The 109,392-nt window shown below is 52.8% G+C and carries 93 protein-coding genes and 2 tRNA genes; 42 read left to right on the forward strand and 53 right to left on the reverse strand.

Annotated features, from left to right (window positions below; translation table 11 throughout):
- Positions 1-524 precede the first annotated feature (524 nt).
- Positions 525-2,135: a BCCT family transporter gene (locus PJE062_RS23910; RefSeq protein ID WP_008552725.1), complete on the forward strand. Its 1,611-nt coding sequence runs from the start codon at positions 525-527 to the stop codon at positions 2,133-2,135.
- A gap of 100 nt (positions 2,136-2,235) precedes the next feature.
- Here PJE062_RS23910 and PJE062_RS23915 read toward each other — a convergent pair whose 3' ends face one another.
- Entirely contained in the window at positions 2,236-3,351 is a 1,116-nt protein-coding gene (locus PJE062_RS23915; protein ID WP_008552750.1) for an extracellular solute-binding protein, read from the reverse strand.
- A 262-nt stretch (positions 3,352-3,613) separates the two neighbouring features.
- Between PJE062_RS23915 and mgtE the strand changes: the two genes are divergently transcribed.
- Positions 3,614-5,020: a magnesium transporter gene (mgtE, locus tag PJE062_RS23920; protein ID WP_008552744.1), complete on the forward strand. Its 1,407-nt coding sequence runs from the start codon at positions 3,614-3,616 to the stop codon at positions 5,018-5,020.
- A 33-nt stretch (positions 5,021-5,053) separates the two neighbouring features.
- On the opposite strand, the gene PJE062_RS23925 is transcribed toward mgtE, so the two are convergent.
- Positions 5,054-5,896, reverse strand: coding sequence for an arginase family protein (locus PJE062_RS23925; protein WP_083793307.1), 843 nt, complete (start codon positions 5,894-5,896; stop codon positions 5,054-5,056).
- Between the two features lie 105 nt (positions 5,897-6,001).
- Between PJE062_RS23925 and PJE062_RS23930 the strand changes: the two genes are divergently transcribed.
- A complete protein-coding gene (locus PJE062_RS23930; protein ID WP_008552748.1) occupies positions 6,002-6,415 on the forward strand; it encodes a cupin domain-containing protein in 414 nt (137 codons plus the stop codon).
- 288 nt (positions 6,416-6,703) lie between these two features.
- Here the strand turns inward: PJE062_RS23930 and PJE062_RS23935 are convergent, their stop codons facing one another.
- Complete coding sequence (locus PJE062_RS23935; RefSeq protein WP_008552720.1) at positions 6,704-7,594, reverse strand: bifunctional 2-polyprenyl-6-hydroxyphenol methylase/3-demethylubiquinol 3-O-methyltransferase UbiG; 891 nt, start codon at positions 7,592-7,594, stop codon at positions 6,704-6,706.
- A 321-nt stretch (positions 7,595-7,915) separates the two neighbouring features.
- Between PJE062_RS23935 and PJE062_RS23940 the strand changes: the two genes are divergently transcribed.
- Complete coding sequence (locus PJE062_RS23940) at positions 7,916-8,323, forward strand: cupin domain-containing protein (RefSeq protein ID WP_008552774.1); 408 nt, start codon at positions 7,916-7,918, stop codon at positions 8,321-8,323.
- A 104-nt stretch (positions 8,324-8,427) separates the two neighbouring features.
- Here the strand turns inward: PJE062_RS23940 and PJE062_RS23945 are convergent, their stop codons facing one another.
- From PJE062_RS23945 to PJE062_RS23975, 7 genes are all read right to left on the reverse strand, one after another.
- Positions 8,428-9,879: a DEAD/DEAH box helicase gene (locus tag PJE062_RS23945; RefSeq protein WP_008552695.1), complete on the reverse strand. Its 1,452-nt coding sequence runs from the start codon at positions 9,877-9,879 to the stop codon at positions 8,428-8,430.
- Positions 9,880-10,280: 401 nt separating this feature from the next.
- Positions 10,281-10,565, reverse strand: a complete 285-nt coding sequence (locus tag PJE062_RS23950) for a GIY-YIG nuclease family protein (protein ID WP_008552699.1) — start codon at positions 10,563-10,565, stop codon at positions 10,281-10,283.
- A 504-nt stretch (positions 10,566-11,069) separates the two neighbouring features.
- On the reverse strand, positions 11,070-12,434 hold the full coding sequence (locus PJE062_RS23955) for a pentapeptide repeat-containing protein (RefSeq protein ID WP_008552702.1): 1,365 nt from the start codon (positions 12,432-12,434) through the stop codon (positions 11,070-11,072).
- A gap of 293 nt (positions 12,435-12,727) precedes the next feature.
- Positions 12,728-13,153 carry a VOC family protein gene (locus tag PJE062_RS23960; RefSeq protein WP_037038150.1) on the reverse strand — a complete coding sequence of 142 codons (426 nt, stop codon included), beginning with the start codon at positions 13,151-13,153 and terminating at the stop codon, positions 12,728-12,730.
- The gene (locus tag PJE062_RS23965; protein WP_008552765.1) at positions 13,150-13,818 is read right to left on the reverse strand and encodes an HAD family phosphatase; all 669 of its coding nucleotides are present in this window, start codon (positions 13,816-13,818) and stop codon (positions 13,150-13,152) included. The genes PJE062_RS23960 and PJE062_RS23965 overlap by 4 nt, the downstream gene beginning before the upstream one ends.
- A gap of 110 nt (positions 13,819-13,928) precedes the next feature.
- Positions 13,929-14,984: a DUF418 domain-containing protein gene (locus tag PJE062_RS23970; RefSeq protein WP_037038154.1), complete on the reverse strand. Its 1,056-nt coding sequence runs from the start codon at positions 14,982-14,984 to the stop codon at positions 13,929-13,931.
- Positions 14,985-15,031: 47 nt separating this feature from the next.
- Positions 15,032-15,616, reverse strand: a complete 585-nt coding sequence (locus PJE062_RS23975) for a TetR/AcrR family transcriptional regulator (RefSeq protein WP_208982468.1) — start codon at positions 15,614-15,616, stop codon at positions 15,032-15,034.
- A 111-nt stretch (positions 15,617-15,727) separates the two neighbouring features.
- Here PJE062_RS23975 and PJE062_RS23980 point away from each other — a divergent pair, with 111 nt between their 5' ends.
- A complete protein-coding gene (locus PJE062_RS23980) occupies positions 15,728-16,414 on the forward strand; it encodes a hypothetical protein (RefSeq protein ID WP_208982469.1) in 687 nt (228 codons plus the stop codon).
- 40 nt (positions 16,415-16,454) lie between these two features.
- Here PJE062_RS23980 and PJE062_RS23985 read toward each other — a convergent pair whose 3' ends face one another.
- Positions 16,455-17,645, reverse strand: a complete 1,191-nt coding sequence (locus PJE062_RS23985; protein WP_008552778.1) for a sodium:proton antiporter — start codon at positions 17,643-17,645, stop codon at positions 16,455-16,457.
- Positions 17,646-17,785: 140 nt separating this feature from the next.
- Positions 17,786-18,559 carry a class I SAM-dependent methyltransferase gene (locus PJE062_RS23990; protein WP_008552746.1) on the reverse strand — a complete coding sequence of 258 codons (774 nt, stop codon included), beginning with the start codon at positions 18,557-18,559 and terminating at the stop codon, positions 17,786-17,788.
- Between the two features lie 164 nt (positions 18,560-18,723).
- On the opposite strand from PJE062_RS23990, the gene PJE062_RS23995 reads away from it, so the two are divergent.
- A complete protein-coding gene (locus PJE062_RS23995) occupies positions 18,724-19,725 on the forward strand; it encodes a succinylglutamate desuccinylase/aspartoacylase family protein (RefSeq protein ID WP_008552797.1) in 1,002 nt (333 codons plus the stop codon).
- Positions 19,726-19,773: 48 nt separating this feature from the next.
- Here the strand turns inward: PJE062_RS23995 and PJE062_RS24000 are convergent, their stop codons facing one another.
- Positions 19,774-20,649 (reverse strand): DMT family transporter, encoded by an 876-nt coding sequence (locus PJE062_RS24000; protein ID WP_008552795.1) that lies wholly within the window; start codon positions 20,647-20,649, stop codon positions 19,774-19,776.
- A gap of 118 nt (positions 20,650-20,767) precedes the next feature.
- On the opposite strand from PJE062_RS24000, the gene PJE062_RS24005 reads away from it, so the two are divergent.
- The gene (locus tag PJE062_RS24005; RefSeq protein WP_008552705.1) at positions 20,768-22,153 is read left to right on the forward strand and encodes a PLP-dependent aminotransferase family protein; all 1,386 of its coding nucleotides are present in this window, start codon (positions 20,768-20,770) and stop codon (positions 22,151-22,153) included.
- 8 nt (positions 22,154-22,161) lie between these two features.
- Here the strand turns inward: PJE062_RS24005 and PJE062_RS24010 are convergent, their stop codons facing one another.
- From PJE062_RS24010 to PJE062_RS24030, 5 genes are all read right to left on the reverse strand, one after another.
- Positions 22,162-23,826 carry an SDR family oxidoreductase gene (locus PJE062_RS24010; protein ID WP_008552684.1) on the reverse strand — a complete coding sequence of 555 codons (1,665 nt, stop codon included), beginning with the start codon at positions 23,824-23,826 and terminating at the stop codon, positions 22,162-22,164.
- On the reverse strand, positions 23,823-24,281 hold the full coding sequence (locus tag PJE062_RS24015; protein ID WP_037038157.1) for a thiol-disulfide oxidoreductase DCC family protein: 459 nt from the start codon (positions 24,279-24,281) through the stop codon (positions 23,823-23,825). The genes PJE062_RS24010 and PJE062_RS24015 overlap by 4 nt, the downstream gene beginning before the upstream one ends.
- Positions 24,282-24,356: 75 nt before the next feature.
- Complete coding sequence (locus PJE062_RS24020) at positions 24,357-25,001, reverse strand: DUF1062 domain-containing protein (protein WP_008552690.1); 645 nt, start codon at positions 24,999-25,001, stop codon at positions 24,357-24,359.
- Between the two features lie 454 nt (positions 25,002-25,455).
- Positions 25,456-28,125, reverse strand: coding sequence for a bifunctional acetaldehyde-CoA/alcohol dehydrogenase (gene adhE, locus PJE062_RS24025; RefSeq protein ID WP_008552703.1), 2,670 nt, complete (start codon positions 28,123-28,125; stop codon positions 25,456-25,458).
- A gap of 533 nt (positions 28,126-28,658) precedes the next feature.
- Positions 28,659-29,297 carry a pseudouridine synthase gene (locus tag PJE062_RS24030; protein ID WP_008552740.1) on the reverse strand — a complete coding sequence of 213 codons (639 nt, stop codon included), beginning with the start codon at positions 29,295-29,297 and terminating at the stop codon, positions 28,659-28,661.
- Positions 29,298-29,449: 152 nt separating this feature from the next.
- On the opposite strand from PJE062_RS24030, the gene PJE062_RS24035 reads away from it, so the two are divergent.
- Together PJE062_RS24035 and PJE062_RS24040 are read left to right on the forward strand one after the other, a co-directional pair.
- The gene (locus PJE062_RS24035) at positions 29,450-29,809 is read left to right on the forward strand and encodes a cupin domain-containing protein (protein WP_008552749.1); all 360 of its coding nucleotides are present in this window, start codon (positions 29,450-29,452) and stop codon (positions 29,807-29,809) included.
- Positions 29,810-29,997: 188 nt separating this feature from the next.
- Positions 29,998-30,279, forward strand: a complete 282-nt coding sequence (locus tag PJE062_RS24040; protein WP_008552794.1) for an SCP2 sterol-binding domain-containing protein — start codon at positions 29,998-30,000, stop codon at positions 30,277-30,279.
- Positions 30,280-30,340: 61 nt separating this feature from the next.
- Here PJE062_RS24040 and PJE062_RS24045 read toward each other — a convergent pair whose 3' ends face one another.
- On the reverse strand, positions 30,341-30,988 hold the full coding sequence (locus PJE062_RS24045) for a TetR/AcrR family transcriptional regulator (RefSeq protein WP_008552693.1): 648 nt from the start codon (positions 30,986-30,988) through the stop codon (positions 30,341-30,343).
- A gap of 97 nt (positions 30,989-31,085) precedes the next feature.
- Between PJE062_RS24045 and PJE062_RS24050 the strand changes: the two genes are divergently transcribed.
- Positions 31,086-31,892 carry a response regulator transcription factor gene (locus PJE062_RS24050; RefSeq protein ID WP_008552691.1) on the forward strand — a complete coding sequence of 269 codons (807 nt, stop codon included), beginning with the start codon at positions 31,086-31,088 and terminating at the stop codon, positions 31,890-31,892.
- A 254-nt stretch (positions 31,893-32,146) separates the two neighbouring features.
- The gene (locus PJE062_RS24055; protein ID WP_008552793.1) at positions 32,147-32,899 is read left to right on the forward strand and encodes a hypothetical protein; all 753 of its coding nucleotides are present in this window, start codon (positions 32,147-32,149) and stop codon (positions 32,897-32,899) included.
- Here PJE062_RS24055 and PJE062_RS24060 read toward each other — a convergent pair.
- The 6 genes from PJE062_RS24060 to PJE062_RS24085 all read right to left on the reverse strand — a co-directional run bounded on the left by PJE062_RS24060 (position 32,885) and on the right by PJE062_RS24085 (position 38,886).
- On the reverse strand, positions 32,885-33,310 hold the full coding sequence (locus PJE062_RS24060) for a Fur family transcriptional regulator (protein ID WP_037038169.1): 426 nt from the start codon (positions 33,308-33,310) through the stop codon (positions 32,885-32,887). The genes PJE062_RS24055 and PJE062_RS24060 overlap by 15 nt on opposite strands.
- A 16-nt stretch (positions 33,311-33,326) precedes the next feature.
- Entirely contained in the window at positions 33,327-34,142 is an 816-nt protein-coding gene (locus tag PJE062_RS24065) for a metal ABC transporter permease (RefSeq protein WP_008552780.1), read from the reverse strand.
- Positions 34,135-34,902 carry a metal ABC transporter ATP-binding protein gene (locus PJE062_RS24070; protein ID WP_008552692.1) on the reverse strand — a complete coding sequence of 256 codons (768 nt, stop codon included), beginning with the start codon at positions 34,900-34,902 and terminating at the stop codon, positions 34,135-34,137. The genes PJE062_RS24065 and PJE062_RS24070 overlap by 8 nt, the downstream gene beginning before the upstream one ends.
- A gap of 162 nt (positions 34,903-35,064) precedes the next feature.
- Complete coding sequence (uxuA, locus tag PJE062_RS24075) at positions 35,065-36,249, reverse strand: mannonate dehydratase (RefSeq protein WP_037038159.1); 1,185 nt, start codon at positions 36,247-36,249, stop codon at positions 35,065-35,067.
- Between the two features lie 59 nt (positions 36,250-36,308).
- On the reverse strand, positions 36,309-37,073 hold the full coding sequence (locus PJE062_RS24080) for an FCD domain-containing protein (protein WP_008552767.1): 765 nt from the start codon (positions 37,071-37,073) through the stop codon (positions 36,309-36,311).
- A 13-nt stretch (positions 37,074-37,086) separates the two neighbouring features.
- Positions 37,087-38,886, reverse strand: a complete 1,800-nt coding sequence (locus PJE062_RS24085; protein WP_008552731.1) for a glycoside hydrolase family 2 protein — start codon at positions 38,884-38,886, stop codon at positions 37,087-37,089.
- A gap of 656 nt (positions 38,887-39,542) precedes the next feature.
- On the opposite strand from PJE062_RS24085, the gene PJE062_RS24090 reads away from it, so the two are divergent.
- The 5 genes from PJE062_RS24090 to uxaC all read left to right on the forward strand — a co-directional run bounded on the left by PJE062_RS24090 (position 39,543) and on the right by uxaC (position 46,859).
- Positions 39,543-40,067 carry a TRAP transporter small permease gene (locus PJE062_RS24090; RefSeq protein ID WP_008552678.1) on the forward strand — a complete coding sequence of 175 codons (525 nt, stop codon included), beginning with the start codon at positions 39,543-39,545 and terminating at the stop codon, positions 40,065-40,067.
- An 11-nt stretch (positions 40,068-40,078) separates the two neighbouring features.
- Complete coding sequence (locus tag PJE062_RS24095; protein WP_008552755.1) at positions 40,079-41,401, forward strand: TRAP transporter large permease; 1,323 nt, start codon at positions 40,079-40,081, stop codon at positions 41,399-41,401.
- Between the two features lie 52 nt (positions 41,402-41,453).
- The gene (locus tag PJE062_RS24100; protein ID WP_037038160.1) at positions 41,454-43,853 is read left to right on the forward strand and encodes a glycoside hydrolase family 31 protein; all 2,400 of its coding nucleotides are present in this window, start codon (positions 41,454-41,456) and stop codon (positions 43,851-43,853) included.
- Between the two features lie 15 nt (positions 43,854-43,868).
- Positions 43,869-45,347: a mannitol dehydrogenase family protein gene (locus tag PJE062_RS24105; protein ID WP_008552747.1), complete on the forward strand. Its 1,479-nt coding sequence runs from the start codon at positions 43,869-43,871 to the stop codon at positions 45,345-45,347.
- Positions 45,348-45,440: 93 nt separating this feature from the next.
- Positions 45,441-46,859: a glucuronate isomerase gene (gene uxaC, locus PJE062_RS24110; RefSeq protein ID WP_008552680.1), complete on the forward strand. Its 1,419-nt coding sequence runs from the start codon at positions 45,441-45,443 to the stop codon at positions 46,857-46,859.
- An 80-nt stretch (positions 46,860-46,939) separates the two neighbouring features.
- Here uxaC and PJE062_RS24115 read toward each other — a convergent pair whose 3' ends face one another.
- Positions 46,940-48,766, reverse strand: a complete 1,827-nt coding sequence (locus PJE062_RS24115; RefSeq protein WP_008552717.1) for a long-chain fatty acid--CoA ligase — start codon at positions 48,764-48,766, stop codon at positions 46,940-46,942.
- A gap of 370 nt (positions 48,767-49,136) precedes the next feature.
- Between PJE062_RS24115 and PJE062_RS24120 the strand changes: the two genes are divergently transcribed.
- The 7 genes from PJE062_RS24120 (at position 49,137) to PJE062_RS24150 (ending at position 57,500) form a co-directional block, all read left to right on the forward strand.
- Entirely contained in the window at positions 49,137-50,321 is a 1,185-nt protein-coding gene (locus PJE062_RS24120; protein WP_008552759.1) for a GAK system CofD-like protein, read from the forward strand.
- A 304-nt stretch (positions 50,322-50,625) separates the two neighbouring features.
- The gene (locus PJE062_RS24125) at positions 50,626-52,026 is read left to right on the forward strand and encodes a YfcC family protein (RefSeq protein ID WP_008552775.1); all 1,401 of its coding nucleotides are present in this window, start codon (positions 50,626-50,628) and stop codon (positions 52,024-52,026) included.
- 123 nt (positions 52,027-52,149) lie between these two features.
- Positions 52,150-53,376, forward strand: coding sequence for an arginine deiminase (gene arcA / locus PJE062_RS24130; protein WP_008552679.1), 1,227 nt, complete (start codon positions 52,150-52,152; stop codon positions 53,374-53,376).
- 56 nt (positions 53,377-53,432) lie between these two features.
- On the forward strand, positions 53,433-54,437 hold the full coding sequence (gene argF, locus PJE062_RS24135) for an ornithine carbamoyltransferase (RefSeq protein ID WP_008552688.1): 1,005 nt from the start codon (positions 53,433-53,435) through the stop codon (positions 54,435-54,437).
- The gene (gene arcC, locus PJE062_RS24140) at positions 54,437-55,369 is read left to right on the forward strand and encodes a carbamate kinase (protein WP_008552701.1); all 933 of its coding nucleotides are present in this window, start codon (positions 54,437-54,439) and stop codon (positions 55,367-55,369) included. The genes argF and arcC overlap by 1 nt, the downstream gene beginning before the upstream one ends.
- A 117-nt stretch (positions 55,370-55,486) precedes the next feature.
- Complete coding sequence (nhaC, locus tag PJE062_RS24145) at positions 55,487-56,971, forward strand: Na+/H+ antiporter NhaC (protein WP_008552791.1); 1,485 nt, start codon at positions 55,487-55,489, stop codon at positions 56,969-56,971.
- Between the two features lie 22 nt (positions 56,972-56,993).
- Entirely contained in the window at positions 56,994-57,500 is a 507-nt protein-coding gene (locus tag PJE062_RS24150; RefSeq protein ID WP_008552729.1) for a GNAT family N-acetyltransferase, read from the forward strand.
- Here the strand turns inward: PJE062_RS24150 and PJE062_RS24155 are convergent.
- Complete coding sequence (locus tag PJE062_RS24155) at positions 57,497-57,949, reverse strand: Lrp/AsnC family transcriptional regulator (protein WP_008552722.1); 453 nt, start codon at positions 57,947-57,949, stop codon at positions 57,497-57,499. The two genes, PJE062_RS24150 and PJE062_RS24155, sit on opposite strands and share 4 nt — an antisense overlap.
- A gap of 144 nt (positions 57,950-58,093) precedes the next feature.
- On the opposite strand from PJE062_RS24155, the gene putA reads away from it, so the two are divergent.
- Positions 58,094-61,732 (forward strand): bifunctional proline dehydrogenase/L-glutamate gamma-semialdehyde dehydrogenase PutA, encoded by a 3,639-nt coding sequence (putA, locus tag PJE062_RS24160; RefSeq protein ID WP_008552776.1) that lies wholly within the window; start codon positions 58,094-58,096, stop codon positions 61,730-61,732.
- 65 nt (positions 61,733-61,797) lie between these two features.
- Here the strand turns inward: putA and PJE062_RS24165 are convergent, their stop codons facing one another.
- From PJE062_RS24165 to PJE062_RS24200, 8 genes are all read right to left on the reverse strand, one after another.
- Positions 61,798-63,591 (reverse strand): IlvD/Edd family dehydratase, encoded by a 1,794-nt coding sequence (locus tag PJE062_RS24165; protein ID WP_008552760.1) that lies wholly within the window; start codon positions 63,589-63,591, stop codon positions 61,798-61,800.
- On the reverse strand, positions 63,588-65,588 hold the full coding sequence (locus PJE062_RS24170) for a beta-galactosidase (RefSeq protein WP_037038162.1): 2,001 nt from the start codon (positions 65,586-65,588) through the stop codon (positions 63,588-63,590). Before PJE062_RS24170 ends, PJE062_RS24165 begins: the two co-directional genes overlap by 4 nt.
- Before the next feature lie 4 nt (positions 65,589-65,592).
- A complete protein-coding gene (locus tag PJE062_RS24175) occupies positions 65,593-66,465 on the reverse strand; it encodes an SMP-30/gluconolactonase/LRE family protein (protein WP_008552751.1) in 873 nt (290 codons plus the stop codon).
- Entirely contained in the window at positions 66,462-67,100 is a 639-nt protein-coding gene (locus PJE062_RS24180) for a 2-dehydro-3-deoxy-6-phosphogalactonate aldolase (protein WP_008552713.1), read from the reverse strand. Before PJE062_RS24180 ends, PJE062_RS24175 begins: the two co-directional genes overlap by 4 nt.
- Positions 67,087-68,064: a 2-dehydro-3-deoxygalactonokinase gene (locus PJE062_RS24185; protein ID WP_208982472.1), complete on the reverse strand. Its 978-nt coding sequence runs from the start codon at positions 68,062-68,064 to the stop codon at positions 67,087-67,089. Before PJE062_RS24185 ends, PJE062_RS24180 begins: the two co-directional genes overlap by 14 nt.
- Before the next feature lie 121 nt (positions 68,065-68,185).
- Entirely contained in the window at positions 68,186-69,034 is an 849-nt protein-coding gene (locus tag PJE062_RS24190) for a carbohydrate ABC transporter permease (RefSeq protein WP_008552799.1), read from the reverse strand.
- A gap of 1 nt (position 69,035) precedes the next feature.
- Positions 69,036-69,857, reverse strand: coding sequence for a carbohydrate ABC transporter permease (locus tag PJE062_RS24195; RefSeq protein WP_008552779.1), 822 nt, complete (start codon positions 69,855-69,857; stop codon positions 69,036-69,038).
- Between the two features lie 246 nt (positions 69,858-70,103).
- Positions 70,104-71,294 carry an ABC transporter substrate-binding protein gene (locus PJE062_RS24200; RefSeq protein ID WP_008552698.1) on the reverse strand — a complete coding sequence of 397 codons (1,191 nt, stop codon included), beginning with the start codon at positions 71,292-71,294 and terminating at the stop codon, positions 70,104-70,106.
- Between the two features lie 210 nt (positions 71,295-71,504).
- Between PJE062_RS24200 and PJE062_RS24205 the strand changes: the two genes are divergently transcribed.
- The 3 genes from PJE062_RS24205 to PJE062_RS24215 all read left to right on the forward strand — a co-directional run bounded on the left by PJE062_RS24205 (position 71,505) and on the right by PJE062_RS24215 (position 75,616).
- Positions 71,505-72,311: an IclR family transcriptional regulator gene (locus tag PJE062_RS24205; protein ID WP_008552730.1), complete on the forward strand. Its 807-nt coding sequence runs from the start codon at positions 71,505-71,507 to the stop codon at positions 72,309-72,311.
- A gap of 83 nt (positions 72,312-72,394) precedes the next feature.
- Positions 72,395-73,486, forward strand: coding sequence for an ABC transporter ATP-binding protein (locus PJE062_RS24210; protein ID WP_008552788.1), 1,092 nt, complete (start codon positions 72,395-72,397; stop codon positions 73,484-73,486).
- 291 nt (positions 73,487-73,777) lie between these two features.
- Positions 73,778-75,616: a radical SAM protein gene (locus PJE062_RS24215; RefSeq protein WP_008552707.1), complete on the forward strand. Its 1,839-nt coding sequence runs from the start codon at positions 73,778-73,780 to the stop codon at positions 75,614-75,616.
- Positions 75,617-76,038: 422 nt separating this feature from the next.
- Here the strand turns inward: PJE062_RS24215 and PJE062_RS24220 are convergent, their stop codons facing one another.
- The 6 genes from PJE062_RS24220 to PJE062_RS24245 form a co-directional block, all read right to left on the reverse strand.
- Positions 76,039-76,470 (reverse strand): cupin domain-containing protein, encoded by a 432-nt coding sequence (locus PJE062_RS24220; protein WP_008552784.1) that lies wholly within the window; start codon positions 76,468-76,470, stop codon positions 76,039-76,041.
- 198 nt (positions 76,471-76,668) lie between these two features.
- Positions 76,669-77,544, reverse strand: coding sequence for an alpha/beta hydrolase (locus PJE062_RS24225; protein WP_008552711.1), 876 nt, complete (start codon positions 77,542-77,544; stop codon positions 76,669-76,671).
- A gap of 16 nt (positions 77,545-77,560) precedes the next feature.
- A complete protein-coding gene (locus PJE062_RS24230) occupies positions 77,561-78,151 on the reverse strand; it encodes an NADPH-dependent F420 reductase (RefSeq protein ID WP_008552769.1) in 591 nt (196 codons plus the stop codon).
- Between the two features lie 404 nt (positions 78,152-78,555).
- Complete coding sequence (locus PJE062_RS24235; protein WP_008552743.1) at positions 78,556-78,906, reverse strand: helix-turn-helix domain-containing protein; 351 nt, start codon at positions 78,904-78,906, stop codon at positions 78,556-78,558.
- A 231-nt stretch (positions 78,907-79,137) separates the two neighbouring features.
- Positions 79,138-79,641 carry an N-acetyltransferase gene (locus PJE062_RS24240; protein WP_008552719.1) on the reverse strand — a complete coding sequence of 168 codons (504 nt, stop codon included), beginning with the start codon at positions 79,639-79,641 and terminating at the stop codon, positions 79,138-79,140.
- Complete coding sequence (locus PJE062_RS24245; protein ID WP_008552773.1) at positions 79,641-81,185, reverse strand: class I adenylate-forming enzyme family protein; 1,545 nt, start codon at positions 81,183-81,185, stop codon at positions 79,641-79,643. The genes PJE062_RS24240 and PJE062_RS24245 overlap by 1 nt, the downstream gene beginning before the upstream one ends.
- Before the next feature lie 328 nt (positions 81,186-81,513).
- Between PJE062_RS24245 and PJE062_RS24250 the strand changes: the two genes are divergently transcribed.
- From PJE062_RS24250 to PJE062_RS24270, 5 genes are all read left to right on the forward strand, one after another.
- A complete protein-coding gene (locus tag PJE062_RS24250) occupies positions 81,514-82,176 on the forward strand; it encodes a DUF4386 family protein (protein WP_008552677.1) in 663 nt (220 codons plus the stop codon).
- A 113-nt stretch (positions 82,177-82,289) separates the two neighbouring features.
- Positions 82,290-83,801, forward strand: a complete 1,512-nt coding sequence (locus PJE062_RS24255) for an FAD-binding protein (RefSeq protein WP_008552781.1) — start codon at positions 82,290-82,292, stop codon at positions 83,799-83,801.
- Positions 83,794-84,219 (forward strand): DUF4383 domain-containing protein, encoded by a 426-nt coding sequence (locus PJE062_RS24260; protein WP_008552681.1) that lies wholly within the window; start codon positions 83,794-83,796, stop codon positions 84,217-84,219. Before PJE062_RS24255 ends, PJE062_RS24260 begins: the two co-directional genes overlap by 8 nt.
- The gene (locus PJE062_RS24265) at positions 84,206-85,279 is read left to right on the forward strand and encodes a hypothetical protein (protein ID WP_008552727.1); all 1,074 of its coding nucleotides are present in this window, start codon (positions 84,206-84,208) and stop codon (positions 85,277-85,279) included. The genes PJE062_RS24260 and PJE062_RS24265 overlap by 14 nt, the downstream gene beginning before the upstream one ends.
- 11 nt (positions 85,280-85,290) lie before the next feature.
- Complete coding sequence (locus tag PJE062_RS24270) at positions 85,291-85,635, forward strand: hypothetical protein (RefSeq protein ID WP_008552763.1); 345 nt, start codon at positions 85,291-85,293, stop codon at positions 85,633-85,635.
- 92 nt (positions 85,636-85,727) lie between these two features.
- Here the strand turns inward: PJE062_RS24270 and PJE062_RS24275 are convergent.
- The 5 genes from PJE062_RS24275 to PJE062_RS24295 all read right to left on the reverse strand — a co-directional run bounded on the left by PJE062_RS24275 (position 85,728) and on the right by PJE062_RS24295 (position 93,446).
- Positions 85,728-85,802, reverse strand: a tRNA-Gln gene (locus tag PJE062_RS24275).
- Between the two features lie 160 nt (positions 85,803-85,962).
- On the reverse strand, positions 85,963-89,325 hold the full coding sequence (locus PJE062_RS24280) for an efflux RND transporter permease subunit (RefSeq protein ID WP_008552700.1): 3,363 nt from the start codon (positions 89,323-89,325) through the stop codon (positions 85,963-85,965).
- 8 nt (positions 89,326-89,333) lie between these two features.
- The gene (locus PJE062_RS24285) at positions 89,334-90,488 is read right to left on the reverse strand and encodes an efflux RND transporter periplasmic adaptor subunit (protein ID WP_008552758.1); all 1,155 of its coding nucleotides are present in this window, start codon (positions 90,486-90,488) and stop codon (positions 89,334-89,336) included.
- Positions 90,485-92,047: an efflux transporter outer membrane subunit gene (locus PJE062_RS24290; RefSeq protein ID WP_050773977.1), complete on the reverse strand. Its 1,563-nt coding sequence runs from the start codon at positions 92,045-92,047 to the stop codon at positions 90,485-90,487. Before PJE062_RS24290 ends, PJE062_RS24285 begins: the two co-directional genes overlap by 4 nt.
- Positions 92,048-92,321: 274 nt before the next feature.
- Positions 92,322-93,446 carry a glycosyltransferase gene (locus tag PJE062_RS24295; protein ID WP_008552683.1) on the reverse strand — a complete coding sequence of 375 codons (1,125 nt, stop codon included), beginning with the start codon at positions 93,444-93,446 and terminating at the stop codon, positions 92,322-92,324.
- Positions 93,447-93,821: 375 nt separating this feature from the next.
- Between PJE062_RS24295 and purU the strand changes: the two genes are divergently transcribed.
- The 5 genes from purU to PJE062_RS24320 all read left to right on the forward strand — a co-directional run bounded on the left by purU (position 93,822) and on the right by PJE062_RS24320 (position 97,698).
- A complete protein-coding gene (purU, locus tag PJE062_RS24300; RefSeq protein ID WP_008552676.1) occupies positions 93,822-94,679 on the forward strand; it encodes a formyltetrahydrofolate deformylase in 858 nt (285 codons plus the stop codon).
- Between the two features lie 8 nt (positions 94,680-94,687).
- Complete coding sequence (locus PJE062_RS24305) at positions 94,688-95,614, forward strand: bifunctional methylenetetrahydrofolate dehydrogenase/methenyltetrahydrofolate cyclohydrolase (RefSeq protein WP_008552752.1); 927 nt, start codon at positions 94,688-94,690, stop codon at positions 95,612-95,614.
- A 195-nt stretch (positions 95,615-95,809) separates the two neighbouring features.
- The gene (locus tag PJE062_RS24310) at positions 95,810-96,232 is read left to right on the forward strand and encodes a type III secretion system chaperone (RefSeq protein ID WP_008552724.1); all 423 of its coding nucleotides are present in this window, start codon (positions 95,810-95,812) and stop codon (positions 96,230-96,232) included.
- A gap of 105 nt (positions 96,233-96,337) precedes the next feature.
- Positions 96,338-96,811 carry a type III secretion system chaperone gene (locus PJE062_RS24315; protein WP_008552709.1) on the forward strand — a complete coding sequence of 158 codons (474 nt, stop codon included), beginning with the start codon at positions 96,338-96,340 and terminating at the stop codon, positions 96,809-96,811.
- Positions 96,808-97,698: a Rho GTPase-activating protein gene (locus tag PJE062_RS24320; protein WP_008552674.1), complete on the forward strand. Its 891-nt coding sequence runs from the start codon at positions 96,808-96,810 to the stop codon at positions 97,696-97,698. The genes PJE062_RS24315 and PJE062_RS24320 overlap by 4 nt, the downstream gene beginning before the upstream one ends.
- A 57-nt stretch (positions 97,699-97,755) precedes the next feature.
- Here the strand turns inward: PJE062_RS24320 and PJE062_RS24325 are convergent, their stop codons facing one another.
- Entirely contained in the window at positions 97,756-98,622 is an 867-nt protein-coding gene (locus PJE062_RS24325) for a lytic transglycosylase domain-containing protein (RefSeq protein ID WP_008552726.1), read from the reverse strand.
- 351 nt (positions 98,623-98,973) lie between these two features.
- Between PJE062_RS24325 and PJE062_RS24330 the strand changes: the two genes are divergently transcribed.
- On the forward strand, positions 98,974-99,975 hold the full coding sequence (locus PJE062_RS24330; RefSeq protein WP_008552761.1) for a BMP family protein: 1,002 nt from the start codon (positions 98,974-98,976) through the stop codon (positions 99,973-99,975).
- A gap of 72 nt (positions 99,976-100,047) precedes the next feature.
- Here the strand turns inward: PJE062_RS24330 and PJE062_RS24335 are convergent, their stop codons facing one another.
- Positions 100,048-101,460, reverse strand: coding sequence for a PLP-dependent aminotransferase family protein (locus PJE062_RS24335; RefSeq protein ID WP_008552723.1), 1,413 nt, complete (start codon positions 101,458-101,460; stop codon positions 100,048-100,050).
- Between the two features lie 91 nt (positions 101,461-101,551).
- On the opposite strand from PJE062_RS24335, the gene PJE062_RS24340 reads away from it, so the two are divergent.
- Complete coding sequence (locus PJE062_RS24340; protein ID WP_008552745.1) at positions 101,552-102,148, forward strand: LysE family translocator; 597 nt, start codon at positions 101,552-101,554, stop codon at positions 102,146-102,148.
- Between the two features lie 5 nt (positions 102,149-102,153).
- Here the strand turns inward: PJE062_RS24340 and PJE062_RS24345 are convergent, their stop codons facing one another.
- Positions 102,154-103,116 carry a nucleoside hydrolase gene (locus PJE062_RS24345; protein ID WP_008552682.1) on the reverse strand — a complete coding sequence of 321 codons (963 nt, stop codon included), beginning with the start codon at positions 103,114-103,116 and terminating at the stop codon, positions 102,154-102,156.
- 225 nt (positions 103,117-103,341) lie between these two features.
- Here PJE062_RS24345 and PJE062_RS24350 point away from each other — a divergent pair, with 225 nt between their 5' ends.
- Together PJE062_RS24350 and PJE062_RS24355 are read left to right on the forward strand one after the other, a co-directional pair.
- Complete coding sequence (locus tag PJE062_RS24350) at positions 103,342-103,620, forward strand: metal-sensing transcriptional repressor (protein ID WP_008552792.1); 279 nt, start codon at positions 103,342-103,344, stop codon at positions 103,618-103,620.
- Positions 103,621-103,667: 47 nt separating this feature from the next.
- Complete coding sequence (locus PJE062_RS24355; RefSeq protein ID WP_008552741.1) at positions 103,668-104,987, forward strand: MFS transporter; 1,320 nt, start codon at positions 103,668-103,670, stop codon at positions 104,985-104,987.
- 13 nt (positions 104,988-105,000) lie between these two features.
- On the opposite strand, the gene PJE062_RS24360 is transcribed toward PJE062_RS24355, so the two are convergent.
- Together PJE062_RS24360 and PJE062_RS24365 are read right to left on the reverse strand one after the other, a co-directional pair.
- Entirely contained in the window at positions 105,001-105,759 is a 759-nt protein-coding gene (locus PJE062_RS24360; RefSeq protein WP_008552721.1) for a class I SAM-dependent methyltransferase, read from the reverse strand.
- 91 nt (positions 105,760-105,850) lie between these two features.
- Positions 105,851-106,513, reverse strand: coding sequence for an OmpA family protein (locus PJE062_RS24365; RefSeq protein ID WP_008552718.1), 663 nt, complete (start codon positions 106,511-106,513; stop codon positions 105,851-105,853).
- Positions 106,514-106,850: 337 nt separating this feature from the next.
- Between PJE062_RS24365 and PJE062_RS24370 the strand changes: the two genes are divergently transcribed.
- Positions 106,851-108,671: a carboxylesterase family protein gene (locus tag PJE062_RS24370; RefSeq protein ID WP_008552697.1), complete on the forward strand. Its 1,821-nt coding sequence runs from the start codon at positions 106,851-106,853 to the stop codon at positions 108,669-108,671.
- An 82-nt stretch (positions 108,672-108,753) separates the two neighbouring features.
- On the opposite strand, the gene PJE062_RS24375 is transcribed toward PJE062_RS24370, so the two are convergent.
- Both PJE062_RS24375 and PJE062_RS24380 read right to left on the reverse strand, forming a co-directional pair.
- Positions 108,754-108,830, reverse strand: a tRNA-His gene (locus tag PJE062_RS24375).
- Positions 108,831-109,061: 231 nt separating this feature from the next.
- Positions 109,062-109,392 (reverse strand): phasin family protein (locus PJE062_RS24380; RefSeq protein WP_008552777.1); only part of this gene is annotated, 331 nt, incomplete at its 5' end.

A 109,392-nucleotide genomic window follows, 5' to 3' on the forward strand; every position in this document is an offset into this window, starting at 1 on the left:
CTTTCTGCTCTCAGTAACAAAGGGTCTACCACTCTTTACATCAGACCATGTTCGACACCGTGAGGAATACGGTTTTGGAATAATGAGATTGCAACCTGAGAGATGTGGGATAGGAACCTTTTATATCTGGCGTTGCTTTTGCACGATCAGGCAAGGTTGAAAAAGCTATCCCCAGCCATACGTAGTTTTACGCTTGTGTGCAATGCATCTAAATTTGTAGGTTTCGCGCACATCAAGTGGTGCCTATCACTTCACCATCAGCGTCGGCCTTCTGACATGGCCTGATCACTTTCGCTGTTTGGCGCCACTATCCATCTGTGCTTCCGCCATGGGAGCAACCGCGTTGCCAGCTTCGCCCCTTTGTTTGGGCCCTTTATCTCTGGCAGTGATCATGGACTCGCCCTTGAGTTTTCGCGGCAGATGGCAAACAAGCGGATTTTGGCTCTTGGTTGAGCTACTCAATCCATGCAACGCGCGCATTCGGTGCTGCACGTGTGGATGTCTGCCAATAAAACAGGACCAGTATGACTGATCAAACCTGCGCAGATCTCATCCCGGCCCCGGAAGGGCCGTCTAATCTTATTGATACAGACTACGAAGTTGGACAGGACAATATTACACCACGAATCGCTGGTGTTCCGTTTGACGTTCACAACGTGGTTTTCACTATCTCCAGTATTGCGATTGCAATTTTTGTTGCAATTACTCTGCTCTACAAAGACGCTATTGGGCCGGTCTTCACCGATCTTCGTGTGTGGCTGACTTCTAGCTTTGACTGGTTTTTCCTAATTGCCGGCAATATTTTCGTGTTGCTTTGCCTTTTCCTGATTGTCTCTCCACTCGGGAAGGTGCGGATCGGCGGCAGAGATGCAAAACCAGATTACAGCTACTCAGAATGGTTCTCCATGCTGTTTGCAGCTGGCATGGGCATTGGCCTTGTATTCTACGGCGTTGCTGAGCCAATCGGGCATTACTCTTCCATCACCTCTGGCAGCAGCTGGGCGCCTTTGGGCGGTGAAGCGCTGAATGGTGCGGAAGCAGAACGCCTTGCAATGGCCGCAACCATCTTCCACTGGGGTCTGCACCCATGGGCGACTTATGCTGTGATCGCTCTTGGTCTGGCGCTGTTTGCTTACAACAAGGGTCTGCCACTGACCATTCGCTCCATCTTCTACCCTATTCTGGGTGAGCGCGTTTGGGGCTGGCCGGGTCACGTGATCGACATTCTGGCTGTGTTTGCGACCCTGTTTGGTCTGGCGACTTCTCTGGGTATTGGCGCTGAGCAGGCGAATGCTGGTTTGCAGCATCTGTTTGGCATGGAAAGCACCACAACCTCCAAGGTTCTGCTGATCATCGCGATCTCTGCTATTGCGCTGTGTTCCGTTGTTCTGGGTCTGGATAAGGGCATCAAACACCTTTCCACCTTCAACGTGATTACTGCTGCATTGCTGTTGGGCTTCGTTCTGCTGGCTGGTCCTACACTGGACATTCTGCAGAAGCTGTTCTGGAACCTGGAAGCTTATCTGGAATACCTGCCTGCGCTTTCCAATCCGGTTGGCCGCGTGGATGACAACTTCCGTCAGGGCTGGACAACCTTCTACTGGGCCTGGTGGTTCTCCTGGGCACCATTCGTGGGCATGTTCATTGCGCGCATCAGCCGTGGCCGTTCCGTCCGTGAGTTCATGATCTGCGTGCTGGTTATTCCAAGTGTTGTGACTACCCTTTGGATGACTGCCTTTGGTGGCACTGCGATTGAGCTGGAAGCAACCACGACCCTTGGCAAGATTGCAGGCGCGGCAACTGAGATTCAGCTTTTTGAACTGCTGAGCAACCTGCCACTGGCTGAGATCACTTCTGTTCTGGGCGTTGTTCTGATCATCACCTTCTTCGTCACCAGCTCCGACTCCGGTTCTCTGGTGATCGACACCATCACTGCAGGTGGCAAGGTGAATGCACCGGTTCAGCAGCGCATCTTCTGGGCGTCTCTGGTGGGTCTTGTGGCGATTGCACTGCTGCTGGGTGGCGGTCTTTCCAGCCTGCAGGCGATGACCGTTTCTACTGGCTTCCCGTTTGCGATTGTCCTACTGGGCGCGTGTTTCGCGATCGTTAAAGGTCTGCGCAGCGAACCGAAGTAAGACAAAGCTACATTAAGCATTTTAAAAGCGGCGGAGTAATCTCTGCCGCTTTTTTCGTTTGTACTCTTACATGAGCGATAAGCTCTTGCTCATCACTGCATCAGTGGATGGTTGCCGCTAGTTTTTTAGCGGCGGCACGCATGTTGGATGGGAGGGGGATGTATCCGGAGGAGATGGCGGCGCCTCTTGCCTGTCCGCTTAAGACGAACTCGGCGAACTCACGCACGGCATTGCCCGTTTTGGCGTCGGGGTAGACGTCTTCCGTCACCAGCCAGAAAAATGAAATGATGGGGTAAGCGCTTGGAGATTCAGGATTGTGGATCTCATCGATGGACAGAGGTTCTCCGCTGCGGCTGATTTCCTCGATAGCGGCTTCACCAGCATTTAAGGATGGGGCTACAAAGTTGCCCTTCTGATTTTCAACCAGCGCCATGGGGATGCCGAGCGTGCTGCCGAAAGCGGAGGGTGCATAGCCGATTGAGCCGTTGATCTCCGTGAGCTTGGTCACTACCTCAGATGAGCTGGGCACGAGGACAGTGTCTTTCGGGAAGGTTTCCAGCGGCCAGATGCTGGCTGTTTTACCGGCCCACGCATTTTCTGCGGAGTAAAGATGTCTGGAGAGTGCCAAGTTAGCGCCACTGGCATCACTGCGGCCAATGATGGTGATCTTCAGCTTCGGCAGGCGCAAGTCCGGGTTCACCATGCGGATTTCGCGGTGGTTCCAGAACTGGATGGAGCCGTCGAAGATGCCGGAGAGGGCGTTGCGGGTGAGCTTGAGGTGCCCTACTCCTTCGATGTTGTAGAGAATGCCAAGCATGCCTGCTGTGATTGGGATTTCCAGCAGTTTGTCTTCAATGGCGACGGGCTCATCCGCTGCATCTACATCCAAGTCCTGTTCCAGAATGGCTTCCAGTGGTGCACTGGAGACGGCGAAGTCCACCTTGCCAGATTGCAGGGCCAGCACACCGGCGCCACTGCCGATGGGGTCGTATCTGACTTCGATATCCGGATTGGAGGTTTTGAAGAGCCGCAGGGTCTCGTTGAACAGGACGTCCGGATACATGGAGCCGGCGCCGCTGAGCTCTTCGTGGGGTTCTGCCTGAGCGTAGCTGTCCTGCGCATATGAAGACTTAATCAGAAAACCGGTTGCCAAAAGTGAAAGAAACGATGCAGCTAAAATCTGAACGCACAGTTTTGGAGAGATCCGGTTGAGCATGGCACATCTTTCTCGGAGATTTTCCAATATGTAGACGCTATCCAGCGTCATTTTTATGCTGGCAGGGGCAAGTTGATCTGCCAGCCCAATGTTCCTCATAGCTTAGATTTTATAAAGGCTTCCTCTTTGCGGGTTGCGGTATTCTTTGAAAACTTTAGGGATGCTCTCAGCCGATTGGTTTTGCTTGATCTTAGGGAGAGATTTACTTCGCTGAGGCATGGTCTGGGCAAGCAGCGAACGTACCCAGACGAAGGTGCGGAGGATGGCCAAGAACAAGAAGCCACTCCAGTGGAGCAGTAAGGCAGATACAGCAGCGCATGAGCACAACAAGCAGGTGCTGAAACAGGTGCGCCATCAGTTGCGTGCGGACGATACCATCCCATTGGTGAAGCGGCTGAAAAAGTGGTCCCCCACGGACCTCTTGCAATTGCTGACCGCCCTGCCCTTGCCTGAAGCGCGCAAGCTGTTTGCTTTGCTGCCCATTCGCCCCTCCACCAAGATTTTGGCTGAGCTTTATCCGGACTTTCGGGCGGAACTGCTCAAGGATGGGACTACGGCACGGCTGGTGGAGATCCTCAATACCATGAAGGAGAGTGATCTAGCTGATACGCTGGACGAGTTTCCGCAGAGCCTTTTGGATATTGTGGTGCCGCAGCTGGATGCGCGGGCGGAGATTGAAGAGCGGATACGGCATGGAGAGGACACCGCCGGACGCCTGATGAGCCGCAAGTTTGTGGCATTTCATGAGGACTACACCGCCGAGAAGGCCATTGCTGCGATCAAGAGCCAGTATGATCTGGTGGGCCGGTTCCGCACCGTGTTTGTGGTGGATGCCAAGCACCGGCTGGTGGGGCGGCTGGATGTGACGCGCCTTTTGACGCTGGAACCCAAGGCCCGCATTGGTGATGTGATGGATGCCAATGTGCTGGCGGTTTCTGCGGAGATGGACCAGGAGGACGTGCTGCGCAAAGCAGCCAAGCGGCAGATTTCCTCCATGCCGGTGATTGACAGTGACGGCAAGCTGATTGGCCGGATCACCACTGAGCAGATGAACCAGATTGTGCGCGAAGAACTCTCGGAAGACCTGATGCTGATGGGCGGTGTTTCACCGGAAGCACGCCCAACGGATTCCGTGCGCCGGATCATCAAAGGTCGGTTGCCCTGGCTGATGACAGGGTTGATCGGCTCTGCTGTGGCCGCGCTGGTGGTTGGCTCTTTTGAGGATGAACTGGAGAAAGCGGCTATTCTGGCAGCGTTTATTCCCGTGATCATGTCCATGGCGGGCAACTCTGGCCTGCAGGCCTCTGCCGTTGCGGTTCAGGGCATTGCGACGGGGTCTATCTGGACGGGCAGCACGTTGTTTCGGCTCTGGAAGGAGTTCTGCGGGGCGATTTCCAACGGGTTTATTGCGGGTAGCGTACTCACGGTGCTAATCAGCATCGGCGCCATTTTGTTTGAGATCCACGATCCCGTCTGGCTGGCGCTAACAGCGGCGCTCTCGCTGGTCATCGTCACCACCGTGGCCGCCATGGTGGGGGCGACGGTGCCGGTAATACTGGACAAGATCGGCATTGATCCCGCCGCAGCGACGGGCGTTTTCATTACCACCAGCAATGATGTATTGGGAGTGCTGGTCTACTTCACCACCGCCAGTTTTCTTTATTTGTAAGCTTCTCAGATACGCCGATGATCTGAGAGACACTCATCTGTAGGTGCTAGAGAGATTTAGGCCAAATCCGTCTCGCAGGATGTGTTGCAGGTCTGTGTCATCGGAAAGAGCGGAAGACGGTGCGAACTCTGTCAGGCCATATCCAACCACATTGAACGTTGAGCGAATGAAGCTGAGCCAAGACAGCAGGTCGTCTAATGCAACTCCATTTTTCGCGCCGAATGCAGTGTTGCTGTGACGTTCCGGATCGAGGACATCGTAATCAACATGAACAAACACCGGAGCATCTGCCAGTTGCTCCATTACTGACTGGGTCGGAGCCTTCGCCAATGCATCGGGGTGCAGCAAGGTCATCTTGTTGGCATCAATACATTCCTGTTCACCACTGTCGATATCTCGGACCCCAGCCAGAACGACATTTTCAGGCTTCAATGGAACCTGCAAATACTTAGAGAGCGGTTGCGGAATGTCTCCGAGCAACATCCGCAGCACCATGCCATGGAACGTATGGGAGCCTGATGTTTCGACAGTGTTCAAGTCAGGATGGGCATCAAACCAGATAACGCGCAGGTTGCCTTGGTATTTTGCGTTCAACAGAGCAACCGGAATCAGCTCCCCGCCACAATCGGAACCCAGATTGAAGAGCGGCTCAGTCAATTTTGTGTCTGAAAGCGCTTGCTCGACAACATCTAATGAGTTGCAGATTTGATCAAGATTTCGAAGTCCCTGCGTTACCTGATCCCTACCTGCAACATAGGAGATATCGGGAATAAGCAGCTCTTCAGAGGCGAGCATTTGGCGGATTCGCTCTGCACCGATTGGATAGCGATGTCCACATCCGCTACCAACCCATTGAGAGTTAATAAGAATTGTCATGGATTTCTATTCATTGAAGGCAGGTAATTTATCTCCCTCATATATTAGCTTAGTTTTTCCTAGAGGAATACTCGCAATCGAGCCGACATATCCGGGAGGGACTTCATGGAACAGGAACAGGAACAGAGCTTCAGTCATAGTGAAGGGGAGAGCGGGGCGTTTGAGGCGCGGGGGTTGCGGAGTTATTTTGAGTATCGCGATCTTGGCGTGGCGGATGCGACCAACGGGGCTGTGATTGCCCATGTGATCAAAGCGCGGGAGGGGCACAATGCGACTGGTCAGTGGCATGTGCATGATTGCTCCTTTCAGTTTTATTATGTGCTGAAAGGCTGGGCGCGGTTTGAGTATGAGGGGCACGGCATTCGCACTGTGAGGCCGGGCGATTGTGTGGTGCAGCCCGCTGGTATTCGCCACCGGGAGATCGAGCATTCCGAAGATTTTGAGCTGATTGAGGTCGTCTCGCCTGCCAACTTTGGCACCCGTGCGGAAGACGAAGAGGTTGAGGCCACCGAGGCCTGACAGCAAAACCGGGGCTGAACAGCCCCGGCGTTTTTCATAAACTCAACGCTGCGCCGCTGCCGGTTTTAGCTACGGTTCTGGCCGCTTTTCTGGCCCGGACGGCGTTTGGCTTGCAGTGGCCACGACCTGAAGAACTCTTACCTGAGCTCTAGAACAATCTGATAGAGCCCCTAAAACGATGGAAAAGCAACTCCATCCGGCACGCTTATGCTGGGCGACCTAAGTTTAGAAGGGGTAGAGGCAACTAGCATCTTTAAGCGAACATCGAGCCTAGCAATACTGTAAGGACTACGTCGCTGAGTTTTTAACGACCGCTTCCTTACCCTGATAGGCCTTAGTCTCGCTACCACGCGCGCGCTCTCGTCGTGCACGCTCTCGCAGGACTTCAGGGTTTTGGATTCCGTCCCAATAGTCATCAACCCACTGCTCATTCACAGCTGTCTCTGCTTTTGTAGCCGAAAAAACGGCGCGACCAATCTTTCGGTCAAAGGATTTATCAAGGCTCGCGTCATCTGTTTTCAGTCGCTCATGCCCATCGCCTGAATGCCGGATGAGTGAGTCAAGTTTCACATCAATGAAACCCATAGATTGAAGAGTGCATTTCATTCCGGTGACGTTGAAGAAGGTACACGATGTTGGATCATAGGGGCCTTTCACTTCTCCGGCAGGGCAGAACATCATCGGGTACTGGCTCATCGAAGTGAGAATGCCGCTCTCAACAATCATGGTGCCGCCTGGTCTTAGGCATTCCTGGAGCTTTTTCATCACCCAAAATGGATATCTGAGATGATAAAGGACACCGGCAAATATAATGACATCGAAAGTTCCGAATGTGTCTTGGCGAAGGTCATTTACATTCATCTCCACCATCTTGACCTTCGATTTCCGGGCAGGAATAACGAGTTCAACTGCGCCGCTCGATATCAAGTTATCAACTCCAATGACTTCCGATGCCCCTTTTTCTTCTGCGTAAAAACTGAAGAGACCATCGCGGCAGCCGATGTCCAGAACCCGCTTCCCAGTGAAGTCGATCCTATTGAGAGCTTCGATCACCAAATCCCACATGTATTTAAAATGCGGACGTCCGGGGGTCTGAAGTCCAAACGGAAGATCAACGATGTGATAGAATTGATGCTTTGCTAGTTGTTCTTCAATCTGTGTTCTGGTCAACGCGGTCATTTAGAAACCTTCGACAATACAATTACGTCCTGGGGAGCGGACAAAAAGAATAATGGCGAGAAACCCTACGGTAGATTGGAAAATGGCGCAATTTACTAAAAGTAATGACCGAAAACGCCCAGTGTAACCATGTCAGTTTATGCGTTTTGTTGACTTTGTAATGAGCCTGCGTGTTGTTGAAGATCTACTAACTGTACTGCAATTAATGCTCAGTCATGAGACTGATCCGGGACTGGCTTGTGCTCTCTTTTCACTTCGGCAAACTCACGATAGCTTTTGTTTTTGTCCGGCGCTTACAAGGCTCAGATTGGGAGGGACTTTATGGAACAGGAACAGAGCTTCAGTCATAGTGAGGGGGAGAGTGGTGCGTTTGAGGCGCGGGGGTTGCGGAGTTATTTTGAGTATCGCGACCTTGGCGTGGCGGATGCGACCAACGGGGCTGTGGTTGCGCATGTGATCAAAGCGCGGGAGGGGCACAATGCGACTGGTCAGTGGCATGTGCATGATTGCTCCTTTCAGTTTTATTATGTGCTGAAAGGCTGGGCGCGGTTTGAATATGAAGGGCACGGCATTCGCACTGTGAGGCCGGGCGATTGTGTGGTGCAGCCCGCTGGCATTCGCCACCGGGAGATTGAGCATTCCGAAGATTTTGAGCTGATTGAGGTCGTCTCGCCTGCCAACTTTGGCACCCGTGCGGAAGACGAAGAGGTCGAGGCCACCGAGGCCTGACAGCAAAACCGGGCTAAAGCAGGTCGCGTTTGAGCTGAAACGCTTGGTCTGCTTTAGCTTTTGTTTTTACGTATCTTTGGAGGCCCCGGTGTTTCTTCATAAACTCAGCGCTGTGCAGCTGCTGGTTTTGCGCGGCGTGGTCTGCCGCTCTGGGTGCGGTTTTGGTTGCGGTTCTGGCCGTTCTTCTGGCCTGGACGGGCGTTTGCGTTTGGCTTGCCGCGGCCACGACCTGCATTTGGCTTTGCGCCTGCTGGTCTTGCGCCGTTCTCACCAGCTTTGCCTTGGGCGGCACGACCTGCGCCACCGGCTGAGCGGTTTGCGCCGCCACCACCGCCATTGCGACGACGATTGTTTTGCGGGCGTTTGTGGCGCTTGAGGCGTTGTGGTTCTGCGGTTGGGTCGAATGTTGACACGTCACCGGACGCGCCGTCCCAATCGCTGTCGCCAGATGGGATTTTGCGGCCGATCAGGCGCTCGATATCGCGCAGGTATGGCTGTTCGGTTGCATCACACAGGGAGACGGCAACGCCGCTTTTGCCTGCGCGGGCGGTGCGGCCAATACGGTGCACGTAGGCTTCCGGCACGTTTGGCAGTTCGTAGTTGACCACATGGCTGACGCCATCAATATCAATGCCGCGGGCCGCGATATCTGTTGCCACGAGGATTTTGATGCGGCCATTCTTGAAGCCATCCAGCGACTTTTCGCGGTTGCGCTGGCTCTTGTTGCCGTGGATCGCGGCTGAGCTGAGGCCCGCTTTTTCCAGATGGCCGCTGACACGGTCTGCCCCGCGCTTGGTGCGGGTGAAGACGATGGCGCGCTCGATGTCATCTTCGGAGAGGATGTCCAGCAGAGCGGCGCGTTTTGAGCTGGAGTTGAGGAAGCGCACGGACTGGTCGATCTTCTCGATCGGACGGGACACCGGCGCGACCGAAATCTCATGCGGGTTGCTCAGGAATTCTTTGGCCAGATTGCGGATCTGGATTGGCATGGTGGCGGAGAGCAGCACTGTCTGGCGCACTTTTGGCAGTTTGCCAAGAATACGGCGGATGGCTGGCGCAAAGCCAAGGTCCAGCATCTGATCGGCTTCGTCTAGTACAACCGTTGTTGTAGCGTCCAGCTTGATGCCGCCGGTGCTCATGTGGTCTTCCAGACGGCCCGGGGTTGCGATCACAATGTCCAGACCTTTGGACAGGGCGCGCAGCTGTGGGCCGGGCTTCACACCACCGAAAATCACGGCAACAGACGGGCCGATGAACTGGCCGTAGGTGCGCACGCTTTCGGCGATCTGGGAGGCCAGCTCACGGGTTGGTGCCAGAATGAGCGCGCGGCAAGTGTGCGGCGCTGGTTTCTTGCGGTCTTCTGCTAGACGGGTGAGCAGTGGCAGCACGAAGGCGGCGGTTTTGCCGGTGCCTGTTTGTGCAATGCCGAGGATGTCCTCGCCCTCTTTCATCAGCGGGATCACTTCGCGCTGGATTGGGGTTGGAGCCTCGTAGCCCTCTTCTTTTACGGCGCGCAGGATGGGTTCTGCGAGGCCAGCTTCGTCAAAATTCTTCACTCTCGTACTTCCAAGATGTGCGGAGCACGCGCCCTGATTTGGGATCAGGCGCTTGCTCATAATATGAGTGCCAGCATGATCCCCGCAGACAAGCGTCTACGTGGCCAGACTGGCTAAATATGAGATCCATGGAGTTTGAGAGGTGACTTTTAAAGCGACCTAGAAACGCTGCGGACCACGGTGCATGCCCGTGTTACATCCCACTCGAGCAGGCTGCCCTTCTTGTTCTTTTAAGGCAGCAGGGTAGCGCCCACAGCATAAGCCCGATGAACGCGTTGGCTGAGGAGATATAGGGAAAGCGGCGGGAATGCAAGGGGGTGGGTGGGGATGATCCGTGCGAAGCTCCCCTCCCCGCCGTCTTCCCGCACTTGATGCGGGATCTAGTAGGACGATGAAAGACCTCACCCCAAGTCGCAATACAGATCACGCCATGCTGGATTAAGTGTTTCAATAAGCTTTAGTTTCCACGCGCGCCTCCAACGCTTCAGCTTTTTCTCACGAGCAATTGCGTCCCCAATGCGTTCAAACTCCTCGTAATAGACCAGCTGAGAAACATCGTAACGAGCGGTGAACGAGGTTGCGGTCTTCTCTTTGTGCTCGTGAATACGACGCGCCAGATTGTTAGTAACACCCGTGTAGAGCGTTCCGTTTCTCTGGCTTGCAGTGATGTAAACGTAATAAGGCATGCCGTAGCTTGCAGATACGTATGCGGCCTGCAAACTGCATGATATGGCTAGGGTTTTATCAGTGGTGAGTTCCAGCTGGGTCCCGCATCAAGTGCGGGATGACGGCGGGGGTGACTTTTGCTTTCGTGCCCCCTCGCCGTCATGCCGGACGAGTGAAGCGAAGATCCGGTATCCAGAGCGATGCGGCAGACGCGACGCTCACAGCGTATGCCCGGTGAGAGCGTTGGCTGAGGAGGCGTTTGTGAGCATGCTGTAGTTTGTGGGAGTACAAGCAGATTGCCAACCACGTGATATGGCTAGTTCGTTATCTGAGGTGAGTTCCGGCTGGATCCCGCATCAAGTGCGGGAAGACGGCGGTGGGGGCTTTAGGGCTGCCCAAACGCCCCTCGCCGTCATGCCGGACGAGCGAAGCGAAGATCCGGTATCTAGGGGCTTACATTTACTTGAAATTTGGACTGCGTTCTGAGGAAAATGAGAGATAAAAGCGAAACTCTCCGTAAATATTTACTCTTGGTAAGGCCATTGCGTTAGGCCCAAACGACCCAAAAACTCTCTATAAGCTTCATTAACAGCCCCATCATATTGGTCGAAAGGAACCCAATCTACGAACTCATGCTCTGCATACAGCTCATTTTGCATACGTATTGCCTCATCTTCATTCCTTTCCTTTTTCAATTTTTTGATTTTATGGAGTGTATAAAAATGTGTACCGATTTCTTCATTAAATCTCGGATGTAACTTTGTGTCTTTTGAACCAAACGTTACATTTGCATCTTGCGGGTCAGACAAAAATTCAGCTGCACTCAAGTCAGCTCCTCGAAACGACACGCCATACACCTTTGCAAGAAGAAAAAAGCTATTTGCCAAAGTTGCTGGATACATTGAACCAGACGGAACAGTCGGACGATTGAAGATTACACGGTCACAACGTGTTCCTTTCAATATTGCCCCCCGGAAGTTTGTAAAGTTTAGTAATGCCCCAGAGAGATAAGTTCCATTCAGTTCACAATCTTGAAAACTTGCAAACTCCAACCTGCTTTCTACGAACAACGCTGCAGTAAAGTTGCCACTACGAAAATCAACTCCGCTTAAGTTAGTGTTGTTCAAATTTAACCTAAATCTCTTCTCTTGCTCTAATCGAATTTGCTTTTTTGATCGACGTCCCAACACATTGATTGCAACCTGAATATCAGTTCTAGGGCTAGCTTTCTTGAATGGAGGCTCCGTCGGCTCTAAATCCAAGGCGGGTGCATTCTCGCGGATGTAGGCGCAGAGAATTTCCATAATCTGTAAGTGATCCCTAAGACTATCCTGCGCAATTCTCTCTAAAGCATATATTGCTCCAATGCGAACTTCTAAGTTTGGAACACTACTTTCGTGTATTTCTCTATCAATAATTGGCGTACCATCTGGGCGGAGAGCTGGTTTGGGATTTCCATCTTGATCTCGCACCCATTTTCCATCTTTCTTCTGATATTTAGGTGTCTCGATTGTTTTCTTTACGACTTTCTCGGCGCCAAGACCTTCTACAGCTTTGTTAATTCGGTCTGTAATTTGGCTTTGGACTGCTGTGTCCGAGTTTTTTTGAGCGACGATGGATCGCCAGACCAAGAAGGGCGCACTGAAGGCTGCTGCTATAACCAATCCAATATTTCTGATCGCGCCACCCGTGGTGTCAGTGCCAAATGGTCCATACCCCAATAATGCACCCAGAAGATGCCAAAGCCCGATCAGGCAAATAAGGACAATGACTACAGCAGCGCTAAACAAAAGAGCACCGAATAAGCCACCTAGCCACCGTGCTCTGGTGAATTCAACATATCTATTCAGATGCACCCAATCCCAAAATGTTGGCTTTTCATTCTTCATGGGAACACCGCTTAATCTCTACTCAAGAATAGTCTGTATGCCTAGCAAGCAACTCAAGAGTGTATGTATCATTAGTTGCTTCATTTAGCACTCTTCAACCTTAACTGAGAGCAACCTCTCCACTTGGTTCTAGACAGCTATAGATCCCGGCTCGGGGACCGGGATGACGGTGGAGGGGGGCTCCATTGCCGTCATCCCGGACGAGCGGAGCGGTGATCCGGGATCTAGTGCGGGGTGAGAGGTTTGTGTTTGGGGCTCTGGGTCCCGCATCGGGTGCGGGATGACGGTGGGGGTTAGGCTCCGGTCTTGCGGGACCCCAGAGACTGGCAGAAGCGGAGCAAATATCCGTCTGGGTCTGCGACCACAAACTGGCGATTGCCGACCTCACCATCGTTCTTGCGATACCACTTGTCTTCCGGCTCCAGAAAGAGCGCGATATCGGCCTGCTTTAGCGCTCGCACCATTGACTCGATGGTGTCCACTTCGATCTGAACGTTCAACCCCTTGCCGAATGGATAGGATTGCGGAGCATGGCCATTGTCAAACGTGCGGCCTACACCAATCTGATCAAGCATGATTTCCGCCCCGCCGAGGCTCAGGTAGCAGAAGCCTTCTTCATGCCGCTCATAGAGGCAGTGAAAACCAAGCACATCGCAGTAGAAGCGCTTGGATGCGCGCCAATCGGAGACAGCAAACTCCGGCACCAGTGGGTTACTCATGCTGGCACGAGGCCCAGAAGGTCTGGCAGGGTTGTCATGGATTGGAAGGGGTGGGCGCCGAAGAGGGTTGTTGGGGTTGGCATGTTTTCTGGCGAGTAGACGAAGCTGCGCATGCCTGCGTTGGCGGCGGCTTTGAGGCCGGTGGCGCTGTCCTCAATCACCACGCAATGCTCCGGGCTGATGCCTGCCATTTTCGCGCCGTGCAAGAACAGGTCTGGCGCGGGTTTGGGCACGCCGACATCCGTTGCGGTGAAGACGTTATCGCCGAAGAACGGCAGGAGGCCCGTGACTTCCAGTGACAAGCGGACTGTTTTCGGATGGCCGTTGGAGCCGACGCAGATGGGAATGCTGGCGTTCACCAGCTGCTCTACCACTTGCTTCACGCCCTCAACCGGCTGAGCTTCCTGCCCCAGCGCGACGTTGGCTTGCTCGTGGAAGTCCTGTGTCCAGGTGTCTGGCGCGGTCAGGCCCTGCTCCTTGAGGTAGTCGTTCACATCACGGCTGGTTTTGCCGACGAACATCTCCCAGCACTGTTGAAAGGACAGCGGCGCCCCAAACGACTGCATCATCTGGTGCAGGATGCGGATGTAGATCTTCTCTGAATCCACGAGCACACCATCACAATCAAAAATCACCAGTTTGGGAGGGGAGGATACCTGAAGCACTAAACTATTCCCGAAGCTAAAACGCGAGGGTAACTGCAGGTTGAAGTTGAGGCAAGTGTGGTTTGGACAAGAGAGGTGCCCGTTTGTCACCTCCCCTGCCTTCGGTTGTTCTAGCCCGCGACTTTGCGCATGAGGGATTCGATAGGGCCGCGTTTGAAGAAGCGGCTCCAGATGAGGGCGTAGATGATGGCCAAGGCGCAGAATATGCCGGAGGCGAGGAAGGCACTCTGGGTTGTCTGGCCGCCGAGCAGGCCGAGCTCGTCCATCACGCCCATGCCCAGCAGGATGTGGGCGAGGTAGAGCGTCAATGTCTGGCGGCCCGCGGGGTTGAGCACGGCCAGCACGCCGATGCTTTTCAGAAGCGGGGCTGCGCGCAGGCACAGGCCGACCACCATGGAAGCAACGGACATTCCGGCGATCAGATAGAACGGCATGGGCGGGATCGGGTTGGTCGTGACCAGATCCACCAGTTCCGGGTCTACCATGGCCAAGAGCGGTTGCAGGTAGGCGCTGACAGCGTTCACCAACAGGAAGGCCATGAGCCCACCAAGCATGAGAGCGTCCTGCGTTCTGGCGGAGGAAAGGGTCCAGCGGCTGAGCATCACGCCGTAGAGCAGGAACGCGAGCCACGGGATGACGGGGTGCCAGCCGTTGAAGAACAGATTGCGGACGAAACCAACCGGGGTCCAGAACTCAGGATAGGAAAGATCCGTCCAGTTCCAGCCTGCCTCGTAGTCCAGCGTGAGCACCATCAGCACAGCCGTGGTTGCCAGGCCAGCAATGACCCAGCCCAGCGCCCGATTGCTCAAAGGCAGCAGCAGTGCACCGAAGAGGAAGTAGAACGCATAATAATGCAGGATATCCGCATCAAAGATGAGCATGTTGAGCAGACCCAGCACAAGCAGGAAGGCAGCGCGTTTGAACGTGGTGAAGATGGTGAGATTGATCTCTCCCTTCAGCCCCGCAAGGCCAAGCCCGATGCCTGCTAGCACCACAAAGGTGGCCGCGGCCCGGCCTTCCAGCCCATAGATGATGGCACCAAGGACACCCCCTGCCCCTTCCGCCCCCATAACGATGGAGAAGTTGACGATCACCATCCCTACAAAAGCGATGAACCTGGCGAGGTCCAGCCCTTCCAGACGCCCGATTTTTGTACCTGCAGCCATCACGTTTTCCCCCTGCCTTACGTGTGTTTATGCTGTCTGCCCTGCACTTATGCCCCTGCCAGTGCTGTGCCTTTGACCTTCTTTGTTATGCCGCCAAAGAGGGTTTGGATGGCGAGGGCGCTGGCGTCGTTGGTTGCGATGTTGCCTGCCTTTGCGGTACTTGCCGCGGCATACAGAACAGCGTCCAGCGAAGCGATGATCCAGCTGTTTGGAATGAAGGAGAGAATGTCGCCTTCTGCTTTTGCGCGATCAATTAAGTCACAGAGTTCCTGATCGTGGCGCTTGATTTCTCTCGCGATTTCAGGATCATCCCACACGTCGGGATTCTTCCAGAGGAAGTGACAGGAATCTGCATAAGGCACAAGAGCGCCTACAATGGCTTTGAGCTGTTCAAACGCTTTGCGCTTGCCTTTTACGGCTGTGTAGCAGGCTTCATCCATCTGCTCCAAAGCGCGGAAAGCCACGTCACGCAGCAGTTCCTCACGGGTGCCAATGACACGGTGGAGAGTAACGCGTTTGACGCCTGCGGCTTCTGCAATATCTGCCAAGGAAGCCCGCGGCTGCATGTTGAGCACGCGCACGGCTGCTTCCAGCAGCTTATCTTTAGTGGTGTTGTTCAATGGTATTGACATGATACGTATATGTATCATTTAATACACAACTGTCAATAAAGGTCCTGTAATTTTTCGCAGGAAATAAGAAGGTTCAAAGCCCATGACTGATATCAATACAATGGATATTTAATGAGTATTATCAAAAGATTGTCCCACGCTTACGTTGTGGCACTGCCTCTTTTTGCCGGGGCGTTGTTCAGCTTGCCTGCCCATGCTGATCATTGGGTGCCATGGGCTTTTTCGTGGGATCGCAACGAAGCAACACATCAATATGTCAGTCCTGAACAGGGGCTGAAAAAGATTAAAACCACATCCCTCTGGAGCCCTGAAGGGGAGCTTCTGGTGGTGCGGCTGGTGAAATCCAAAAGCTTTTTGAAGATGATTGAGATGTTCGAAAAGGAGATCTCAGAGAAAAGTAATCCAGAGCTCATCTCGCGGTTTGGCATGCTGCTGACCTACGGTGCTTACATGTCTGATGATGAAGACGACATGGTTGAGCTGGCGACAGCGGCGGATGAGTATTATGATCTGGCGCTGCAAAAGGATAACACCTGCTGGGGCGGATGGCTTGGCAAAGCAACGCTCTACGGTTTTTCTGAGGAGCGGGATCTGGAGGCTTCTTCCATCAAGATCCTGAAGTCCATGATTGAGGCACAGCAGAAGACCAAGTCCAACTGGCATCATGTGTACCCCTATCTTGTGCTGGGGGCGATTTATGAGCGGAAGCGGGATTTTCTGACAGCCAGAGAAATCTGGACGGAAGGTCTGCGGCACTTCCCGAATAATGAAGCACTGAACTCCAAGATGGCTGATTAAGCCATTTGTGCTGGCGAGGCTTGTTCTTGCCAGCTTTTCTCTATTTCTTCTTCAGCGCTTTGATGAACGAATGCGCTGTTATTCCATGCAGAATGACACTGAGGCCAATGGTGGTGACAGCTGTTGAGGCAATCACAGAACTGCCCGGCAGGTTAGCGTCCAGCACCACAATGGCGAACACAATGCTTGCCAAACCGCGCGGACCGAACCAGCCAATAAACAGCTTCTCTTTTGTGCTTAAGGGCTCGCCCCTCAACACCAGATAGACCGGCAGAATTCTGACCAGCGTCAGACTGAGGATGGAATAGGCGAGGATTTCCCAAGTGAACTCGTGCAGGACAGAGCCGATGATGGCGGCACCGAAGATGAGCCACGTCATGAGGGAGAGCGAGTCCCCTATTCCCTCAGCAGAGTCCAGCAGCTGTTCTTTGTAGGGTTTCTCCAGCCATCCGAAGACGATGCCGCCCACAAAGGCTGCGATGAATCCACTTCCCCCTGCCAGTTGGGCAACAGAAAAGCAGCAGATAGCGAGGGCGACGACAGTCACCTGCTCCCACGTTTTGGACTGTTCTTTGCTTTGGAAAGAGTAGTCGATGATTTGCCCGGCCAATGTGGCAATGCCAATCCCCACAAGTACGCCTAGGCCAATCTGTTCAGCAAGAAGCTGGGCGGCCATTTTATTCAGGTGAGTGATCAGGGATGGGTCCGCTGCGATTGGCAGAAGTGAAAACACGATGGGCACACAGATCCCGTCGTTCAGCCCGCTTTCTGCATTTAGGGTTCCTCTGATCTTTGCAGGCACCGACGGGTCTGTCACGACGGCTTTGCCCAGAGCAGCATCTGTGGGCGCCAGCAGGGCCGCGAGGATGGCGACTTCGATTACCGGCAGTTCCGGCAGCAAGGCCATTCCTGTGCCAATGCCGAAGAGGATTGTGAGAGGGAGGCCGATTAACAGGAGGCGTCGCGGCAAATCTATGTTGGTTGCAAGAACCTTGAGGTTGGCTTTGGCTGCATCGGTAAACAGAACGATGGCAAGGGCCAGCTCTGCCAATGTCTTAATGGACTCATTGGTCAGTTTGACCTGGAACCACTCCAACCCATCGTTGCCAAGCAGAAAGCCGATGATGCAGAACAGCAATGCCCCGTTGACTGGCTTTTGCTCCAGCCGCCGGCTCATGACGCTGTACAAAAAGACCACTGCAAAGATAACAGTCAGGTTCTGATAGGACATTGGGCCGTTTCTGTCTTGCGGCTCCCACCTATCATGCTCAGTGGATCGCCCTCAGGTTATGATACGTCCTCACTCTAAGAAGATAGTCTTTGCATTGGTTTAAGCAGCTTTGGTCGATTTGCCTGAGCTTCTCAATAGTCTCAGTAGCGTCCACTGAAGACCTGCGTTGCGTATTCGATTACAACCGGCTCTCCCTCCGCCCAATGATCCTGCAGGATGATGTTGAGCTCTTTCAGGAAGGCCCCCTTGCTTGCCTTGATCGCAGCCTGCACCTTTGAGGAGCTCTTAGCCATTTCGACGAACTCATCATGGGAGAGCGTGCGGGACCAAAGGAAGCTTTGGATCTGCGTATCTGCGAAGCCTGCCTGTGCCATCTCCTGAGCATAGTCGAACTTGCGGTAATCTCTGGAGTACGTGCTGTTGTGGGTCTCGATCAGCGTTTCATAGGCATCCATGAACGCGCTGCCTTCCAGCTGACGGTTGTTTTCGATGATGACGAGATGTCCGCCTTTAATCAGAAGGCGCTGTACTTCCTGATAAAACCTTGGCCGATCAAACCACTGAGCCGCTTGCGCGACGGTGATCAGGTGGAAGGCATTGTCCTGAAACGGCAGCTGTTCCGCATGGGATTGATGCCAGGAGATTGCGCAGTCTGCATCCTGCTCTCTTGCCTGAGAGAGCATATCCTCATTCACATCACAGCCCGTAAACTTGCTCTGCGGGGCGAGTTCCAGAAGTTGGCGGATTAAAATGCCTGTACCGCAGCCAACATCCAGCAGGCTCCCCTGCTCTGCTTCTTTTGACGCTGTCAGCAGGTCTACAATGCGCTCCAAAGCCTTTTGCGGATAGCGTGGGCGTGCCTGATCGTAAATCTTCTGCAAGCCCGAGAATGCGTGTTCGCTGGTAATCGTCATGAGGACACCTCAAAATGGATACATAAGTATACAATGTGAGATACTGCTATGGGACTTAGAAGTCAATGAAGGTGATTGTGTTGGTCTGGAGCCTCACAACAACTATGTGAGCTTTGACGTAAACTCACTTGTTCATCGCGCTGCTGGCGGGATAGGTTTCTCTTATGAAAACAACAAATGATATCATTGATGGTGTACCGGTTATCGAGAAGCTCAGTGTTGATGAGCTTGGGGCTGGTAAGCACCGTTTTTTCTTTAAAGCGACAACCGACTCCCTGGGCAATTACCACCGTGTGCCGGTGATCGTGATTAAAGGGTCTGAGCCGGGGAAGAAGCTTTTCATTCAGTCAACGCTGCATGGGGATGAGGTTCAGGGTGTTGATGTGATCCACCAGCTGTTGCCGCATCTTGATCCGGCGACGCTGAAGGGAACAGTCGTTATGGTGCCGGGCGCGAACCCTCCGGGTATGCAGCTGGCTTCCCGCTACTATCCTTCCCAGAACGAGACCCAGACGTTTACGAACCTCAACCGGATGATGCCGGGCGATGCAACAAGCTCCAATGCAGGCAGCCGTTTTGCGCATGCGCTATGGCATAACCTTTACATGGACAATGCAGATATCTTTTTGGATCTGCATACGGATTCCACTGGAACGGCCTTTCCGTTCTTCATGTTTGCAGACTTTCGCAGTGCAGATGTGTGCCGTTTGGCAGCCCTTCAGCCAGCGGATCAGATTCTGGAAGATGATGGCATCGACGGTTCGGTTGAAACTGAGCTGGTTCGTGCTGGCATTCCATCACTTACCGTCGAGCTGGGCTGCGCCAATGTGTTTGATCCGGATATGACCCGCCGCGGTGTACAGGGCATCCTGAACACCTTGGTGGACTACAAGATGATTGCGGGCAAAGTCGATCTGCTCGGCATTGAGACTTATGTGGGCAATGAAGAGGTGTCTGTCACCGCAGATCAGGGTGGTTTTGCGCGTGTGCTGGTTAAGCTCAATCAGGATGTGACCAAGGGCCAACCGGTCGCCACCATGTCCAATGCCTTCGGCGATGTCGTGGCAGAGTACTCAGCGCCTTGTGATGGCCGCGTGCTTTCCGTTTGCACCACGCCACTGCGTGAGCCGGGCGCGACTATCATGCAGGTACTGCGCCGCATTTAAGATTAGCCGAGAGCAGGCTGTTTGGTTTGGCCTGCTCTCGACCTTCAATCACACATACTTCTTGGCGCCGACAACGCATCCCACAACAACCACGGTGGCTGCGATCATCATGGATGAGATGCTTTCCTGTAGCAGGAGAGCGGCGAGCATGAGGCCAAAGAAGGGTTGCAGGAGCATGAGCTGGCCAACACCAGCGGCCCCTCCAATAGCCAACCCGCGATACCAGAAGATGAAGCCAACCAGCATGGAAAACACGGAGACGTAGGCCAGTCCGACCCATGCTTTGGAGGTGACTGGCGGAAACTCTGCAGGCAGGCTTATGAAGGATGCAATCAGCATCACCGGCAGGGCCAGCACGAGCGCCCAGGAGATGACCTGCCATCCACCCAGTTTTCTGGAGAGTGTTGCGCCTTCAGCGTATCCCAATCCGCATACGATGATCGCGCCGAACATGTAGAGCGAGCCAAGCAGGGAGCCCTCAGCGTTTTGCGAAAGAGCGAAGGTGGCGACTGCAAGGCTGCCCACACCGGAAAACACCCAGAACAGTGGTTTTGGTCGCTCCCCTCCCCGCACCACCGCGAAGATCGCAGTTGAGAGTGGCAAGAGGCCCATCAGGACGAGCGACTGTGCTGCTGTCATTTGCTGCAGGGCCAGTGACGACAGCAGCGGAAAACTGATCACCACACCAAGTGCCACAACAGCCAAGGATGTCAGGTCCTGCCGTTTTGGGAGTGGTTGGCGCATCAACCCCAAAAACGCGGCCGCAAGAAGTGCGGCGATGACGGCGCGTGTGCTGGTCAGGAAAAATGGCTCAAAACCGCCAACTGCAACGCGTGTTGCAGGCAGCGAACCGCTGAAAATGATAACACCGAGCAGGCCGTTTCCCCACCCGGCAGAGCTACGCTGTGCCAGTGATGCTTGCATGAGATCCCTCCGTTTTTTGCTTTTTTACTGAGGAGGGGCTAGGCACAACAGCCACAAAACAATACAATTACAGCAAACTGTACTGCTACAATCATCGATACAGCAGGTGAGATGTAAAATGAGTTATGGGCAGCAAACACAACGTGTCATGCAGGCGGTGCGCAGCAAGATCAGCAGTCGTGCTCTGGAGCCGGGCGAAAAACTGCCCAGTATTCGTGGCTTCGCCTCGACCATGAATGTCTCGCCTTCGACGGTGGTGGAAGCGTATGACCGGCTTGCTGCGGAAGGCATCATCTTCGCGCGCAAAGGTTCCGGGTTTTATGTTTCGCCCAAAACGCAGCCCTTCTCGGTTGCCGAGATTGGGCCGCTTCTGGACCGTGAGATCGATCCATTCTGGGTTTCCCGGCAGTCACTGGATACCGGCATGGATATGCTCAAGCCCGGATGTGGCTGGATGCCGGCAGACTGGATGCCGAATGCCTCGCTGCGCAAAGCTATCCGTAATCTGAGCAAGGCGGATGATCATCTGCTTTCAGATTATGCCAGCACACGCGGAGCAGCTAATCTGCGCCGCCTGCAAGCCCGCCAGTTTGCTGCTGAAGGTATTGAGGTTGATCCCAACCAGATCTTGCTGACAGGCTCTGCGACTCAATCCATCGATCTGGTGTGTCGCCTGCTGCTACGCCCCGGTGACAAGGTGCTGGTGAGTGATCCGTGTTACTTCAATTTTCAGGCGATCCTGAAGGCACATCAGGCTGATATTGTGAGCATTTCCTGCACCAGAACTGGCGTGGACTTTGACGAGTTTGAGCAAGCGATTATCGAGCATAAGCCGCGGTTTTATATCTCCAATTCCTCCCTGCACAACCCAACGGGCGTTACCCTTTCTCCGCAGTCTGCGCATAAGATTCTGACAATTGCCTCGCGGCATGATCTCATCCTTGTTGAAGATGATGTGTTTGCTGAGTTCCTGCCAGAGACCACACCTCGCCTGACGGCTCTTGGAGGGTTTGATCGTGTCATCCGTCTGGGCAGCTTCTCTAAGACGCTCTCTGCCTCCGTGCGTTGTGGTTACATCGCAGCAAGACCTGACTGGATTGAGGCGCTGATTGATCTGCAGGTCGCAACCAGCTTCGGCGGCCCAAGTCCTATTGCGACTGAACTGATCCATTCCTGCCTGAGTGATGGTTCTTATCGCAAGCACATGGAAGCCCTTCGCCGCCGCCTTGCCAAAACACGGCGCGAAGTTTCCGCCAACCTAGCCGAACTGGGTATCCAGACCTGGCTGATGCCGGAGGGCGGATTTTATCTTTGGTGCTCCCTGCCCGAAGGCATTGATTCAGCTGACCTAGCCCGAGCAGCCCTGCAGGAAAACATGGTGCTCGCCCCCGGCGACGTCTTCAGCCCAACCCAATCCATGGGCCAGTTCATGCGCTTCAACGTCAGCCAAATGGGCAACCCCATCACCTACGAAATCCTCGCAGACGTGATGTGTAATCTTTGATGGTGCTCTCAGCCCTGCGCAAGAGGCTCCAAGGTCCCTTTGTAGGATACGATATGACCGACAAATGGAGCTGAGATCTCGACATCGAACGAAAAAAGGCCATCTTTTTCTTCTTCAAAGGTATTTCCACGTGGCAGCAGAAAGCCCGGCATAGGGATTGAGTAGAGTGACCAGCGACGCGGAATAAAGCGCAGTTTTCCATTTTCCAAAACAAGGGCCAAAGCGACTTTCACGGGTCCAAACTGCTCAACCATCAGATGACTGTTTTTGCCTGAGCCCGCTTTTAGAGATGACTTGAATGTCTTGCCATCAAACGTTCTGATCCACTCCTGCCCACTTTCTGCTGGCAACTGAGTAACGCTCACTGTTGCTGCTTTTGTGGCTTGAGGAAAGCCGAACATCCTCCCAATCAAACTTGCAAAAAGTCCCCTGCTCCGACGAACTTCAGCTTGCCCTTGCCAAGTCTGCTCGCACTCCACGCCATGAAACGCCTTGAGAGGAATAGGAAGACAATCAAACGCAGAGCCAAGGACTTGCCTAAACGGTGTCTTCTCACCCTGAGACTGACGAAAGCCCATGGTTATCGGCCTATCTTCAAAAAGCCGAGCATAGTCACTCAGCTCCAGCTCTTTGGTAGCTGATCTCGCACCAATCTTGGGATTAAGACCAGCAAGCATTTTGCGAATGATAGCTTCGATCGCCATAGAAGGGATATATGGGCCATCATCTCCCTCAGCGAGCATGTGCCACGACTTTTCGATTGGTTTCCCTTCTGCTGAGCCGTGTACATGGATAAACATGCCGCCTCGATGTTCACCGTGTTTGAGCAAGTTCAGAACCCAGTAAAAGAGCGGTGATAGTGGTTCAAATGAAGGAAGTTTCAGAGCTGCCCGTGCATGAGCCATCCAGTTCAACATTCTATGCAAAATCTCTGGGATTGGGCCAGCTCCCATCCAGATCGACTGCATTGTTGGATGTTCCGGTGGCAGCACTTGAAGATCAGGTACATCCACGAGCGAGAAATGCGTATTTCTTAAAGGGAGCTTTCCTGGGACGGAGATGGTGTAGCGTAGTGTCTCTGCCAAGCCGATTGCTTGGTGCCGTTTGCCATCACGAAACAGGGTGATGGGAGACCCAGCATACCCGACTACAGCGCGCATGACATTGAGGCCAACACCAGCGTATGGAGAAGGTGCAATGCCACCTGTAACTCTATGGATCTCCATGGACTTTGAAAGCTCCCGGAGAACGCTGGCGGTCAACACGGGAAAGCTGCTCACTCCTGAAATCACAAAGATCCCGGCAGCTTTCGCCTGTTCATCGAACTTGGAAACACCAAAAACAAAGTCTGCGGCATCTGCAAAGTCTAGATAGTTCACTTTCGCCGACAAACAGGCTTCAATCGTCTCATACTTATCGTTTCCATAGTCCTGAAAAGGTCCAGAAGCGTCTATGACAACATCGGGCTGGAGTACTGGAAGCTGCGCTCCAACATCAGCGCGGTCCAAACCTAACGGCGTAAGGGTCGCATTACCGCTGTGTGTTTTGCAAAACTCTTCCGCTTTCTTTTGATTTCGACCGCAAATGACAACTTCAAGATCTTCAATATCCAAGAGTAGCTCAGTTAGGCGTCCACCAAACACACCGTAGCCACCCAGCAATAAAATTTTCAAAGTAATAGCCTTTTTCTTAGTTCCGGATCTTGCGTGGAACACAAATCAGTTCTGCCGAAAAATTTGTAACGATTGCGGGCAACGGCGCCATACATCCTGTCTCGCAATGGCTTTGGCAAGATCATCAGGATACGGAGCGCTTTCCATATTCCTCCGAGGCGTTCTCCAACATGCACCAATGCATCAAGTGATGTGTATGCCGTTCCATTTTCCAGATATAGCCACGACGACGGTTTAGCCGGATCAAGCCCATAATGTGATGCTAGTGCCTCTCCCAACTTGGACTGTAGCGGAATAATCCGGAACTCCTGATTTCGGTCGTTCCTTGCTATCCAGGCAGCACCTTTAGCGCAAAGGCCACAGCTGGCATCCATAACAGATACGGGCCCTTGATCAGGGAAAGGCGGGATTCTTGCATCATCCCGGTAAGAGAACTGGCGCTGCTTTATTTCCATAGTGAAAACCTAGCATCATACCGACATCAATGTAATGAAAAACCCCGGAGCTAAGCTCCGGGGTTGGTGGTTTGGTTACTCAACGGGTTCGAGGTTGAACAGGATGGTGTTGAGTTGGGGGCACAGGGGGTGGTTGGCTGCGAGGTGGAGGTGGATGGTGGTGGTGTGTTTGGGCGGTTTCTTCAGTTGAAGAGGGGCTCCATTGTCACCAGTGAGATTGCCTTGTTTGGCGAGGGTTTTGAGGGTGTTTCTTGAGATATTTAGTTCCTGAGCCAGCAGTCTGTCTAGACGGAGGCTGACTGGCAGGTCCAGGTTCAGGGTGATTTCAAGATGTGCCCACTCCGCGACTTGGCCTTCCACGATTTGCTTGTGAACTGCAATTGCTGTTACCCCTTCACTTGGGGCTGCAACAGCAGGCAGGCCTGTCCGGTCAAATGCGAGTTTGCGGATTTGATGCGGGCAGTTGATTTGCAAGGCTTCCATTAGCTCAGGCGCGATTTGCTTGCGGGCGCGGCGTTCAAAGATTGGCCGGTTCCACGTGGTATCGCAGGCTTCACATTTGTAGATGAGCCAGGCATCCAGTCTTGTGCCATTGGCGTTCAGGCGGAATTTGCCTGACGGCTTGAAAGGCTTGAGAACACCGCAGGTCTTACAAGGAATGACTGGGCGTGGTGGGTTTTCTGGTTGAAGTGTCCAGACGCATTTAAGCGATTTCGACATGCTTTAAGATTTCCACTTGGCAAAAAGCGGAGGGGCAGCATGACGCCGTTACAGCACACGGTAAGGCTAAGGATTTTTTAGAAAGCAGCGCGCAAAAAAGCGCAGGGATAGTGCCAGAAATCACGAGGCCAAACCGGTCTCATGCCACCATCCGCGCAATAAAAAGCGCGCCGCAAAAGGATATCTTTTGCGGAACAATGATAGACTAAAAGAGACCGGTGATTACATAGGCAAAATTGATTTCTCGCGTTGTTAAACCAGGCGAATAGCCCTAGCAAAACACGCCCATCAGTTGAAGAGGTCTTGAACGCTACGGAAACTTCCTACGGCTAGCTGTTGCTTTACCGCAACTTTTACTCAGGATTGAGTAAGGGGCCTTCAGAGGCTGAGATGCAAAAACCCCGGAGCTTCGCCCCGGGGTCTTTTTTCGAGCCGCAATGTGTGCTTACGGGAATTAAGCTTTGGCTTTAGAAGCCTTCTTCGCTTTTTCCTCTGCAAGGACGACCACATCCTCCGCGCGGCCCTCTACATAGACGCGACCGTAGTAGCCATCGAGAAGGAGTTGTTTGATCTCATCGATCAGTGGGTAGCGTGGGTTTGCTCCTGTGCACTGATCATCAAACGCTTCCACTGCGACTTCGTCGAGTTTTGCCATGAACTGCTCTTCAGTGATGCCCAGGTCCTTGAAGCCTGCTGGGATCTCAAGAGCGGTCTTGACGCTTTCTACCCAAGCCACCAGCTTTTCAACCTTTGCGTCGCGGTCATCGCCAGGAACAGTCAGACCGAGGTGGTCTGCGATGTCACCGTAGCGGCATTTCGCTTGCGGACGGTCATACTGAGAGAACGCAGTCTGCTTGCTTGGGTTGTCGTTTGCGTTGTAGCGGATCACGTTAGAGATCAGCATCGCATTTGCCAGACCATGCGGCACGTGGAAGGCAGCGCCAACCTTGTGAGCGATAGAGTGGCAGACACCCAGGAAAGAGTTCGCAAAGGCAACACCAGCGATTGTTGCACCGTTGTGAACTTTCTCACGAGCTACCGGGGATTCTGCACCCTTCTCGTAGCTTTCAACCAGGTTCTCTTTCAGAAGCTTCAGAGCCTGCAGGGCCTGACCGTCAGAGTATTCGTTGGCCAGAACAGAGACGTAAGCTTCTGTTGCATGGGTAATGGCGTCGATACCACCGAATGCGGTGAGAGACTTCGGCATGTTCATGACAAGGTTCGCATCAACGATTGCCATGTTTGGTGTCAGCTCATAGTCCGCAATTGGGTATTTCACGCCGGTTTCATCGTCGGTTACCACTGCGAACGGGGTAACTTCAGAACCAGTACCAGACGTGGTTGGGATCGCGACCATCATGGCCTTTTCACCCATTTTCGGGAATTTGTAGATACGCTTACGGATATCCATGAAGCGCAGAGCAAGATCAGCGAAGTCTACTTCTGGGTGCTCGTACATGACCCACATGATCTTCGCTGCATCCATTGGAGAACCACCACCCAGAGCAACAATCACGTCTGGTTTGAAGGTCCGGCACAATTCTGCACCTTTGCGAACGATAGACAGGGTTGGGTCTGCTTCCACTTCGTAGAAGACGTCGGTTTCCATGCCCATGCTCTTCAGGACACGAACGGTTTCATCAGTGTAGCCGTTCTTGAAGAGGAAGCCGTCAGTTACGATCAGTGCACGTTTTTTGCCTTCAAGGTCACCCAGTGCGATTGGCAGACAACCGCGACGGAAGTAGATGGATTCAGGCAGTTTGTGCCACAACATGTTTTCTGCTCGCTTCGCAACGGTCTTCTTATTGATCAGGTGCTTTGGACCAACGTTCTCACTGATGGAGTTACCACCCCAAGAGCCGCAGCCCAGGGTCAGAGATGGAGCGAGAGAGAAGTTGTAAAGGTCACCAATGCCACCGTGAGATGCTGGGGAGTTGACTAGAATACGCGCGGTTTTCATGCGACGGCCAAACTCTTTGACGCGATCTTCGCAGCGGTCCTGATCTGTATAGAATACAGAGGTGTGACCGATACCGCCCATGGCAACCAGCTTATCAGCAATGTCACACGCCGCATCGAAATCCTTGGCTTTGTACATTGCCAGAGTTGGAGACAGTTTTTCGTGAGCGAATGCTTCTGCTTCGCTTGCTTCTGTTACCTCACCTATCAGGATTTTGGTGTCGGCAGGAACTTTCACGCCAGCCATTTCAGCAATTTTTGGAGCAGGCTGACCAACGATTGCCGCGTTGAGCGCACCGTTCTTCAGCAGAACATCCTTCACAGCCTGAAGCTCTTTGCCTTTCAGGATGTAACCTTTGTGGGTTGAGAAGCGTTCTTTCACCTGCTCGTAGATGTCTTCTACAACGATGACAGACTGTTCAGATGCACAGATCACGCCGTTGTCGAAGGTTTTAGACATCAACACAGATGCGACCATGCGTTTTACGTCTGCAAACTCATCTACGACCACAGGTGTGTTACCCGCACCCACACCGATTGCCGGCTTACCAGAAGAATAAGCAGCCTTCACCATGCCCGGACCACCGGTCGCGAGGATGAGGTTGATTTCTTCATGGGTCATCAGGGCATTGGAGAGTTCAACAGTTGGAACGTCAATCCAGCCAATGATGTCTTTTGGAGCGCCTGCTTTGATTGCAGCCTCAAGAACGATGCGTGCGGCCTCGTTGGTTGCGAGCTTGGCGCGTGGGTGCGGGCTAAAGATAATGCCGTTGCGGGTCTTCAAAGAGATAAGTGCTTTAAAGATCGCGGTAGAAGTTGGGTTTGTGGTTGGAACGATACCGCAGATGATGCCTGTCGGTTCTGCAATGGTGATTGTTCCGAAAGTTTCATCTTCAGACAGGATACCGCAGGTCTGCTCATCCTTGTACTTGTTATAGATGTACTCAGATGCGAACTGGTTTTTGATAACCTTGTCTTCCATGACGCCCATACCAGTTTCTTCAACCGCCATGCGGGAGAGCGGGATGCGGGCATCGGCAGCGGCCAGTGCTGCTGCGCGGAAGATCTTATCTACCTGTTCCTGAGTGTATGTTGCGTAGATTTGTTGTGCTTTTTTAACCCGAGCAACAAGGGCGTCTAATTCTTCGCGATTAGTGACAGGCATTTTCTTCTCCGTAGGCAAGAACCGAAGCAGAAACGTGACAGACTATCGGTATTTGTCACAAAACAGTTCAGGGGAGGAAGCTGCTCTTCTGTTCGACACGGATATTATTGGGTCACATTCTACTTTAGGCGCATGACATAAGTCAAAAATCAGAGATATATGAATAGGATGTCATAAAACTCGGCTGTCGGAAGGCCACTTTTACGACTGGTTTTGTGATGAGGCGCTAACTTGTCATTTATTGCATAGCATTGCATACAGTTTCCGGCGCCCCGAACTGTGATATTCTACTTTTATTTCAGATAGTTAAGTAGAGACGCAAAGGCACCTCTGGAGATACATTTCAGCGTCATTGGCTTTTAGGACAAGTCAGCTGACCTAAACTGCGACAAAGTCGCATACTGCCAATATTTTACCGGTAATTTCACCTAGTGCTTGTGAATAGTGCGCTCCGGATGCAGAAAACACGAAGATACACGTATGTAATGTGACTCATTTTTACAAATTCGGTGAGTCTGGCGTGTAATTACGGATTACAGATCCCAGAACGGGCAGGATGCGGTGAAGGTGTTGTACTCACCACCGATTGGGTGTCGTAGTTCCAGCGTCTGAGCGTGAAGATGCAAGCGCTCAGAGAATGACAGCGCCTCCCCCTGCGCATAGAAGCGATCCCCTACGATCGGGTGCCCCAACTCCAGCATGTGCACACGGAGCTGGTGGGAGCGTCCGGTGACCGGCATCAGCTTAACGAGGGTTGTATGCTCTTCGCGGTTTATGACTTCCCACTTGGTGAGCGCAGAGCGGCCCAGCTCATGATCGACCATCTGCTTGGGACGGTTCGGCCAATCGCAGCGAAGAGGCAGGTCAACCTCCCCCTCATCATCCCTCAGATGTCCCCATACACGTGCAATATAGGTTTTGCGTGTCATGCGCTTTTCAAACTGCAGACCCACATGGCGGTGTGCGTCCTTGTTCATAGCCATGACCAGCAAGCCGGAGGTGTCCATGTCCAGTCGGTGGATGGTGGTCGCTGTTGGGTGGATCGACTGCGCGCGGGTTTCTAGACAGTCCTTATGCTCTTCCGCACGGCCCGGGACACTGAGTAGCCCGCTAGGTTTGTTAAGCACCAGCAGTTGCTCATCCTGATGGACAACATCAAGGAATGGCTCCATGGGCGGCGTGTATATGAAAGGGGCGCTAGGACTGTTCATGGGGCGCTTATAGCGCCTTGCTTGCAAACGTCAACGCATGTCCTTCCGTCTATGTTGCGCTGCCTGAGAGCTGCCCCATATATCGTGCAGTATTCTATATTGATGAGGTTCCTATGATTGGCAATTTTCTTTCTGAGTTTGAGAAGGTCACTGATTACTGGTCGCCGCGTGTCGTGGCGCAGGTGAACGATCAGTACGTCAAAGTCGCGAAGATCAAAGGAGATCTCACCTGGCATAAACACGATGATGAGGATGAGCTGTTCTACGTCGTGCAAGGTAGCGTCACTATTGAGTATGAAGGTGAAGCGGTGACACTCAACAAAGGTGACTTCCACGTGGTGCCAAAGGGAAAGATGCATAACCCTGTTGCAGAAGAAGAATGCTGGATTGTGCTGGTGGAACCGGTTGCAACAAAGCACACTGGTGATGTGGTGACTGAGAAGACAAAATCACTGGAAGATCAGTTGGCATAACGCCCCTACTAAGGCAGCATGGGTAATCTGGAATAAGCGGAATCTGATCTCTTTACATTGAAGGCATGCTGGATTACGCTTACGTTAACAAGATGCCTGATGCGTAATACGTAGTGCGCTATGTAAACACTTTAAGCATCTGCCTGACTTTCGCAAACACTGTAATTTAGCAGATGGAGGGAACAAATATGAGCATGGAAGCAATTTTGAATGACCTGAAAGGCCGCGTTGAGTCCAGCGACTTTGACAGCTCAATCAAGTTTGACTGCGGTGACGAAGGTATTCTTGTGATTGATGGTAACTCCATCTCCACAGACAACCAGGACGTAGATTGCACAATCGGCGTTTCCTTCGAAGATCTGCAGTCCCTGATCGCTGGCGATCTGGACCCAACTGCTGCATTCATGCAGGGCAAGTTCACCATTGATGGTGACATGAGCGTTGCAATGAAACTAAGCCAGCTGATCTAACAACAGCTGCGACGAGATTGTGCATTCGGGCCGCGCGCCCGGATGCCCCATAGACGAAAGTCTACAAAGCTTCTTGCACTCTTTGCTCGAAAAGTTGCTGCAGAAACATCGCCCAGTGCTCGATGTAGGCCTGCTTATCTTCCTCTCTCATAAACAGACCATCCGACGTAATCAGACCCGTCATCATCTGACGTGATGCTGTAATCAGCGTGCGCGCTGTTGCCTGACTGATCTGATCACTCTCAAAGATTGCCAGAATTCGATCATCGGTGACTTTTGCGAAGTTGTCGAAGGTGGGTTTGATGCGGCGGCGCAACGTATCTTCTGTTCGCGCTGCAACAAGAATTTCCATCATGGTGAGGTACTCAGGAGAGTTCGCCTGATTCGTCCACCATTTGATAGTTAGCTCAGAAATTCTGCTTTTATCCTCACCGATTTCGTTCAACCACTCCAAAGTTAGCCGAACTGATTTAGCGAGCAATCTTTCCAGAACGAAGACCATCAGATCTTCTTTAGTCGGGAAATGATGCTGCAGCGCACCCTGCGAAAATCTCGTCTTTTCCGTAATTTTCTTAATAGATGCACGGTGATAGCCAAATTCGTGCAAACAACTGATAGCGGCAAGGAGGATCTCCTTACGCATACGATCACTCTTCTCTGCCTGAGTAGATTTTCGCGTTTCGCCGGTATCTTGAAAAATATTTTTCATAGTGCCTCACATCAACGCTTGTAAAAAAACCATATGCATGTATTTTTTTCAAGAGATACGACGAAACACGTAGTGCATAGTTTAGGGAGGAGAAATTATGTATCGGGAGCGTCAGTCCACTGTTGGAACCCTAAGGGAGAAGGTTTCCATGCACACTGTTATTATTGGTGATCCACATCCGGCATTTTCCAGAGCACTTGCGAGCATCTACTCAAATGAGTGCCACGGCGTAAATGTACTTGTGACGAAGAGCTTTTCCGAGTTGCAGACTTGGGTAGAACTTCACCCTTCCGCAGTGGTACTTGTGAACCCTCGGATGAAGGGGGCACCAGGTCTCAGCACAGCGTCTACGCTTCTGGAGACCTATGAGATTTCCAGCCTTGTTATGTTGCTTGAGCAGGATAACCCGGGCCTTTCCGAATACTTCATTGCTCGCGGCGCAACCGCAGCAGTGCCTAAAACCGCTGACTTCTCAGTGTTCAAGGCTGTTTTGACCGGTGGCACCGTTGAAGTGACAACTGAAGCAGAAGATGCGCAGAACGCGTTTGGCATCGACTTCTATGAAGGTCTTGCGAACCTGACACGCCGTCAGGCCACCATTTTGACCTATCTGAAAGAAGGCAAGCTGAACAAGCAGATCGCGCATGAGCTCGGCATCTCCGAAGCGACCGTGAAGCATCACGTTTCTGCGCTGCTGAGCACTCTCGGCTTCTATTCCCGCTCTCAGCTGGTGGCCATGATCAACGAGCTTGGCATCAACGTGGATTATCGTGGTGGCAACCGTAAAGCGGCCCGCGCGAAGACCAACTCACGTCGTGTGGCCAATGGCTACAAGATCGCCGGTGCCGGCGCTGGTGTGACACCAGCTTCCGCGCTGCAGCCGACATATGTTGCGGCTCCTTAAACCAAACTGACACACCCTGTGGCGAGAATGTCGCTCCCTCGCCGCAGTGTATTCTCCTTCCTTTTGCGGGCGTTACAGCAACGACAAGTCCAACAGTTGACGTTGCTGTAGCGCTCTTGCCACAGCAAGCAGATTGTTTCTTCAGATTGACTGTTTGCGCTCTATACGCACTTGCCGTTACGTTAATTTTTCCTCATTATTGATTTTGCAGGCTCCCAAGGCCGGGCTTCAATCTTTAAGAGGACTAGGAAACTGTGCAGCCAAGCGATTTTGCCAGTTTGAGCGACCTTGAGGTCATTTGGAGCGATCACGGCGGAACCTGTCCGATCCCCACACGCACCCTTGTTGCTTCCGATTTGCTGTTGAGCATTGGCCCTTCACCTGACAGAGAGTTTGATCAGACGTTTCAACGCATTTCCGGCGCACTTGTGCTTGCCTATGGAGATCCGCTGTACAACGGTGGTCTGCGGATTGTTGATGAGGTTGCTGAGCCAGAGCAAAGCCAGTTGAGCCTTGTGTTTTCCTCCAAGCACCAAGGGCATTTCAACACGGTCAGCCATGAAGCCTTCTACAACAATGAGAACGCGCTTTATGTGCCGTTCCGCAATCTCAGCGAAGTGCATCCGGAAGATGATATTGAAAGCCTGTTTGGAGACTATTCACCAGGCATCTTCCTCAGATATGTGGTGAGCGAGCGTACGCGTTCATTCCCAGATATGCTGGCGCGGCTTGCTGAGCGAGCGACTGGATTACAGGTGTGCAGCAAAAACCGGTCTTTGCTGTTCTCCAGCCTGTCAGAGCTTCGGCGTAAGTTGCCGAGTGATCTCATTCTGGTTGATGGAAGTGGGTTTGGTGGACAGCCAGCTTCACGGCAGCAGAAGAAGCCCCTGCTCTACACGACCAACTGGATTTCCCGAGAACTGATTGAACCGTCAGAGCTGCATCACACCGAAAGTGAGGTGCCAAGTCTGTTTGATCTTAGGCGCCGGTTCTCACTCAGCTCCTGAGGTGTCTTCCGACTTTTCCTGACAAGAAGCGCAAGTGCCTTTGATCTCGATGGAGGTTGATTTGGCATCAAAGCCGTTTGCGCTGGCCCAGCCGCTCAGGATTTCAGCCACATCATTATCCGCAAACTCCAAAGCTTTGCCGCAGGTTTCGCAGATGGCGAAGCCAACCATCTCAACTGCGTGGCAAGCTGGGTGAGCACAGGCAACAAAAGCGTTCATGCTCTCAAGGCGATGCACCAAGCCAAGGCCGATTAGTTTGTCGAGCGCACGATAGACCTGCAATGGTGCGCGAAGTCCCTCAGTCCGGAGCTGGTCCAGAATAGAGTATGCGCTCATCGGCGCATCTGAAGCACACAGCAGATCCAGAACCAGACGCTGATTTTTCGTGAGCTTCACTTCTGCAGTTGCCATTGCCACTTCTTTCACCCTATTGCCCTCGCTCCTTTCCCAATACCCCGTTTAGGAGGCGAGATGCAAACAATGATAGCAAAAATAAACAGAGGCTGGCCACGACGATAGACGGACCTGAAGCGCTGTCGAACTGCAATGAGCCTTCCAGCCCCAGAACAACACTCGCAACCCCAATGACTGAGGATGCGACCGCCATTTGCTCTGGTGTTCTTGCGAACCAACGAGCAGTTGCTGCAGGAATGATCAGCAGAGCAGTGATGAGCAGAACACCGACGATCTTCATCGCGATGGCAATAATGGCGGCCATCATGACCATGAAGATGAGCTGCGTCAGGTCTGGATTGAAACCCTCTGCCTCTGCCAGTTCACGATTGACTGTTGAAGCCAGCAAAGGGCGCCAGAGGAAGTACATCAGGCCAAGGATGACTGCTGCGCATGCGTAAATGGCGATCACGTCTTCATTGCCAACGGCGAGAATGTCTCCGAAGAGCAGCGAGAGCAGGTCAAACCGCACGTGGCTCATAAAGGCGATCAGCACCATACCGAGCGCCAGAGCGGAGTGAGAAAGCAATCCCAGCAGCGCATCTGTTGAAAGCGAGCCTCGCTTTTGCAGGATGAGCAAGCACAAGGAAACCGTGACCGTAACGGCGAGCACACCGAGCATAAGGTTGATGTTCAAAAGGAATGCCAGCGCAACACCCAGCAATGCAGAGTGGGACATGGTATCGCCAAAATAGGCCATACGACGCCAGACAACGAAGCAACCAAGCGGGCCAGCGACCAGGGCCAGACCAATGCCTGCGAGCATGGCTCTGAGAATGAAATCATCCATGATTGCAGCAGTCTCCCGAGTTCCCCTTGGATGGAACGATTGTGCCGTCAGCTTTGTGGCTGTGGTCGTGATGATGGTGGTAGATCGCCAAAGACTGGGACGCCGGATCACCAAACAGCTGCTTATACGCATCTGAGGCGGCGACCTGTTCTGGCGCACCGCTGCAACATACGTGGCCGTTGAGGCAAACCACCGTATCCGTCTGCGCCATAACCACATGCAGATCGTGAGAGATGAGCAGGATACCGCAATTCAGCTCTTCACGGATTTTGAGGATCAGATTGTAAAGTGCAATCTCACCGGAGTAGTCAACGCCCTGCACAGGTTCATCCAGTACCAGAAGGTCTGGCGTGCGCAGGATTGCGCGGGCGAGCAAAGCTCTTTGGTATTCCCCACCAGACAATTGCTGTACATTGGAATCTATGAGGTGAGAGATGCCCGTCTTTTCCAGCACCGCATCAATCTCAGCCTTCGAGGGTTTGGCTGTCAAGCTCATCAACCGGCGGACGGTGAGCGGCATAGTCCAGTCGATTGCAAGCTTTTGCGGAACGTAACCTACCTTGAGGTTCGGCTTACGCTTGATTGATCCGGCATCTGCTTTCAGCACGCCCAGTGCCGTTTTCGCAGTTGTGCTTTTGCCAGCACCGTTTGGTCCGATGAGCGTAACGATCTCGCCAGACTTCACATTTAATGAGACGTTCTGAATCAACCAGCGGCCTTGCCGTTTGATCCCAACTCCATCCATTTCAATCAATTGCACGATAGGCACCTCAACTCGTCGCGGGCAGCACCGCGAAGGGGATGGCATTTATATGTTACGTAATAATATAACACAAATAAAATATTCGTTGATTTCACAATGGCACAAAAAAAGCCGGAGCAATGCCCCGGCTTATATGATGTTTGATTGCTGAAAGTTCACTCAGGCTGGCTCGCGCATTGCACGGACTGCTGTTTCCACCCCGCGTAGTTCGGCCAAGCCACGCAGGCGGCCAACTGCTGGATAGCCCGGTGCAGACTTCATCTGCAGATCTGACAGCATCGCGTGGCCGTGATCCGGGCGGAACGGGATCAGATCATCCAAACCTGCTGCTTTTCTGCGCTCTTCTTCATCCACCAAAGCAGAGATCACACCAACCATGTCAACGTCACCTGTCAAGTGATCAGCCTCATGGAAGGAAAGCGGGTTCTGCTCGCGCTTGGTTGCACGCAGATGCACGAAGTGAATGCGGTCAGCAAAGCGCTTCACGATGCCTACAAGATCATTATCAGCCCGAACACCCAGAGAGCCAGTGCAGAATGTAAAGCCGTTTTCAGGAACATCGACTGCTTTCGAAATATACTCGTAGTCAGATTCAGTGGAACACACGCGTGGCAGGCCAAGCAGTGGACGTGGCGGGTCGTCCGGGTGAATGGCCATAACAGCACCAGCTTCAGCACATACCGGAATAACTTCCTTGAGGAACAGCGCGAGGTGCTCTCTCAGCTTATCCGCATCGATGCCCTCATAGCGTTCCAGATGAGCGCGGATGTCTGCTGTGGTGTAGGACTCTTCTGAACCTGGCAGGCCTGCGAGGATGGTTTTGACAAGACCGTCCTTATCTTCCTGCGTCATGCTTTCATATGCGGTAGTTGCGCGAGCGAGTTCTTCCTCTGAATACTCATCCTTTGCATTTGGACGCTCGAGGATGAAGATATCGAAGGCTGTAAAGATATCCGCATCAAAGCGCAGGCATGTGGCTCCTGTTTCCAGCTCATACGCCAGATCGGTGCGGGTCCAGTCCAGAACGGGCATGAAGTTGTAGCAGATCTTGGTGATGCCGCAGGTCACCAGATTGCGGATGGATTGCTTATACGTCTCAATGTACTTTTGAAAGTCACCAGTGCGCGTTTTGATGTGCTCGTGTACCGGGATACTTTCAACAACAGACCAGACGAGACCTGCAGCTTCGATCTCATCTTTGCGCTTTTGAATTTCTTCAACTGGCCATACTTCGCCATTCGGGATGTGATGGAGAGCGGTGACAATGCCCGTTGCCCCTGCCTGCCGAACATCTGCGAGAGTGACCGGATCGTGTGGGCCATACCAGCGCCAAGTCTGTTCCATGTTTAGCTCTTTGCTTTTCAAATTTTGGGGCCTGAGCCCGGTTTAACATTTCATGTCGGTTATTTTTTGAGATCGTTCACCGCGGCCAGCGGGTCCGTATCAAACAGGTACGCATCGAATGACGGATCATCGACGTCAGAAAGTTCCAGCAGTGTCATGCGCACATTCTCAAGATGCTGCCACATGGCTTGCCGGGCCATTTGCGGATCGCGGCATTGCAGTGCTGTCAGGATTGCCTGGTGATCGTCCAGCCACTTCTTCTGATAGCCTCTGTCGAAAATACGCTGGTGCAGCTGCTCCCACATGCGGGAGCGCTTGCGAAGCGTCCAAAGGTGTTCAACTGACTCAGTCAGGACCGAGTTCTGGCTCGCCTGTGCAACCAGACGGTGGAACTCTTCATCTGCCTTGTGGCTTCCTGAACCGGATTCAATTTCATCCCGCTCCTTGGCCAATGTTTCACGCATCTGGATGATGTCGGCTTTGGTCGCCATTGTGGCGGCAAAGGCAGCGATGTTGCTTTCTAAGAGTTGGCGAGCCTGCAGCAGTTCAAATGGGCCGATGTCCGTTTCCAGCGCACTGTCCGGCATCACATCCCCCGGGAGGCGGAGAACATAAGTACCTGACCCTTTGCGCACATCCACGAGTCCCTGCACTTCGAGCATGATCATGGCATCTCTGACCAATGACCGGCTCACGCCCAGATCCTCAGAAATCTTGCGCTCTGTGGGGAGCTTGTCACCAATGGCAAAGGCACCGTTCGCCAAATCGCGAACCAGCTCTTCTGCCACATCCTGATAACGTCTTCTGTTCGGGTCTAATGTCATGGTGCAATCCAGATCAGTTTTTCGCTTTCAGCTCTGCATAAAAATCTGCAAGAAGTTTGAAGGCTGTTTTCTTTGTTTTCTTGTCTGAGGCTATCAGGCCTTTGCGGTTCCAGCCCTGCTGGAACATGTTTTGTCGGCGTTCCACACGGAAATCATAGAGAATCCACGGTGAGATGCCCTTCACGAATTCTCGCTGGCGCAAGGTGGCAATCTGCTTGCGATAGACCTCGGCCATATAACTCTCGCTGAAGAAGCCCTTTTCCAACTTGCCTTCGCCGATGTAACCATCTGCGCCAGTTTCGGAGATAACAACGGGCTTACCGGGGTCGGAGTTGTCGAGGAAGTCGATCAGGTCGTCGAAGTTCTCCTCATACCAACCGTAGTATTCGTTGATGCCGATCACGTTGATGTGCTGGATCAGCCGGTCTTCGATACGGTTCTTGGTGTGGTTGACAAGGCAAGCGGCTGAGGTCAGACGCGTTGGATCCATGTCTCTCGCGGTATCAACCAAGTGCTTCATGAATGAGAGGCGCTCGTCTGTGTCCGGATTTTCGTTCCCAACAGACCAGATGACGACGGAGGCCCTGTTGCGGTCTCGCTTGATCAGCTCCTGAAGCTGGTTGCTGGCATCTTTAAGAGTGTCCGGGTTCTTGAAGTCGATCGCCCAGTAGACCGGGATCTCTTCCCAAAGCAGAATGCCTTCACGGTCTGCCATTTTAGCGGCGCGTTCATCGTGCGGGTAATGGGCGAAGCGCATGAAATTGCAGTTCAGCTCTTTGGCATGCTGGAAGCGCTGCTCCAGATCTTCATCACGCAGCACTTTGCCGGTGAACTCGTCATCTTCATGGACAGAGATACCGCGGAAGAAAATTGGTTTTCCGTTCAGGAGAACATCTGTGCCGACTTGCTCAATTTGGCGAAACCCAATCTGATCTTCAATGCGATCTACGCCGAGAGTTGCAGATACGCTGTAAAGGCGCGGGGTTACTGGTGACCATAGTTCTGGCTTTGCTGGAATTGTCAGCTTGCCGAAGCCGTCTTCATCGACAGGGATTTCAACTTTGATGCCCAGCTCTGCTAGCTCAACAGTGACAGGTGCCTTATCTGGCCCATCCACTTGTAGCTCAACCGCGATTTTGTCGTAGGAGCTATCAGGAACCAGATAGGCGAAGAAATCTGAGATGAGTGTCTTTGGGGTTCTGTAGAGTTCGACATCCCTGTAGATGCCACCGTAGTTGAACCAATCGGTGTTACGCATGGGCACGCGGTCGAGCGTGCGGGTGTTGTTGACACACAGCATCAACCAGTTGCGACCCTGCTTCGCATGCTTGGTAAGCTCAACGTTGAATGGGGTGGAGCCACCATAGTGGTTGCCGAGGAACTCTCCGTTGAGGAACACCTTACAATCATACTGGGCTGCCCCTACTCTCAGGAACAAGCGTTCATCCTCAGGCAGCTCGTCCAGATCCAGCGGGCGCGTGTACCATGCACTGCCTTCAAAAAAGTACCATTTGTCTTTGAGCATCGACCAGCACGACGGCACGGGGACAGTTTCCCCTGCATAGGGATCGTAGTCGTACGGTTCTGTTTTTTCTTCCGGGGCTTCCGGTGTGAAGGAAAACCACTTCTGGCGCAGTCCTGTGTCCAGTAGGTCGACGCAGAAGTTCCACTCTCCGTTCAGCGACTCAGCCTTACGGCCACCAGTGAAGATCAAAGTGCTGCTGTTCAGGTTTTGCGTGTTGAAGGGGACGTCGTAGTCCTCATCATGCAGGCAAGCCAAGCCGTTGTCGGCACCTTCCATCCGCTCAAGCATCACTGATCCTCATTGACCAATACCGGTTTCGTCGTTCTTGGGACATCAGTCCAAGTTGGTCGACCTATTTATGCACTCTCCAGATGACAGGGAACTTTTGCTTTTGAATTGCAAACCTCACCAACAGGACACTCTTCCACTCATTGAGCTGCGAATGGTCCTTCTGATGGTCAGCAAATCTTCTGCCATCACTCTCAACCTACTGTATTCAATAGATTAAACACCTGATTGAGAGTTTTTTCCCACTTCCTCCGGGTTTGCACATACCTTTCAGCAATCTACCAGTGGTTGGTGCTCGGGTAACCTCTTCATCTTTCTTATGAATCAAGAGAGCAGCGCCAAACCGGCAGATTTGTTGAAAGGTGAAGAAAGGAGATCAACCAAACCTCTCTCCACACATGCCACATTTCTACAAAACTGCGACATTGTCAAACCATTTTATCATATTGGTTGACCAATAATCAAAAATCAGCAATTAATTGGGAGAGAGGTAATTTAATTGGATTCATTGGATATCCGTAGATCTGCAGATCTCCAGCTGAAACCCTCTCACGAATTCAATAGTTCCTGAACAACCCCTCAGGAGAAATTGGTCGCCCACTGCAGATTCTTTCTGCATACTAAGCCCGCGCCCTCACCTAGATTAGGGAATTAAAATGCAAGCGCTGACCAAAATAGTTAATACGATCCTGAAGGCCGTCACCGTGTCGGTTTTTGTGGTGCTCGTGGTGTGTGTGGTTTGGCAGGTTTTCTCGAGATACGTTCTTGGAACCCCAAGCACCGTGACCGATGAACTCGCTCGTTTCATGTTTATGTGGATCGGCCTGATTGGTGCGGCCTATACGCTCGGAATGCGAAGACACCTGGCAATTGATCTGCTGACCGGCTCTCTGACCGGCAAACGGAAACTGCTTTCAGATTACTTCATCGTTCTGGCAATCGCCTTCTTCTCTGGTATCGTCATGCTTTATGGCGGCGGGCAACTGGTTATGAAGACGCTCGCCAACGGGCAAGTCTCTCCCGCTCTCCGCGTTCCAATGGGCTACATCTACGCAGCCATCCCGTTCTCTGGCGGCATCATGCTGTTCTACTGCGTTGAGTTCTTCCTTGGTCTTGTTAACGGCACAGGTACAGGTCCAAACGACCAGATGCCTGACGCTGCTGATACTGCTGCTAAATAAGAGTAAGTCTGATGGAATTTTTAAGTAGTGAGCTTCAAAGCGGTCTTATTCTGTTTGGTGTTTTTGGCATTCTGGTTACCCTTGGTGTGCCGATCTCCTTTGCCATCGGGCTGGCAGCAACGGCGACGATTACCTTTCTGATCTCTTTTGATCAGGCACTCTTTGTTGTTTCGCAGAAGATGGCGAGTGGCCTAGACAGCTTCACGCTGCTGGCGATCCCGTTCTTCATCCTTGCTGGTAACATCATGAACTCCGGCGGCATCGCGCGGCGTTTGATTGAGCTGGCGAAGATCGTAGGTGGCCGGTTGCCGGGCGCACTGGCACACGTCAATGTGCTGGCGAACATGCTGTTTGGCTCTATTTCCGGCTCAGCTGTGGCGTCTGCTGCTGCAATCGGCGGCATTATGTCTCCGCTGCAGCGTAAGGAAGGATATGATCCGGCCTTCTCCGCAGCTGTGAACGCGGCTTCTTGCCCAACTGGTATGCTGATCCCACCTTCTTCCACGCTAATCGTTTACTCTCTGATTTCCGGCGGCACCTCAGTCGCAACGCTGTTTGTTGCTGGTTATCTGCCGGGTATTCTGATGGGTCTCGGCGTGATGGTTGTGGCTGGCATTGTTGCGACGAAGCGCGGTTATCCGTTGATCCCGCTGCCAAGCTTCAAAGAGATCATCTTCAAAATTGCCGATGCATTCCTGCCATTGCTGCTCATCTTCATCATTATGGGCGGTATTATCGGCGGCGTATTCACTGCAACTGAAGCTTCTGCTGTGGCAGTGGTTTACACTCTACTGCTCGCCGTTGGCATCTACCGCGAAGTGAAGATCACTGATCTGCCAACCATCATCCTTGAGAGCGCGATCACCAGTTCCATCGTTCTTCTGCTAATTGGTTGTTCCATCGGCATGTCATGGGCGATGACCTTTTCCGACATTCCGTATGCGATTGGTGAAGCACTGGCGAACGTCTCTGAAAATCCGTTCATTATCATGCTTGTGATCAACATCTGCTTGCTGGTGATTGGGACTTTCATGGACATGACGCCTGCCCTGCTGATCTTCACACCGATCTTCCTGCCTGTTGCGACTGAGCTTGGAATGGATCCTGTGCACTTCGGCATCATGATGACCTACAACCTGTGCATCGGCATCATTACGCCGCCAGTGGGTAGTGCGCTGTTCATCAGCTGCTCCGTGGGCAAGGTGGCTATTCAGGATCTGATCAAACCAATGCTGCCGTTCTATGCAGCGGTGATCTCCATTCTGATGCTGGTGACCTTCATTCCTGAAATCAGCCTGTTCCTGCCACGCGTCATTCTTGGCTATGGCGGATAACAGACAGAAACCAAGCAACCATAACAACAACCCAATAACTGGTTGAAGTATAATGAAAACGCTAGGTAAGTGGTCCTATATCGTGTCCGAACAGAACCGAGTTGATCTGCTCGTGGATGGCAAGCACCTGCTCTCTCTGTTCGTTCTTGAAGACAAGCTTGTTCGGGTTCTTTTGCGCAAAAACGGAGAGTTCAGACAAGGACGGACCTGGTCCATCACACCGGCTGAAACACCAATGCCGTTTGAAGGTCGGTCCCGTCTTTCTGCTGAAGGGTTCTCTCTTCCAGAGTTCAAGCAGGAGCTCACGGAGGACACACTGGTACTGGAGACGCGTGCTTTGCGCGTCTCCGTAAAAACACCACTTCAGATTATCTGGGAAGCAAAGAACGAGGACGGGTCTTATCAGATCATTGCCAGCGAGCGTCCAACAGGCGCTTACATGGTGGGTGTGAAGGACAACAAGAACTCACACTTCTTCAACCAGCCTGCGGATGATCGGATTTATGGACTGGGCGAAAAAGCTGGCAACCTTTTACGTAATGGCCGTCGCTATGAAATGCGCAATCTGGATGCGATGGGCTATGATGCTGAGACAACTGATCCACTTTACAAGCATTTGCCATTTACGCTGACGCGGACCGGCTCTGGTATTTCCTATGGCGTGTTCTACGATAATTTGGCGAGCTGCTGGTTCGATCTGGGAAACGAGATCGACAATTACCATCGGCCTTACAGATCATATCGGGCGGTAGATGGCGATCTAGATTACTACTTCATGCTCGGCCCTTCCCTGCTGGAGGTGACCAAGACGCAGGTCTGGCTGACGGGCAAGCACATCTTCCCACCAAAGTGGAGCCTCGGGTATTCCGGCTCCACCATGTACTACACTGATGCTGACAATGCGCAGGAGCAGTTGGAAGGCTTTGTAGACTTGATCAAGGAACACGCCATTCCCTGCGACAGCTTCCAGCTTTCATCGGGTTACACATCCATCGGAACGAAACGTTATGTGTTCAACTGGAATTATGAGAAGTGTCCTGATCCCAAGGCCATGACCTCCAAGTTTCTGGATGCAGGCGTGCATCTGGCAGCCAACATCAAGCCGTGCCTGTTGCAGGACCACCCAATGTATGAGGATGTGGCTGCTAAGGGTCTGTTTATTCGGGACAGTGAAGCCGATCAGCCGGAGCACTCGTTGTTCTGGGATGATGAAGGTTCTCATCTCGACTTTACCAATCCGGAGACTGTCAGCTGGTGGAAGGCGAATGTCACTCAGCAGTTGCTTGAGCGAGGGATTGGTTCAACCTGGAACGACAACAACGAGTATGAGATCTGGGATTTCTCAGCTCGGTGTCAGGGGTTTGGCGAGGAAATCGAAGTTGGGCTTATCCGACCACTGCATTCCTTCCTTATGATGCGTGCATCCTTTGAAGCGCAAGTTGAGTATGCGCCCGAGGAACGCCCCTACCTCATCTCCCGCAGTGGCTGCCCTGGCTTGCAGCGTTATGTTCAGACCTGGACAGGCGACAACCGGACGGGCTGGAACAACCTGAAATACAACATCCGCATGGGCCTCGGGCTTTCCATGTCTGGCATCTACAATGTTGGTCATGATGTTGGTGGGTTCTCTGGGCCTCGTCCTGATCCAGAGCTGTTTGTTCGCTGGGTTCAGAATGGTGTGATGCACCCGCGCTTTACGATCCATTCGTGGAATGATGATGCCACCGTCAATGAAGCCTGGATGTATCCGGAAGTGACGCCGCTCATTCGCAATGCGATCCAACTGCGTCAGTATCTGATGCCTTACTTCTACACCATGCTGCACGACATGCATGTGATGGACGAGCCGCTGCTTCGCCCGACCTTCCTAGATCACGAAGGGGATGAGCGCACCTTTGCCGAGACGGATGACTATCTACTTGGCCAGGATCTGCTGATTGCATCCGTAGTTGAGCAAGGAGCAACAACGCGTGAGGTTTATCTGCCGGACAATGGCGACGGGTGGTACGAGTTCGATACAGGCGCGTATCACAAGGGCGGACAGACGATCGTTGTTGATGCCCCCTTGGAACGCCTGCCACTGTTTGTGCGGGCTGGCACTGTTCTGCCGCTCGCCAATGCAACAGCAAAGAACACGACAGAGTGTGATCTGAACGCGCTGGCGATCTTCCCATTCCAGGGAATAGGAAAGCGTGAGTTGGCTGTATTTGAGGATGATGGCATCAGTCATAAATGGCTGGAAGGTGAGCACAGCACCTTGCACATGGTTCTCTCCAGCACTTCCGATGAGCAAACCTTAACTCTGTGTCGCAGTGGCTCCCTCAAGACTGATGGACGAGACCTCTCCGTCTTCATCAAAGGCCGCTCTCCAAATGGGCTGGTTCCGACTGTGGTCGTGAACGGGCAGCCGATTTCGAACGACACCCACTCTTTCTCCCTCAATGAGCTTTGATAAGGCCCACCTTCTATGACTTTTGAATTTCAAAAACTCGATCTCAATGCACTTCCAAGTGATGTTTCTGTGCCGTCTTATGACCGCGAATCATTGAAGCCACGCGTTGCTCATATTGGTTTTGGCGCCTTTGCCCGTGCGCACGTTGCTATGCATCTGCATGAGACACTTGCTGCCGGTGGCGGTGATTGGGGTATGCGCGTGATCGAACTGTTCGGCACCTCCGATCTGTTCGATAAACTGGAGGAGAACGATCACCTCTACACACTGGTTGAAACTGCTGATGAAGGTACGAACACTCGTCTGCTTGGTGCGGTGTGTGAAACGCAGCATCTGGCGCGTGACGGCGTTGAGGCACTGATCAATGGTTTGGCTGAAGAACAGCTCAAAGTCATTTCACTGACAATCACTGAGAAGGGTTACTGCGTTAAAAACGGGAAGCTGGATCTGGACAATGCAATGATCCAGCAGGACCTCTCTACTCCTTCTGCTCCAAAGACTGCGATTGGATTGATTGTTGCGGGTCTGGCTAAGCGTCGGGCACTTGGAAATGGCCCGATCACCGTCATGTCCTGTGACAACCTACCTCACAACGGTGTCCTTTGTGGTATTGCTGTTCGCGAGTTTGCTGCGAAGTTAGATGCAGAGCTAGCGGCGTGGATTGAAGAGAATGTCTCCTTCCCTTCCACCATGGTAGACCGCATTGTTCCAGCGCTGACGGACGAGTCCCGCGAGCTGATCCGTGAGAGCCTTGGAGGACAGGTTGATCTGAACGGCATCGTTTGTGAGCCATTCCGTCAATGGGTTATTGAAGACAACTTCAAAGCAGGTCGCCCTCAATGGGAGCTAGCTGGAGCACAGTTGGTTGCTGATGTGGAGCCATTTGAAGAGATGAAGCTTCGCACGCTCAACGGTTCCCACTCCTTCCTCGCTTATCTTGGCTTCCTCGCTGGCAAAGAAACTATTGCGGATTGTGCGGCTGATCCTGTGTTTTACGCTGAAGCGCGCAAGCTGATGGTGGATGAGCAACTGCCAACACTGGACGTTCCGGGAGATGTGGATCTGGTGGCTTATGCGGATTCATTGCTGAAGCGTTATTCCAACTCCAAACTGAAACACCGCACCTGGCAGATTGCAGCCGATGGCACGCAGAAAATGCCGCAGCGCTGGTTGAACTCCGTAAGATTCCATCTGGCCAATGGCGGTGACTATCGCCATCTGGTGCTCGGGATTGGCGGCTGGATGAACTACATCCGCGCGGATCGCAATGGCGAAAGTTATGAGGTGGTTGATCCACTTAAAGAGAAGCTTGCCGCAATCGTTGCCAATGATGGTGCTGACGAGACAACTTACGTCGATACTCTGCTTGCGTTGGATTCTGTGTTCCCATCTGAACTTGTTGCTAACGATGAGTTCAAGAAGGCAGTTCACAACGCCTATCGTGCAGTGGCAGAAAAAGGTGCCGCGCAGGCCGTAGCAGATTTGGCAGATTAGATTTTCCGGAGTTTTGCCAGGCATCCGCAGGGCAAACGCTCACTTTCAGGGAGGGATCAAAGGATCACTCCCACCACTTTCAGGGCAGAAACGATGCAGCCATTTCTTGGATCAGACTTCCTCCTCGAGACAGAAGCCGCACAACGACTTTACCACGACTACGCAGCAGAAATGCCGATCGTGGACTATCACAACCACCTGTGTCCGCAGACCATTGCTGAGGACCGCCGCTTTGATGATATTGGCCGCGTATGGCTGGAAGGTGATCACTACAAGTGGCGCGCGATGCGGTGGGCTGGTATCAACGAGAGCCTGATCACTGGCAAAGACACCAGTTTCAAAGAAAAATTCCTTGCCTACGCCTCCGTAATGCCGAAGTTCCTTGGGAATCCACTGTACCATTGGACGCATCTAGAGATGTATCGCTACTTCGGGCTGGAAGGCGTGATCCTCTCCGACAAGTCTGCAGAAACCGTTTGGGAGGTTTGCAACGCAAAACTGGCGACCAAGCAATTCTCTGCACGCGGTCTGCTGCAGATGCAGAACGTGAAGATGCTGGGCACCACTGATGATCCTTGTGATGATCTGCATTGGCATAAGATGATCGCTCAGGATCCAACCTCAACCATGGTTGTGCGTCCAACCTTCCGTCCAGACCCAGCCTTCAAGATCGACAAGCCGACATTTGGCGACTACATCATGAAGCTCAGCAGGCGCGTTGGTTTCCATATCGACAAGTATGAGCGCCTTCTGGAAGCGTTGAGCATGCGGCTGGATCATTTTGGCCGCCATGGCTGCCGTGCCGCAGACCATGGTCTGGACTCAATGCTGTTCTGCCCAATTCCGCCTGTTGCGGAGTTGGATCGCATCTTTAAAGAAGGGCAAAGCGGCGCAACGCTGAGCGTTGATGATGTGACAGCCTTCCAATCAGCGGTTCAGGTGTTCCTTGGCAAGGAATATGCGAAGCGCGGTTGGGTGATGCAGATGCACATTGGCGCAACACGAAACAACCGCAGTCGCATGTTTAAAGCATTGGGGCCTGACGTGGGCTGTGACGGCATCGATGACCGCGAACTTGCAAACCCGTTGAACCAGTTCCTTGATACGCTGGATCGTGAAAAAGCATTGCCGCGCACCGTGCTTTACTCTCTTGATCCAACGAAGAACGAAGTTGTTGTGACGACAGCCGGTAACTTCCAGGATGGTTCAGTGGGCGGTAAGGTTCAGGCCGGAACAGGCTGGTGGCACAACGATCAGCTGGACGGCATGGAACGCCAAATGACGCAATTAGCGCAGATGGGACTACTTTCTCAGTTCCTCGGCATGTTGACAGACAGCAGATCGTTCCTATCTTTCCCACGACACGAGTATTTCCGTCGCTTGCTTTGCAAGATCGTTGGAGAGTGGATGGATAAAGGCCATATTCCGGGTGATTTTGAGCTAGCGGGAGGCATGATCAGGGACATTTGCTACAACAATGCAGCAAACTGGTTCCTTGATGAAAGTAGGTAGGCTTTAGCCCCTGCTTTATCCCTTGGAAGCCCCTTGGACCATGCCTCTGGACCAAGGGGTTTCTGACATCAGAAGCTACATTAAGCGTCGTGCTTATAGATATTTTCCAGCGCGTCAGCGTGGTTGTTCAGTACCTTAGCACGTCGGATCTTGAGGGTTGGTGTCAGCTCACCTGTCTGGATCGAGAAGCCGTCCGGCAAAATTTCAAACTTGCGGATACGTTCTACACGTGAGTGGCGCGCATTCACTTTGTTGATGCCTGCCTGAATGACACTGCGCAGCTGATCAGATTTTAGAACATCTTCCGGTTTGATGTTGTTTTCTGTCGCAAACCGCTGTGCCATCACGCCATCGATTGTAATCAGAGCACTCAGGAAGGTCTGGTTGTTTCCTGCAACAACAGCATATTCCACCATCGGCAGTTCCATGAGATCTTGCTCCAACAATGCCGGGGAGATGTTCTTGCCGCCTGAGGTGATGATGATCTCTTTTTTGCGACCCGTGATGAACAGGTAGCCGTCTTTATCGAGATAACCGATATCGCCACTGTAGAGCCAACCATCACGCAGCGCCTCATCGGTGGATGCTGGGTCGTGCGCATAGCCGGAGAAGTTTGTGCCTGCTTTACAGAGGATCTCACCATCTGCCGCAATCTTGATTGTAACGCCTTCCATCGGTTTACCGACAGAGCCCAGACGGGTTGAACCAATGATATTGATGGTCGCACCGCCACAGTTTTCTGACTGGCCATAGACCTCACGGATCACGATGTCCAAGCCGGTGAACGCTTCCAAGACGCGCTTAGAGACTGGCGCTCCCCCACTCACGAACATGCGCATCTTGTCGAGGCCGATTTTGTGCTTGATCTTGTCGAGCACAAGGCGGTTGGCGACCTTCTTCTTGAGGTTAAGCATCAAGCCAGCAGATTTGCCATTGAGTGTCTGACCGTACCAATCCTTACTGGTTTGCAGCGACCATTGGATGAGCTTGCCCTTGAAGCCCTTGTCCTTGTTCAACTGCTTCTCGACCTTCTCATGGATCTTCTCGAAAATCCGAGGAACACCGAAGGTTACAGTCGGGCGGACTTCCGGCAGGTGTTCGCCAAGGCTGGTGACGGACTTGGCGTAATAGACGGGATAGCCAGTGTCACATGCCTGAATGATGGTGCCGCATTGTTCTGCAATATGTGCCATTGGCAGATAGGAGATATAGCGGTCTGCTGGAGTTGGCTTGAAAGCCAGGTTCAGCGCATCAGATTCAGCTCGGATTGCACGGTGGCTGATCTGAACCGCTTTTGGAAGGCCTGTTGTGCCGGAAGTGTAGATCTGGAGCGCAATGTCTTCGGCTGCAATATCATTGAGGCGCTGGTCCAGCTCTGCATCCAGTCCCGGGCTGTTTTCACCCAGAGACATGAAGCTTGCCCAGGTGTACTGATCTGGGTTTTCTACGCGTCCATCCAGACGGATCACCTTGCGCAAATGGCGCATGTTCTCTGACTGCTCACCAATGCCTTTCAGCTGGGCTTTGGTTTCAGCAAGCAGGATGCGGCCTTGAGAGTGACGCAGGATGTAGTTGATTTCTGGTGCAGCTGCTGTCCAGTAGATGCCTGTAGGAACAGCCCCAATCATCATGGCAGCGACGTCCATGATCGTCCATTCAGGACGGTTGTAGCTCAGAATACAAACAGCATCGCCGGGGTTTACGCCCAGCGCGAGAAGTGCCTTTGCAGCATTGCGCACTTGCTCGCCATATTCGGTCCAGCTCGTTGCGTCCCATCCAGTTTCACCACGCACGAAATATGCCGGTTTATCGGCAAGGCGTTCGACGGATTCCATAAATGCTTTTGGAATGGATTTAAACGCGTCTTGAGCTTGTGTTTGAGCAACGGGCTGGGCCTGCGAACTCATGCTATTCTCTCTATTTTTATTGTTTCCAGAGCTTTACATCCTCTGAATTTGCTGGTGTCAAATACAGATACTAAGAATACCCACCAAACCCACAAGAACTACAGGTATTTTCTCTTATTTTCTTCTCTCTGGTTCATGAGCAGCGAATATTCATTTTTGATTTGACAGAGATTTTACTGAATCACTGATATATCTAATGCGAGAAATACTTTAATGCTTCTTAGAGGCATTAAAGATTATTGAGTTCATGATAGATCGTTGGGGATGCTTCTGATTTAGTCAGGCTGAATCTACAATTTAGCCGTAAACCGATCTAATAGATCTCTTATGGTAAGAGGGATTGAATTCTCGCAGTCGGGCAAGTTCGTTTATGCAGCAGTTTAGTGTTACACGCGGTCTCACACTTCCGGATCCTGTTCGCATCAGTCGCTATAAGCGTCTGCCGGAACTTGGCCCTGCCCTGCTGTTCTTCAGTGGCGGAAGCGCACTTAATCCCACTGCCCGTGCTCTCAAGCAATACACGCATAACTCGATCCACTTGATGACACCGTTTGACAGCGGTGGGAGTTCTGCTGTTCTTCGCCATGCGTTTGGTATGCCCGCAATTGGTGATCTGCGCTCACGATTGATCGCACTGGCGGACGAGAGTGTGCTTGGGCAATCTGAGATCTATCGCCTTTTCACTCATCGCTTTCCAAAGACTGCCTCACTTGATGAGTTACATGGCGAACTGGTGGACCTTCTGGAAGGGCATGATCAGCTGATTGCGCGGGTGCCCAACCCTATGCGCCGTCTCATTCGGCATCAGCTGGCATTCTTCCATGATGCAATGCCGTCTGATTTTGATCTGCGTGGGGCAAGCATTGGCAACCTAATCCTTGCTGGCGGATATCTGAACAACAACCAGAAGCTTGATCCAATCATCTTTCTGTTCTCCAAGCTGGTGAATACGCTTGGCACAGTGCTGGCGACCGTGGACGCGCGTCTGCACCTCGCTGTGGAGCTGGATTCTGGCGAGATCATCGTCGGGCAGCACAATATGACTGGCAAGGAGACTGCTCCGATTGCCAGCAAGATCAAACGGACTTATCTGACACGCTCCTTGGCTGGCGGCGAACCGGTGGAGATTGAGGTATCGCCGAAGAAGCAGCATCTCATCGAGACTGCAGACATGATTTGTTATCCGCCGGGCAGCTTTCACAGCAGCCTGATTGCAAATCTTCTGCCTAAAGGCGTGGGCAAGTCTATTGCGCGTAGCCCTAACCCGAAGGTTTACGTACCAAACCTTGGCAATGATCCTGAGCAGTTTGGGATGAGCCCGAATGAGACGGTGGATGCGCTGCTAAAGCACCTGCGCGCTGATGCGGGGGAAGACACACCAACAGATAAGTTGCTCAACTTTGTTGTCACAGATGAGAGGCATGCCGCCGAGTTTGATTGGGCGGAGCTGGAAGCTCAAGGAATTTCACTGATTGGGGCTGATCTGACGAGTACCCATTCGGTTCCTTATTACGATCCGGAAAAACTAGTTTGCATGCTACTGAGTTTTCTCTAAGCGCGTTTTACAAAGTTTAACCTACTGCAGTGCTGAGTTTTATGGATTGGCCACGCTACACACAGTGTTAGCGAATGATTTGCAATGTCTTCCGCAGCCCTATCAAGGGTTGATATTTACACTTCTAATAGATCACGACCAATAATCTTATATACTTTACTTAAAAGCAGCCCGACATAGCGCAATATTTTGTTTGCGACACCCTTTAATCAAGAAACTGAACATCAGTTGACGCAAGTATCTACATAGATATTAGGTAGCGGCAGCATGATTACATTCGACAAATAACTAAGCGGAAAAACAAATGTCGAAGTTCAAGTTTCCTACCGCGTTTACAATTCTATTTGCTCTCATCATTCTCGTTGCAATTGCAACCTGGTTCGTTCCCGCAGGCAAGTACGATCGTGTCATTAATCCCGTGCTTGATAAGGAAGTTCCGGTTCCCGGGACCTATCATCTGGTGGAAGCCAATCCGCAAGGTCCGGTTGAAGTTTTCATGGCACCGATTGCCGGACTGTATGATCCGGTTTCCTACACCGCGAATGCGATTGATGTGGCTGTCTTTGTTCTTGTGATCGGCGGCTTCCTGATGGTGGTCACGCGCACAGGGGCAATCGATGCAGGCATCGCCAAGATCATGACGGGGCTGAAGGGACGAGAGAACCTTATGATCCCCATATTGATGGCCTTCTTTGCAGCTGGGGGCACGATTTATGGGATGGCGGAGGAAAGCCTAGCGTTCTATGCCCTCATCATTCCGGTGATGATCCGAGCAGGGTATGACTCGATGACCGGCGTTGCCGTGATCATGCTTGGCGCGGGGATTGGAACACTTGGATCAACCATCAATCCGTTCGCAACAGTGATTGCCTCCAACGCAGCGGGCGTGCCCTTTACCGACGGTATTGGCCTGCGTTTCCTCATTCTTATCGTTGGATGGCTGGTCTGTGTCGCCTGGGTGATGCGGTATGCAGCCAAGGTGAAAGCAGATCATTCAACATCCCTCGTTGCTGATATGAAGGAAGATAACGAAAAGCACTTCCTGCAAGGCGTTTCTACTGACGACATTCCCGACTTCACCGCAAAGCACGGTTGGATCATGGCAATCTTTGTCATCACCTTTGGTCTGTTGATCTATGGTGTTGCGGTGCTTGGTTGGTGGATGGGTGAGATGGCCGCCCTGTTCCTTGCCGCCTCGATCCTTGTGGGTATTGTCGCGCGGCAGGGTGAGCATGAGTTTGTCGATAATTTCCTGGATGGTGCACGTGATTTGCTTGGAGTTGCGCTGATTATCGGCGTGGCCCGCGGTATCGTGGTGGTGATGGATGCAGGTTCCATTACAGATACGATCCTTTACTGGTCTGAGCAGGCAGTCAGCGGCCTCAGCAAGGTTGCCTTCATCAACGTGATGTTCTGGCTGGAGCTGGTGCTCTCATTCTTCGTACCGTCCTCATCTGGTCTGGCTGTGCTTTCCATGCCGATCATGGCGCCACTCGCAGGCTTCTCCAACGTGGGAGCTGAGTATGTGGTCACAGCATTCCAGTCTGCCAGCGGCTTGCTGAACCTGTTCAACCCAACCTTTGCCGTTGTGATGGGTGGCCTGGCAATTGGGCGCGTGCCTTACGACAAGTGGCTCAGGTTCGCAATTCCGCTCGTGATCATCCTGTTCATCCTGATCTCATTGGCACTGTCATTGGCCGTTTAGAACAACGGACCTGCCGGAGGCGAGCATCCGCTTAGCTCGCCTCTGCGACACAACACACCTCTGAACCAAACAGCGAGATAGCCATCTCGCAAAACATAAGAATTCTGGAACGGAGTCTGCAACATGACTGAATTTGGTGTTCATTCGGAAGTTGGCAAACTGAAAGAAGTGATGGTTTGTCGCCCCGGGCTTGCGCATATGCGCCTTACTCCCGGCAACTGTCAGGAACTGTTGTTTGATGATGTGATCTGGGTTCGAGAGGCGCAAAAGCACCACTACGATTTCTGCCTCAGAATGGAAGAGCGCGGTGTGAATGTGCTGGAGATGCATAATCTCCTCAAAGAAACTCTCGAAGATCCTGAAGCCCGTAAGTGGGTACTGGAGCGTCGGATCACCCATAACCGCGTGGGTTACGGTATGGCCGAGGATTTGAGGGCCTGGCTGTATGAGCAGCACGAGAAGTTTCTTGCTGATCATCTGATCGGCGGTATTGCACGCGGAGAGTTAGGCTTCAAACCAACCGGGGTGTTTGGTAGTTATCTGGATGTGAATGATTTCGTCATTCCACCTCTGCCTAACACGCTGTTCACTCGTGATACGACCTGCTGGATCTACAATGGCGTTACGTTGAACCCTATGTTCTGGCAGGCTCGTCAGAATGAAACTCTTCTGACCACTGCGATCTACAAGTTCCATCCCCACTTCAAAGGCAAAGTGAATTTCTGGTGGGGTGATCCCGATGAGAACTTCCATGAATCTACCGTAGAAGGCGGTGACGTTATGCCGATTGGCAACGGGGTTGTTTTGATCGGCATGGGGGAACGTACGACACCGCAGGCTGTAGGTCAGGTCGCCCGGGCCCTCTTCCGCAACCATGCAGCTACGCGCGTCATTGCCTGTCAGATGCCAAAGAGCCGTGCTGCAATGCATCTGGATACGGTGTTCACTCTTCTGGACCGCGATAAAGCAACGGCTTTCTCAGGAGTTTGCGATGAGATCATCTGCTTCTCCATCCGCCCAGGCGATAAGCCAGAGAACGTTGATTACCGGCAGGATGAAGGTCATCTGTTCGATGTCGTCGCCAATGCGCTTGGCATTCAAAAGCTGCACGTAGTGACAACAGGTGGCAACGCTTATGACCAGGAACGCGAGCAATGGGATGATGGCAACAACGTTGTCTGCATCGAGCCAGGCGTTGTGGTTGGTTATCGCCGGAACACCTACACAAACTCCAAGCTTCAGAGAGCCGGTGTAGAAGTAATTGCCATTGATGGTTCGGAGTTAGGTCGCGGTCGCGGTGGTGGCCACTGCATGACTTGCCCGACCATTCGAGAACCGGTGGACTTCTAGAGTTTTTCAATCTCCGTTGAACAATAAAAACATCCAAGAGATGGAGCGTAAGGAAAATGGCTTTCAATCTGAAAGGTCGCAGTTACCTCAAGCTAAAGGACTTCAGCCAGCGCGAAGTGCTTTACATGCTGGATCTTGCCCGTGATCTCAAGCGAGCCAAATACTCCGGAACTGAACGGCAGACCCTCGTTGGCAAAAACATCTGCCTGATCTTTGAAAAAACCTCTACCCGAACCCGCTGTGCGTTTGAAGTTGCCGCGCATGATCAGGGCGCGCACGTCACCTATCTTGACCCATCGGGTTCGCAGATCGGGCACAAGGAATCCATGAAGGACACTGCCCGGGTGCTGGGTCGTATGTTTGATGCGATTGAGTTTCGTGGATCTGGCCAGAAGGCTGTTGAGACACTGGCAGACTATGCTGGTGTACCTGTCTACAACGGTTTGACCGACGACTGGCACCCAACGCAGATGCTGGCAGATATGCTGACGATGACCGAGCATACATCCAAGTCTCTGCATGAAATCTCTTTTGCGTACATGGGCGATGCCCGCAACAACATGGGCAACTCTCTGCTGATGCTCGGCGCGTTGTGTGGCTGTGATGTGCGTATTATCGCTCCGAAAGAGCTGTATCCGGAGCCACATGTCGTAAAGGCAGCTGAAGCGAATGCAAAGCGGTATGGTGCACGCATTACCATCACAGATGATCCAAAAGCTGGTACTGAAGGTGTCGACTTCATCCATACCGATGTTTGGGTTTCCATGGGTGAGCCACCGGATGTTTGGGAAAGCCGGATCAAGTTGCTCCGCGATTATCAGGTCAACAAGGCTCTGATTGAAGGTACCGGTAACGCCAACACCTTCTTCATGCATTGTCTACCAGCATTCCACAATCGCGAGACCAAAGTTGGTGAAGAGATCTTCCAGAAGTTCGGTATCTCGGAAATGGAAGTGACTGAAGACGTATTCGAGTCCGATCGTAATCTGGCCTTTGAGCAAGCAGAAAACCGGCTTCACACCATTAAGGCCATCATGGTTGCGACGATTGGAGGTCGATAATGCGTGTTGTCGTCGCTCTTGGCGGGAATGCGCTTCTCCGGCGCGGAGAAGCAATGACCGCCGAAAACCAACGTAGGAATGCACGTATTGCCGCTGAAGCCTTGGCACCGCTTTATGATGATGGTCATGAAGTGGTGATCACGCACGGCAACGGCCCGCAGGTTGGCTTGCTGGCTCTGCAGGGTGCCGCTTACGAGCATGTAGAACCCTATCCGCTTGATGTGTTAGGCGCAGAAACGGTTGGGATGATTGGTTACATGATTGAGCAGGAACTGGGAAACCTCCTACCATTCGAGAAACCATTCGCTACCATTCTCACGCAGGTTGAAGTTGATCCCAACGATCCCGCTTTCAAAGACCCGACCAAACCCATTGGTCCGCTCTACTCCAAGGAGGACGCTGAGAAGCTTGCCGACGAGAAAGGCTGGTCTATTCGTGAAGACGGTGACAAGTGGCGTCGTGTCGTGCCTAGCCCGTTGCCAAAGCACATCTTCGAGATCCGGCCTATCAAGTGGTTGCTGGATCATGACGTACTTGTCATCGCAGCTGGCGGTGGTGGCATTCCGACTATGTACAACGAGGAGAAAAAGCTCGTTGGCGTGGAATGTGTGATCGATAAAGATCGCTGTTCCGGCTTGCTTGCCAAAGAGATTGAAGCAGACGTCTACATTATGGCGACGGATGCCGATGCGGTTTATTTGGATTGGGGGACACCCAGCCAGCGCGCGATCAAATCAGCTTCTCCAGATGCCTTAGATGCCTATGGCTTTGCCGCAGGGTCCATGGGGCCGAAGGTAGAAGCAGCGCAGACGTTTGCTCGCCAAACCGGCAAGAAAGCGGTGATCTGCACTCTTTCTGAAGTTCCACAAGCGATTGCTGGCAATAAAGGAACCTCAATCAGCGTAGATGCTGGTGACACCAAGTTTTACTGAGATCAGAGCCCCGGAGCGGCATAAGCTTCGGGGTTCGTTTGCCATTGAACTCATTTGATTGTCCTGGGGCATAATTGTGCCCGTGAGAAGAACAAGAACACAGAGGACGAACAACTTATGGCCAACGCGCCAGCTCCATATTCCAGGAAAATGTCTCTCATCGGAGCGATCATTCCGGTTGCTTCGCTCATTGTTCTGTTGGCGTTGTCCTACTACTTGTTTGGAGATGAGGCTTCTTCCGGCCCAAACCAGATTGCCCTGCTGTTTTGTGCGTTAATCGCAACCTTTGTTGCGTTGTTTCATGGGTTCAGTTTTGATGAACTGAAGGATGCCGTTGTTGAGAGTGTCAGCACTGGTCTTCATGCGATTTTTATTCTGTTCGCAGTGGGGTCCCTGATTGGGACGTGGGCCATGTCCGGCACCATCATGGCGATGGTTTATTATGGATTGCAACTGCTTAGTCCAAACTACTTTTACTTCACCACAGTCATTATCTGTGCGCTCGTTTCCGTCAGTATTGGTAGTTCGTGGACTGTCGCAGGCACTATCGGCATCGGCCTGATGGGCATCTCAACGAAGATGGGTCTTGATCCGGCTATTACCGCTGGCGCGATCCTTTCTGGTGCTTATTTTGGCGATAAATCCTCGCCCCTTTCCGATGCCACTAACCTCGCTACGGCTGCAGCTGGGTCCAATCTTTACATTCACATCAAGGAAAACCTCTGGACCTCGGTTCCAGCCCTGACCATTGCACTTGCGTTGTTCTGGTGGTTAGGGGAGCCCGGAGATTTTGTTGCCCAAGGCACCCTATCCAGCATTGAGCAGCACTATGACATCACGCTGCTCAACTTCTTACCTCTGGTACTGGTGCTGGGACTGGCGATGATCCGGTATCCGCCGTTTACAACCATCTTCATCGGTGCTCTTGCCGGTGGCCTTTTTGCTGTGATCATGGACCCGGGCAAAGTGGTGAGTCTGGCCTCATCTGTAGACCTTCCTTATTGGCTGGTCATGATCAAAGGTGTCTGGATTGCCATGTCCAACGGCTATGTGAGTGTGACTGGTGACCCCTCAATTGATGCCTTGTTGAGCCGCGGTGGGATGGGCAATATGCTGACGACCATTTGGCTGATCATGACGGCGCTTGCCTTTGGTGGCGTAGTTGAGAAAGCTGGTATTCTGGACCGGATTATCGGGCCAATCCTGCATGCAGCAAAAACCACCGGGGCCTTGGTTTTGTCTTTGGTCACAACGGCCATTGCAACGAACATTCTAGCGGCGGATCAGTATATTGCGATTGTGATCCCGGGCCGGATGTATCGCAAATCCTTCCGACAGCGGCGCCTGCGTCCTGAGGTTCTTTCCAGAGCTGTCGGCGATAGTGCGACAGTGACTTCTGCGCTCATTCCGTGGAACAGCTGCGGGGCTTACATGGCTGCAACACTCGGGGTGCCTACCTTGGCGTTTGCCGGATTTGCCTTCTTCAACATTGTCAGCCCGATCCTGACAATTGTGTTTGCTGTGATGGGATGGCGCATGTTGACGATGACAGACCAGAAACCTGAGCGTATTGTGCTGCCTGATGAAGAGCAAAAAGACTGATTAAAGAGATTTACGGCGCACCATGGAAAATTACAGCTGGCATCCGATGGGGGAAGCTGATCTGCCCGAGATTGATCAGATCATGCAGCAGACCTATCCGCATCTACCTGAGGATATCGACTGCATTCGCGAGCGTGTGCGGCTGTTTCCGCAAGGCTGTTACGTGCTGAGGCGGGATGAGCAAGACGCCATTCTTGGTTATATCATCTCGCATCCGTGGGAAAACCGCAGTATTCCGCCGCTCTCCAGTTTGCTCGGTTCTCTGCCCTTTTCAGCGGAAGTCTATTACATCCACGATATCGCATTACTGCCTGCGGCGCAGGGCATCGGAGCTGCGCGAGCTGTTCTGACGCAGCTTAGTCAGGTGGCGCGCAGCCTATACATCAACAAGTTCGCACTTGTGGCGCTGGATACGGCCAACGAGTTCTGGCGCGCGCGTGGTTTCAGAGCCATCCAAGAAGACACGCTTAAAGAAAAGCTGATGGCCTATGGCCCTGGCGCTAACTACATGCAGCGCGGTGTTGATTAGAACGGGCGGTCTTTCACCTGTTCCATGCAAACAAACGTAGAGGTCTGCGCAACATAAGGCATCTCGGAGAGTTTCTCACCAAGGATACGGCGGTAGCTTCCGATGTCTCTTGTGCGGACTTTCAGGAGATAGTCGAACCCACTTGCAATCATGTGGCATTCTTCGATTTCCGGGATTTCGCGCGCGGCCGCATTAAAGGCTTCCAGCGATCTTGAGCGGGTGTCATTGAGCTTGACCTGCACAAATGCGATGTGCCCTGCCCCCAATTTAGTGTGATCTACCTCAGCCCGATACCCCAGAATATACCCTGCATCCTCCAGTTTCTTCATGCGGATCTGGCAGGGGGTTTTGGATAGCCCTACCTTTTTCGCAAGGTCAGTAACGGTGATGCGCCCGCATTTTTGTAATTCTTCCAGGATTTTGCGGTCAAAATCGTCCAATTTCTCCATGATATGCCATTTTTATATTCATAACGACCATGGCGACTGAATATCAAAGTCAAATAGTCTTTACCATCAAAAAATACAGGAAACATCCCTATAGGTATTTTGCTAATGTCAGCCCAATAGGTATTTAATAGTAGGGAGCACGGCATGGGTTCAGAGACTGCGCCGGAGAACATCCGCAACAAAATCAGAGATAACTACCTTCCTGATGAAAATCAGGTGGTACATGAGCTCATTTCTTCACTGCAAATGGATACAGCGGCTCGTAGCCGTGCATCTGACAAAGCAGCGGAACTGATCTCGGATTTGCGTGCGAATACATCTCCAACCATCATGGAGAGTTTTCTCGGCGAGTATGGCCTCTCAACCCAGGAAGGCATTGCACTGATGTGCCTTGCAGAAGCGCTGCTTCGCGTTCCTGACGCTCAGACCATCGATGCTCTGATTGCAGACAAGATCACTCCGAGTGCCTGGGGAGAGCACTTGGGTCAGTCTGCTTCCACTCTGATCAATGCATCCACTTGGGCGCTGCTGTTGACTGGTAAGGTTCTTGCTCCAGATGATCAGGGCCTCGTTGGCACCATTCGCGGTGTTGTGAAGCGTCTTGGTGAGCCTGTGGTTCGTACAGCTGTTGCGCAGGCGATGAAGGAGCTGGGCCGCCAGTTCGTTCTGGGCCGCACCATTCGTGAAGCCATGCGCAATGCGCGTGCTGAAGAAGGCCAGGGCTTCACTTACTCCTATGACATGCTTGGTGAAGCTGCGCGTACGGATGCTGATGCGAAGCGCTATCACCTGTCCTACTCCAAGGCGATTTCTGCGCTGGCAAGCAACTGTGTGCATTCCAGCATTCGCGACAATCCAGGCATCTCCGTCAAGCTGTCTGCTCTGCATCCTCGCTATGAGTTTGCAAAGCGTGAGCGCGTGATGAAGGAACTGGTTCCTCGCACGCTTTCTCTAATCATGCTGGCGAAGTCCTCCAATATGGGCTTCAACATTGATGCGGAAGAAGCTGACCGTCTGGATATCTCCCTCGATGTGATTGAAGCGCTTCTGGCAGATCCAGCAACTGAAGGCTGGGATGGTTTTGGTGTTGTGGTGCAGGCGTTTGGCCCACGCGCAATTCACGTCATCGAATGGCTCTACGCAGTTGCAGAGAAGTATGATCGTAAGATCATGGTTCGTCTGGTGAAGGGTGCTTACTGGGACAGCGAGATCAAACGCGCTCAGACCCTTGGTATTGACGGCTACCCGGTCTTCACCCGTAAGGTTTCTACCGACATCTCCTACACTGCTTGTGCTGAGAAACTGCTGGGCATGACTGACCGGATCTATCCGCAGTTTGCGACCCACAACGCGCACAGTGTTGCGACTATTCTGGAACTGGCGAAGAACCTGCCGCTGAGCTCCTACGAGTTCCAGCGTCTGCATGGCATGGGCGAAGCGCTGCATGAGCGCACCATGAAGAAGCACGGTTCCAACTGCCGCATCTACGCTCCGGTTGGTGCTCACAAAGACCTGCTGGCTTATCTGGTTCGTCGTCTGCTGGAGAATGGTGCGAACAGCTCCTTCGTTCATCAGATCCGCGATGAAAACGTGACACCACAGGCGATTGCGCAGGATCCACTGGCGCATATCGAGAAGTTTGGCGAAGACGTTGCGAACTCCAAGATCCCTCTGCCGCCAGCCCTGTTTGGTGCTGGACGTAAGAACGCGAAGGGCTGGGATCTGAGTGATCCACGTCAGGAAGCTGAGTATGTTGAAAGCCTGAAGTCGTTCTCCGCCACCAAGTGGGAAGGTCATCCGGTTATTGCCGCTTCTGTGAAGAATGCAGAGGCTGTGCAGGTCAAGAACCCATCTGATCTACGCGACATCGTGGGTAGCGTGGCGACTGCGACGCCTGAACAGATTGAAGCGGCTCTGACAACGGCACATCATGGCTGCGCCGAATGGTCAGACAAAAGTGCGGACGATCGTGCAGTTATTCTGCGCAAAGCAGCGGATCTGTTCGAAGAAAACGCTTCTGAGATCTTCGCCCTGCTGACCCGTGAAGCTGGCAAAACCTACATGGATGCCATCAACGAGCTGCGCGAAGCCGTTGACTTTGGTCGCTATTACGCGAATGAAGCGATCCGATTGGATGAGCGTGATGGTAAAGGACAGCAACGCGGTCCGATCACCTGTATCTCTCCATGGAACTTCCCACTGGCGATCTTCTCCGGTCAGATCTTTGCGGCTCTTGCAGCTGGCAACCCAGTTCTGGCAAAGCCAGCGCCTCAAACACCGCTGATCGCGACCTTTGCTGTTGGCCTGATGCATAAAGCAGGTATTCCTGTAGAGGCCCTTCAGCTTCTGCCAGGTGCTGGAGAAGTGGGTGCAGCGCTGACATCTGACAGCCGTGTGGCTGGTGTTTGCTTTACCGGTTCCACTGGCACCGCGCAGCACATCAACCGTGCCATGGCGAAAGCGCTTGCTCCGTCTGCACCACTGATCGCTGAGACTGGTGGCTTGAACGCGATGATCGTGGACTCCACTGCTCTGCCAGAGCAGGCGGTTCGTGATGTGATTGCTTCCAGTTTCCAGAGTGCTGGCCAGCGTTGTTCTGCACTGCGTATGCTCTACGTGCAGGAAGACATCTTTGATGATTTCAAAGAGATGCTGTTCGGTGCAATGGCTGAGCTGGAAGTTGGTAACCCAATCACACTGTCGACTGACGTTGGTCCTGTGATTGATGCTGCCGCGCAGAAGAAGATTGCTGATCACTGCAAGAAATGGGCTGAAAAAGGCCGTGTTCTCAAAGAGTTGAAGGTTCCAACAAAGGGTCACTTCGTTGCACCTACTCTGATCAAGCTGGAAGGCATTGAAGAGCTGGATGAAGAGATCTTCGGTCCTGTTCTGCATATCGCGACTTTCAAGGCGGAAGAGATCGATCAGACCATTGATGCGATCAACTCCAAGGGATTTGGCCTAACCTTTGGTCTGCACACCCGCGTTGATAGCCGTGTTCAGCACATCGTTGAGCGTGTGAAGGTGGGCAACCTTTATGTGAACCGAAACCAGATTGGTGCGATTGTTGGATCTCAGCCGTTTGGTGGTGAAGGTCTTTCCGGTACTGGCCCGAAAGCGGGTGGTCCTCACTATGTGGCACGCTTCCGTCTTGCTGACACCTCAGCAGCGGCCAGCGTAGACCTGAACAAGACTGTTACTGCCGAGGATATCTTCAAGGCGAGAGGGGCATTACGCACCAGCACCTGGGAAGGCAACTTTGGTCGTTACACCGAGCTGGCAACCCTGTTTGAGAAGGAAACAGGCCTGCTGAACCGAATTGCGGCTGACCATGCGCACGACATGCCTGGGCCGACCGGTGAGTCCAACCGCCTGTACTCAGCTCCACGTGGCACCGTGCTGTGTCTTGGTCCAGATACTGAAAGCCTGAAGCATCAGGTGGTTCTGGCACTGGCAGCTGGCAACGGGGTGATTGCTGTTGGACAAGGTGCAGAAAAACTGGCTGTGAAGCTGCGTTCCCTTTCTGCTCCAATCGTCGCGCTGGAAGGCAATCTGGCAGTAGGCGCACTGAAGGAGCTACAGGGTATTGATGCCATTGCAGCGAACCACTCTGACCAAGAGCTGAAAGAGATGAAGGCTGAGCTGGCCGAGCGTGAAGGTGCCTTGATGCAGCTGATCATGGAACGCAACCAGCCTGAGCGCTATCAGCTGGAGCGTCATCTGTGTATCGACACGACAGCTTCTGGCGGTAACGCGAGCCTGCTAGCTGCTACCGAAGACTAAGTGATTACAAAGAAAATAAAAAAAGCCGCCTCGGATTGAGGCGGCTTTTTTCGTTTATGTTCTCATCAATGACTGTGACGTGGCAGTCCTTTTTGCGCGATGCGCTGGTATTTGACGGCTGGCTTCAAAACCATGCCTTCATCAAACTGATCTACAATCCCGCGCTGAATTTCCTGCCAAGGTGTCTGATGCTCAGGGAACTCATAGCCCCCGCTTTCCGCCAGCTCTTGCTTGCGCGTCGCAAGTTCCTCATCAGAGATCTGCACGTTCGCTTCACCCTTCTTCAGATCCAGCCTTACGATGTCTCCGTTCCGCAGCAGAGCGAGGCCGCCCATGACGGCTGCTTCCGGGGATGCGTTGAGGATAGATGGTGAGCCGGAGGTGCCGGACTGACGGCCATCTCCGATGCATGGCAGTGCATCAATACCCTGCTTGAGAAGCTCATCCGGCGGCTGCATGTTCACCACTTCAGCACCACCCGGATAGCCAACCGGACCGGTTCCGCGGATAACGAGGATCGTATTGGCGTCAATGCCAAGGGCCTCATTGTTGATGTTGTGGTGATAGTCCTCAGGACCATCAAACACCACGACCTTACCTTCAAACGCTTCCGGGTCATCCGGGTTAGACAAGTAACGCGCTCTGAAGTCCGCTGAAATTACAGAGGTTTTCATGATCGCGGACCTGAAGAGGTTGCCCGTGAGGTTAAGGAAGCCTGCGTCCTTCATCATCGGTTTGTCATAGGGATAGATCACGTCGTAATCTTTGACGGAACTGTCTCCATAAATCTCACCGGTGGTTTTGCCCGAAACCGTGATCACATCCTTGTGGATGTGGTCGTGTTTCATAAGCTCAGAGAAGATGCCCGGAATACCACCTGCACGGTGGAATTCTTCCGACAGATAAGCGCCTGCTGGCTGAACGTTTGCGAGTAGTGGGATTTTGTGTCCGTGGTTCTGCCAGTCATCATTGTGCAGCTCAACGCCGATGTGGCGTGCGATTGCGTTGATATGTATTGGTGCGTTGGTTGAGCCACCAATAGCGGAGTTCACTGCAATTGCGTTCTCGAAGGCTTTGCGGGTGAGAACATCTGAAGGCTTCTGATCTTCATGCACCATCTGCACAATACGCTTGCCTGTCTCATAGGAGATCTGGCCGCGCTCGCGATATGGCGCGGGGATAGAGGCACAACCCGGCAGGCTCATACCCAGAGCTTCAGCCAGTGAGTTCATGGTTGAGGCTGTGCCCATGGTATTGCAGTAACCAACAGACGGAGCGGAGTCTGCGGCCATGTTCATGAACTCTTTGTAGTCGATCTCTCCAGTCGCCAACATCTTGCGGGCTTTCCAGATAACCGTGCCAGAGCCCACACGTTCGCCATTATGGTAGCCGTTGAGCATTGGCCCAACTGTCAGGCAGATCGCCGGGATGTTCACTGTGGCCGCCGCCATGAGCAATGCTGGTGTGGTCTTGTCACAACCGATCGTCAGAACGACACCATCGAGCGGATAACCGTAGAGTGTTTCTACCAGACCGAGATAAGCAAGGTTACGATCAAGAGCTGCAGTTGGGCGTTTGCCGGTCTCCTGAATCGGATGGACCGGGAACTCAAAGCAGATGCCGCCCATTTCGCGGATACCTTCGCGCACGCGCTCTGCCAGCACTAGGTGGTGGCGGTTGCACGGGGATAGATCTGACCCCGTCTGGGCAATACCGATGATCGGTCGGCCTGACTGAAGCTCTTCACGCGTTATACCGTAGTTCAGGTAACGCTCCAGATAAAGTGCGGTCATATCCGGGTTGTCTGGCGAGTCAAACCACTCTTGTGAGCGGAGTTTTGTTTTTGGAGCTTCAGTCATAGCTCTTCAGTTCCTTCCCGAACCAGAGCCACCCCGGCGGGAGGCAGCTCCAATCCATCCAATTCCGCTGCATCGGCAAGACGCAGCGCTTTCAAATTCATCTTATTTTTCGAGTAGTTATAATAGAAAGTGCCAATGGACGTTTTGCTTCTTCTCAATCCGTTTGGCAATTCCACTTTATCTATTTTTGCAGCTTTGAAGACCTCATCCAGAATGGCGCTCATGAGTGCCGGGTCTGCCCAAGCGGAAACGTAGTAGATGTTGTTTTCGCCCATAAAGACCGGATGGTCGTTGGTATCTTCGAACAGGATCGGCAGGCCGGTGGTGACCTCTTCTTGCCAGACGTAGGCTTTGCCGCGTTCCTGATCGGCAAGGTCTGAGACGGTGGTTGCGAACTCTTTCGGGCTTGTGCCAACGCGTAAAACCTCAATAGCTTCAAAAGGTTTTGGCAGGTTCAAGGTCTTCTGCGAGATCTGATAGTTTTTGTCTTTCTGCGCGAGGCGTGGGCCGCCGAGGACGACACCGCCGAACTCGACATAGGCGGCTAGGTTTTCGGAGAGTTCTTCGCTCATTGCGTATAGGGCGGGGACAATCACCAGCTTGTAGGGGGACAAGTCCTGAGAGGCTGGTCTGATGATCTCGACATCAACACCCTTCTGCCTGAGCGCCCGATAGTAGGCGAGGACAAGACGGAAGTAGCTAAAGTCTTGACCTTGCTGCTGAGTTTCGTGTGCCCAGTGGCTTTCATAGTCTACCACAAGGGCAACAGGTGCTTCAGAAGGTGTGAATGCGCCGAGTTCCTCGATTTCGCGGGCAACCTGCGCGGCTTCCACATACGCCTGTGCTGGTTTGTTATCGGTCTGCTTTAGCCCTGCATGCATTTGTTCTTGTGCGAATGGGGCCTGGCGCCAGCGGAAATAGCTTGTGGTTTCAGCACCATGGGCGAAAGCTTCCCAGCTCCAAAGGCGCACCATGCCCTTCAGTGGGATAGGGTTATACGGTGCCCAGTTCACGGGGCCGGGTTGCAGCTCCATGATCCAGAGGCGGCCGTGGCCTGCTTGTCGGTAGAGATCGTGGTGGAAGGCCTGATAGTCCGGATCGCCTTGCTGGAAATAGTCTTCCCAGTAGCCTTCCGGTGTGCCCAGCGGATTTTCCATCTGATATTGGCTATGAAAACCAATGGGATAGCAATCCCAGCTGGAGATATCCAGCTGATCTCCGACCTTGTAGTGGTCAAAGGAGAACGTGTTGCCCATGAAGTTATGGATGATCGGGCGACCCGGGGAGAGTTTACGCAGAATATCGACCTGCTCTCCGTTGAACTCGGCGACTTGATCCGATGAAAAACGTTTGAAATCAAGCCTATGAGATGGGTTACTCTCTGTCACCGTCAGGTTCGGCAGATCCACCTGCTCGAAGCTGTTGTATTCCATAGACCAGAACACATTGCCCCAGGCTTCGTTCAAGGCTTTGATATTGCCGTACTTTTGCGCCAGCCAGAGCTGGAAGGCTTTGTGTGCGGAGGCAGACCATGAGCGGACTGTCTCATGGCAACCGTACTCGTTGTCGGTTTGCCAAGCCGCGATGGACTGGTGATTACCGTATCGCTCTGCGAGGATTTCTGTGATCCGGCGGGATTCCCAGCGGTAACCTTCGTGGGAGAAGCAGTAGTGGCGGCGGCTGCCGAACTTTCGGGGGTGGCCGTTTTCGTCAACGGCGAGCATGTCCGGGTGCTTATCCACCATCCAGCGTGGCGGGGTGGCGGTTGGGGTGCACATGACGATCTTGAGACCCTCACTTGCGAGAGTCTCAATCGCGCTGTCCAACCAGTCCCATGAGAAGTGTCCGGGTTCCGGCTCAATGCGGGACCATGCAAATTCAGCGATACGCACATAGGTAATGCCCAGCGCGGCCATTTCTTTGGCATCTTGCTGCCATAAGTCCTCTGACCAGTGTTCTGGGTAGTAACAGATACCTAAGTGTTTCTTATCGCTCATGAGATCACATTTGTAGTTCTGGGTCTGGCAGACCTGGAGTATCAATAGAGACCGCAAAAACTGAACCAGCCAGCGGCTCTTTCGCCAGCTGTTCCTCGCTCAGGTTTTCGCGAGCCGTGGTAATAAACAGCGTTTTGTAGTCAGCCCCACCAAACGCAGGACAAGAAGCCTGACTTGCGTCAATCTCAATAATGCGATCCACTGTTCCATCAGGTTTATAGCGGACGACTCTGTATCCGCCCCATTGAGCGTTCCAGAGATATCCCTCAGCATCAACCACGGAACCGTCGGGGCCAAATCCTGTCCCGGAGATATCGGCAAATACCTCCGCGGGCCCTTCTGGCAGGCCACTTTGCGCATTTAGTGACCATTTGATGATCTGAGATGTCACCGTGTCTGAAAAGTACGCAGTGCCCCCATCTGGTGAAAAACAAATGGAATTCGGGATTGTGATGTCCCCAGCGACCTTCGCTAATTCCCCTTTGAAAAAGCGATAAAGGCTGCCTGCACCTTTTTCTGCTTTTCGGCCCATGGAGGAAATCCAGAAACCTCCGGTACGGTCGGTGCGGGCGTCGTTGGAGCGGGTGACGGGGTTTTGGTCCTCGACAGGGAGGATAAGGTTGCGAGTGTGAGTGCCCGGAGACCATCGATACAGACCTGTTGCAGAGGATAACATAAAGTCATCGCTGTCTGGGATCTGCGCAAAGGCAGAGATCGGCTCGTCGAACTTCCATGTTTCGAGGTCGCCGGTTATGCCCTTCTTCAATACCAGATGATTGTTGATGTCCACCCAGAACAGAGCATCGTGGCGGGCACTCCAAAGAGGGCCCTCCCCTAAGCTGCATTCTGTTTTGGCGAATACATAGGGCTCGCTCATGCACTCTCTCCGAGTTTGAGCGCATCGTATGCTGCTACCATTTCCTTTGCATTTTCAGAAACCTGCGCGGCGGTGTGCCCCGGCTTGTAGAGGTTGCTTGCCATGCCGAAGCCCTGACAGCCTGCGTCCACATACTGGGCGAACTCGGCAGGGCCGACACCACCAACCGCATAGACCAACGTCTCTTTTGGCAGCACGGCGCGTACAGCCTGAATGCCCTTTACGCCCACCTGGAACGCCGGGAATATCTTGAGCGCATCAGCGCCAGCCTTCAACGCTGCGAAGCATTCGGTTGGGGTGAGAACACCCGGATAGGATGCCATGCCTTCCGCTTTGGTGGTGCGGATAACGTCTTCATCGTAATTGGGTGAGACGATGAAGGTTCCGCCTGCTGCGCGGACCTGTTTGACCTGCTCTGCGGTGAGAACTGTCCCCGCGCCGATGGCGGATAACTTGCCGAACTTGTCCTGCGCCATGGTGATAGATTTGAGGGCGTCCGGTGAGTTGAGCGGTACCTCGATCTGTGAAAAGCCAGCTTCTATAAGCACTTCCACAATATCCAGAATCTCATGTGGCTGCACTCCGCGGAGGATAGCCATGAGGTTGCGCTCTGGTGTTTGTTTAGCTGTTGTCATTGAGTGCCCCTTGTCTGACGGCGGAAAGTCCTTTGAGCGCGGCTTTGTCTGCATCGTGGAGGATTGGCGTGATGCCGAGATGTTGCAGGGCCAGCGCGTAATTTTGAGCGAGTTTGCTGCCACCAACAAGGTGGACTTGCTTGGGTGGATTGTCCCCGCACTTGGCGAGCATGTCGAGAAGCTCTGTTCCGATAACAAGTGCGGAGAGTTTGGAAGCGCCAGCTTGCGGGCTGGTGTCGTTCAGCAGCTGTCCGGCACGTAGGCCAAACAGGTTGCCGAGCAATGTAGCTTCCTGATTTTTCAGCTGATCCAGCGTGACGAGGAAGACGTCTTTGTCCAACTCTGCCTCTGTGTCCAGCGAGTGACGCAGAATGGATTGCTTGGCGATGAGGGCGAATAACTCACCGCTTAAGAAGGTAGAAGTCCGGGCAACTGTCCCCTCTTCCATCTCCACCCATTTGCTGTGGGTGCCGGGCAGGCAAAAGACGCCGGATTTGTCGGATAACTCGTCCAGAATGCCGAGCAGCAGTGTTTCTTCACCGCGCATAACATCTGGCTGCTGCTCTGATTGTTGGCAGAGGCCGGGCACTATGAACGGCAGGATGCGGGCATTACCTGTTTTTGGCGAAACCAGATGCTGGTGCAGTTCTGTCAGTTTGGTTGGCACAGGCACATATTCCGCCTCCACCCAGCCCTGACGACTGCCAGCCATACCGCAAATGAACACTTGCGTTGGTTTTGCGTTGCTATGTAACCAGTCCCCGATCAGGTCCAGCAAAACTCCTTCAAATTCAGAAGGTTGCAGCGTTCCAGCGCCTTGCGTTGATTTTGCGCTGTTTTGCGTTACTCCGTTTTCGTCAATCAGCCATGCCCGAAGACTGGAGGTCCCCCAATCCACGGCGACCCAGCTGCCTGCAGTTGTGATCTGACGGAGGTCGTTATTTGGCGATGCCACTTGGTTCACTTATGCCCCCTGTTCCCTTTTATGTTTATTATTAGCTTCAGGCACATTTTCAGGCGCCTTTGGCATTGATGGATGTTTTGGAAGCAGAGTTGCTTGGGGCAAACCTGCTTCCGGTATTTGGTTAGCCCTTGGTCGCCCCCAGCGTTAGCCCTGCAATGAAGTGCTTTTGCATGAGGAAAAACATGATGACCGGAGGCATGGCTGCAACGACAGACCCCGCGGAGACCAGATGCCATTGCGCGACCCATTGGCCATTGAGCGAGATGATACCACCGGTGACGGGCATGGCGTGTGTGCCCTGCACCAGCACGGTGGCCCAGAAGAAGTCGTTCCAGATGAACGTGAAGATCAACACAGACAGCGCCGCAATGGCCGGGCGCATGAGTGGCAGCACCACGTACCAGAAGATCCGCAGTTCTGAGACGCCTTCGACACGGGCTGCTTCAATCAACTCACTTGGCAGGGCCTTGATGAAGTTGCGCATGAACAGCGTGCAGAAGCCGGTCTGGAAGGCCACATGGAAGAGCACCAAACCTGTCACCGTATCGTAGAGGCCCATCTTCAGTGTGAGATCCCGAACCGGGACCATGAGGATCTGGAAGGGCACGAAGTTGCCGGCCACGAACATGAAGAACAACCAGAGGTTGGCTTTGAACTTGTAGGTCGCCAGCGCATAGCCCGTCAGGCACGACAGAGCGATGGCACCTATCACTGTTGGAATGGTGACCTTGAACGAGTTCAGGATGAACAGGCCCATGGGCGTGTTCTGGAAAACGGTCAGATAGTTGCCGAGCTCAAACGAGGACGGCACGCCGAAGTAGTTGCCCATGGCCAGATCTGAGCCGGGGCGAATAGAGGTGACCATGACACCAATCAGTGGCAGGAGCCAGACCAGCAATGAGACCGGCAAAGCCACCTTATAGGCAACACGGGTTGGTGCGGATGCATTTGCGACGGGAGTTGGAAACATCTTAGTAGCCCTCCCTTTCGTCTTTCAGCATTCGCACAATGAAGAGCGTGATGAACACCATCATGATGGCGAAGAGCACAACAGCGATGGAGGCGCCGTAGCCCATGCGGAAGCCATACTCGGACAGCGCTTGCTCATACATGTAATAGGAGAGCACGCGGCTTGAACCGTATGGTCCGCCGCTGGTCATAATGGAGACCAGATCAAACGAGCGCAGCGCGCCGATGATGGTCACCACCACGGCGATGAAAGTGGCTGGGCGCAGCTGCGGGATGATGACGTACCACAGCATCTTCCAGCCTTTGGCGCCATCCAGCCGAGCCGCTTCAATCTGATCCGGCGAGACATTGTTGAGGCCGGTGAGATACAGGATCATGCAGTACGCGATCTGCGGCCACAGGCCAGCGGCGATGATGCCATAGGTGACGAAGCGTTCATCAGCCAGGACAGCGATGCCCTCAAAGCCGAGAAACTCCAGCAGCTTGGTGAACAGGCCGAAATTGGGGGCATAGAACCATGAAAAGATGAGGCCGACTACGATCTGGCTGATCACAAACGGGAAGAAGAACAAAGACTTGTAGATGCGAATGCCGGTGACTGTCTGATTGAGGAAAATCGCAATCATCAGCCCTGCCGGCACTGCCAGCATGTAAAGCACAAGCCATAAAACGTTGTTGTAAAGGGACGTGTAGAACGCCTCATCATCCCACAGCTCGATATAGTTTTCGATGCCGATGAAGGTTTTGGCGCCGATACCATCCCAATCATAAAAACTGATGGCTATGGACTGGCCGATGGGCGCAATCACATAGACCAAAAACATCAGAACCCCGGGCACAAGAAAGAGCCAGGGTGCAGCCCCGCGCTGATTGGCAATCCATTTTGAAGATCTGGTTCTGGCACGCCCGCCCGATGAAATAGGTGGTCTGTTTCCCGGTGAGGCAGGTGCCAAGGCCTGCTCGCTCATTGATGTCCCCCTGCAGAAGGTTTTGTGCTTCTGCTCTATCCATTCCTAGAGCATAGGGTGGCGAATTCTTCCGCCACCCTACGTATAAATTCCGCTTTCCTACTACTTGTAAACGCGGGTGCGGATCTTCTCGAGACGCTTGAGAATGGCGTCTGCACGGTCTGGTTTCACCATAAACTCCTGGAAGCCTTCCATGCCAGCCTTGGCCATTTCTGCCGGAGCATCACGGTCATAGAACTGTGCCAGCGCGTAGGCGTTGGAGAGCATGTCGAAGCCCTGCTGCAGGATGCGCTCTTCAGGACGCTCTGCACCGGAGTTTACCGGCAGCTGACCAAGTGTGATGTTGGTTGCTGTCTGGACATCTGCGCGTGCCATGTACGCGAGGAACTTCTTGGCATCCTCTTTGTTTTTGGCTTTTGCAGGAATGTGAATGGTGTCCGTTGGTGCATCTTCAGCCATAGGAATGCCCGGAGTGATTTCCGGGAACTGCATAAAGCCGATCTGCTCTTCCTTCAGGCCACCGTTTTTAAACACGTCCACTGCGAAGTTGCCCATCAGGTACATGGCGGCTTTGCCCTGTACGAGGTTTGGCACGGCATCCTGCCAGTCCAGCGCCGGGTGGTTGGTATTGTAGTAGCCAGGCTTGACCAGCTCGGACCATTTGTCGAACACCGCTTTCACACGATCATCGGTATACGCCACCTTGCCTGATGTGAGGTCCATGTGGAACTCGTAGCCGTTGACGCGCAGGTTCATGTAATCGAACCAGCCGCCGGTTGGCCAAAGAGCTTTGGTGCCGATGGTGAATGGCGTGATGCCTGCTTCTTTAAGCTTGGCGGATGCTGCAACCAGCTCGTCCCAGTTGGTTGGAACAGCAATGCCCTGCTCTTCGAAGATATCTTTGCGATAGTAGATGCCCCACTGGTAGTAGGTGTAAGGCACACCCCACTTTTTGCCATCAATGGTCATGGATGCTGCTGCGGATTTCAGCTGCTCATTCAGACCATTTTCTTCCCAGACATCGGTGACGTCTTCAAACAGACCGGCATTGACGAATGGTGCCATGCGGTTGCCCGCGTACCATGTTGCCAGATCCGGTGCGTCTGCTGTGAGGAAGTTGCGAATGGAGGTTTTATAGCCCTCCTTATGCATCGTGTTGACGATGACGTTCACGTCCGGGTTCTCCTTGGAGAAGCCAGCCACGATGTCTTCAAATGCTTTTTTTGGAGCCGGATCCGTCTGGTCGAGATTGATGATCAGATCGCCAGCGGCATATGCGGAACTTGAAATCATAAATGCTGCAGCGAAACCGCCCGCAGCTACTTTGCTAAAATTAAACACCTAAACCTCCCAATATCGCCAAGATAAAAGTTCCACTGAATGAAACTTTGTTTTGACCATTGAAATAGTTACGTGCTAGTGCATAATTGTCAACCAAAGGAACTAGGAAGGGATCTGTATGAAAATTACAGATTTCCGGAACGGGTAAGGAAACAACAGGAAATGGGCGCACAAACCCTGAGTATCTCTGAGGAAACCGAACAGGACCTCACCAGCCCCATTTCCAAGGCACTGGTGGTGCTGGACGCAGTTGCGCTGGCAGAATCACCCCCACGGTTCGTAGAGCTTTTGAACGCCTTGCCGCTGAGCCGGGCCACCTTGCACCGTCAATTGCGACAGTTGGTGAAGGAAGGCATGCTGGTTCATGATGAGGTTCATCAGACCTATTCCATCGGCATGCGGGTGTTGCGACTGGCCCATTCTGCCTGGAGCCGGGCGAGCCTTGCCAGTGTGGCGCGGGACAGCCTTGATCGGTTGAGTGCGCAGATTCCAGAGACCATCCATCTGGCGGTGCTGGACAACAATCAGGTGCTTTACGTTGACAAGCGGTTGCCACCGCGCAGTGTTTCCATGTTCTCCAGCCCTGGCAAGATTGGCCCTGCCTACTGCACCGGCGTTGGTAAAGCGATGCTTTCGGCTTTGCCTGAGGCGCGGTTGGCAGAAGCCATCCGGGCGCAATCCTTCCAGCGTCATACAGCCAAGACGTTTGTGAACGAGAAGATGCTGCGTGATGAGCTGGCTCGTATTCGCACACGCGGACATGCGTTTGATGATGAGGAGCATGAGGATTCCATCATCTGCGTGGCCTTGCCGATCCTGAACAAACGCGGGGAGCCGATTGGCGCGCTTTCCGTGACCAGCACGACCTATGTGACCTCGCTGGACACAATGGTCGAGACGTATTTGCCCGCCATGACACTGGCGGTTCAAGAGATTTCAGAAAATGCCCAGATTGCGCTGGGAGTTTGATTTTATGACTTAAATCCTATTGCGTGCGGGGCTTTGGGAGGCCTCCGCGCCGATAGTGAAGACATATTCCGGGAGGGGAACCGATGACCGCAGTTGTGTTGCGCGATCTAAAGAAGAGTTATGGCGACACGCAGGTGATCCATGGCGTGGATCTGGACATTGAGGACGGCGAGTTTGTCGTGTTCGTTGGCCCTTCCGGCTGCGGGAAATCCACTTTGCTGCGGACCATTGCCGGGCTTGAGACCAGCAGTAGCGGAACCATCCATATTGCGGATGAGGATGTGACGGACATCGATCCCTCTCAGCGCGGTATTGCCATGGTGTTCCAGAGCTATGCGCTGTACCCGCATATGACTGTTGCCGAGAACATGGGCTTTGGCCTGAAGATGACCGGTCATCCCAAGGATGAGATCAAGCGACGGGTGGATGAAGCAGCGCGTATTCTGAAGCTGGAGGAGTATCTGGCCCGGCATCCGAAGGCGCTTTCCGGTGGTCAGCGACAGCGTGTGGCGATTGGCCGGGCGATTGTGCGCAATCAGAAGGTGTTCCTGTTTGACGAACCGCTTTCTAACCTTGATGCAGAGCTGCGCGTTCAGATGCGCATTGAGCTGGCCAAGCTGCACAAGGAAGTGGACGCCACCATGATCTACGTGACGCATGATCAGGTGGAGGCCATGACGCTGGCGGACAAGATCGTGGTGCTGGAAGGCGGATACATCCGGCAGGTGGGCAAGCCGCTGGAGCTTTATGATGATCCGGCGAACCAGTTCGTGGCCGGTTTTATCGGCTCCCCGAAGATGAACTTCCTGAGCGGCAAGGCCGTTCGCTCAACGGATGCCGGGCTTGAGATTTCCGTTTCTGGTTTTGAGGGGCAAACTCTGCTGGTGCCGGGGATTTCCTCTGCTGTGATGGAAGACGCCGTGCTGACCGTGGGCATTCGCCCGGAGCACTTTGTGGTTGGTGACAGTGATGACGGTGTTGGTGCCGATGTGAGCGTGTCGCTGGTCGAGAACCTTGGCGAAACCAGCTACGCTTACTGCACTCTGCCGGATGGTGTGCAGGTGATCGCCGAAAGTCGCGGCAACCGCCTTGAGCAGAACAGCGACACCCTGCGGCTGACCCTGCCCGCCTCACGAGCCTTGCTGTTCAAACCCGACGGCGAGCGCCTGCGCTGACTGCTGCGAGGCTCGCTGACGCCCTTGTTTTGAACAGCTGGAGGTAAAACCTCAGGGCGGCGTGTATAAGCATCCCGCGGATTATGAGTTACGAATATTCGAGTAGTTTCTCAGTACTCATTGAAAAGTATAGGCTATTTATAAAATAGCCTTTTCATTCTATTGGGTTACTCCAAATTTGAATGGCTCCCTGACCAATAAAATGCCTTAGTTTACGCAGAGTACTCTTTCTGGATGGCGCTAGAACATAGCTTAGTGCCCGTCTTTTCTGCGTTATAAAGGCAATAACTTATGGGCATTCATTATGATGTTGGCAGAAAATCACGGGCAAACGTCCAAGGGAAGCCCAGCAAGTTTCACTTCATAATCATCAAGCCCACGCATTACGATGATGAGGGCTACCCTATTCAGTGGCTCCGCTCTGCCATTCCTTCCAACACGCTTGCCTGCCTTTATGGACTGGCCGAGGATTGCCAGAACAGGAACGTGCTGGGTGATGGCGTGGAGCTGAAGCTTCACAGTTATGATGAAACGAACAGGCGGGTTAAGCCTGAACGTATCGCCAAAATGGTGCGAAAGGATGGCGGCAGCGCCTTGATCGCATTGGCTGGGGTGCAGTCCAACCAGTTTCCACGAGCGCTGGATCTGGCGCGCCAGTTCAGAGCGCTTGATATTCAGGTGTGCATCGGCGGTTTTCACATCTCAGGCTGCGTCTCCATGCTTCCTGAGATTCCGCAGCAAATTGTCGACGCACAAAATGAGGGCATCTCGTTTTTTGCGGGTGAAGCTGAAAACCAGCGGCTGGATGAAGTTTTAGATGATGCCCTGCATGGCACCCTGAAGCCGCTCTATAACTTCATGAATGACCTGCCGAATTTGGATAGCCAGCCCGATCCGATTTTGCCGCAAAAGCACATCATCCGGACGGCTGGATCGCACTCCTCATTCGATCTGGGGCGTGGGTGTCCCTATCAGTGTTCCTTCTGCACCATCATCAACGTACAGGGCCGCAAGAGTCGCAGCCGATCAGCGGATGACGTTGAGCGTATTATTCGCCGCAACTACGCGCAGGGGATCAATCGGTTCTTTATCACCGACGATAACTTTGCACGGAACAAGGATTGGGAAGCGCTGTTTGATCGGATCATCGATCTTCGTCAAAACCATGGGTTCAATATCAAGTTCATCATTCAGGTTGATACCCTGTGCCACCGTATTGACCGGTTCATTGAAAAGGCGTGTGCGGCGGGTGTAACCCGGGTCTTTATTGGTTTGGAGAACATCAATCCAGACAATCTTCTGGCCGCGAAGAAGCGCCAGAACAAGATCACTGAATATCGCGAGATGTTGCAGGAGTGGCGTGCTTACGGCGCGACAACATATGCTGGCTATATACTTGGTTTCCCCTCTGATACCCGCGAAAGCATTCTGCGGGATATCGAGATCATTAAGAAGGAACTGCCGCTGGACTTGCTGGAGTTCTTCTATCTGACACCCCTTCCCGGTTCTGAGGATCATCTGAATTTATATCGTAAAAACATATGGATGGACGAAGACCTCAACAAGTATGACCTGAACCATCGGGTCGCGCATCATGACAAGATGAGTGATGAGGAATGGGAGAATGTGTATCTGGAAGCGTGGATGACCTATTACTCTCCAGAGCATATCGAGACTGTTCTGCGAAGAGCGGCAACTCATCCTAAGGGACGTCCAAGCAACAAGCTCTTTTTAATGCTGTTTTTCTATCTCATGGTGAAGCTGGAGGGTGTTCACCCTCTGGAAGGCGGCTTCTTCCGCCTGAAGTACCGAAAAGACAGACGCAGCTCTCTGCCACTGGAAAATCCTTTCGCTTTTTACTCCAAGTACTTTGCTGAGATCATCAGCAAATCCATGAGCTACCTAAAGGAAGGCTCTCGCTACTACTGGCTCTATTACAAGCTCCTCAAAGCACCTGATCGCAAGAGCTACACCGATACAGCCCTGCAAAAAAGCAGTGACGAAGAAGAGGAAGGCCTCCGCCTTTACAAAGACACCGCCGGAGGAGAAGCCGCCGTCGAGAAAAAGAAAAAAGCACAAGCATTGCGGGATCGGGTGGCGGCGAAGAAGGTCGGTGCGCAGTACAATTGATTTGATGGGTTGCGGGGAACGCAGACACTGGATGCATTGCGGAGGCTAAGGTAAGTGAGAGCTTGTTGCTCGTTTGGAGAGCCAGCGACGAACCTTCGATTGCTTCGAGTAGGTTTGAAATGTTTTGCCATGACAGCGAAGTCTCGAACTAAAATGCGCTTTGAGAACTTTCCGATTACCTTAGCAAATGGACACTTTGGATTGGCACAAGCAGCCCCAGCACTCTTGAGAGAGAACCGGGGCGAGGTGATGCGGTGAGCTGCATTGATTGGGAGATGTGTTGTCTCAAACAGGCTGTAAGTTGAGGGACTTACAGGCCAGATTTGAGGCACACTCAGTTCTTGTTGTTATGGGAGTAACAAGTTGCTTGCGCACGGTTGCTGAGCAGGTTGCTCTGTTATGAGCAGTGGCCTGCTTCTAACTTATTGAGGGAAGGCAATATCGCGGGTGCCGTTGAAGTCGAGCACGTTGATGCAGACTTCCGGGCCGGCACAGCGATCTGAGTGAAGGTCATCCGCTTTGATGCGAACGAATGCGTTTTGTGCCGTGATAACTTCTCTGCCTTCCTCGTCGATATGTGCCCAGTTTCCCTGAATTGCCATGCCCCAGTAGTCGTTGGAGTGCGTGTGAGGTGGTATGCCGACCCCCGGCTGAATGCGGAAAGCATAAACTGCGCTGCCGTCTTCTTCCTTGCCCCACAAGACGGCCATTTCAGCCCCTTCCAGTCCTGTTTCCTGCCATGCCACATCGTCAAATTTGAAGATGTGTTTTTCCTCTGCTGCTTGAGCTGATGCCAATAAACTTGCCATTGCAGCTGCGGTGAAAATTCCGGTCATTACTTGCTTCATAAACATGGGTTGTCTCCATTTTTTTGAGAGTTCAGCTGCTCTGACTTTAAAAGTATGGACAGCTGTTTGCGGTGCAGGTTGATAGGGTCTGCACATTGTTTGAGAAGGCAAATCAGTGAGGCTGCGCACAAGGCGCACTCCTTCATTGGCAGAACACCACTGTTGCTGCCTTTCATTCATTTTGTTGTTTTGCGGATCAGTCGTTCAGAGAACCCGTAACAAGAACTCGACTGCCTGTGACGCGGTGGCCTTCACGATCTCAGGATTATCGTAGATATCCGTCTGTCCTTCTGACGTAACAACTGCTTGTTCTTTAGGCCCTGGCACTGCCTTGTAGAATTTATCTGCCCACGATGGGTTGAGGGCATTGGGCCCATGCGCCATGAGAAAGGGCGTCCTGATGTGCGGCGCAGCGCTTTGTACGTCGAACTCCAGAAAGTACTCGCGCGACATGACGGCGAAGCGATTTTCGTAGTTCAGATGAACGGCTCGCTTTGTGTAATAGTCGAATGTGGATTGCATCGTCATTGCAGCATCCTCACCCAACGCTGCTGCAGGGATGGTTTCGACACAGCCTGTCGCCTCGTAGTGCATCCGTGCCTTCTTGCCTTGCGCAACTTTATTGGCAAAGCCTATTGGGTCGGCAGCTTTCATGGCTTCGACATCACGGTAGTACCCGGCAATCCCAACAAAACAGCGAATGTCCGACCGATTTGCAATTGCATGCGCCATGTAACCACATCCAAGACAGATGCCGACTGCACCTATCTGATGCGAGGCAATTTCAGGCTGAGCTGATAGGGCATGAAACGCTGCTTTGAGATCTGCAATCTTGTCCTTGTAGAACTCATAGTGTCTTGGTTCCCCGGCGCTTTCGCCAAAGTGGCGATGGTCAAACGCCAATGCGGCAATACCCTGTCTGGCCAACTCAGCAGCATAGGTTCCCGTCACTTGCTCCTTTACGGATGTCATTGGGCCGCACATTACGACAGCGGGGTGAACACCTTTGCTGGAAGGCAAGTGGAGATCACCAATGATATGTTCTCCTCCCGCATCGAAGCTGATTCTTTTGATCGGCATCTTCAGAGCCTCTCATCTAGCCACGATGGTACAGAAGTGCTGCGTTGGTTCCTCCGCCTTGTCCAACAGCCAACTCAATATTCAGGTGTGCTATTGCTTCCAGATAACGCGCAACAATCAACTTGTTGGAGGTGACAGGCGCAAAACCTATGCTTTTTGCGAAGTCAGCAACTGTCTTAACCGCATCATCATGGTCGGAAGCGACGAAGGCTGTCACTGCACTGCCATTGCGCGAAAGGCCTTCGGTGCTCATGATGTCTGCGAAGACTGTGTTGAAGGCCTTTACGATTTTGGAGTTCGGAAGGAGCTTTGCGATCTCTTCTCCGGCTGAGGTGTTTTCTCCCAATATGCGTGGTGACCAATCATCATTGAGAGGGTTTGTTGCATCTATCACGATCTTCCCAGCAAGCAACTCGCTCAACGGTTTCAATGCATCTTCCACGGCGTGGTAATGGACGGCGATGAGGATGATATCGCCGTGTCTGGATGCATCAGCAAGTGAGGCATCTCCTTTACGGCTGCCAACCAGCACATCATGTCCTGCTGCGCGGGCTAGTTCGGCAAGGCGTGTGCCGACGTTGCCTGCACCTAAGATTCCGATTTTCATCTGCTACTCCAGTCTTGCTTCAAGATGGAGTATAAATCTGCAATCTGGTATCTATAGTCAATTAGGTACCTGATGGTAACTAGGTGTATTTTTTAGCTTTAATGATAGGAATTGAGAGCGAGCCGAAAGCTAAACGAAGGTGACTTGCTCATTTTAAAGCTAGCTATTTCAATTAGTTATAATGAAAGAAAAGCATGCGATGGAGCGTGTCTATTTTTGAGATTAGAATTTCACCCACCCCTGTTGTTGCTCGCTTAATGCATCAATTTTTGATGGAGTTGATAGGTGCAATGAACGCGAATTAGCACCTTATTGGAGGCGTTACTGGGATGATTTGATTGAGCAGACGCGATGGGCGCGATGTGATGTGCAGCAGTTCGTTTCTGCCTCTCCCATCTCACGTGTTACTGCGCCACAATCTCATTGAAGTGGGCTTCACACCACTGCTTGATTTGTTTGATGAGAGGCAACAGGTCTTTGCCTAAGGCGGTCAGCTCGTATTCCACCCGTAGCGGCATTTCATCATAGACCTTCCGCGTGAGAAGCTTGTCCTGCTCGAGGTTTCGAAGAGTTTGGGTCAACATTTTTTGCGAAACGCCTTCCACCTTCCGCTTCAAATCTCCAAACCGTAGTGGCCCACCCTCTAGGGCAACAATCGTAAGCATTGTCCATTTTTCAGCCAACCGCACCAGCACTTGCCTCGACGGGCAAATCGCTACAAACGCATCCGGCTCAACTTTCTCGGCACTGCTCATTTGGTCACCTTTGGGTACTTGGGGAGGAATGGTTACCAGAAGTCCATCTACACTAAGCCGCTATACCGGACAAGAAAAACTGACTGTTTAGTGACAACGCCGCAAGCCACCATCACCACAACCGGATGATATAGCTACAACATTTCCAACTTCGGCATAAATTAAGCGAGTTTATGGGCGGCAGCTGCACTATCTCCCCCACTCTACCGGTGGCACGCCTGAGGGTTCTCCTCAGGCTATTTCTTCAGCGTAGAACGGGAGGTGTTTGCGGAGGCGGATGTAGGTGATTTCGCAGTTGAGGTCTTCATCAAACTTGGTTGCCTCGAATACGTCCTCGTACTTCATATGGTGATAGAGGCCCAGAGCGCGTTCATTTTGGATGAGGACCGAGATTTCTGCGGTGTGGTAGCCGCGGGCTGCGATGCGGCGTTCGGCTTCTTCCACCAGTGCGGTGCCCAGTCCGCTGCTCTCGTAATCCGGGTCGATCCAGAGATCGGTGATGAAGTTGTCTGCGTGCTCTGTGGCTGCAAAGCCGAGAACACGATCTTCCTTCACCGCCACCACAATCTGATCCAGACAGGCACTTGCAAAATCCGTGAAGGACGCTTTGCTCATGGTGTCGTGTGCCACCTGCGGCACGTGGGGGCCAATGCCCCGTTTCCATGAGGCCAGACCGACTGTTCCGATCTGCGAGATATCTTTTGAGCGAGCACTACGAATTTCAAAGGTCTTCATCAGTCTGATCCACCTTTCTCCGGTCCCTTCAGCATCTCCCGCAAGTCTCGCTTCAGGATCTTGCCGTAATTGTTCTTCGGCAACTGATCCATAGCGATGTACTGCTTCGGACGCTTGAAACGCGCGATGTTGTCAATGCAGAGCTGGTCGAGCTCTGTGAAATCGACGGTCTTTCCCTTTTCTGGAGAGATGATAGCCACCACCTCTTCGCCCCACTCTTCATGGAACCGACCGACTACTGCGACTTCAGATACATCCGGATGCATCAGCAGAATTTCTTCCACTTCGCGAGGATAGATGTTGGACCCGCCCGAGATGATCATATCCTTCGAGCGGTCGTGCATGGTGAGGAACCCATCCTCATCCAGCGCACCCATGTCGCCTGTTTTTAACCAGCCATCGATGATCGTGGAGGCCGTTGCGTCCTCATTGTTCCAGTAGCCCAGCATGACCGCTGAACCAGACACGACAATCTCGCCAATCTCACCATTGGGCAGGTCTTTCATGTCCTCTCCTACCACACGGACACGAGACGCGACTTGAGCTACCCCAACTGACTTCAATCTTTCTTGCCATCGGGGATGTTTTCTGTCGCAGACCTGCTCACGGCTCAGCACGGTGATGGCCATGGGGCATTCGCCCTGTCCGTAGATCTGCGCGAAGCGCGGGCCGAGAACGTCAACAGCTTCAACGATATCGGCGAAATACATAGGCCCGCCGGCGTAGATGATGGTGTCCAGCCCCTCGCCCGTTGCGCCTGTGGCTTTGGCGACTTCCACCAGCCTGTGCACCATTGTGGGGGCTGCGAACATGGCGATCCTGCCGATTTTTGGAGCGATTTCCAAAATCTCGGCTGCGTCAAATCCGCCTGAGACCGGACACACGTGTCTGCCACCGGCCACAACGTGCATGAAGCTGTAGATTCCTGCACCGTGTGACATGGGGGCTGCGTACAGCGTGGCGTCTTCATGCGTGGGTGTGCCGATGCCTGCATAGTAGCCGAACATCATGCTTTGGATGTTTTGCGAGGACATCATCACCCCTTTGGGACGGCCGGTGGTGCCGGAGGTGTAGAACAGCCAGACCATGTCCTGCGCGTCGATCGGTACTGGCTCGGCCAATGGCTCTGCCTTGAGCATGTGCTGGTAGCTGTCCTGATCCACCGAGATGACTTTGGTTTTGGTCTGATCGATCTCCCTGATCAGATCCTCGCCCACATCATCTGAGATGAAGACGGCTGTGGCCTCCGCGTTCTCAATGATCCATGCAGCTTCCTTTGGGTGTAGCTTTGCGTTGATCGGGATTGCGGCGGCACCAGACCACCAGATGCCGTAGCTGGCTTCCAGATATTCTGTACGGTTTTTCATGAAGATGGCAACGCGGTCGCCTCTGGCCACACCGTAATCCCGCTGCAACGCACCGGCGATGGCTGCGGAGCGTGCGCCAAACTCGCCATAGGTTGCCATCTGCTGCGTTCCATAAAAGAGCGCAGGTGCGTCCGGTGTTATTCTGGCTGTACGGGCCAGCCATTCTGCCAGGTTCATTCGGTCTCCCCCCTCAAATCAGATTGCTTCCCTCAAAAGCAATCCTACTGCCGCCGTCTCATCGCCTTTCAGATCATGGCGATAACGCACTGTTCACTCACGTATTGTTATTGGTCTGGGAGCGTCGTGGTGACGAATTTTGGTTGGCAGCTTCACTCAAACTACAAGATGCGCATACTATAGTTTTTTGCAAGTCTGGGTATACGCCTCTTGTTTAACGCAATTTCCAAGTTTACGCTGCGGCTTTCTGCACTTTACATCTCTTTGTTGCTCAGAACATCCCATGTTCTGCATAAATTCAACTCATGGTTTTATAAGGACGCCTGTGATGAACCTTCAAAAAGCTGGCGGAATAGCATCTCTTATTGAAGCGGCCACTTACATCATTGGCTTTGCTCTTTTAACGACTTTACTGGCAGATGCGGGCTTTGGAGAAGACGGCAGTGATGCGAACCTGCTGGCATTCATCGTGTCCAATCAGAGCCTTATGTACCTCTGGAACTTCATCATCTACATCGTCAACGCAGTGTTTCTGGTGGTGCTGGTGATTGCCCTGCATGACCGGCTGAAGGCAGCGACGCCGGGCCTTTCGCAGGTTGCCGCCGCTTTTGGGCTGATCTGGGCCGGGTTGGTTCTGGCCAGTGGCATGCTTGCCAATATCTCTCTGGCTGAAGTTTCAGCTCTTTACGCGCTGGACCATGACGAAGCGCTGGTGATGTGGGCGACCTTGAGCAACGTGCAGGAAGGCATTGGCGGTGGTAACGAGATCACCGGTGGGCTTTGGGTGCTGCTGCTGTGCTGGGCAGGCCTGCGGGGTTCCAGCTTCTCGAAGAGCTTGTGCTGGCTTGGCGTAATCATCGGTCTGGCTGGCATTGCCACGGTTGTTCCGGGTATGAGCGAGCCGGGTGGTATCGTCTTCGGCCTCGGCTTTATTCTCTGGTTCATCTGGGCAGGTGTTTATCTACTCAGGCATGGTGAGGCTTCCTCGTAGAAAGCGGCTCGCCTACAGCCTGAAGCAATGATCTGCAAATAGCTCTTAGTTGCATTTGTAACGGGTAACACTTACCTGTGATGAATATTCATTTGATCATTGCTGAGGCATTTATGGGTAAAATCAGTAGAAGAGCTTTTCTTCTTGGCGGGGCCGCGTTTGCAGGGGCTGCCGGTTATCATTTTCTTTCACCCTCCCCTCGTTCCTATGGCGGCGCTTTTCCAATTGAGCCGCAATCCGAGACAACCGGCACCCTTTTGAGCGATGCTGGTGAGCTGACGCAGGTTAGTGTTAAGAAGCACGAGACCTTCTCTGGCCTTTCCAGTGATGCGCTGCGCAAAGAGATGGCAGCACAGCTGAAGCAGGCAGCAGATGAGAACCATCCTGTGATGGCAAGCGTTGCCCGGCATTCCATGGGCGGTCAGTCTCTGCCCACTAACGGGGCGGCCCTCTCCCTGCATGGCGGAACGATTGAGCTGCATCCGGAGCGCAAGAGCTATACGGTTTCAGGCGGTGTGCGGTGGCATGAGGTTATCTCAAAGCTGGATGAAAACGGCTTTTCACCTGCTGTGATGCAGTCCAACAACGACTTTGGCGTGGCCAGCACATTTTCCGTCAATGCACACGGCTGGCCGGTACCATTTTCCGGATGTGGGTCTACGGTTCGCTCGTTGGAGATCATGCTTGCTGATGGCCAGGTGCAGCGTTGCAGCCCTTCGCAGAACAGTGAGCTGTTCAACGCAGCGATGGGTGGTTACGGGCTGTTTGGCATCATCACCGAGCTGGAACTGGATATGGTCCCCAACAGCCGGTTGGAGCCGGAGTATATCGAGTTGCCATCTGCTGAGTACGGCCTGCGCATGCAGCAGGTGTTGGCAGAAGATCCTTCCATTCAGATGGCTTATGGCCGCATGAACGTGGACATTGATCGCTTTTTTGAAGACTCGATGCTGATCGTTTATCGCCCGACTGACGATCAGTCTGACCTGCCAGCCGCGAGCGGTTCCGGTTTTATCAGCAAGGCCTCCCGGCATATTTTCCGTGGCCAGCTGAACTCTGAGGGCATCAAGAAGGTGCGTTGGGGGATTGAGACCGGGATCGGGGCTTCCCTGAACAGTAGCCCTGTCACCCGCAACAGCTTGCTCAATGAGCCCGTTGTTACACTGGATGATAAAGACCCGACCAGAACCGACATTTTGCATGAGTACTTTGTTGAGTCAGCCCGTTTTGCCGAGTTTATACAGGCTTGTCAGGATATCATCCCCTCCTCCTATCAGGAGCTGCTCAACATCACTCTGCGCTACGTTCGCAAGGACGCACAAAGCGTGTTGCCTTTTGCACCAACGGACCGGATTGCAGCCGTGATGCTGTTCTCTCAGGAAAAGTCGAAGCGCGGGGAAGCGGATATGGCTCGGATGACCCGTAACCTCATCGAGCGCACGCTTGCCATCGGCGGCACCTACTACCTGCCTTATCGCCTGCACGCCACGCAGGACCAGTTTGAGAGATCCTATCCGAACCACCAGAGGTTCGTTGAACTGAAGCAGAAGTACGACCCGCAGATGCGGTTCACCAACCAGCTTTGGGACACCTACATGGCAGCAAAGGGGCCTTTGAATGTTTAGAAAAGTCGCATTTGCGTATGCCGTGATCCTGTTTGCTGTCACCTCACTGAACTACATCCCCGGTATTCCGGATGAGAATGGGTATGTCTTCGGGATTTTTGCACTGGATCTGTTTGACGACAGCTTGCATGCCGCCAGCGCATTATGGGCGCTTATTGCGGCTTTGATCTCGCAGAATGCCTCGCGGATTTTTCTGCGCTACTTTGGGGCATTGTATCTGGCTGATGCGGTTTTGGGACTGCTGACCGGATCTGGTTATCTGGACTTTGGCATCTTTACGCTTGGCTTCCAGTCCTATCCGCTTGACTTCAAAGTACTCGCCAACCTGCCGCATTTTGCATTGGGCAGCTTTGCTTTGGCAGCAAGCTTTTGGGGTGGAAACAGCATTGCAAAGGAGAGCGCAAGTGAAGCTTCTTAAACGGCTTTCCATCGGCGTCCTTTGTGTGCTTCTGGTGATCGGCATTGGTGCTGCTGCGCCTGTTCTTTATGTGGAACAGGCCTGCACCTCAGCCGAGGTTGCCGATACCTATCAAAGCACTCTGGAGCCTGCTCACAAACGAGAGGAAGCCCGCACGTTTCTGACTTATCCGGAATGGCACATCGTTTATGCCTATGAGGATTACGCCACAACGCTAGAAAACGGCATGCCGCATGAGTTCAACTATCTGAACGCCATTGGCAGTTTCTGGTCTAGCCTGTGCGCGCTGAAAAGTGAGGCTGATACCCGCGGTGCAGCTCAGTTTGACACCAAGGCCACCATTTACACCATCGGCATCAGTTTCTCTTTCGAGATGCTGATGAAAGCGGCCTATGAAGAAACTCTGGGCCGACTGGCAGCGATCACCAGCTCGAACAACACTTCTTTGCAGGACCAGCTGGAGTACAGCGTTTCGGCTGACTACGCCAAGTTCCTGCATCAGACGCCCTGGTACAAGTTCGATTTTGACAGCGCCCGTGCAAAACTCAACCAAGCCGTAGCCAATGACGGGGTGCGCAGTTGGGAGCGCTGGTTTGCGCTGAATCTGGAGTGGTGGGCTAAAGCTCAGTATGCCAAAGCCATTGCTGCGGCGGTGGATACGATTGGCCATGACGAACTGACCATGCGATCCGTCATCAGCAGTTCCCATGGTACAGATGTTCTTGCAGAGTATGATCTCAAGGTGGTTCAACAGCTTGGCGATAAGTTTGTCATTGAAACACCGCGATATCGCAAGTTTACAGAGCTGGCGCTGCGCCTTTCAAAAGACGGCGTCATGTTCCATGAGATTGCAGGCAATGATGATATTCTGATGTCTGTTTTGAAGCAGAGTTCTGCCAAGAACCCGAGCTTATCAGCAGCCGCAATCCTTTCTGAAACAGAGCGGAATACAGGGGCTCAACAGAGGTTGCTCATTCAATCAAAGGTTCCAGCCCTTTCCGTCACACTCGATGAGCTGAAACAGCAGGGTATCACCATTGAGCACATCTACGACTACTAGCGAGGCCTGAGGTGAGCAAGTTCAAGCGTGTTGCTCTTATCCTTGCTGCCATCACACTGGTATGGGGGGCCATCGGGCTCGCCGTGCCCTTTGTTGGCAGTGTGGACGAAGTGGCAGTGCCCTATCCTCAAAGCTTACAGATAGAGATGCTTCCTGCTTCCGTCAGGATACTGAGTTACGACGACAAGATCGCCGTGTTTGCAAGCGACACCCCACACCTAGCCACACAACTATACAAAGCCGGCGCGTGGATCGTCCTCCCCGCCTCAAACGGCAGCTGCCTCAATCTGTCAGAACTGACGAAGCCTATTGGCAAACGGCCTAGCTCGGAGGGTGCTGAGCTGTCAAAGAGCTGAGATGTGAAAAAGAGAAAAGATCAGCACAGCTGTTTCCGGAACACAAACAGATGCTTGCGCTGCAAAGTATCGGATTAAATTTCAGGAGGAAATGGCTGGGGTGGTAGGATTCGAACCTACGATACACGGTACCAAAAACCGTTGCCTTACCACTTGGCTACACCCCATCGCTGTGTGTGGGCCGGGTTATAGCTTTATGATTTGGAATAGGCAACCACTCAATTTCTTTTTGCTGTGAGAAACTTACAAGTGTTCCACAGTTGGGTTTATTTCAGTACGGCCCAGCAGATTTCTGCTGCTGTGATTTTCAAAAGACCCAGTCTGATCTTAGGAGGCTGGATCTGGTTCTCCGCCTCCTTTTGGCATTCCTTCTGCGTTTTCATCAGGTTGGGTCAGTTTTGAACGGTCCTGCGCGATGAGCATGTAAACGTTGGGCACCACGAACAACGTGAAGAGCGTGCCGATGGACAGGCCGGTTGCGATCACCAGCCCCATGTTGAAGCGGGAGGCCGCTCCTGCACCGCTGGCCAGCACCAGAGGGATAACGCCGAGCACCATGGCGGCTGTTGTCATGAGGATCGCACGCAGGCGGATTTGCAGGGCACCGACCACGGCTTCCCGTTTGGTTGCGCCCTGATTTTCCTGCAGTTCGCGGGCAACTTCCACGATGAGAATGCCGTGCTTGGAGATCAGCCCCATGAGCGTGATGATGCCGACCTGCGTGTAAATGTTGATACTGGCGCCGCCTAGCCCGATGTTGATGAAGAACAGCGCTCCTGCGATGGACATGGGCACAGAGACGAGAATGATGATCGGGTCGCGGTAGCTTTCAAACTGGGCGGCAAGTGTCAGGAAGATAATGAGCAAAGCAAAAGCGAAGGTGACAACAAAGCCGCTGCTTTCCTGCTCAAACTGGCGGGATTGTTGGGCATAGTCCACATCGTACCCTTCTGGCAGCTCTTCTGCTGCAATCTGCTGCAGAACCTGCAAGGCTTCTGCCAGAGGTACACCGAAGCTTGGTACGCCAGAGAGGGTCATGGAATTTTGCTGCTGGAAGTGCGGGATGAACTCCGGCGTAACTTGCATATCAAGCGTTGCCACACTGGAGAGCGGCACAACGGTGCTTTGCGGGGCAATGCTGGTTGAAGAACCACCGCCGCCAGAACCACCTGATGCAAATGTGGTGGTTGTCGTGACAGGAGCGGATGCACCGCTTTGTGCAGCGCTACCGCTGCTGCCGAAACCGCTGGCTGCCGGGCTGCTGGTGCCACTGCTGGAAGCTGCACTGCCACCACCGCCGCCAGCGCCACCGCCACTACCAGAGACCGCGCTGCTCTGCGCGCCGCCACTCGAAGACCCGCTGGGTGTGGGCGTGCTGTTGGGTACACTGATGTAGGTGTCGAGAAGCTGCTCCGGGTTGAGGCGGTCGTATTGAATGATCTGCGGAATAACCCTGTAGGAACGGCCATCAAAATCGAAGTAGTTGATGTAGCCGCCGCTCATCATAGCCGTCAGGGATTGACCAACATCCTGTAGCGTAAGCCCCAGTTCGGCCACCCGATCGCGATCAATGTTGATTTTGCCCTGCGGTTTGTCGATCTTCAGATCCTTATCGATGAAGATGAACTTGCCGGAGTTCTGCGCTTCTTCCAGAACCTGTGACCCAACTTCGTAGAGCTTCTCGACAGGTTGGGTGGTCTTGATGACGAACTGAACCGGCAAGCCGCTGCTGCCTGGCAGTGGTGGGTTTTGGAACATCACCGTTTCAAAACCTGTTACCCCTTCCATGAAGGGCTGCATTTCGTACTGCAATTCGGTGGCTGTTTTATCGCGTTCATCCCATGGTGTGAGCAGGACACCGGACAGAACGCTGGAAGAGAGCACCAGCTGGAAGACGCCTTCAACCTCAGAGTACCCATGAGCAATGCGATAGATTTCCTCGGTATAGAGCATTTTCTGCTGCAAGGTGGCGGAAGGTGCTGGCGTTGATTGGGCCAGGACCAGTCCCTGATCTTCCTGAGGGGCCAACTCTTGCTGTGAGGTGGAATAGAGGACCGGAATACTGGCAAGGATCAGGAATGCGAAGGTAAGAACGACCGGGCGATTATCCAGAGATGCTTCCAGCGCGCGTAAATAGCGTTTGCGGAACCGGTCGTAGATATCGTCCACCGTTCTGGTCAGGGCGTCATCCCAACCGGTCGACTCCTGAGATCTGGCCTTCAGGATTTTGGAACTCATCATCGGCGTAAGCGTAAGCGCGACAATGGCTGAGATGGTCACGGAGCCGACAACTGTGAATGCAAACTCTGTAAACAGCGCTCCTGTCAGGCCGCCCTGAAATCCAATGGGGGCATACACGGCGACTAGCACCACCGTCATCGCGATAATGGGCCTGCCCAAGTCCTGCCCGGCCTGTACGGCTGCCCGAAACGGTGTACTGCCCTCTGAGATATGTCGTTCTACATCTTCCACCACGATGATCGCATCATCCACCACGAGGCCAATGGCAAGCACCAAGGCAAGCAGGGTCAGCAGGTTGATGGAGTACCCGAGCACCAGCATGATGAAGAAGGTGCCGATGAGCGAGAGTGGGATTGCGATGACCGGAATGGCGACGGTTCGCGGAGAGCCAATGAAGAGGAAAACCACGAAGGTCACAATCACCAGTGCCTCAACAAGTGCGCTAATCACCTCATCAATTGCAGCGTTGATGAAGAGGCCGGAATCGTAAACGATTCTAGCTTCCAGTCCTGGTGGCATAGCTGCCTGAACGTTTGGGACGAGCTGGCGCACCTCCTCCAGCATGGCGAGCACGTTTGCGGATGGGGCAGCTTGCACGCCGAGATAAACGGCGGGTTTTCCTGAGTAGAGTACGGCTTGGTCATAATCTTCTGATCCCAGTACCACTCTGCCCACATCGCGCAGACGGATAATGGCACCACCGTTTTGAGCAACTGCCAGCTCGCGGAACTCCTCCACATCCGTCAGGTTGGTGTTGGCCGTCAACTCCACCTGCACCATCTGCCCTTTGGTGTTGCCAACCCCGGAAATGAAGTCGTTTCTAGCCAAAGCGTTTGAGACATCGGTGCCTGTCAAACCGTACGCTGCCAGCTTTTCAGGATAGAGCCAGACACGGATGGCAAAGCGTTTTTCGCCATACAGCTCTGCGTTCTGCACGCCTTCAATAGCCTGCACTTGCGGCTGGACGACACGCACGATGTAGTCGGTGAGCTGGTTACGGTCGATCACATCTGAGGTGAAGCCAATGTACATGGCATCGATGGTTTCACCGATCTGAATGGTCAGCACCGGGTTCTGGGTTTCCTGCGGCAGCTGATCGAGCACCGAGCTGATCTGGGTGTTGATCTCCGTCAACGCTTTATCAGCATCGTAATTGAGCACCAGATTGACTGTGATGGTGCTGACCGTGCTGGCACTGGTGGAGGTCATGTAGTCGATGCCATTGGCCTGCGCGATGGCTTCTTCCAATGGGGTGGTGATGAAGCCTGCAACAGTTTCGGCACTGGCACCAAACAGCGTGGTAGAGATGGTGATGACGGCGTTTTCTGTTTTAGGATATTCCAGCACAGGCAATAGGAAGATGGCGCGCAGGCCCAGCGCCAAGATCATCAGGCTGATGGTGGAGGCCAGAACGGGGCGACGAACATAGATCTCAGTGAAGCTGTTCATGGCCCCTCCTACTGCTCGACTGGTTTCGGGTTAGGGTCATTGAGCGGCAATACGGAGTTATCAATCACCACCTTGGAGCCATTGCGTAGTTTGAGCTGCCCAGCGCTCACCACCAACTCGTCCGCCTTGAGGCCTTTGGAGATGACGATCTGATCGCCGCGTTTTGAGCCGGTTTCGATGAAGCGCTGTTTGGCCGTGTAGACGGGCTTGTTCATGTGCATTTCGTCTGTCTTGGTCAGCACATACACCGTGATGCCATAGGAGTTATAGGTGACAGCAGTTTGGGGCACCGTGACTTGCTCTTTCGGTGCGGAGATCACCGTCTCCACGTCCGCAAACATGCCCGGGATCAGCTCTTTATTGGGATTGGCAAAGCGTCCGCGCACTCTGGCGTTACCATTGGTTACGGTTACTTGAGCATCAATCGCAACCACTTTGCCTTTGATCGTCAGGTCAGGATAGGTATCAACTGAAACCTCGATCTCCTGCCCCTGCTTGATCGTACTGAGAAAGCGCTGCGGGATATAGAAATCAACGAAGAGATCATCAAGCTGCTGAAGGTTGACGTAGGCCTGCCCCGGGTTGAGAAGCTGCCCGACACTTACTTGCCGAATGCCAAGTCGGCCTGAGAATGGCGCACGGATGTTTTTCTTCGCGATGATCGCCAGTTGGTTCTGAACCTGCCCCTGAAGGTTCTTGAGGTTCGACCAGTCGACATCAATCTGCTGCTTGCTGACGGCATTGACTTTGTACTGCTTCAGATCCCTGTCGAGGGTCTGGCGAGCCAGAGTTTCCTGAGCTTGCAGAGACTTCAGCTGCGCCACTTCCTGCGTGGTGTCCAGCTCAATCAGCAACATGCCTTTTGGGACATCCTCACCGGAAGAGAAATTGATATGGGTGATCGTGCCCGGCAGTTCAGGGGTCAGGTCTGTTCCCATGATGGCGATGAGCGTGCCGACGGCAGAGACTTTATCCGTCCAAAGCTGCTTGGTGGCTTTGTAAGAAGAGACGGTTTCGATCTTGTTTTGTAGTCCTGAAACGATCTTGCTCAGAACCCGGCCTTTATAAAGCTGGAATGCATAGAGACCACCGAATGCGATGCCCACGCAGATCAGCATGATGATCATGTTCTTCTTTATGTTGGGCTTTTTGTGTTCGCTCATGGCTGGTTCACCGGCTGTATCTGCTTGCGATTAAACGGCGGTACAGCCGAGATGATGGTGAGAGGTCTTCCATCCCTGATTGGCGCAGCATTCGGACGGTTCCACCACCCTCCGCCCAGCGCGAAGAAAAGAGCGACTGTGTCTGTGAAGCGGGCAGCCTGCGCTTGCACTAGATTGATTTTTGCTTGCTGGTAGGTTTGCACTGCGAGCAGTAGCGTTGTCAGGTCGATGGCCCCGACATTGTATTGCTGCTGTGTCAAGCGCAGGCTTTTTCTGGCTGAGCGTTCTGCTGCCAAACTGGCCTTCAATGCGCGGGCGTCATTCTCTAAAGCCGCAATGGCATTGGCCGTATCTCCAAATGCTGTCACAACGGTTTCACGGTAATTGGCAGCTGAGGCTTCAAAGGCAGCAACCGCGGCCTTGCGTTGGCTGTTTAGCGCTCCAGCATCAAAAATAGTTTGCGCGATTGATGTGTTGATTTGCCAGGCACCAGTTCCAGAAAAGAACAGGCGATTGAAGACATCAGATTCGTTGCCAACGTTCCCCGTGATTTGAAAACTAGGAAGCTGGTTTGCCAGAGCAACGCCGATGTTTGCACTGGCCTGCCAGAGCTGTGCCTCCGCAGAGCGCACGTCTGGGCGTTGAGCAACCAGTTCTGACGGTAAGCTCAAAGGTAGCTTTCGCGGCAGCTTCAGATCTGAAAGATCAAACTCCTTCACGATGTTCTGGGTCGGATAGAAACCACCCAGCGTCTTGATCTGGTTCTTCTGAACAACCAGTTGTTGTTGCAGGGGTGGCAGCGTCGCTTTGGTTTGCTCCAGTGTTGCAAGCTGTTGCAGGACCTGACTTTCATCCACACCACCCAGCCTGAACTGCGCCCGCAGAATGGAAAGCTGCTTCTGCTGTACCTTGATGATTTCTTCCGTTGCACGGATCTGGCCCCTTAGGGAGGCCTCCAAGATCACCGCATTTAGCAGGTTGGATGTCAGCGTCAGATGCGCTGCCTCTACCAGGAACTGGTTGTTTTGAATATTCGCGACCTGAGACTCGATGTTCCGACGTGTGCCTCCCCAAACGTCGAGCGTATAAGAGATGGCCAGTGATAGGCTGTAGGTCGTGAAGAACGGATTCAGGTTCGCCACGATCTCACTGGCTCCACCACCGCCAATCGGGAACTTCTGCCGGTTTCGACTGGCATTGCCCGTGACTGTCGGATAAAGCGCAGCGCCCGCTGCATAAGCGGTTTCCTGTGCCTGTCTTAAGTTGGCTTCAGCCTGCGCGATTGTGGGGCTGTTGGCGACAGCGAGGCTGACATAGGTGTTCAGCGCCTTGGACTCAAACAGTTCCCACCACTCTCCGGGCAGATCTCTTTGAGTGGAGAAGCTTTGAGAAGCGCCGCCCTGAATGTTCGCGGAGACTGTTGCGCCCGGGTCATTGCGGGTATAGCGGGCTTCGGGTGAGAGCTCTGGCCTTTTAAAATCCGGGCCAACCATACAGGCAGAGAGCATGAAAAGCAGCAGCAGTCCTGAACGCCCACGCAACGCAGGCGCAAGAGACATCGTCTGCTTGCTGCTTAACCCGAACCTGAAACTCAACAGAGGTGCTCCAATGACCTGCATCTTTTATTGGCGGAGAACGAAGCTGTACGCACACTAAAACACTGGCCAAGGACACGGCTTACCTAAGGGTACTTGATGCTGATTTTGCAGGTCAAACACGCTTCTGATGTGGAATGGGTTATCCCAAACTAATGGTGTGTAACATCCTATTTTACCTAGTTATATTAGATGGTTAGGCTGCGAAATCCCATGGGATGTGTGTTTTCAATGTGGCTTAATGCAGGTCAGACACACGCTCAGAAATCATAGAGAGGAGCAGCTTCTCATAGGCATCAATCGCACGTTCCTGAGAGAAGTCACGGGCTCGTGTCGCCAGCGTATCATCAGAGCGGTCGCATTTGACTGCGGCGAGGATTGCTTCAGAGAGCTTGTCGGCATCTCCAGCTGGCACCAACCAACCATTACGAACATCGCTAAGCGCTTCCCTCGCTCCTGCTCCACTGTTGAGAGCTATGACTGGTGTACCGAGAGCCATGGCACGGACCATCTCTCCAGGGACACTGTCTTGTTGGGAGATGGAAACATAAACGTTGGCGGCACGAAGGAAGCGCTCCGGTTTCTCGACCTCTCCCGGCATGGTGACGATATCATCCAGCGCCAGGTTTGAAGCGAGTAACCGCATCTCCTCCTGATCCTCACTTCGCCCGAGAAGATAAGCCCGCAGATTGTCTTTGTAGCGACTGAGAGCCATGGCCCGCAGGAGTTGGTGATTGGCGTTCTGGCTGGATGTGCCACCAACACTGACCACCTTGTTCGCACCATGGGGATCGAACCAGTCCTCTTCAATGGGCTCTGCTGCCGTTTCAAACACGTTCATTTCGACAAGAGGATTATAGATGATGCAAGTCTTTTCTTTGGGCACCTGCTCGCAAAGATCAACGACGTGTTCAATGGACTTTAGCGTACAGATTACCCTATCTGCATCGCGATAGAGCAAAGGAACGGCAATGGTTGCTGCGCTCTTTTGGGTTTCTATCGCCAGATTGCTGGAGATGGTCACTGAAGAATGCAGTGTGATTGCAACAGGCACTTTGAGACGAGAGCGGGTTTTAACAGCACTGAGGCAGGCGATGTTGCTGCCGGTACCGTGAGACAGAATGATGTCCGGCTTTTCTTTCTCCACCATGCGGGCAACACCAGCAGCAGCTGCTGCAGCTCTGGCTTTTTCCAGAAAGACTGGTGTGATACGCGGTGAGTAGTGGGAGAGATCTCTTGGCTTACCGGTAAGGGTGATCAGCGTGATGTTGTGTTGGCGCGCGGCAAGACCGTTGGCGACCACCTCGGTGATCTCTGTAATGTCTTCATCAAGGAAGCTTTCCTGAACAATAAAGAGCTTCATGACGCGCCCCCGGCCCCCCGGTCGATCTGGTGCGTCTTCAGACACCCAGAAACCTGGTTCAGAGAGCTCGCACCGAAGCTCAATCTAGAAATCTACGGTGTTGTTCTCAATCTGGTTGATTTGATACCCGGTTATCTCCCAATGCAATTATCAGGGTAATTTCGTACTTGGCACCCCATGTCCGGCACATCTGGATCTGTCCGCACAAGCTTAGTGGTTTTATTGGTTTCTACCGCTGGTATGAAAATGAATCACATTGCTGCAGCACAACACTTTTTTCTGCATTTCAATGATGATTTGCCCTTTAAAAATTAGGAGCTCCCGCCTATTGTGCGCGGCAGCAAATTCAGTTCAAACGTGTAGATTAAGCCTCCTATGAACACTCAGGCAAACTATGTGCTCACCCTTTCCTGCGGAGACAGAAAAGGGATCGTTGCAGCGGTTGCTAACTCAATCGCTTCTCAAAACTGCAACATCTGCGAGAGCGCCCAATACGGCGATCCAGAGACCAACCGCTTCTTTATGCGCATTTCCTTCAATGCACCTGAAGGGATGACTAAAGAGCAGTTTGAAGAGGGCTTTGGCCCTGTGGCAACGGGCTATGGTTTTGACTGGAAAGTGCATGACCTTTCCAAGAAGCCACGTGTTCTGGTGCTGGTTTCCCAAATGGGTCACTGCCTGAACGATCTGCTCTACCGTAATTCCACCGGTCAGCTGCCGATGGACCTGGTGGCGGTTGCTTCCAACCACACCAAGTATCAGTCCCGCGTTGAGCATGAGCAGATTCCATTCCATTATCTGCCGGTGACCAAAGAGACCAAGGCTGAGCAGGAAGCCCAGATTGTGGAGCTGGTGGAACGCGAAAACATCGATCTGGTGATCCTTGCGCGTTACATGCAGATTCTCTCCAACGAGCTTTGTGAGAGGCTGGCTGGCAAGGTGATCAATATCCACCACTCTTTCCTGCCTAGCTTTATAGGTGCAAAACCATATCACCGGGCCCATGCACGCGGCGTCAAGATGGTTGGCGCCACAGCGCACTATGTGACCGCTGACCTTGACGAAGGCCCGATCATCGAGCAAGACGTGAGCCGGGTTGAACACTTCCATTCGGTGAACGAACTCATTGCCCAGGGGCGTGATACGGAAAGTCAGGTTCTTGCTCGCGCTGTCCGCTATCATCTGGAGCACCGAATCCTCCTTAACGGTGATCGTACCGTGATCTTTAAATAGGACTTGCCATGAGTGAGGCTCTTATTATCGACGGCAAAGCCATTGCTGCATCTGTAACTGACGAGATCACTGCGCGTGCTGCGCGCCTTGAATCTGAGACAGGTGTCAAGCCAGGGTTGGCTGTTGTGATTGTGGGTGAAGACCCTGCCAGTCAGGTTTATGTACGCAACAAGGGCCGGACTGCAAAAGCATGTGGTTTCAACTCCATCACGCACACCTTGCCAGCTGATGTGAGTGAAGAAGAGCTGCTCGCTCTTGTGACGAGTTTGAATGAAGACGATGCTGTTCACGGTATTCTCGTGCAGCTGCCTCTGCCAAAGCACATCAACGAGAACAAAGTTCTTGATCTGATCAAACCAGAGAAAGACGTCGACGGGTTCCACCCAATCAACGTTGGCCTCCTAGGCAGCGGCAACACGGATCGTGCGCTGGTGCCATGTACACCGGCAGGCAGCGTGCTGCTGGCGAAGAAAGCATTGGGCGATGACCTTTCCGGCAAAACTGCTGTGATTGTTGGCCGTTCCAACATTGTCGGCAAGCCAATTGCACAATTGCTGCTGCAGGAACATTGCACTGTGACCATCGCGCACTCCCGTACAAAGGACCTGCCTGATGTGGTTCGTAGTGCGGATATCGTGATTGCTGCTGTTGGTCGTCCGCAGATGATCAAAGGCGATTGGCTGAAACCGGGTGCTACCGTGATTGACGTTGGTATCAACCGCATTCCTGCGCCTGAGAAAGGTGAAGGTAAGACCCGTCTGGTTGGTGATGTGGCGTTTGATGAAGCGCTGGGTCACACAGCGGCGATTACGCCAGTTCCACGCGGTGTTGGGCCGATGACTATCGCAATGCTGATGAGCAACACGCTGACCGCTGCGCGCCGCCTGATGGGGTTGAGCGAAGAGCCACCGCTCTTTGAAGCGCTGAACAGCTAAAACAGATTTTCAGGTAGGGCTCCGACACTCCATCGGAGCCTTTCTTTTTTGGCCACGCTCCAACCCTGCGCACCTTTGTGCTTTACAGAACTTTGTTTTTATTTGCACTTTTCTTATTGGTTGTAATTTCTGACACACCACACGCCTTGGCACGCCGCTAGCTTCTTCTCAAACAATGTAATTGAGGAGATGCAAATGCACAGTGCGGATCGTGTCACCGCAGTTATAGGCCAAACGCTTGGTTTACCTGAGTTGGCGTTTGATGGTTCTGGCCATGCAGAGCTGGTGTTTGAGGGCAGCTTTTCTGGATTTCTGAGCCGTGTCGATGACAGAAATCTGGAATTCAGTTTCTATCTGCCAGATCTAAATCTCAGCGATCCGAACATCTTAACGGCAATGCTCTCAGCGAACTGCCGTGGTAACGCGACAGGTTCCGGTCGGCTCGCAATTGATGAAGACAGCATGCAGGCGCTTTACTGCGAGCGCTGGAGCGTTGATGATGTGCAGGATCACAAAGTCCCTGAAAGGCTGATTGATTTGGTTTCAACCGCTGCCTTCTGGCTCGCTGAAGGCACGCACTCAACGCTCTCCGCAAAACCACTTACCGTCGCTTCTTAGTGCTGAAAAGAACAGAGCTTTCTGATGCGAAACAATAATCTGATCTCAACAGTCAAATAAATCCAAGCACCTCGACTTGGATGCCTCAAGTAAGGCGGGGGAGCGATGCGCCAGTTATTAGATGAACTTCTGAATGAGATCGGTCGAAGAATTGGCCTTGATGGTCTGTCTTTGAATGAAGACAATACGCTTCTTCTGGGGCTCGAGAAAGACCTCTTCATGACGGCACAGTGGCGCGAGGACACACAGACCCTGCTGTTTAATGCGGTAGTGAACACGCAGCCTTGCGAAGACCCGGCAAAGCTGAAGGCGCTTATGCAGACGAACTGCGTGCTGACGCTTGGCCATGGCATGAGCTTCAACATTGATCCGGCCACAGATCGTATCAACCTGTCTCAGGTGATCGACATTGCCGATAAATCTTCTTTCACACTGCAGGAAAAGCTTGAGCAGTTCATCAGCACTTCCGCCTCCTGGCATGAGCGCCTGAGCAGTTCAGCTCCGCTTGAGATGGACTGGCAACACTCCGCGCCTACCACAACAGAACATTCTTTTGAAACTTTGGGTATGAGAGTATGACCGCAATTAACCTCGCACATTTTCAAAACGCGATCGACAGCCATGTTGCTAACGGTAATCTGGATCAGAAGCTGACAGTGACAGATAGTGGCGCTTTGCAAACCCGTGAAGCAAGCTCCACACTGGCAGGCAAGTTGGTGTCCTGGCACAATCTCAGCTCCTCTGAGGGCACGCAAAAAGCTCAGGATCAAGGCGCATTTCGTACAGCTCTGCAAGACAAGTTTGGCAAAGAGCTGGGCGAGCAGGCCTATAAGTATGCCTGCAATGCCTGCGGATACACCGATGGAAAGTTTCATAGCCTGACGGTAAAGCAGATTTCTACAGGTATCGATTTCGCTGTGCTTCATAAGCATGAAGCTGAAGTGCAGAACAAAAGCATCATTAAATACTTTGAGCAAAACCCGGAGCAGTTATCGAGTGTTGGATTGGCCCGTGTAAATGGTAGTAAGAATGAGATCAGTAAGCTGATTGCGAACAGGACGTCTCAGGACTTTGATAACAACGTACATGGCAAAGTAGAACACGAGCTTGCGGGCGCATTTAAGCAGAACCTCAGAGAAAATATGAGTAACACTGAGCTAGCGAAGGTCTTGGACTTTGTGAAAAGCTATGATCCAGTCCTCGATAATCTGCCTGCACTGAATGAGTTACCAGAAATGGTGCAAGACACAGTAAAGTTTTCCAGGATGATTGCTGAGAAGGCAGATGTAAACAAGATGCAACCTTCAAATCTTGCGATCGTGTTTGGCCCTAACGTCGTAAAAGACAATACCTTAGCCCCTATGGAGCAATTTGGCCTCATTGAGGCTGGAAACAAGTTCTTCACCGCGTTGGTTGAGCGCGAGCTGCCTGACGATTACTACTTGCGCATACCGAAAAACGACTAAATAAAAAGGCCGCTGAGTAGAACACTCAGCGGCCTTTTTTACATTTCTCAGGCTGGATTAGTTGCTCAGTTTTTCAGCCATGATCTGGATGGTTTTGACGTACACACCAGCGCGGTTCCAGGAGCGGATCACTTCGTAGTTTGGTGTGCCCGGTCCCCATGGTTGGCCCGGTTGCCAGCCGTAGGACATGAGGAAGTGCGCGGTGGATGCCAGAGTATCTGCTGTGTTGTACAGCAGGTCACGTTTGCCGTCGCCGCTGTAGTCAATCGCAAACTTGATGTAGGAGGAAGCGAGGAACTGGGTCTGGCCGAGTTCGCCTGCCCATGCACCCTTCATTTCGCTTGGCTGCAAGTCGCCTTTCTGGACGATCAACAGTGCATGATACAGCTCGTTGCGGAAGAAATCTGCGCGGCGGCAGTCATAGGCCAGCGTTGCCAGTGCGCGAATGGTATTCATCTTACCGATGCCACGACCATAGCCTGTTTCAAGGCCCCAGATAGCGGTAATGATTTCGCGCGGAACGCCAAATTCGTTCTCAATGCGGGTGAAGAGCGCGTTGTGCTTCTTCATCAACTTGCGACCTTTGTTAATCAGCGCATTGTTGACGCGAAGCTTGTAGAATTCTTCGAAGCTGAGTTTGAAGGATTTCTGATTGCGATCGTAACCAATGACCTTGCGGTTATACGTAATTCCGCTCAGTGACTTGTTAATAGTTGCCTTGGAGATCCCCTGGGATTGCAGCGTATTTTTGTAGGATGCGAGCCAGCGGTCAAAGCCTGCTCCAGTATCTCCACAGGTCGCTGCCTGGGCTGATGATACGCCTACAACTAACAGACCAGCGCCAAGTAATAGCCCAGCTTTTCTAGTTTTGACCTTTACAGTCTCAATAAATGATTCGAACACCCCAAACTCCTGCGTGATCACTAAGCAATTTTGATGGTTCTAACGAACAATATTAGCCAAATTGGCGGATAACTGAAAAATTTTGCAGTCCTAATATATTTATTCGCATTTTAACCTTGATCCTAACACCGGCATGTGTCCAACTAAAGGCCGTACACAGAACTGTTTTCAACATGCCTGATCGTTTTGGACAACCTATAGGCGCATAATTAAGGACAAGCTAACACTTAGCTGGACTTACGCAGGGGAAGGTATGCACTTAGACGCTAACCTCAATGAGGTGAGTCTCCAGGTTGGGAACTTGTGGTGAAAACAGACTTGGCGACCGGGCAACGTGAAGGTTTCCCATTGGGATATAACGGAGGAATGGGTATGAAATCCATCAAAACCATCGCTGCAACCGCAGTATTGGCAGCAGCAATGAGCACAACTGCTATGGCAGCGGACTTTAAACCTGCAGTTATCTTTGACATGGGCGGTAAGTTCGACAAGTCATTCAACGAAGCTGCTTACAATGGTGCTGAGGCTTTCAAGGCTGAAACCGGTATCGAATATCGCGAATTTGAGATCTCCAACGCTTCCCAGCGTGAGCAGGCTCTTCGCAACTTTGCTCGCCGCGGCATGAACCCAATCGTCGCAATGGGCTTCGCACAAGCAGCTCCAGTTGAAAAAGTTGCTAAAGAATTCCCAGATGTAAACTTTGCAATCATCGACTCCGTTGTTGATCTGCCAAACGTTCGCTCTGTTGTCTTTAAAGAGCAGGAAGGTTCTTACCTTGTAGGTATGATGGCAATGCTCGCTTCCCAGACCGGCAAGATCGGCTTCGTGGGCGGCATGGACATTCCGCTGATCTCCAAGTTCTCCTGTGGCTACAAGCAGGGCGCACTGACCACCAACAAAGACGGTGAAGTGTTCGCTAATATGACTGGTACTACTCCAGCTGCATGGAACGACCCAGTTAAAGGCGGTGAGCTTGCTAAGTCTCACTTCGCACGTGGCGCAGACGTGATCTTCGCTGCTGCTGGTGGCACCGGTCTTGGTGTTCTTCAGGCTGCTGTTGATGAAGACAAGAAGTTCATCGGCGTTGACTCCAACCAGAACCACCTGGCTCCAGGCAAAGTGCTGACCTCCATGGTTAAGCGCGTTGACGTCGCTGTTGCAAACGCATTCATGGATGCGAAAGAAGGCAAGTTCACCACCGGCATCCAGTCTCTTGGTCTTGCTGAAGACGGTGTTGGCTACGCAATGGACGAAAACAACGCTCCACTGGTTAGCGAAGAGATGAAAGCAGCTGTTGAAGCAGCTCGCGCAGACATCATCGCAGGCAAAATCACCGTTCATGACTACATGAGCGACATGTCCTGCCCATACTAAGATCTCTTAGTATGCTGGCTTAGGTCAGATTTCGGCCCCTGCCTGAACTTCAGGCAGGGGCTTTTTTATTGCCTAGCCAACCATTGGACGTGGTGTTTGATTGCTGCCCAGCTGATCTATGGAGTCTTTCAGCAAGGATATGGCATCCTCAAAGTGAGCGTCCTGCGCGATGGTTGAAAGACTGATGCGCAGTGCGTTGGTATCTGTGCGCGGTGCGGCCTGAAAATGGCTATGAGACAGCACCTCAACCCCACGCAAAAGCGCAGCCTGCTCCACCAACTCTGCATTTTGCTGCTCCGGCAACTGCATCCATGTAAACAGCTTTTCCTCACCGCCTTGCAGCGTGACTCCCGGGAACATCGCCTTGAGGGCATGGTAGCGGCGTTTTAGAAGATCCCGCTTTATCTGCAGTGTTGTTTGCAGCTCTCCACCCATGATCCATCTGGAAACGATCTCCACGTTGAGCGGAGAGGCCATCCATGTGCTTTCGCCAATGGCGTTTGCAAAGGCTGTTTTGACGTTGTTTGGAACATGGATATAGCCGGTCCGAAGACCTGCGGACATAACCTTGGACGGTGAACCAATCAGCACGGTGCTTTCTGGCAGGAGTTCCAGAAAACTCTCCTGCTTTTGCGATATGAAAGGCGTATAGGGATCGTCTTCAATGACGGTGAGATTGTGCCTCTCAATGACGGCGGCCAGCCTTTGTCGCTCTTTGCTGGTCATCGTGTGGGTGGTTGGGTTCTGAGCGTTCGGAATGAGGAAGACACCGCGAATATCGTGTTTACTGCAAGCGTCCTCCAATGCATCTGCAGACATTGCCCCCATATGGCCGTTTGCATCACACTCCGCATCAATCGGCACAATCTGAAGCCCCAGAGCTGGCAGGACAGACAGAATGGGTGGGTAGATCATTGCATCAACTGCGATGGCGTCTCCGCGGTTGAACATGGCTTGCAGAGCAATCTGAATGCCGTGCTGAGCGCCACAGGTGACAAGTGTTTGGCTGGGCCTGGCAGGTGCCCCATAAAACTCAGAGAGGAAGTGTGCGCCAATCTCACGATGCTGCGGCGTGCCCTCTGACGGGCCATATTCGTTGAGCGAGTTGACGAGCGGATCTTCACTCAGTTCACGCAGCATGCTGCCCAGATCCGGATTCAGGTGCGCCATCCCTAAATTGCGAGCAAGATCATAGCTCTGGATGCCTTCTGTGTTGGGCATTAGACTCAGCGGGGAGTGCGTGCTGCTGGTTTTGGCGATGTACGTGCCCCTGCCCGTTTCACCGCGCACCAGTTTCCTACGCTCTGCCTCAGCATAGGCACGGGTGATTGTACCAAGCGTCACACCAAGCTGGTAAGCCAGCTCGCGTTGCGGCGGCAGGCGATCACCTTCCACAAGGCGGCCTGTCAGGATGTCGTGTTCCAAAGCCGTTGCAATGCTTAGGTATTTTGGGGAGATGAGCTTGTTTGGGTCAGGCTTCCACATTGTATTCATAACAATAAAGCAATTGATAGATACGATCGATACAATAACTTAGCACGCTGTGTAGATTGTATCAATTGACTGGAATGACAATATGGATTGGGCATCACTCAGCGCCTTTGCGATTTTTGTAGCCATTATGACCGGCACACCGGGACCGGGAAACCTGACCTTCATGGCAATTGGCGCCAGCGCCGGTTATCGCACCGCCTTTCCGGTTATTGTTGCGGCGGAGATCGGTAGCCTTGTGCTGAACCTATGTGTGGCCTTTGGGTTGGGGCAGCTGATGGCACGCGGTGGCCCGTTGGTTACATTCTTCAAGTTCGCGTCTATGGCTTACATGACTTATCTGGCATGGCGCATCGTGCAGCTGAACATCAAGCCGAAGGGCGAAGTCAGCTTGCCAACCTTCTGGGAAGGTTTGCTCATTCATCCACTTAGCCCGAAAACATGGGCCATGAGCCTTGTGGCGTTCACAAGCTTCTTCGCAGCAAATGGTATGGGGCTTTATGAAAACGCCGCGATCCTGACCGCCGGGTTCCTGATTGGCGGCATGATCTCTCACAGCATGTGGGCGATGGTTGGGGTTTCAATTCTGAAGGTGATCGGAGAAGGAACCTTGATGCGCGGCATTACGATTGCCATGGCTGTTGCGATGCTTGCCGCCACTGCATGGTCTCTGCTTCTTTGATGATATCACTGGTGGCGTGATGCAAGCGCTGCCAGTGTACCTTCCAGAATACGCTCCATTTTCGTGCGGTCGGCTTGCTCCATGATGCCGATGATTGGAGCCTGTGTTTTGCCTTCGTGATCCAGAATGGTTGCGCCGCGGGCAAACTCACCGCCGGTTTCCACCAGAACGCCGCAGACAATTGTTCTGGCGATCACTTCCGGATCCAACAGGGCCGCAGCCGCCAGAGGATCGGGCAGGATGAGCAGATCTTCGTGATACCAGGTCTGACCACGCTGGCGCATGAAAGCGCACATATGCTCAGCAAATTTGGCGGGGATCGTATCGCCCAGACGATCAAAGATGCCATCAACCACATCCCCTGGGAGGGCATCATGAAGGCTAGGCTCCCACGGGATCATGGTTGTGTTAACCGCCTGTGAAAGCACCATTTTGGCGGCTTCCGGATCGCATAGAATATTGAACTCAGCTGCAGGTGTGACGTTGCCTCTGCCATGACAAGTGCCGCCCATTGTCCATATACGGTCTATCCCTGCTCCCAGGTCCGGTTCTTCTCGCAGCACCTCTGCCAGATTGGTCAGCGGTCCAATGGTCAGGATCTGGAGTTTGGGACCACCAAGCTCAGCTTTTCGCAGGACATCTCTCAGCGCATTATGGGCTGTTTCACCTGAAGGTTTAAGCAGATGCTGTGGGCGCTCGACACCGCCTAAGCCATCTTGACCATGCACATAAACAGCATCAATCCGTTCACCAACGGTGGGATCAGACGCACCTTTGTGGACGGGAATGTCTGCATTGCAGATGGCCAGCGTATCCAGAATGTTTTGCGTGGCTTGTTCTACATCCACATTGCCAAATGTGGTGGTGATGAAGTCGATCTTCTTACCAGCGCCGATCAGCATCATGAGTGCGATGGCATCATCAATGCCGCCATCCGTGTCCACTGCAAAAACAAAGTTATCCGGCACGTCACTCTCCCGGCACACCTAACTGGCAACGCATATCCATCAATCAGGTTCAGTTTCAGCATTCTGCATTGGCAGACAAGCCCTCGTTTCCGCGGTCTTGATGCCAAACAGCCGACTTCATTGTGCTGCGAAGCATATCACGAAGGGTTACTGAAATGATTTATCCGCGATTTAGCAATCTGAAGCCTTCTTGCGATATCCCCCTAGGGGGGATATAAGCGAGTCATGACTGAGAAGCATACACACCAATCCCATCCGGGAATTGTTAATCGTCTGAAACGCGCCAATGGGCATCTGCGCTCAATCATAGACATGATTGAGGATGGTCGACCTTGCGTGGAAATAGCCCAACAACTTCATGCAGTTGAGAAAGCTGTAATGCAGGCGAAAAAGACCCTGATCTACGATCACCTCGACCACTGCCTTGATGATGCAGTCGACAATCCGGAAGCAAATTCCGAGCAAACGATTGAAGAGTTCAAGGCAATCTCCCGTTACCTGTAGGGGGATATACTAAACTCAAGAAAACAAGAAGCCAAAGGAGTTTCCGCGTGCTTTCCGTACTCGCGAACCGTACCTACCGCCACCTGTTTCTTGCCCAAGTTATTGCACTGTTCGGTACTGGCCTCGCCACTGTCGCGCTGAGCCTGCTTGCGTTTTACATCGCCGGAGATGAAGCTGGCTCAGTGCTTGGAACCGCCTTTGCGATCAAGATGATTGCTTATGTTGGGCTGGCTCCCATCGCTGCGGCTTTTGTTGAGCGTCTGCCACGGCGTGCTGTGCTTGTGGGGCTAGACCTTATCCGTGCAGCGGTTGCGCTCGCACTGCCTTTCGTGACTGAGATCTGGCAGATCTACGTGCTCATCTTTGTGCTGCAATCGGCTTCGGCTGCGTTCACGCCTAGCTTTCAGGCGGTTATTCCAGACGTTTTGCCAGAAGAGAAAGACTATACAAACGCCCTCTCTCTCAGCCGACTTGCCTATGATCTGGAGAACCTGCTGAGCCCGACGATTGCGGCTGGATTGCTGCTGGTGATCAACTTCCATGGGTTGTTTGGCGGCACGGTGATTGGCTTCCTCGCTTCTGCTGCGCTTGTTGTATCCGTAACCTTGCCCAAGCTGAAGCCGATTGAGAACCAGCGCACAGTGAAGCGCATTACACAGGGAACACGTATCTATCTGAGCACCCCTCGCCTGCGCGGCATGCTGGCTGTTTATCTGGCCGTTGCTGCAGGTGGTGCCATGGTGATTGTGAACACCGTGGTGATTGTGCAAGGCACGTTTGGGCTGCAAGCTGATGATGTTGCCATTGCTCTGGCTTGCTTTGGGGCGGGCTCCATGATCACAGCACTTAGCCTGCCGAAGGTGCTGGAACGCTTCAAAGACCGGAGTGTGATGATCCTTGGCGCCAGCGTAATGGCCGTGTGTCTGAGCTTTGGTTTTCTTCTGAGCAGCTTTACGCAGTTGTTGCCGCTCTGGTTCCTGATGGGGCTTGGTTACTCTGCAGCGCAGACGCCCTCAGGCCGTGTTTTGCGACGGTCAGCAACAGGGAGTGATCTGCCTTCCGTGTTTGCCAGTCAGTTTGCTTTGAGCCATGTGTGTTGGCTGGTTGGATACCCGTTGGCAGGCTGGGTTGGTTCCAGCTTTGGTATTCCCACCAGTTTTCTTTCCATGGCGGCTCTGGCGTGGATCAGCGTGTTTACTGCCATGGTGCTATGGCCAAGCAAAGATGCGCAAAAGCTGCGTCATAGCCACGAAGACCTGCCAGACAATGACCCGCACTGGGCCAAAGGCGTCGACAAAGTGGGGAAGAGTCACGTGCACGAGTTCAAGATTGACGACCTGCACACTCGATGGCCGAGCAGCTTGTAAGGCCTATCAGAGATCAGATACGGCCCAGACGCATTGCGATGGGCCAACTGATTTTGCAGCGTTCTTGCGGGTCCCCCCAAAGGCCTGCAAGCTCTTTGGCAAAGCTGTCCGTCAGGTTTGCTTTACCTTCCTTGGCTGCCGCTTTCACTGATGACCATGTGCGGACGTAGCCGAGAAACTGCTCCAGTGACCAATCTCGCTCAATGGACATTGCCGGGTAGCTTAGCTCCTCAAAAGGGAAGTCAAAACTGGCATAGCCATTGTCGACATGTTGGCGCTCTGGTGGCCAGTAAGGGCCGATTTCATCGTAGTAGAACTGGCGGAAGCGATCGTTGCATTTAGCATTGTCTATGGAAAGCACACCGTAACTGACAAGCGCCAGTACGCAACTGGGAGCGGCGATACGTCTGGCTTCCTGATAAAAACTCTGCAGATCAAACCAGTGGGCTGCTTGTGCTGCTACGATCAGATCAACGCTCGTGCCTTCCGCCGAGCACCGCTCAGCGGGTTCTACGGCAAAGCGGATGTTTGGAACAGCTGCTGCATTTTCAATCTGAGAAGCGCTGACGTCGGTGGCTAGGACTTGCTGGAAGTGTCTGGCAATCAAGGCACTGAACTGGCCTGTTCCGCAACCAACATCAACAGCAAGATAGTGGCGCTTACACTGTGCTGCCAGAAACTCGACAAGCTCAGGAGGATAAGTTGGGCGATACTTCGCGTAATCTTCTCCAGCGTTTTGGAAATGTGATGCGGCTAGATCGTTCTGTGTCATGTGCGAGCCTCCCCTATTGCCGATAAGAGACTAACAAAAAACGCGGCCCCGGTAAGGGACCGCGTTCTAAAACTTTTGCCTGTCTGGCTGATTAGTTCAGTGGAGACAGGATGATTTCTACGCGACGGTTCTGTGCGCGGCCAGCTTCGGTTGCGTTGGAAGCAATCGGGCTGGTCAGGCCGTAACCTGCTGCGGAGATGCGTGCACCATTGACGCCCTGGTTGAACAGGTAGTTGCTGACAGAGTCAGCACGGCGCTGGGAAAGCTGCAGGTTAAACTGAGCGGAACCGGTGTTGTCGGTGTGACCGTAAACGTTCAGACGTGTCTGTGGGAACTCTTTAGCAACAAGAGCAACACTGTTCAGCACCTGCATTGCGCGGGAAGACAGAGTTGCCTGCCCAACAGCGAAGGTTACGTCGTTTGGCATGTTCAGAACGATCTGGTTGCCGTTACGGGTTACGGAAACGCCAGAGGACTGAAGCTGCTGACGAAGCTGCGCTTCCTGACGGTCCATGTAGTTGCCGATACCGCCACCGATCAGGCCGCCTGCGGCGGCACCAACGAGAGCGCCTTCAACACGTGCACTTTTACCACCAGCGATCGCACCGATGATTGCGCCGGTCGCAGCACCAAGGCCAGCACCGCCAGCGGTTTTGGAAATGCGGGACTCACCAGTGTACGGGTTGGTTGTGGTACATGCTGCAACGGAAAGGCCGAGAACAATAGCAATCGCGGCGTGCATCAGTTTTTTCATTTAAAATTCTCACATCGTAATTTTGAGGGTCAGATGAATCGTCGTGAATCTGGCCTCACTTCGAACATTAACCCTATCAAAAGCCACTGAGCGCCTAATACAAGTGCTCAAGGGGTGAGTGTCCTTGAATTCCACCGGATTTGTCGCTGAAAACAGCCACTTTCTTTAGTTTGTGATAGCAGTCACAAAAATCATCAATGAATTAAACAAAGCATTTTGACACTCAAAAATTTGCCACAATTTCAGCAAGGCATTTTAAAGCATGCTGTTTAACGCCGTTTTTTCCTAAAAGGCGAACACTAGAGGAAGCCCAAAACAGATAAGAAGGCGGGGTTCCATGAAAACGGTGCTTGCACTAGCATTCAGCATTCTCACCATAACAGGGTCATATGCTCAAAGCCCAAATGCTAATGATCAGCTGCTTTTTGCGCCGGACCAGCCTGCTCCGCCAGAACAGCCCTGCATTACCTTGAGCAACAAGAAGATCCTTTGCGGCAAAGCCGATGACAGTGGCAGCCAGCTGCTTAGTGTCTTCAAAGGGGTGCAGTACGGGCAAGCGGCGCGTTGGCAGCCTTCCAGCGTGTTTGATGAATACGAGCCCAACGGCTACGAGGCTTTGCAATACGGCGCTCGCTGCCCGCAGCCTATCTGGAATCCGAAAGATCAGCTGCGCGGTGAGGAAGACTGCCTCTACATGAACATCTGGGCGCCGGCTGGCGCCATCAAGAACCTCAGCAAACTGCCGGTTATGGTGTTTTTCCATGGTGGTGGTTTCATGGCTGGTGGGGCTGATAAGGCCTATCACGCTGCTGATGGTGAGATCATTGAGCTTTATACCGGCAAGTCTTTTTCCGCTGACCAGAACATCGTTCTGGTGACCGTCAACTTCCGCCTTGGCATTCTGGGTACTTTGGCGACAGATGGGATTACAGGACAAGAACCGTCTAATGGTGGAAACTATGGTCTTCAGGATCAGCAAACAGCCCTGAAGTGGGTGCAGAAGCACATCACCTCATTCGGGGGAGATCCTGATCAGGTGACGATTTTCGGCGTTAGCTCCGGTGCGATGGCGGTTGGATTGCATATGTTCAGCGCAGATAGCTCTCAGGATCTGTTCCGCGCGGGAATCATGCAGAGCAGCGCAGCCTCCTATAAATACCGCAATAAGGAAGAAGGCCGGGATTTGTTTTACTTCTATCTGAAGTGCCTGCGCGCTGCTATTCGCAATCCGGAATCAGATGAGTGCGCATTGACGGCTCAGCTGGATGATCTTGAGAAGGCAACCACACGACAAATTCTTCTCGCTCAAGCCCTGCTGCAGGACCACCTCTTTAAAAAGGGCGTATTCTTGAGCGCCCTGCCCGGCAGCATTGCGTTTTCGCCGATTATTGACGGTAGCTTCCTGAAGGAACAGCCTAACGTGCAGATGGAGAAAGGCAACGAGAAGCCTTTGATGTTGGGCTTCAACAAGGATGAAGGCGTTCTGTTTGCCAACTTCATTGACGCAACTGGCAATCTGAATGCGGTGACGTTCAATGGCATTCTTGGACGTGACTATGAAAACCCGATGCTGATCGTTGGACGCGAGGGTTATGGCGCGCAAACGCCGGCTGCTCATGGCCTGCAGCCCAAGACACCGGCAACAGCTCTTTCTAACTTGATTGGCAACTCTGTTTTTGCTTGCCCAACGATGTCAGCAAACATTGAGAGAGAGAAGCCAACCAACAACACGTGGCTTTACTTCTTCGCGCAGACGTCCGTTGAAAATATGGAAAAGCCCCCTACAAATCCGAAGGTGAATAATGTTTGCGGCCCGCAAAACCAGTGGGGCAATGCCTGCCATGCTTCGGAACTGCCGTTTGTCTTCAACAACATGCCCCCAAACTCAACGGAAGAAGACAAAGCGCTTGCCGTGAGAATGAACGCTCTGTGGGCTCAGTTTGCCAAGACACCGGAAGCAGGTCCTTCTAAAGACTGGAAGCTTTGGGCATGGCCCAAGATCGGCAACCCTTCAAACTTCAACGTGTTGCAGGGTGCGGAAAGTGATGCGAACTTTGAAGATTTATTTGAGCAGTCTGACTGTGCGTTCTGGCTGGGAGAAATAATCGAGAAGAATGCAAATGCCATTCTCATTCCCAAGCAGTTGCCACAGGAATAAGGAAATCTTTTCAAAGTATTAGGGAAAAGAACTGGCGAAGCAGATGATCTCAACTATCTCACTAAGGAGCCTTAAGAAGAGATGGTACAGACGAGTGGATTCGAACCACCGACCTTCGGAGCCACAATCCGACGCTCTAACCAACTGAGCTACGTCTGCTTGCCAGTGGCGCGGAACATAGGTTCAATTTTTAAGGTTGGCAAGTCCCTTGAAACATCAAAATGAAAAAAGTCCACAACACTGATAAAAAATTGGCACTTACCCACTGCGACTAGGTGGTTTCACTCTGTTTTTCAGAGGCTTAAACACAAAATCCTCCCGCCTGAGTTGCAAAATGCTGTGCAATCCAATCGGGAGGATATGTATTTTTTTGAAAAAAATTAGCCGGGCTTATGCGAGCTTCATTTCTTTCATGGACTTGTCGAACGCCTCTTTGGCTGGCTGAGACATGCTGGTCGCAAGTTTCGTTGCTGTTTCCTGCATGTCTTTCACCTGCTGGCTGATCGTGTCGTACTGCTTGCTATTGTAAGCAGACTGAAGTTCGATCGCTTCAGACAGGCTCTTCACACCAAACATGTCGCGGATGTGCGAGAATGCAGCTTCGGAGTTATCCTTTGCAGCATCGACAGCCTTGAGGTTGATTTCCATAATGCTGTCGCGAGTCACTTCCATGGTCTCTTCGAGCATTGCGGTTGCTTCTTCAGAAGCAGATTTCACTTTT

Origin of the sequence: Pseudovibrio sp. JE062 (genome assembly GCF_000156235.1) — a bacterium.
Classification (GTDB): Bacteria; Pseudomonadota; Alphaproteobacteria; order Rhizobiales; family Stappiaceae; genus Pseudovibrio.

Bases quoted from the DNA above. Each gene is read 5' to 3' on its own strand.
- purU (WP_008552676.1), top strand. From the start codon at position 93,822: ATGAACACTCAGGCAAACTATGTGCTCACCCTTTCCTGCGGAGACAGA.
- adhE (WP_008552703.1), bottom strand. From the start codon at position 28,125: ATGCCTGTCACTAATCGCGAAGAATTAGACGCCCTTGTTGCTCGGGTT.
- PJE062_RS24205 (WP_008552730.1), top strand. From the start codon at position 71,505: ATGGGCGCACAAACCCTGAGTATCTCTGAGGAAACCGAACAGGACCTC.
- PJE062_RS24225 (WP_008552711.1), bottom strand. From the start codon at position 77,544: ATGCCGATCAAAAGAATCAGCTTCGATGCGGGAGGAGAACATATCATT.
- PJE062_RS24210 (WP_008552788.1), top strand. From the start codon at position 72,395: ATGACCGCAGTTGTGTTGCGCGATCTAAAGAAGAGTTATGGCGACACG.
- PJE062_RS23940 (WP_008552774.1), top strand. From the start codon at position 7,916: ATGGAACAGGAACAGAGCTTCAGTCATAGTGAGGGGGAGAGTGGTGCG.
- uxaC (WP_008552680.1), top strand. From the start codon at position 45,441: ATGCAGCCATTTCTTGGATCAGACTTCCTCCTCGAGACAGAAGCCGCA.
- PJE062_RS24250 (WP_008552677.1), top strand. From the start codon at position 81,514: ATGAACCTTCAAAAAGCTGGCGGAATAGCATCTCTTATTGAAGCGGCC.
- PJE062_RS24035 (WP_008552749.1), top strand. From the start codon at position 29,450: ATGATTGGCAATTTTCTTTCTGAGTTTGAGAAGGTCACTGATTACTGG.
- PJE062_RS23935 (WP_008552720.1), bottom strand. From the start codon at position 7,594: ATGACCGCGTTGACCAGAACACAGATTGAAGAACAACTAGCAAAGCAT.
- PJE062_RS24350 (WP_008552792.1), top strand. From the start codon at position 103,342: ATGACTGAGAAGCATACACACCAATCCCATCCGGGAATTGTTAATCGT.
- PJE062_RS24235 (WP_008552743.1), bottom strand. From the start codon at position 78,906: ATGAGCAGTGCCGAGAAAGTTGAGCCGGATGCGTTTGTAGCGATTTGC.
- PJE062_RS24050 (WP_008552691.1), top strand. From the start codon at position 31,086: ATGTATCGGGAGCGTCAGTCCACTGTTGGAACCCTAAGGGAGAAGGTT.
- arcA (WP_008552679.1), top strand. From the start codon at position 52,150: ATGACTGAATTTGGTGTTCATTCGGAAGTTGGCAAACTGAAAGAAGTG.
- PJE062_RS24045 (WP_008552693.1), bottom strand. From the start codon at position 30,988: ATGAAAAATATTTTTCAAGATACCGGCGAAACGCGAAAATCTACTCAG.
- PJE062_RS24365 (WP_008552718.1), bottom strand. From the start codon at position 106,513: ATGAAAAAACTGATGCACGCCGCGATTGCTATTGTTCTCGGCCTTTCC.
- PJE062_RS24020 (WP_008552690.1), bottom strand. From the start codon at position 25,001: ATGTCGAAATCGCTTAAATGCGTCTGGACACTTCAACCAGAAAACCCA.
- PJE062_RS24220 (WP_008552784.1), bottom strand. From the start codon at position 76,470: ATGTTTATGAAGCAAGTAATGACCGGAATTTTCACCGCAGCTGCAATG.
- PJE062_RS24280 (WP_008552700.1), bottom strand. From the start codon at position 89,325: ATGAACAGCTTCACTGAGATCTATGTTCGTCGCCCCGTTCTGGCCTCC.
- PJE062_RS24330 (WP_008552761.1), top strand. From the start codon at position 98,974: ATGAAATCCATCAAAACCATCGCTGCAACCGCAGTATTGGCAGCAGCA.
- PJE062_RS24175 (WP_008552751.1), bottom strand. From the start codon at position 66,465: ATGAGCGAGCCCTATGTATTCGCCAAAACAGAATGCAGCTTAGGGGAG.
- PJE062_RS24060 (WP_037038169.1), bottom strand. From the start codon at position 33,310: ATGGCAACTGCAGAAGTGAAGCTCACGAAAAATCAGCGTCTGGTTCTG.
- PJE062_RS24180 (WP_008552713.1), bottom strand. From the start codon at position 67,100: ATGACAACAGCTAAACAAACACCAGAGCGCAACCTCATGGCTATCCTC.
- PJE062_RS24100 (WP_037038160.1), top strand. From the start codon at position 41,454: ATGAAAACGCTAGGTAAGTGGTCCTATATCGTGTCCGAACAGAACCGA.
- PJE062_RS24255 (WP_008552781.1), top strand. From the start codon at position 82,290: ATGGGTAAAATCAGTAGAAGAGCTTTTCTTCTTGGCGGGGCCGCGTTT.
- PJE062_RS24230 (WP_008552769.1), bottom strand. From the start codon at position 78,151: ATGAAAATCGGAATCTTAGGTGCAGGCAACGTCGGCACACGCCTTGCC.
- PJE062_RS24340 (WP_008552745.1), top strand. From the start codon at position 101,552: ATGGATTGGGCATCACTCAGCGCCTTTGCGATTTTTGTAGCCATTATG.
- PJE062_RS24320 (WP_008552674.1), top strand. From the start codon at position 96,808: ATGACCGCAATTAACCTCGCACATTTTCAAAACGCGATCGACAGCCAT.
- PJE062_RS24120 (WP_008552759.1), top strand. From the start codon at position 49,137: ATGCAGCAGTTTAGTGTTACACGCGGTCTCACACTTCCGGATCCTGTT.
- PJE062_RS24195 (WP_008552779.1), bottom strand. From the start codon at position 69,857: ATGTTTTTGGTCTATGTGATTGCGCCCATCGGCCAGTCCATAGCCATC.
- PJE062_RS23985 (WP_008552778.1), bottom strand. From the start codon at position 17,645: ATGTCCTATCAGAACCTGACTGTTATCTTTGCAGTGGTCTTTTTGTAC.
- PJE062_RS24165 (WP_008552760.1), bottom strand. From the start codon at position 63,591: ATGACTGAAGCTCCAAAAACAAAACTCCGCTCACAAGAGTGGTTTGAC.
- PJE062_RS23970 (WP_037038154.1), bottom strand. From the start codon at position 14,984: ATGGCTGCAGGTACAAAAATCGGGCGTCTGGAAGGGCTGGACCTCGCC.
- PJE062_RS24305 (WP_008552752.1), top strand. From the start codon at position 94,688: ATGAGTGAGGCTCTTATTATCGACGGCAAAGCCATTGCTGCATCTGTA.
- PJE062_RS24105 (WP_008552747.1), top strand. From the start codon at position 43,869: ATGACTTTTGAATTTCAAAAACTCGATCTCAATGCACTTCCAAGTGAT.
- mgtE (WP_008552744.1), top strand. From the start codon at position 3,614: ATGGCCAAGAACAAGAAGCCACTCCAGTGGAGCAGTAAGGCAGATACA.
- PJE062_RS23950 (WP_008552699.1), bottom strand. From the start codon at position 10,565: ATGCCTTATTACGTTTACATCACTGCAAGCCAGAGAAACGGAACGCTC.
- PJE062_RS24260 (WP_008552681.1), top strand. From the start codon at position 83,794: ATGTTTAGAAAAGTCGCATTTGCGTATGCCGTGATCCTGTTTGCTGTC.
- PJE062_RS23960 (WP_037038150.1), bottom strand. From the start codon at position 13,153: ATGAGTAACCCACTGGTGCCGGAGTTTGCTGTCTCCGATTGGCGCGCA.
- PJE062_RS24200 (WP_008552698.1), bottom strand. From the start codon at position 71,294: ATGATTTCAAGTTCCGCATATGCCGCTGGCGATCTGATCATCAATCTC.
- PJE062_RS23955 (WP_008552702.1), bottom strand. From the start codon at position 12,434: ATGAAGAATGAAAAGCCAACATTTTGGGATTGGGTGCATCTGAATAGA.
- PJE062_RS24290 (WP_050773977.1), bottom strand. From the start codon at position 92,047: ATGTCTCTTGCGCCTGCGTTGCGTGGGCGTTCAGGACTGCTGCTGCTT.
- PJE062_RS24005 (WP_008552705.1), top strand. From the start codon at position 20,768: ATGAGTTATGGGCAGCAAACACAACGTGTCATGCAGGCGGTGCGCAGC.
- PJE062_RS24170 (WP_037038162.1), bottom strand. From the start codon at position 65,588: ATGAGCGATAAGAAACACTTAGGTATCTGTTACTACCCAGAACACTGG.
- PJE062_RS24150 (WP_008552729.1), top strand. From the start codon at position 56,994: ATGGAAAATTACAGCTGGCATCCGATGGGGGAAGCTGATCTGCCCGAG.
- PJE062_RS24370 (WP_008552697.1), top strand. From the start codon at position 106,851: ATGAAAACGGTGCTTGCACTAGCATTCAGCATTCTCACCATAACAGGG.
- PJE062_RS24030 (WP_008552740.1), bottom strand. From the start codon at position 29,297: ATGGAGCCATTCCTTGATGTTGTCCATCAGGATGAGCAACTGCTGGTG.
- PJE062_RS24335 (WP_008552723.1), bottom strand. From the start codon at position 101,460: ATGTGGAAGCCTGACCCAAACAAGCTCATCTCCCCAAAATACCTAAGC.
- PJE062_RS23995 (WP_008552797.1), top strand. From the start codon at position 18,724: ATGAAAACAACAAATGATATCATTGATGGTGTACCGGTTATCGAGAAG.
- PJE062_RS24090 (WP_008552678.1), top strand. From the start codon at position 39,543: ATGCAAGCGCTGACCAAAATAGTTAATACGATCCTGAAGGCCGTCACC.
- uxuA (WP_037038159.1), bottom strand. From the start codon at position 36,249: ATGGAACAGACTTGGCGCTGGTATGGCCCACACGATCCGGTCACTCTC.
- PJE062_RS24245 (WP_008552773.1), bottom strand. From the start codon at position 81,185: ATGAACCTGGCAGAATGGCTGGCCCGTACAGCCAGAATAACACCGGAC.
- PJE062_RS23915 (WP_008552750.1), bottom strand. From the start codon at position 3,351: ATGCTCAACCGGATCTCTCCAAAACTGTGCGTTCAGATTTTAGCTGCA.
- PJE062_RS24065 (WP_008552780.1), bottom strand. From the start codon at position 34,142: ATGGATGATTTCATTCTCAGAGCCATGCTCGCAGGCATTGGTCTGGCC.
- argF (WP_008552688.1), top strand. From the start codon at position 53,433: ATGGCTTTCAATCTGAAAGGTCGCAGTTACCTCAAGCTAAAGGACTTC.
- PJE062_RS24155 (WP_008552722.1), bottom strand. From the start codon at position 57,949: ATGGAGAAATTGGACGATTTTGACCGCAAAATCCTGGAAGAATTACAA.
- PJE062_RS23925 (WP_083793307.1), bottom strand. From the start codon at position 5,896: ATGACAATTCTTATTAACTCTCAATGGGTTGGTAGCGGATGTGGACAT.
- arcC (WP_008552701.1), top strand. From the start codon at position 54,437: ATGCGTGTTGTCGTCGCTCTTGGCGGGAATGCGCTTCTCCGGCGCGGA.
- putA (WP_008552776.1), top strand. From the start codon at position 58,094: ATGGGTTCAGAGACTGCGCCGGAGAACATCCGCAACAAAATCAGAGAT.
- PJE062_RS24295 (WP_008552683.1), bottom strand. From the start codon at position 93,446: ATGAAGCTCTTTATTGTTCAGGAAAGCTTCCTTGATGAAGACATTACA.
- PJE062_RS23980 (WP_208982469.1), top strand. From the start codon at position 15,728: ATGAGTATTATCAAAAGATTGTCCCACGCTTACGTTGTGGCACTGCCT.
- PJE062_RS24240 (WP_008552719.1), bottom strand. From the start codon at position 79,641: ATGAAGACCTTTGAAATTCGTAGTGCTCGCTCAAAAGATATCTCGCAG.
- PJE062_RS23910 (WP_008552725.1), top strand. From the start codon at position 525: ATGACTGATCAAACCTGCGCAGATCTCATCCCGGCCCCGGAAGGGCCG.
- PJE062_RS24000 (WP_008552795.1), bottom strand. From the start codon at position 20,649: ATGCAAGCATCACTGGCACAGCGTAGCTCTGCCGGGTGGGGAAACGGC.
- PJE062_RS23990 (WP_008552746.1), bottom strand. From the start codon at position 18,559: ATGACGATTACCAGCGAACACGCATTCTCGGGCTTGCAGAAGATTTAC.
- PJE062_RS24040 (WP_008552794.1), top strand. From the start codon at position 29,998: ATGAGCATGGAAGCAATTTTGAATGACCTGAAAGGCCGCGTTGAGTCC.
- PJE062_RS24115 (WP_008552717.1), bottom strand. From the start codon at position 48,766: ATGAGTTCGCAGGCCCAGCCCGTTGCTCAAACACAAGCTCAAGACGCG.
- PJE062_RS24315 (WP_008552709.1), top strand. From the start codon at position 96,338: ATGCGCCAGTTATTAGATGAACTTCTGAATGAGATCGGTCGAAGAATT.
- PJE062_RS24015 (WP_037038157.1), bottom strand. From the start codon at position 24,281: ATGGAAATAAAGCAGCGCCAGTTCTCTTACCGGGATGATGCAAGAATC.
- PJE062_RS24080 (WP_008552767.1), bottom strand. From the start codon at position 37,073: ATGACATTAGACCCGAACAGAAGACGTTATCAGGATGTGGCAGAAGAG.
- PJE062_RS24095 (WP_008552755.1), top strand. From the start codon at position 40,079: ATGGAATTTTTAAGTAGTGAGCTTCAAAGCGGTCTTATTCTGTTTGGT.
- PJE062_RS23975 (WP_208982468.1), bottom strand. From the start codon at position 15,616: ATGTCAATACCATTGAACAACACCACTAAAGATAAGCTGCTGGAAGCA.
- PJE062_RS24215 (WP_008552707.1), top strand. From the start codon at position 73,778: ATGGGCATTCATTATGATGTTGGCAGAAAATCACGGGCAAACGTCCAA.
- PJE062_RS24125 (WP_008552775.1), top strand. From the start codon at position 50,626: ATGTCGAAGTTCAAGTTTCCTACCGCGTTTACAATTCTATTTGCTCTC.
- PJE062_RS24285 (WP_008552758.1), bottom strand. From the start codon at position 90,488: ATGAGCGAACACAAAAAGCCCAACATAAAGAAGAACATGATCATCATG.
- PJE062_RS24310 (WP_008552724.1), top strand. From the start codon at position 95,810: ATGCACAGTGCGGATCGTGTCACCGCAGTTATAGGCCAAACGCTTGGT.
- PJE062_RS24360 (WP_008552721.1), bottom strand. From the start codon at position 105,759: ATGACACAGAACGATCTAGCCGCATCACATTTCCAAAACGCTGGAGAA.
- PJE062_RS24190 (WP_008552799.1), bottom strand. From the start codon at position 69,034: ATGTTTCCAACTCCCGTCGCAAATGCATCCGCACCAACCCGTGTTGCC.
- PJE062_RS23930 (WP_008552748.1), top strand. From the start codon at position 6,002: ATGGAACAGGAACAGGAACAGAGCTTCAGTCATAGTGAAGGGGAGAGC.
- PJE062_RS24085 (WP_008552731.1), bottom strand. From the start codon at position 38,886: ATGCTTGAGCGGATGGAAGGTGCCGACAACGGCTTGGCTTGCCTGCAT.
- nhaC (WP_008552791.1), top strand. From the start codon at position 55,487: ATGGCCAACGCGCCAGCTCCATATTCCAGGAAAATGTCTCTCATCGGA.